The 114,202-nt window shown below is 62.1% G+C and carries 99 protein-coding genes, 3 tRNA genes and 1 pseudogene (1 of these 103 cut by a window edge); 60 read left to right on the forward strand and 43 right to left on the reverse strand.

Annotated elements, in window-relative coordinates:
* Positions 1 to 99: 99 nt before the first annotated feature.
* Both ACS3WA_RS11770 and ACS3WA_RS11775 read left to right on the forward strand, forming a co-directional pair.
* Positions 100 to 1,017 (forward strand): DUF2155 domain-containing protein, encoded by a 918-nt coding sequence (locus ACS3WA_RS11770; protein ID WP_438278704.1) that lies wholly within the window; start codon positions 100 to 102, stop codon positions 1,015 to 1,017.
* Positions 1,018 to 1,214: 197 nt separating this feature from the next.
* Entirely contained in the window at positions 1,215 to 2,972 is a 1,758-nt protein-coding gene (locus tag ACS3WA_RS11775) for a methyl-accepting chemotaxis protein (protein WP_438278705.1), read from the forward strand.
* A 57-nt stretch (positions 2,973 to 3,029) separates the two neighbouring features.
* Here ACS3WA_RS11775 and aat read toward each other — a convergent pair whose 3' ends face one another.
* From aat to ACS3WA_RS11825, 10 genes are all read right to left on the reverse strand, one after another.
* Positions 3,030 to 3,707, reverse strand: a complete 678-nt coding sequence (gene aat, locus ACS3WA_RS11780; protein WP_438278706.1) for a leucyl/phenylalanyl-tRNA--protein transferase — start codon at positions 3,705 to 3,707, stop codon at positions 3,030 to 3,032.
* A gap of 81 nt (positions 3,708 to 3,788) precedes the next feature.
* Entirely contained in the window at positions 3,789 to 4,877 is a 1,089-nt protein-coding gene (locus ACS3WA_RS11785; protein WP_438278707.1) for a sensor histidine kinase, read from the reverse strand.
* Positions 4,874 to 5,314 carry a response regulator gene (locus ACS3WA_RS11790; protein WP_438278708.1) on the reverse strand — a complete coding sequence of 147 codons (441 nt, stop codon included), beginning with the start codon at positions 5,312 to 5,314 and terminating at the stop codon, positions 4,874 to 4,876. The genes ACS3WA_RS11785 and ACS3WA_RS11790 overlap by 4 nt, the downstream gene beginning before the upstream one ends.
* Positions 5,311 to 6,849, reverse strand: coding sequence for a sensor histidine kinase (locus ACS3WA_RS11795; protein ID WP_438278821.1), 1,539 nt, complete (start codon positions 6,847 to 6,849; stop codon positions 5,311 to 5,313). Before ACS3WA_RS11795 ends, ACS3WA_RS11790 begins: the two co-directional genes overlap by 4 nt.
* A gap of 146 nt (positions 6,850 to 6,995) precedes the next feature.
* On the reverse strand, positions 6,996 to 8,351 hold the full coding sequence (gene accC, locus ACS3WA_RS11800) for an acetyl-CoA carboxylase biotin carboxylase subunit (protein WP_438278709.1): 1,356 nt from the start codon (positions 8,349 to 8,351) through the stop codon (positions 6,996 to 6,998).
* A 91-nt stretch (positions 8,352 to 8,442) separates the two neighbouring features.
* Positions 8,443 to 8,934, reverse strand: coding sequence for an acetyl-CoA carboxylase biotin carboxyl carrier protein (gene accB / locus ACS3WA_RS11805; RefSeq protein ID WP_438278710.1), 492 nt, complete (start codon positions 8,932 to 8,934; stop codon positions 8,443 to 8,445).
* Between the two features lie 42 nt (positions 8,935 to 8,976).
* A complete protein-coding gene (gene aroQ, locus ACS3WA_RS11810) occupies positions 8,977 to 9,447 on the reverse strand; it encodes a type II 3-dehydroquinate dehydratase (RefSeq protein WP_438278711.1) in 471 nt (156 codons plus the stop codon).
* Between the two features lie 262 nt (positions 9,448 to 9,709).
* Positions 9,710 to 10,492: a DUF1236 domain-containing protein gene (locus ACS3WA_RS11815; protein WP_438278712.1), complete on the reverse strand. Its 783-nt coding sequence runs from the start codon at positions 10,490 to 10,492 to the stop codon at positions 9,710 to 9,712.
* A 176-nt stretch (positions 10,493 to 10,668) separates the two neighbouring features.
* Positions 10,669 to 11,436 (reverse strand): DsbA family protein, encoded by a 768-nt coding sequence (locus ACS3WA_RS11820; RefSeq protein ID WP_438278713.1) that lies wholly within the window; start codon positions 11,434 to 11,436, stop codon positions 10,669 to 10,671.
* A 122-nt stretch (positions 11,437 to 11,558) separates the two neighbouring features.
* Positions 11,559 to 12,998 (reverse strand): M48 family metalloprotease, encoded by a 1,440-nt coding sequence (locus ACS3WA_RS11825; RefSeq protein WP_438278714.1) that lies wholly within the window; start codon positions 12,996 to 12,998, stop codon positions 11,559 to 11,561.
* Between the two features lie 175 nt (positions 12,999 to 13,173).
* Between ACS3WA_RS11825 and ACS3WA_RS11830 the strand changes: the two genes are divergently transcribed.
* The gene (locus ACS3WA_RS11830) at positions 13,174 to 14,361 is read left to right on the forward strand and encodes a pyridoxal phosphate-dependent aminotransferase (protein ID WP_438278715.1); all 1,188 of its coding nucleotides are present in this window, start codon (positions 13,174 to 13,176) and stop codon (positions 14,359 to 14,361) included.
* Positions 14,362 to 14,623: 262 nt separating this feature from the next.
* Positions 14,624 to 16,744, forward strand: a complete 2,121-nt coding sequence (locus ACS3WA_RS11835; RefSeq protein ID WP_438278716.1) for a sodium-translocating pyrophosphatase — start codon at positions 14,624 to 14,626, stop codon at positions 16,742 to 16,744.
* Positions 16,745 to 17,002: 258 nt separating this feature from the next.
* Here ACS3WA_RS11835 and ACS3WA_RS11840 read toward each other — a convergent pair whose 3' ends face one another.
* Together ACS3WA_RS11840 and ACS3WA_RS11845 are read right to left on the reverse strand one after the other, a co-directional pair.
* Positions 17,003 to 17,263, reverse strand: coding sequence for a GCG_CRPN prefix-to-repeats domain-containing protein (locus ACS3WA_RS11840; protein ID WP_438278717.1), 261 nt, complete (start codon positions 17,261 to 17,263; stop codon positions 17,003 to 17,005).
* A gap of 191 nt (positions 17,264 to 17,454) precedes the next feature.
* Positions 17,455 to 17,653, reverse strand: a pseudogene (locus tag ACS3WA_RS11845) (hypothetical protein); the annotation flags it as partial.
* Positions 17,654 to 17,740: 87 nt separating this feature from the next.
* Here ACS3WA_RS11845 and ACS3WA_RS11850 point away from each other — a divergent pair.
* The gene (locus tag ACS3WA_RS11850) at positions 17,741 to 18,556 is read left to right on the forward strand and encodes an isocitrate lyase/PEP mutase family protein (RefSeq protein WP_438278718.1); all 816 of its coding nucleotides are present in this window, start codon (positions 17,741 to 17,743) and stop codon (positions 18,554 to 18,556) included.
* 78 nt (positions 18,557 to 18,634) lie between these two features.
* Here ACS3WA_RS11850 and ACS3WA_RS11855 read toward each other — a convergent pair whose 3' ends face one another.
* Complete coding sequence (locus ACS3WA_RS11855; protein WP_438278719.1) at positions 18,635 to 19,048, reverse strand: hypothetical protein; 414 nt, start codon at positions 19,046 to 19,048, stop codon at positions 18,635 to 18,637.
* Between the two features lie 464 nt (positions 19,049 to 19,512).
* Between ACS3WA_RS11855 and ACS3WA_RS11860 the strand changes: the two genes are divergently transcribed.
* Positions 19,513 to 23,007 carry an indolepyruvate ferredoxin oxidoreductase family protein gene (locus tag ACS3WA_RS11860; protein ID WP_438278720.1) on the forward strand — a complete coding sequence of 1,165 codons (3,495 nt, stop codon included), beginning with the start codon at positions 19,513 to 19,515 and terminating at the stop codon, positions 23,005 to 23,007.
* A 123-nt stretch (positions 23,008 to 23,130) separates the two neighbouring features.
* Complete coding sequence (locus tag ACS3WA_RS11865) at positions 23,131 to 25,812, forward strand: PAS domain S-box protein (RefSeq protein WP_438278721.1); 2,682 nt, start codon at positions 23,131 to 23,133, stop codon at positions 25,810 to 25,812.
* A gap of 91 nt (positions 25,813 to 25,903) precedes the next feature.
* Here ACS3WA_RS11865 and ACS3WA_RS11870 read toward each other — a convergent pair whose 3' ends face one another.
* From ACS3WA_RS11870 to ACS3WA_RS11880, 3 genes are all read right to left on the reverse strand, one after another.
* Positions 25,904 to 26,254, reverse strand: a complete 351-nt coding sequence (locus ACS3WA_RS11870; protein WP_438278822.1) for a GrlR family regulatory protein — start codon at positions 26,252 to 26,254, stop codon at positions 25,904 to 25,906.
* A gap of 288 nt (positions 26,255 to 26,542) precedes the next feature.
* A complete protein-coding gene (locus ACS3WA_RS11875; RefSeq protein ID WP_438278722.1) occupies positions 26,543 to 27,223 on the reverse strand; it encodes a glutathione S-transferase family protein in 681 nt (226 codons plus the stop codon).
* Between the two features lie 373 nt (positions 27,224 to 27,596).
* Positions 27,597 to 28,109, reverse strand: a complete 513-nt coding sequence (locus ACS3WA_RS11880; protein WP_438278723.1) for a hypothetical protein — start codon at positions 28,107 to 28,109, stop codon at positions 27,597 to 27,599.
* A 146-nt stretch (positions 28,110 to 28,255) separates the two neighbouring features.
* Here ACS3WA_RS11880 and ACS3WA_RS11885 point away from each other — a divergent pair, with 146 nt between their 5' ends.
* A complete protein-coding gene (locus ACS3WA_RS11885; protein WP_438278724.1) occupies positions 28,256 to 29,041 on the forward strand; it encodes a nodulate formation efficiency C protein in 786 nt (261 codons plus the stop codon).
* A gap of 506 nt (positions 29,042 to 29,547) precedes the next feature.
* Here ACS3WA_RS11885 and ACS3WA_RS11890 read toward each other — a convergent pair.
* Complete coding sequence (locus ACS3WA_RS11890) at positions 29,548 to 29,700, reverse strand: aa3-type cytochrome c oxidase subunit IV (RefSeq protein ID WP_438278725.1); 153 nt, start codon at positions 29,698 to 29,700, stop codon at positions 29,548 to 29,550.
* 195 nt (positions 29,701 to 29,895) lie between these two features.
* Positions 29,896 to 30,789, reverse strand: a complete 894-nt coding sequence (locus ACS3WA_RS11895) for a LysR family transcriptional regulator (protein ID WP_438278726.1) — start codon at positions 30,787 to 30,789, stop codon at positions 29,896 to 29,898.
* Between the two features lie 188 nt (positions 30,790 to 30,977).
* On the opposite strand from ACS3WA_RS11895, the gene ACS3WA_RS11900 reads away from it, so the two are divergent.
* Entirely contained in the window at positions 30,978 to 31,952 is a 975-nt protein-coding gene (locus ACS3WA_RS11900) for an alpha/beta hydrolase family protein (RefSeq protein WP_438278727.1), read from the forward strand.
* Positions 31,953 to 32,088: 136 nt separating this feature from the next.
* On the opposite strand, the gene ACS3WA_RS11905 is transcribed toward ACS3WA_RS11900, so the two are convergent.
* A tRNA-Arg gene (locus ACS3WA_RS11905) sits at positions 32,089 to 32,165 on the reverse strand.
* Between the two features lie 365 nt (positions 32,166 to 32,530).
* Between ACS3WA_RS11905 and ACS3WA_RS11910 the strand changes: the two genes are divergently transcribed.
* Positions 32,531 to 33,856 carry a tetratricopeptide repeat protein gene (locus ACS3WA_RS11910; protein ID WP_438278728.1) on the forward strand — a complete coding sequence of 442 codons (1,326 nt, stop codon included), beginning with the start codon at positions 32,531 to 32,533 and terminating at the stop codon, positions 33,854 to 33,856.
* Positions 33,857 to 33,883: 27 nt separating this feature from the next.
* On the opposite strand, the gene ACS3WA_RS11915 is transcribed toward ACS3WA_RS11910, so the two are convergent.
* Entirely contained in the window at positions 33,884 to 34,303 is a 420-nt protein-coding gene (locus ACS3WA_RS11915; protein WP_438278729.1) for a hypothetical protein, read from the reverse strand.
* 110 nt (positions 34,304 to 34,413) lie between these two features.
* On the opposite strand from ACS3WA_RS11915, the gene ACS3WA_RS11920 reads away from it, so the two are divergent.
* Together ACS3WA_RS11920 and ACS3WA_RS11925 are read left to right on the forward strand one after the other, a co-directional pair.
* On the forward strand, positions 34,414 to 34,668 hold the full coding sequence (locus ACS3WA_RS11920) for a hypothetical protein (protein ID WP_438278730.1): 255 nt from the start codon (positions 34,414 to 34,416) through the stop codon (positions 34,666 to 34,668).
* Positions 34,665 to 36,965 (forward strand): CHASE2 domain-containing protein, encoded by a 2,301-nt coding sequence (locus ACS3WA_RS11925; protein WP_438278731.1) that lies wholly within the window; start codon positions 34,665 to 34,667, stop codon positions 36,963 to 36,965. Before ACS3WA_RS11920 ends, ACS3WA_RS11925 begins: the two co-directional genes overlap by 4 nt.
* 267 nt (positions 36,966 to 37,232) lie before the next feature.
* Here the strand turns inward: ACS3WA_RS11925 and ACS3WA_RS11930 are convergent, their stop codons facing one another.
* The 3 genes from ACS3WA_RS11930 to ACS3WA_RS11940 all read right to left on the reverse strand — a co-directional run bounded on the left by ACS3WA_RS11930 (position 37,233) and on the right by ACS3WA_RS11940 (position 39,684).
* Positions 37,233 to 37,721, reverse strand: a complete 489-nt coding sequence (locus ACS3WA_RS11930; protein ID WP_438278732.1) for a cupin domain-containing protein — start codon at positions 37,719 to 37,721, stop codon at positions 37,233 to 37,235.
* 7 nt (positions 37,722 to 37,728) lie between these two features.
* Complete coding sequence (locus tag ACS3WA_RS11935) at positions 37,729 to 38,856, reverse strand: S-(hydroxymethyl)glutathione dehydrogenase/class III alcohol dehydrogenase (protein ID WP_438278733.1); 1,128 nt, start codon at positions 38,854 to 38,856, stop codon at positions 37,729 to 37,731.
* 165 nt (positions 38,857 to 39,021) lie between these two features.
* Positions 39,022 to 39,684, reverse strand: coding sequence for a peroxiredoxin (locus tag ACS3WA_RS11940; protein WP_292610264.1), 663 nt, complete (start codon positions 39,682 to 39,684; stop codon positions 39,022 to 39,024).
* A gap of 370 nt (positions 39,685 to 40,054) precedes the next feature.
* On the opposite strand from ACS3WA_RS11940, the gene ACS3WA_RS11945 reads away from it, so the two are divergent.
* The 3 genes from ACS3WA_RS11945 to ACS3WA_RS11955 all read left to right on the forward strand — a co-directional run bounded on the left by ACS3WA_RS11945 (position 40,055) and on the right by ACS3WA_RS11955 (position 43,154).
* On the forward strand, positions 40,055 to 40,624 hold the full coding sequence (locus ACS3WA_RS11945; protein WP_438278734.1) for a hypothetical protein: 570 nt from the start codon (positions 40,055 to 40,057) through the stop codon (positions 40,622 to 40,624).
* 143 nt (positions 40,625 to 40,767) lie between these two features.
* Positions 40,768 to 42,786, forward strand: coding sequence for an acetyl-CoA carboxylase biotin carboxylase subunit (locus ACS3WA_RS11950; protein ID WP_438278735.1), 2,019 nt, complete (start codon positions 40,768 to 40,770; stop codon positions 42,784 to 42,786).
* 68 nt (positions 42,787 to 42,854) lie between these two features.
* Positions 42,855 to 43,154, forward strand: coding sequence for an acylphosphatase (locus tag ACS3WA_RS11955; protein WP_438278736.1), 300 nt, complete (start codon positions 42,855 to 42,857; stop codon positions 43,152 to 43,154).
* Positions 43,155 to 43,224: 70 nt separating this feature from the next.
* Here the strand turns inward: ACS3WA_RS11955 and lipB are convergent, their stop codons facing one another.
* Positions 43,225 to 43,950 carry a lipoyl(octanoyl) transferase LipB gene (gene lipB, locus ACS3WA_RS11960; RefSeq protein WP_438278737.1) on the reverse strand — a complete coding sequence of 242 codons (726 nt, stop codon included), beginning with the start codon at positions 43,948 to 43,950 and terminating at the stop codon, positions 43,225 to 43,227.
* 64 nt (positions 43,951 to 44,014) lie between these two features.
* Here lipB and ACS3WA_RS11965 point away from each other — a divergent pair, with 64 nt between their 5' ends.
* Positions 44,015 to 44,257, forward strand: a complete 243-nt coding sequence (locus ACS3WA_RS11965; RefSeq protein ID WP_292614625.1) for a FliM/FliN family flagellar motor switch protein — start codon at positions 44,015 to 44,017, stop codon at positions 44,255 to 44,257.
* Positions 44,258 to 44,477: 220 nt separating this feature from the next.
* Positions 44,478 to 44,562: transfer RNA gene (locus tag ACS3WA_RS11970), tRNA-Leu, on the forward strand.
* Between the two features lie 59 nt (positions 44,563 to 44,621).
* Here the strand turns inward: ACS3WA_RS11970 and ACS3WA_RS11975 are convergent.
* Positions 44,622 to 45,560, reverse strand: a complete 939-nt coding sequence (locus tag ACS3WA_RS11975) for a DUF4062 domain-containing protein (RefSeq protein ID WP_438278738.1) — start codon at positions 45,558 to 45,560, stop codon at positions 44,622 to 44,624.
* Positions 45,561 to 45,919: 359 nt separating this feature from the next.
* On the opposite strand from ACS3WA_RS11975, the gene ACS3WA_RS11980 reads away from it, so the two are divergent.
* The gene (locus tag ACS3WA_RS11980; protein WP_438278823.1) at positions 45,920 to 46,153 is read left to right on the forward strand and encodes a hypothetical protein; all 234 of its coding nucleotides are present in this window, start codon (positions 45,920 to 45,922) and stop codon (positions 46,151 to 46,153) included.
* Between the two features lie 106 nt (positions 46,154 to 46,259).
* On the opposite strand, the gene ACS3WA_RS11985 is transcribed toward ACS3WA_RS11980, so the two are convergent.
* Complete coding sequence (locus ACS3WA_RS11985) at positions 46,260 to 46,496, reverse strand: hypothetical protein (protein WP_438278739.1); 237 nt, start codon at positions 46,494 to 46,496, stop codon at positions 46,260 to 46,262.
* A 261-nt stretch (positions 46,497 to 46,757) separates the two neighbouring features.
* On the opposite strand from ACS3WA_RS11985, the gene ACS3WA_RS11990 reads away from it, so the two are divergent.
* From ACS3WA_RS11990 to thiL, 10 genes are all read left to right on the forward strand, one after another.
* A complete protein-coding gene (locus ACS3WA_RS11990; RefSeq protein WP_438278740.1) occupies positions 46,758 to 46,889 on the forward strand; it encodes a DUF3606 domain-containing protein in 132 nt (43 codons plus the stop codon).
* A gap of 193 nt (positions 46,890 to 47,082) precedes the next feature.
* Positions 47,083 to 47,280, forward strand: coding sequence for a hypothetical protein (locus ACS3WA_RS11995; protein WP_438278741.1), 198 nt, complete (start codon positions 47,083 to 47,085; stop codon positions 47,278 to 47,280).
* Between the two features lie 35 nt (positions 47,281 to 47,315).
* Complete coding sequence (locus tag ACS3WA_RS12000; RefSeq protein WP_438278742.1) at positions 47,316 to 47,483, forward strand: hypothetical protein; 168 nt, start codon at positions 47,316 to 47,318, stop codon at positions 47,481 to 47,483.
* Positions 47,484 to 47,785: 302 nt separating this feature from the next.
* Entirely contained in the window at positions 47,786 to 49,087 is a 1,302-nt protein-coding gene (gene glyA, locus ACS3WA_RS12005) for a serine hydroxymethyltransferase (RefSeq protein WP_438278743.1), read from the forward strand.
* A 136-nt stretch (positions 49,088 to 49,223) separates the two neighbouring features.
* The gene (nrdR, locus tag ACS3WA_RS12010) at positions 49,224 to 49,706 is read left to right on the forward strand and encodes a transcriptional regulator NrdR (RefSeq protein ID WP_292614511.1); all 483 of its coding nucleotides are present in this window, start codon (positions 49,224 to 49,226) and stop codon (positions 49,704 to 49,706) included.
* On the forward strand, positions 49,703 to 50,854 hold the full coding sequence (gene ribD / locus ACS3WA_RS12015; protein ID WP_438278744.1) for a bifunctional diaminohydroxyphosphoribosylaminopyrimidine deaminase/5-amino-6-(5-phosphoribosylamino)uracil reductase RibD: 1,152 nt from the start codon (positions 49,703 to 49,705) through the stop codon (positions 50,852 to 50,854). Before nrdR ends, ribD begins: the two co-directional genes overlap by 4 nt.
* A gap of 89 nt (positions 50,855 to 50,943) precedes the next feature.
* Positions 50,944 to 51,552 (forward strand): riboflavin synthase, encoded by a 609-nt coding sequence (locus tag ACS3WA_RS12020; RefSeq protein WP_438278824.1) that lies wholly within the window; start codon positions 50,944 to 50,946, stop codon positions 51,550 to 51,552.
* Positions 51,553 to 51,656: 104 nt separating this feature from the next.
* Positions 51,657 to 52,148 (forward strand): 6,7-dimethyl-8-ribityllumazine synthase, encoded by a 492-nt coding sequence (gene ribH / locus ACS3WA_RS12025; protein ID WP_438278745.1) that lies wholly within the window; start codon positions 51,657 to 51,659, stop codon positions 52,146 to 52,148.
* A 7-nt stretch (positions 52,149 to 52,155) separates the two neighbouring features.
* Positions 52,156 to 52,641: a transcription antitermination factor NusB gene (nusB, locus tag ACS3WA_RS12030; RefSeq protein WP_438278746.1), complete on the forward strand. Its 486-nt coding sequence runs from the start codon at positions 52,156 to 52,158 to the stop codon at positions 52,639 to 52,641.
* A gap of 89 nt (positions 52,642 to 52,730) precedes the next feature.
* The gene (thiL, locus tag ACS3WA_RS12035; RefSeq protein ID WP_438278747.1) at positions 52,731 to 53,702 is read left to right on the forward strand and encodes a thiamine-phosphate kinase; all 972 of its coding nucleotides are present in this window, start codon (positions 52,731 to 52,733) and stop codon (positions 53,700 to 53,702) included.
* 309 nt (positions 53,703 to 54,011) lie between these two features.
* Here thiL and ACS3WA_RS12040 read toward each other — a convergent pair whose 3' ends face one another.
* Complete coding sequence (locus ACS3WA_RS12040) at positions 54,012 to 57,065, reverse strand: Rne/Rng family ribonuclease (protein WP_438278748.1); 3,054 nt, start codon at positions 57,063 to 57,065, stop codon at positions 54,012 to 54,014.
* A gap of 693 nt (positions 57,066 to 57,758) precedes the next feature.
* Here ACS3WA_RS12040 and ACS3WA_RS12045 point away from each other — a divergent pair.
* From ACS3WA_RS12045 to ACS3WA_RS12075, 7 genes are all read left to right on the forward strand, one after another.
* On the forward strand, positions 57,759 to 59,045 hold the full coding sequence (locus ACS3WA_RS12045; RefSeq protein ID WP_438278825.1) for an N-acetylmuramoyl-L-alanine amidase: 1,287 nt from the start codon (positions 57,759 to 57,761) through the stop codon (positions 59,043 to 59,045).
* A gap of 176 nt (positions 59,046 to 59,221) precedes the next feature.
* On the forward strand, positions 59,222 to 61,714 hold the full coding sequence (locus tag ACS3WA_RS12050) for a penicillin-binding protein 1A (RefSeq protein ID WP_438278749.1): 2,493 nt from the start codon (positions 59,222 to 59,224) through the stop codon (positions 61,712 to 61,714).
* Positions 61,715 to 61,885: 171 nt separating this feature from the next.
* A protein-coding gene (gene prfB, locus ACS3WA_RS12055) for a peptide chain release factor 2 (RefSeq protein WP_438278750.1) occupies positions 61,886 to 63,017 on the forward strand; the annotation gives its coding sequence in 2 pieces (ribosomal slippage) (positions 61,886 to 61,954 and positions 61,956 to 63,017; 1,131 coding nt in all).
* Positions 63,018 to 63,470: 453 nt separating this feature from the next.
* Positions 63,471 to 64,868, forward strand: a complete 1,398-nt coding sequence (locus tag ACS3WA_RS12060) for a TolC family outer membrane protein (protein ID WP_438278751.1) — start codon at positions 63,471 to 63,473, stop codon at positions 64,866 to 64,868.
* 282 nt (positions 64,869 to 65,150) lie between these two features.
* Positions 65,151 to 65,867, forward strand: a complete 717-nt coding sequence (locus ACS3WA_RS12065; RefSeq protein WP_438278752.1) for a PopZ family protein — start codon at positions 65,151 to 65,153, stop codon at positions 65,865 to 65,867.
* 183 nt (positions 65,868 to 66,050) lie between these two features.
* Entirely contained in the window at positions 66,051 to 68,915 is a 2,865-nt protein-coding gene (locus tag ACS3WA_RS12070; protein WP_438278753.1) for a valine--tRNA ligase, read from the forward strand.
* On the forward strand, positions 68,912 to 70,078 hold the full coding sequence (locus ACS3WA_RS12075) for an MFS transporter (RefSeq protein WP_438278754.1): 1,167 nt from the start codon (positions 68,912 to 68,914) through the stop codon (positions 70,076 to 70,078). Before ACS3WA_RS12070 ends, ACS3WA_RS12075 begins: the two co-directional genes overlap by 4 nt.
* On the opposite strand, the gene ACS3WA_RS12080 is transcribed toward ACS3WA_RS12075, so the two are convergent.
* Positions 70,059 to 70,685, reverse strand: a complete 627-nt coding sequence (locus tag ACS3WA_RS12080) for a DNA-3-methyladenine glycosylase (RefSeq protein ID WP_438278755.1) — start codon at positions 70,683 to 70,685, stop codon at positions 70,059 to 70,061. The two genes, ACS3WA_RS12075 and ACS3WA_RS12080, sit on opposite strands and share 20 nt — an antisense overlap.
* Positions 70,686 to 70,804: 119 nt before the next feature.
* Here ACS3WA_RS12080 and lipA point away from each other — a divergent pair, with 119 nt between their 5' ends.
* From lipA to ACS3WA_RS12095, 3 genes are read left to right on the forward strand one after another with little or no spacing between them, the layout of a single operon-like run.
* Positions 70,805 to 71,764 carry a lipoyl synthase gene (lipA, locus tag ACS3WA_RS12085; RefSeq protein WP_438278756.1) on the forward strand — a complete coding sequence of 320 codons (960 nt, stop codon included), beginning with the start codon at positions 70,805 to 70,807 and terminating at the stop codon, positions 71,762 to 71,764.
* An 11-nt stretch (positions 71,765 to 71,775) separates the two neighbouring features.
* Positions 71,776 to 72,303, forward strand: coding sequence for a DNA topology modulation protein (locus tag ACS3WA_RS12090; RefSeq protein ID WP_438278757.1), 528 nt, complete (start codon positions 71,776 to 71,778; stop codon positions 72,301 to 72,303).
* Positions 72,303 to 72,770 carry a type II toxin-antitoxin system RatA family toxin gene (locus tag ACS3WA_RS12095; RefSeq protein WP_438278758.1) on the forward strand — a complete coding sequence of 156 codons (468 nt, stop codon included), beginning with the start codon at positions 72,303 to 72,305 and terminating at the stop codon, positions 72,768 to 72,770. The genes ACS3WA_RS12090 and ACS3WA_RS12095 overlap by 1 nt, the downstream gene beginning before the upstream one ends.
* A gap of 12 nt (positions 72,771 to 72,782) precedes the next feature.
* Here the strand turns inward: ACS3WA_RS12095 and ACS3WA_RS12100 are convergent, their stop codons facing one another.
* Both ACS3WA_RS12100 and ACS3WA_RS12105 read right to left on the reverse strand, forming a co-directional pair.
* Positions 72,783 to 73,409, reverse strand: coding sequence for a CinA family protein (locus ACS3WA_RS12100; protein ID WP_438278759.1), 627 nt, complete (start codon positions 73,407 to 73,409; stop codon positions 72,783 to 72,785).
* Between the two features lies 1 nt (position 73,410).
* Positions 73,411 to 74,607, reverse strand: a complete 1,197-nt coding sequence (locus tag ACS3WA_RS12105; RefSeq protein WP_438278760.1) for a bifunctional 2-C-methyl-D-erythritol 4-phosphate cytidylyltransferase/2-C-methyl-D-erythritol 2,4-cyclodiphosphate synthase — start codon at positions 74,605 to 74,607, stop codon at positions 73,411 to 73,413.
* Between the two features lie 226 nt (positions 74,608 to 74,833).
* Between ACS3WA_RS12105 and dusB the strand changes: the two genes are divergently transcribed.
* From dusB to ACS3WA_RS12150, 9 genes are all read left to right on the forward strand, one after another.
* The gene (gene dusB / locus ACS3WA_RS12110; RefSeq protein ID WP_438278761.1) at positions 74,834 to 75,889 is read left to right on the forward strand and encodes a tRNA dihydrouridine synthase DusB; all 1,056 of its coding nucleotides are present in this window, start codon (positions 74,834 to 74,836) and stop codon (positions 75,887 to 75,889) included.
* On the forward strand, positions 75,886 to 77,058 hold the full coding sequence (locus ACS3WA_RS12115; protein WP_438278762.1) for a two-component system sensor histidine kinase NtrB: 1,173 nt from the start codon (positions 75,886 to 75,888) through the stop codon (positions 77,056 to 77,058). Before dusB ends, ACS3WA_RS12115 begins: the two co-directional genes overlap by 4 nt.
* A 9-nt stretch (positions 77,059 to 77,067) precedes the next feature.
* Positions 77,068 to 78,510, forward strand: a complete 1,443-nt coding sequence (gene ntrC / locus ACS3WA_RS12120) for a nitrogen regulation protein NR(I) (protein WP_438278763.1) — start codon at positions 77,068 to 77,070, stop codon at positions 78,508 to 78,510.
* Between the two features lie 197 nt (positions 78,511 to 78,707).
* On the forward strand, positions 78,708 to 81,008 hold the full coding sequence (locus ACS3WA_RS12125; RefSeq protein ID WP_438278764.1) for an ATP-binding protein: 2,301 nt from the start codon (positions 78,708 to 78,710) through the stop codon (positions 81,006 to 81,008).
* A gap of 17 nt (positions 81,009 to 81,025) precedes the next feature.
* Positions 81,026 to 82,396 carry a nitrogen assimilation response regulator NtrX gene (ntrX, locus tag ACS3WA_RS12130; RefSeq protein ID WP_438278765.1) on the forward strand — a complete coding sequence of 457 codons (1,371 nt, stop codon included), beginning with the start codon at positions 81,026 to 81,028 and terminating at the stop codon, positions 82,394 to 82,396.
* Positions 82,397 to 83,254, forward strand: a complete 858-nt coding sequence (locus ACS3WA_RS12135) for a D-amino-acid transaminase (protein ID WP_438278766.1) — start codon at positions 82,397 to 82,399, stop codon at positions 83,252 to 83,254.
* Positions 83,255 to 83,437: 183 nt separating this feature from the next.
* Positions 83,438 to 83,686 (forward strand): RNA chaperone Hfq, encoded by a 249-nt coding sequence (gene hfq / locus ACS3WA_RS12140; RefSeq protein ID WP_009797508.1) that lies wholly within the window; start codon positions 83,438 to 83,440, stop codon positions 83,684 to 83,686.
* 20 nt (positions 83,687 to 83,706) lie between these two features.
* Positions 83,707 to 85,083 carry a GTPase HflX gene (hflX, locus tag ACS3WA_RS12145; RefSeq protein ID WP_438278767.1) on the forward strand — a complete coding sequence of 459 codons (1,377 nt, stop codon included), beginning with the start codon at positions 83,707 to 83,709 and terminating at the stop codon, positions 85,081 to 85,083.
* A gap of 174 nt (positions 85,084 to 85,257) precedes the next feature.
* Complete coding sequence (locus ACS3WA_RS12150) at positions 85,258 to 86,700, forward strand: NAD-dependent succinate-semialdehyde dehydrogenase (protein WP_438278768.1); 1,443 nt, start codon at positions 85,258 to 85,260, stop codon at positions 86,698 to 86,700.
* An 84-nt stretch (positions 86,701 to 86,784) separates the two neighbouring features.
* On the opposite strand, the gene mazG is transcribed toward ACS3WA_RS12150, so the two are convergent.
* Positions 86,785 to 87,627 (reverse strand): nucleoside triphosphate pyrophosphohydrolase, encoded by an 843-nt coding sequence (gene mazG / locus ACS3WA_RS12155; protein ID WP_438278769.1) that lies wholly within the window; start codon positions 87,625 to 87,627, stop codon positions 86,785 to 86,787.
* Between the two features lie 132 nt (positions 87,628 to 87,759).
* Between mazG and queC the strand changes: the two genes are divergently transcribed.
* From queC to ACS3WA_RS12195, 8 genes are all read left to right on the forward strand, one after another.
* A complete protein-coding gene (queC, locus tag ACS3WA_RS12160) occupies positions 87,760 to 88,476 on the forward strand; it encodes a 7-cyano-7-deazaguanine synthase QueC (RefSeq protein WP_438278770.1) in 717 nt (238 codons plus the stop codon).
* Positions 88,477 to 88,700: 224 nt separating this feature from the next.
* Entirely contained in the window at positions 88,701 to 88,997 is a 297-nt protein-coding gene (locus tag ACS3WA_RS12165; protein WP_438278771.1) for a hypothetical protein, read from the forward strand.
* 53 nt (positions 88,998 to 89,050) lie between these two features.
* Positions 89,051 to 90,322, forward strand: coding sequence for a divalent metal ion exporter subunit IhpA (gene ihpA / locus ACS3WA_RS12170; RefSeq protein ID WP_438278772.1), 1,272 nt, complete (start codon positions 89,051 to 89,053; stop codon positions 90,320 to 90,322).
* Positions 90,319 to 91,299, forward strand: coding sequence for a divalent metal ion exporter adaptor subunit IhpB (gene ihpB / locus ACS3WA_RS12175; RefSeq protein WP_438278773.1), 981 nt, complete (start codon positions 90,319 to 90,321; stop codon positions 91,297 to 91,299). Before ihpA ends, ihpB begins: the two co-directional genes overlap by 4 nt.
* Positions 91,292 to 94,522 carry an efflux RND transporter permease subunit gene (locus ACS3WA_RS12180; protein ID WP_438278774.1) on the forward strand — a complete coding sequence of 1,077 codons (3,231 nt, stop codon included), beginning with the start codon at positions 91,292 to 91,294 and terminating at the stop codon, positions 94,520 to 94,522. The genes ihpB and ACS3WA_RS12180 overlap by 8 nt, the downstream gene beginning before the upstream one ends.
* 387 nt (positions 94,523 to 94,909) lie before the next feature.
* A complete protein-coding gene (locus ACS3WA_RS12185; RefSeq protein WP_438278775.1) occupies positions 94,910 to 95,929 on the forward strand; it encodes a TRAP transporter substrate-binding protein in 1,020 nt (339 codons plus the stop codon).
* A gap of 22 nt (positions 95,930 to 95,951) precedes the next feature.
* Positions 95,952 to 97,841 (forward strand): TRAP transporter large permease, encoded by a 1,890-nt coding sequence (locus ACS3WA_RS12190; RefSeq protein WP_438278776.1) that lies wholly within the window; start codon positions 95,952 to 95,954, stop codon positions 97,839 to 97,841.
* 95 nt (positions 97,842 to 97,936) lie between these two features.
* Positions 97,937 to 99,580, forward strand: a complete 1,644-nt coding sequence (locus tag ACS3WA_RS12195) for an acyl-CoA synthetase (protein ID WP_438278777.1) — start codon at positions 97,937 to 97,939, stop codon at positions 99,578 to 99,580.
* A 64-nt stretch (positions 99,581 to 99,644) separates the two neighbouring features.
* Here the strand turns inward: ACS3WA_RS12195 and ACS3WA_RS12200 are convergent, their stop codons facing one another.
* Genes ACS3WA_RS12200 through metG form a run of 3 tightly spaced genes read right to left on the reverse strand, consistent with a single transcriptional unit; the run spans position 99,645 to position 102,914 of the window.
* Positions 99,645 to 100,469 carry an MBL fold metallo-hydrolase gene (locus tag ACS3WA_RS12200; RefSeq protein WP_438278778.1) on the reverse strand — a complete coding sequence of 275 codons (825 nt, stop codon included), beginning with the start codon at positions 100,467 to 100,469 and terminating at the stop codon, positions 99,645 to 99,647.
* Complete coding sequence (locus ACS3WA_RS12205; protein ID WP_438278779.1) at positions 100,466 to 101,257, reverse strand: TatD family hydrolase; 792 nt, start codon at positions 101,255 to 101,257, stop codon at positions 100,466 to 100,468. The genes ACS3WA_RS12200 and ACS3WA_RS12205 overlap by 4 nt, the downstream gene beginning before the upstream one ends.
* 13 nt (positions 101,258 to 101,270) lie before the next feature.
* Positions 101,271 to 102,914: a methionine--tRNA ligase gene (metG, locus tag ACS3WA_RS12210; RefSeq protein WP_438278826.1), complete on the reverse strand. Its 1,644-nt coding sequence runs from the start codon at positions 102,912 to 102,914 to the stop codon at positions 101,271 to 101,273.
* Between the two features lie 28 nt (positions 102,915 to 102,942).
* Between metG and ACS3WA_RS12215 the strand changes: the two genes are divergently transcribed.
* Positions 102,943 to 103,248 (forward strand): hypothetical protein, encoded by a 306-nt coding sequence (locus ACS3WA_RS12215; RefSeq protein ID WP_438278780.1) that lies wholly within the window; start codon positions 102,943 to 102,945, stop codon positions 103,246 to 103,248.
* A gap of 38 nt (positions 103,249 to 103,286) precedes the next feature.
* Here the strand turns inward: ACS3WA_RS12215 and ACS3WA_RS12220 are convergent, their stop codons facing one another.
* The 5 genes from ACS3WA_RS12220 to ACS3WA_RS12240 form a co-directional block, all read right to left on the reverse strand.
* Positions 103,287 to 104,327, reverse strand: a complete 1,041-nt coding sequence (locus ACS3WA_RS12220; RefSeq protein WP_438278781.1) for a DNA polymerase III subunit delta' — start codon at positions 104,325 to 104,327, stop codon at positions 103,287 to 103,289.
* Complete coding sequence (gene tmk / locus ACS3WA_RS12225; protein ID WP_438278782.1) at positions 104,324 to 105,016, reverse strand: dTMP kinase; 693 nt, start codon at positions 105,014 to 105,016, stop codon at positions 104,324 to 104,326. The genes ACS3WA_RS12220 and tmk overlap by 4 nt, the downstream gene beginning before the upstream one ends.
* Positions 105,016 to 106,260, reverse strand: coding sequence for a D-alanyl-D-alanine carboxypeptidase family protein (locus ACS3WA_RS12230; protein WP_438278783.1), 1,245 nt, complete (start codon positions 106,258 to 106,260; stop codon positions 105,016 to 105,018). Before ACS3WA_RS12230 ends, tmk begins: the two co-directional genes overlap by 1 nt.
* 241 nt (positions 106,261 to 106,501) lie before the next feature.
* Positions 106,502 to 107,440, reverse strand: coding sequence for a septal ring lytic transglycosylase RlpA family protein (locus ACS3WA_RS12235; protein ID WP_438278784.1), 939 nt, complete (start codon positions 107,438 to 107,440; stop codon positions 106,502 to 106,504).
* 153 nt (positions 107,441 to 107,593) lie between these two features.
* Complete coding sequence (locus ACS3WA_RS12240) at positions 107,594 to 107,890, reverse strand: PilZ domain-containing protein (RefSeq protein WP_438278785.1); 297 nt, start codon at positions 107,888 to 107,890, stop codon at positions 107,594 to 107,596.
* A 1,474-nt stretch (positions 107,891 to 109,364) separates the two neighbouring features.
* Between ACS3WA_RS12240 and ACS3WA_RS12245 the strand changes: the two genes are divergently transcribed.
* Positions 109,365 to 109,454: transfer RNA gene (locus tag ACS3WA_RS12245), tRNA-Ser, on the forward strand.
* A 160-nt stretch (positions 109,455 to 109,614) separates the two neighbouring features.
* Positions 109,615 to 110,850, forward strand: a complete 1,236-nt coding sequence (locus tag ACS3WA_RS12250; protein ID WP_438278786.1) for a tyrosine-type recombinase/integrase — start codon at positions 109,615 to 109,617, stop codon at positions 110,848 to 110,850.
* 30 nt (positions 110,851 to 110,880) lie between these two features.
* On the opposite strand, the gene ACS3WA_RS12255 is transcribed toward ACS3WA_RS12250, so the two are convergent.
* Entirely contained in the window at positions 110,881 to 111,276 is a 396-nt protein-coding gene (locus ACS3WA_RS12255; protein WP_438278787.1) for a hypothetical protein, read from the reverse strand.
* A gap of 483 nt (positions 111,277 to 111,759) precedes the next feature.
* Between ACS3WA_RS12255 and ACS3WA_RS12260 the strand changes: the two genes are divergently transcribed.
* Positions 111,760 to 112,470, forward strand: a complete 711-nt coding sequence (locus tag ACS3WA_RS12260; protein WP_438278788.1) for an outer membrane protein — start codon at positions 111,760 to 111,762, stop codon at positions 112,468 to 112,470.
* A 303-nt stretch (positions 112,471 to 112,773) separates the two neighbouring features.
* Here the strand turns inward: ACS3WA_RS12260 and ACS3WA_RS12265 are convergent, their stop codons facing one another.
* Complete coding sequence (locus tag ACS3WA_RS12265) at positions 112,774 to 112,974, reverse strand: hypothetical protein (RefSeq protein ID WP_438278789.1); 201 nt, start codon at positions 112,972 to 112,974, stop codon at positions 112,774 to 112,776.
* A gap of 195 nt (positions 112,975 to 113,169) precedes the next feature.
* Here ACS3WA_RS12265 and ACS3WA_RS12270 point away from each other — a divergent pair, with 195 nt between their 5' ends.
* Entirely contained in the window at positions 113,170 to 113,505 is a 336-nt protein-coding gene (locus ACS3WA_RS12270) for a hypothetical protein (protein WP_438278790.1), read from the forward strand.
* A gap of 49 nt (positions 113,506 to 113,554) precedes the next feature.
* Here the strand turns inward: ACS3WA_RS12270 and ACS3WA_RS12275 are convergent, their stop codons facing one another.
* Both ACS3WA_RS12275 and ACS3WA_RS12280 read right to left on the reverse strand, forming a co-directional pair.
* A complete protein-coding gene (locus ACS3WA_RS12275; RefSeq protein ID WP_438278791.1) occupies positions 113,555 to 114,067 on the reverse strand; it encodes an ImmA/IrrE family metallo-endopeptidase in 513 nt (170 codons plus the stop codon).
* Positions 114,009 to 114,202, reverse strand: the 3' end of a protein-coding gene (locus ACS3WA_RS12280; RefSeq protein WP_438278792.1) for a hypothetical protein. Its footprint extends 220 nt past the window's final position; only the last 194 of its 414 coding nucleotides appear in the window; its start codon lies beyond the right edge, outside the window; the stop codon is at positions 114,009 to 114,011. Before ACS3WA_RS12280 ends, ACS3WA_RS12275 begins: the two co-directional genes overlap by 59 nt.

Here is a 114,202-nt window from a genome sequence, read left to right on the forward strand (position 1 = left end):
GCAATCCCCGTGTTAACCGGGCGCCTGCGAGCGGCTTGGAGCCTTTAAATTTCTGTACAATGTTCCGGCCCTGATTCGAGCCAGACAAAGCCGCGCAAGATGTTCCGAACCATTGTCATAGCCGGTTTTGCGGCTTTCATTATCGCCGTCCTCGCCGCGGCGGCCTCGCCTGCGCGCGCGCAGATCGGAAATATTTTTTCGGATCCCGTGCCGCGTCCGCCGGCCGCCATTCCGCGCGGGCAGGGGGCGCCCGATGACGATGAGGAAGACGTGCCGGACCTGCCTCGGCAGGGCCGCGTGCTGCCGGCGCCATTGAATCCGGGGCAGGGTGTTGCGCCGCCGGGACCGGTGCAGTCCCAGCCGCTGCCTCCGCCTGGAACCACCGTGGTTCCGCAGAACGCGCCCGGTGGAGTTGCAGTCGCGCCGCCTTCGTCCAATCCGACGCCAGCCCAGCCTCCGCCGCGATCGGCTCCGCCCGCGCCGGCCACGCTGCAACCGGGCGACGAGGTCGTCACCGAGCCCCCGGCGCAGAAGGTCATCAACAAGAAGGCTGTCTTTTCCGGCCTCGACAAGATCACCGGCCGCATCATCCACTTCGACGAGGAGGTCGGAGAAACCGTGCAGTTCGGCGCGCTGCGGGTGAAGACCGACGCCTGCTACACGCGCCCGGCGACCGAAGCCGCAAACATCGACGCCTTCGTGGAGGTCGACGAGATCACTCTCCAGGGCGAGGTGAAGCGGATCTTCTCCGGCTGGATGTTCGCGGCGAGCCCCGGGCTGCACGGCGTCGAGCATCCGATCTATGACGTCTGGCTGACCGACTGCAAGGATCCCGAAACGACGGTCGTCAACGCGCAGCCGGATCCGCCGAAGCCGGCGGCCCCGCCGCCCGCCAAGCGAACGCCGCGACAATCCACGCGCCAGCCGCGCCAGCCAGCGCCGCCTCCGCAACCGGCGCCACCGCCGCCGCAGCAGCAGCAGCGCAGCAATCCGTTCTTTCCCCCGTTCGGGCGATAATCCTGAAAGCCTCAACGACGGTTGGCCGGCCGGGAAGAAAATTCCCGGCGGCGTTCTCGTGATGTGTTCGTTGCTATAACGATTCATTCGCATTTGAGAACCTATTGTTCCCGTCGGCCCGTTATCGTCGGCGATTCGAAAAATTGCTGATCATCCCCATCGGTGCCGCAGCCAATAATTTTCCGGAGCTACTTACGATGCGTTTCATCGAAAATCTGCGAATCGGCACAAAGCTCGCAATCACGTCGGTGCTCAGCATCATCATGGTTGTCGCGTTGATCTATGTTCAGATGAACGGTAGCGATGCGGTGCGCCAGGCCAACGAGAGAGCGGAAACCCAGAATCTGCTCGCGATGAAAGGCATCGAAGCGAAATCCTCGACTCGCGGCATGATGATCGGAGTCCGTGATATTCGTCTCGCAAGCACGCCGGCGCAGTTGCTGGCCGCCCAGGAAGACGTCCTCAATCATTACAAGGCGGCACGGGGATTCATCGGCGAAGCCATCACGCTTTCGAAGTCGGCTGAAAATCTTGCGAGACTCGAGAAGATGAACCAGCTTGCCGATCATTATATGAACAATGGGGCCAAGCCGATTGCCGCGGTTCGCGGCGAATTGCTGGAGATCGAAGCGAAGCAGGGCGCCGACATGAAGGCCGACGCCGGCGCGCGGCTTGCCAGGCTTGGGAATGAGGCTGTTCGGCTGACGAAGGAAGTCGCCCTCCCCGCGGCGAAGGAGCTGTCCGAAGTTTCGGAAAAGGTCGTCAAATTCGCCATTGGGCGCGTTGAAAAGGAGAAAGCAGCGGCGGCACGGGAAGAAGCCTCCGCCCAACGGATGTCCATGATATTTGGTGGCGTGGTTGCACTACTGCTGATCGGCGCCTGCATCCTGTCGATCGTCACGATCGCCAAACCGATCTCGGCGCTGACCAAATCCATGCTGGAACTGGCGGAAGGCAATTTCTCGGTCGTGCTGCCCGGGCTTGGCCGCAAGGACGAAGTCGGCAACGTTGCCGCTGCCGTCGAGAGGTTCAAGGTCGTGTCCGAGCAGAAGGCTCGCGAGGAGGCCGAAGCGAAGCGGAAGCAGGACGAGATTGCCGCCCAGCAGCGGAAGGCCGACATGATCAGGCTGGCCGACTCGTTCGAAGCCGCCGTCGGCGAGATCGTCGAAACAGTCGCGTCCGCCTCGACCGAACTGGAAGCCTCGGCCAGCACTCTGACGTCCACGGCCGAGCGGGCCCAGCACGTGACGACAACGGTTGCGGCCGCTTCCGAGGAAGCGTCGACCAACGTCCATTCAGTCGCCGCCGCAACCGAAGAGTTGGCGTCGTCCGTCACCGAGATTGGCCGTCAGGTGCAGGAATCAGCGCGCATCGCCAATGAAGCGGTCGACCAGGCCCGCAAGACCAACGATCGCGTCGGCGAACTGTCTCGCGCCGCGGGCCGCATAGGAGACGTCGTTGAGCTGATCAACACAATCGCAGGTCAGACAAACCTGCTTGCCCTCAACGCCACCATCGAGGCGGCCCGGGCGGGCGAGGCTGGCAGGGGCTTTGCGGTGGTTGCTTCCGAGGTGAAGGCGCTCGCCGAGCAGACCGCGAAAGCCACCGGCGAGATCGGTCAGCAAATCTCGGGCATCCAGGCCGCGACGCAGCATTCGGTCGACGCCATCAAGGAGATCGGCGGCACGATCGAGAAGCTCTCGGAGATTGCCTCGATCATTGCGGCCGCGGTGGAAGAACAAGGGGCCGCGACGCAGGAAATCTCGCGGAACGTTCAGCAGGCCTCGCAAGGGACCCAGCAGGTATCGTCCAACATCGCCGACGTCCAGCGCGGTGCAACGGAGACCGGCTCGGCTTCATCACAGGTGTTGTCGGCCGCTCAGTCCCTGTCCAGCGACGGCAACCGGCTGAAGCTCGAAGTCGGGAAATTTCTGAACTCGGTTCGAGCGGCGTAAAGACACTGCTGGCGCCGGGGCGCGCAAAGGCGTCCCGGCGAGACAGATCCCGAGATGTCACGGGCGGCTGGCGATGATCCCGAGCGCGTCCGCGCCGGGCACCGGCCGGTCGAGCGGCAGGGCTCCGAAATCGGCGCGGTTTTCCAGCGCAACATCCAGCAGCATCCGGTAACGCCTGCGCGGGATTTCGATCGCGCCGAAACCGCGCAGATGATCGGTCACGAATTGCGTGTCGAGCAGCACGAAGCCGCCCGCGATCAGCCGGGCGACCAGATGCACCAGCGCGACTTTTGAGGCGTCGCGCACGACATGGAACATGCTTTCGCCAAAAAAGGCCCGGCCCAGCCTGACACCGTAGAGGCCGCCCGCGAGTTCGCCTCCCTGCCAGACTTCGACGCTGTGACAGTGGCCGAGTTCATGCAAGGCGATGTAGAGTTCGCGGATGCGGCGGTTGATCCAGGTATTGTCGCGGCCTGGTTGCGGCGCGGCGCAGCCGTCGATGACCGCCTTGAAGGCGGTATCGATCGTTACGGTGAAACTGTCCGATCGCACCGTGCGCGCGAGCCGCGACGGGACTCGGAAACCTTCGAGCGGGATCACGCCGCGCATCTTCGGTTCGACCCAGAACAGCGTCGGATCGTCGACGCTTTCCGCCATCGGGAAAATGCCGCAGGCGTAGGCGCGCAACAGCAACTCGGGCGTGATCTCGGAAGCTGCGGTGTCGCGGGACATCATGCGCCTTATAGCAGAGCTGGAGCACCGCCGGGCCGATAATCTGCGAGAATACGCGGAGGACGCGTTTTACCGCAAGCCGGCTCAGGCCGCGGTGGCTGGCGTGAGTTTTGCGGCCGGTGACATCTCGCGCGGGAACCGCAGCACGATCCGCGTTCCGGCATGGGTGAGATCGCGTTCGGTCTGGGCGTCGAGTTTCTGCGCCATCGCTGAAACAATCCGCTGGCCCATTCCGGTCGAGCGCGGATCGGCTTTTGCATTGAGGCCGACGCCGTTGTCTGCGATCGAAAGCTCAATGTCGCCGCCGTCGATCGCCAGTTCAACGTGGATCGGACCGGGACCGTCCGGATATGCGTATTTGACCGCGTTCATCACCAGTTCGTTGACGATGATACCAATCGCGACGGCGCGATCCGGGTCGATCTCGATGGGTTCCGCCTTCAGATCGAGACGCGACATCCGGTTGCCCTCGGTGGAGCGCCGGAGATCCTCGAGCAGCGCTTCAAGATACTGGTTCAGCAGCACGCTCTTCAGATCGTGCGAGGTGTAGAGGCGCCGATGCACCTGCGCCACCGCCGCCACGCGCCCCATCGCGCTGCTGAGCGCAACCTTGATGTTTTCGTCGGGACTGGAGTTGGCCTGCAGGTGCAGCAGCGAGGCGATGATCTGCAGGCTGTTGCCGATGCGGTGGTTGACCTCGCGCAGCAGCACCTCGCGCTCGCTCGCCAGTGCCGCATAGCGATCGCGCGAGGCGCGGACTTCGGCCTCGGCCTGGTCGCGCGCTTTCCGGATGTGAGCCTGCCGGATCGCCACTTCGGCCGCGACCCCCAGCAGGGGAACGAACTCGCCGAGCGTGTCCTTGACGAGATAGTCGGCGGCGCCGGCCTTGAGCGCGGTCACGGCGATCTTGGAGTCCTGCGACGCGGTAACGAACACGACCGGCGGCGCGTCGGGGATTGCCTGAATCCGTTTCAGCGTCTCCAGCCCGTCGAGACCGGGCATATATTGATCGAGCGCGATCACATCGATGCCGCCCTGCGCGATGCGTGCAAGCCCGGATTCACCGTCGAGCGCGTGCTCCACGCAAAATCCATGGCGCGTCAGGCCGCGCTGGACCAGCCGGGCCAGCGTCTTGTCATCGTCAACGTAAAGAAGGGTTGGCTTGGCGCTCATGGGGTGGTCCCGGGAACCTGGATGATGGAGAAGAACAGACCGAGTTGCCGGATTGCGTTGGCGAAACTCTCGTAGTTCACCGGCTTGGTGATGTAGACGTTGCATCCGAGTTCGTAGCACCGCTTGATCTCCTGGGAATCGTCGGTCGTCGTCAACACGACCACCGGTGCGCATTTCAGGTGTTTATGTTCCTTCACCTGCCGCAGGATATCTATCCCGGTCATGTCAGGCAGATTGAGATCGAGCAGGATCAGCAGCGTCTCTCCCTTGTGAGGCGGCCCGTTGCCGTTCGCACCGAACAGGTAGTTAAGGGCGTCTGTACCGTTCCTGAACGGCTTGATCTCATTGTTGACACCGGAACGCCGTATGTTGCGCTCGATGAGCCGGGCGTGACCTTCATCATCCTCGATCATGATGATGACGACTGGTTTACTCATGATTGCTTGTCCCGATTGATGCCTGTCCATGTGGTGGGAAGGGTAACAGTAAATGTGCTTCCGTGGCCAAGTTCCGAGGCCACGGACATGGTCCCGCCGAGCTTGCGGACCAGCGCGCGGACGTGCGCAAGGCCAATGCCCTGGCCCGGCCGATCCTGTGCGCCGGCGCGCCGGAACAGGTCGAAGATTCGCTGGTGATCCTTCGGATCGATGCCGCGGCCGTTATCAGCCACTTCAAAAACAGCAAATCCGAGCTTGCGTCGGCCGCGGATGGCGATATCGCCGGGAACGCCGGGTTTGAGATATTTCAGCGCATTGTCGATCAAATTGGAGAAAATCTGCTCCATGGCAAGGCGGTCGCTGACGATATCCGGCAGCGGCTCGACCCGGATTTCGGCGTCGGCCTCGGCGGCCTGATGCGCCATGGTCGACGCAATGTTCTCGATCAAGTCGCGCATGGCGATCTGATCGGGGTAGAATTCGCGCCGCCCCTCGCGGGTTAGGTTGAGGATCGCGCTGATCAGCCGATCCATCTTGGCGATCGACGACTTGATGAAGCCGAGAGCCTCGGCGAAGTCCTGCGACAATTGTTTGTCCGATTCTTCCAGAACCGGTTCGACCTCGGTGACCGTCTCGTCGGCAGCCGGAGGCGGAGCGCCGTCCGGCCGGCTCAAGGTCGCGATACGTTTGAAGATGTCGCCGCGCAGTTCGTCGAGTTCGCTGGTGAAGCCCATGATGTTGACCAGAGGCGAGCGCAGATCGTGGCTGACGATATAAGCAAAGCGCTGGATTTCGTCATTGGCCTCGCGAAGGTCAGTGGTGCGTTTCTCCACGGTGGATTCGAGGTTGAGATAGTTGTCGCGCAACTGGCTTTCAGCCACGTCGCGCGCCCGGCTCGACCGGCGCACCAGGAAAATCGACGTTCCCGCGAAAACCACGATCAGCCCGGACCCGATACTGGTGACGGCGGCCGAGAGCGACTGGCTGGCATCGGCCGACTTGACCCGAGCCGCGAACAAACGGTCTTCCTCGGCCCGCATGTCGTTGGCGAGGTCGCGGATCTGACCCATGACATCGCGGGTGGCTTCCTGGCGGGCCATTTCGGTCGCTTCGGCGAGCCGGTTCGTCTGCACGAGCTCGATGCTGTGCCGCAATTGCGCGATCCGCTGATTGGTCTGGGGGACGATCTGGTCGAGGAGCTGCTGCTGATAGGGGTTGTCGATGGTCAGCGCTCTCAGCCGTTCGAAACTCGCGGGAATCTGGGTCGCGGCTTCCTCGAACGCGTTTCGAAATTCCGCGCGCTGCGTGAGCAGAAAGCCGCGCTGTGCGCTCTCGGCCCGCCGCATCTGCAATTGGGTGAGCGAGATTTCGTTCTCGACCTCCATGCTGTGCAGGGCCGAGCCGGCGTCTTTGCGCGCCTTGTTGACGAGATAGACGGAGGTCGCGCTGATAAGGGTCAGAACCACCAGTCCTGCAGCCAACAGAACGATCTGGCCGAACGCGTGAGGCCATGACCGGCCGGGGCTTGACGCCACAAGATGGTGCTCAGCCTCGGTCAATAATATAGCGTCCCCCCCGCACGGTTTCATGCCTGGCCATTGCTCAAACGCTTGAGGGGGCGGCCGGTTCCCCTATCTCATGATTTTTTCAAACCGGGAGGTGGGGACTCCGGGAGGAATGGTCAAGCTCCCGTCAGGTCGCCGCTTGCGAGGTACTGTTCCAGCCAATGGATGTGGTAGTCGCCGTCGATGATGCCGGATTCCCGGACCAGCGCCCGGAACAGCGGCAGGGTGGTCTCGATGCCGTCCACCACCATCTCGTCGAGCGCCCGCCGCAGCCTCATCAGGCATTCGGCACGGGTCTTGCCGTGGACGATCAGCTTGCCGACCAGCGAGTCGTAATAAGGCGGGATGACATATCCCTGATAAACGGCGGAATCGATCCGCACGCCGAGCCCGCCGGGCGGATGAAACCGCACGATCTTGCCCGGCGAGGGGCGGAAGGTGACGGGATTCTCGGCGTTGATCCGGCACTCGATGGCATGGCCGTTGATGACGACTTCCTTCTGGGTCGCGGGAAGGTCGCCGCCGGCGGCAATGCGGATCTGCTCCAGCACCAGATCGATATCGGTGATCATCTCGGTGACGGGATGCTCGACCTGAATGCGGGTGTTCATTTCGATGAAGTAGAACTTGCCGTCTTCGTAGAGGAATTCGACGGTGCCGACGCCGAGATACTTGATCTCGCGCATCGCCTTGGCGACGGTTTCCCCGATCTTGTTGCGGGCGGCCGCGGTCAGGGCGGGTGAGGGGCCTTCTTCCCAGACCTTCTGGTGGCGGCGTTGCAGCGAGCAGTCGCGCTCGCCAAGATGAATGGCGCCGCCGCGGCCGTCGCCGAGCACCTGGATTTCGATGTGGCGCGGCTTCTGCAGGTATTTTTCCAGATAGACGGACGCATCGCCGAACGCCGCCCTTGCCTCGTTGCCGGCGGTCGAGATCGCCATCACCAGGTCGTCGGGGGTTTTTGCGATTTTCATGCCGCGTCCGCCGCCGCCGGCGGCCGCCTTCACCAGCACCGGAAAGCCGATCGCCTTGGCGATCGCCATGGCGTCGTCGTCCGGACCAATGCCGCCGTCGGAGCCCGGAACCACCGGGATGCCAAGCCGCTTCGCGGTTTTCTTGGCCTCGATCTTGTCGCCCATCAGGCGGATGTGTTCGGCCTTGGGGCCGATGAAATGCAGGCTGTGGTCAGCGAGGATTTCGGCGAAGCGGGCGTTCTCGGACAGGAAGCCGTAGCCGGGGTGCACGGCGTCGGCGCCAGTGATCTCGCAGGCCGCCAGCAGTGCCGGAATGTTGAGGTAGCTGTCCTTCGACGGCGGCGGCCCGATGCAGACGCTTTCGTCCGCAAGCCGCACATGCATGGCGTCGGCGTCGGCGGTGGAATGCACCGCGACGGTCTCGATGCCGAGTTCCTTGCAGGCGCGCAGGATACGCAGGGCGATCTCGCCGCGATTGGCTATCAGGATTTTATCGAACATCTTTGACCCGTGTCCCGGATGCGATGCAGCGCATCACATCGTGCTGCGCCGCGCCCGGGACGCTTGAAATCGTCTGGCGATGCGGCCTGCATCATTCGATGATGACCAGCGGCTCGCCGAACTCGACCGGCTGGCCATCCTCGACGAGAATCTGCGTGACCGTACCGGCCCGCGGCGACGGAATCTGGTTCATCGTCTTCATGGCCTCGACGATCAGCAGCGTCTGGCCCACGGTGATCTTGGAGCCGACCTCGATGAAGGGCTTGGCGCCCGGCTCGGACGACCAATAGGCCGTACCGACCATGGGTGAGGGGACCATCCCCGGGTGTTTGCTGACGTCGGCGGTGCCGGAAGCCGGCGCGACGACAGGCATCGGCGTGGTCGCAGCCTGATAGTTCGCGGGCATTGCCGTGCCCACTGTGATGTTGCGTGCGACACGTACCCGAAGTCCGTCGCGCTCGATCTCGATTTCGGTGAGCTTGGTCTCATCCAGAAGCGCGGCGAGCTCGCGGATCACCTCGCTTTCCTCGCGTCGTCCGTCACCGGTTTTGGGTTTTGCTGCGTCTCCAGGCTGCGGCGCCATGTTCTCGATCCGAAACTTTCTCTGTGGGATGACGCTGATACGTCAGGATTTGACTTTCTCGCCGGACTTCACCGCGCCGATCCTGGCGGCAAGGCCGTCGATGGCGAGCCGGTAGCCGTCGATTCCGAAGCCGCAAAGGCTCGCAAAGGCGGCGCTTGCCGTGAAGGAATGGTGGCGGAAGGCCTCGCGCGCATGGATGTTGCTGATGTGGACCTCGACGGTGGGGATACCCGCCGCGACCAGCGCATCGTGAAGGGCAATCGAGGTGTGCGAGTAGCCGCCGGCATTGATGACGATGCCGGCCGCCCGCTTCGCATGAGCGTCGTGGATGAAGTCGATCAGTTCGCCCTCGCGATTGGACTGTCGGCAATCCGCGGTCAGTCCGAAGCAAGCAGCCGTGTCGGCGCAGAGCTTTTCGACGTCCGCAAGGGTGGCGCGGCCATAGATTTCCGGCTCCCGGGTCCCGAGCATATTGAGGTTCGGGCCGTTGAGCACGTAAATAGTCTTGGCCATCTGAAATCCCGAAAGCGGTCGTTCCGGCGCCATGGGCCGAAGTTTCGGGTCGTTATATGTAACAAGAGAGCCAAGGGGAAGCCTGAACGCTCTCGCATTCGGTTTCAAAGACCTCGCTTTTTTCGTGAAACGCGAGGCAGAACATACGGAAATTGCTTGTTAACCAAGGCCGGGAGCACGAACTGGCACGAAAAAGGGGGGCGATCCGGCCGCCGCGGGGCCAGGATTGGCCCCGCTCGTGCGCTGTGTGAAGGATTCCTGATCAGGCCTGCAGAACCGCGACGATCTCGAAGGTCCGTGGATCGACGACAATGATCTCGTCACGAACCAGGAAGAATTCATAGCCGCGCCAACTCGGGTAGATGTCGACGATCTCCGTCGGCAACGGATGGAAGCTCACCGTTCGCGGCACTCGCGTTCCGACAGCGATCGAGAAATTGACGTTCGTCGTCGGTTGCACGTGCTGATTCCTGATGACGGTCGTGATCCTGGTGCGCTGTTCCGTGGAAAGCTTGGCGCCGGAACCGGCCTGACCCGTCGTCGTGGTCGATGATTTGTTGGTGTCCGCTGCGTTCCGCGAGGAATCGGACTTCATTCCGTTGCGCTCTTCAGCATTTCGGTTGTGATCCATTCTTCCATTGCGGTCTTCAGTTCGCTGGTTCCGCTCCTCGCTCTTTCCGTTGCGATCCTCGGCACGCATGCCCTTGTCGGACTTGCCCGACTCATTGCGCTCCGAGCGCATGCCCTTGGAGTGGTCGTTGCCCGCGCCACCTTTGCCGGACTCTTCGGCGGATCTTTCGTTCTTCATCTTGCCGGGGTGGGTGTCCTGCGCACGCTGTCTGGACGTGCCTGCGCGGCCCGTGCCTTCATTCGACATGCCGCTATCGGAGCCGCGGCCTTGTTCCGTCGAGGGTGCGCTTTGCTGCATGGTCGATCCACCACTGCCGCCACCCTCTCGGCCCATGCCAGTTCCTTGCGCGTAGGCGAATCCCGTTCCGGCGATCAGCGCCGCAGCCGCCGTCGATAGAAGAAAGTGTTTGGTCATCGATGTCTCCTCACTTGTTGCATGCCCGCCGTACAACGGTGCAGTGAGGACCTATGTTCCGGTGCGATCCCGGTTCCGCCGGATTTGTTTTCTGAACACAGGATAAACGAACCCGTTGCAGCCCAACGGAAAAAGGCCCCGCTGTGAGCGGGGCCTGAGGTTCGATGGCAGAGCGATCAGCAGGACGCCTTTCCGCAACGCGCGGTGCTGATTTTCTCCTTGAGCGTCTCAAGACCCACCGCGCCGACGACGACCTGTTTGCCGATCACGTAGCTTGGCGTTCCGTTCATGCCCATCGCCTCGGCAAGTTTGAAACTCTCCTCCAGCGTCGCCCGGACTTCGGGACTGTTCATGTCCTTTTCGATGCGCGCTATGTCGAGACCGGCTTCCTTGGCGGCGGCGAGGGCGCGCGCCTTGTCGGCCTGGCCGCGTCCGCCGAGCAGCCGTTGATGGAAGTCGAGATATTTCTTGCCGCCGGGGTCCTGCATGCGGACGGCCACCGCGACCTGCGCGGCTTCGACCGAGCCGGGGCCGAGGACCGGAAATTCCTTCAGGACGACCTTGAGCTTGGGATCCGACTTCAGGAGATCGAGCATGTCGGTCATCGCGCGCTTGCAGTAGCCGCAATTGTAATCGAAGAACTCGACGAAGGTGACGTCGCCGTCCTTGTTGCCGAGCGTGACGCCGCGCGACGAATTGAAAATGGCGTTGGCGTTCTCGGTAACCGCCGTCTCATGCTTGAGCGCTTCGGCCGCCGCCTGACGCTTGCTGAGTTCGACCGAGACCTCCTCGAGAACCTCGGGATGGGCGAGCAGATAGCTTTTGACGATCTGTTCGATTTCGCCGCGCTGGCTGTCGGTGAAACTCTGCGCCGAAGCGGTCACGGGTGCAACTCCGAGCGCAAGCGCAAAAAGGGCAGGAGCGAGAAACCGGTGCGAGGGCATGTCAAAATCCTTTGGAAGGTCTCGTTGTTCGGAGGCGCGTGGCTGGTGCCGTCTGTTGGTCCGGTTCTGACATCCGCATCGCGAGCCCGCAGCAGGTGGTAACGAATGTCAAATCAACTCCGCTAGTCTTTCTTGTCGGGCATCTTGGCTGAAACGATATCGTCGGCCTTGACCCATCCGGGCGTGCCGATGGCGAAACGGGTCTTCGCGCGCGATGCCAGCTCGCGTGCGGTCTTGTTGTCGCCGCGCAGGAATGCAGCCTGCGCCGAGGCGAGGTCGGCCTGGGCGTAATCGCCCTTGCGGCCGTAGGCCATCGCGAGCTGCATATATCCGAGCGGCGCTTCCGGCTCGCGGGCCAGCGCCGCGCGCAGGATTGCAATAGCTTCAGTGGTGTTGGCCGTACTGTTCGAGGCCACAAGCGCCTGCCCGAGCAGCATCTCGATGAGCGGGGCGTTATGGGACAACTGGACCGCCCGTCGCAGCGGCGCAATCGCTTCCGCCGGACGCCCGCCCTCGAGCAGAGCCTGTCCTCGCACCTCGTAGAAATAGGGATTTTGCGGCTGCAGCTTGATCAGCGCGTCGATTTGCTCGATGGCCGTGCGCAGATCGCCGTGCAGATAGGTGCTGATGGCGTGCGCATAACGCGCGGGCAGGCTGGTGTCGGACATCGGATAGCGGCGGTATACGGTGTCCTGGCGTTCCATGAATGCCGATATCTTGGCGCGCACCATGTCGTGGCGCATTTGCAGCGCCGGATCGTCCTTCTTGTTCCAATTGGGACTCGTCCTGGCGAGTTCCGCGAGCGCGGCGACACGGTCGGCCGGCATCGGATGCGATTGCACATAGGGGTCGGCGCCGTGCGCAGCAAACAGGCTTTCGTCGGTAAAGCGCTTGAAGGTTTCATACATGCCCCGGGCGGATTGTCCGGTGGCGTTCAGGAATTTCACGCCGGCGCGGTCGGCGTTCTCCTCCTGCTGGCGCTGGTAGGACAACAGGCTGCGCCGCGCGATTTCCTGCGGTGCGCTGATCGCGGCGGCGCCGATATTGCTGGCGGCGCCGTTGCTTCCGCCGCCGCCGGCGGCTCCCGCCGCGAGCGCTCCCGCGCCGAGCAACATGGCGATGATCAGTTGGGTCTGGGTTCGGGCGAGCTGCTCGCGGAATTTGGACAGATGCCCGCCGGCGAGATGCCCGGTCTCATGCGCGAGCACGCCGATCAACTGGTTCGGCGTGGCCGATTGCAGGATTGCGCCATAGTTCACGAAGATGCGACGGCCGTCGGCGACGAAGGCGTTGAACGTCCTGTCGTTGATGATGACCATCTGGATGTTGTTCTTCTGGAGACCGGCCACGCGCAGGATCGGGCTGGTATAGTCGCGCAGCAATTGCTCCGTCTCGGTATCGCGCAGCACTGGCGGTCCCTTGGCCTGCTGGGCATGAACCGGCAGCGAGGCGCTCGCGAGCGCGCAGGCGGTGACCAGCGCCGTGAGCTTCGACAAAGCGCGGCGTGCCGGGACGCCGGGACGCGGGGTCGTCGTTTCTTTGGTAACCGCCCTTGGGATCATTGGACCTGGTTCGAATACGATATATGTCCTAACAAAACGCCGAATACGGCGGCAACGCGGCTTCGGTGATTTGCCTCTAATATCCCTCTGATTCCGAAGTTCGCATCGGGCCGCTGCAAGGATATGCGAAGTCCGGAATCGGGACACCAGGCGAAAGCGGCATTAACAGATTTCCATGCTCGATGCGACATTGAGAGATAGGGCCAAAGGCTTGCTGGCGGCATCTGGCCGCAGCCAGGTTCCACCCTTCATGGTCATGGACGTGATGGCGGCGGCGGCGCGGATCGAGGCCGCGGGCGGCAACGTCATTCACATGGAGGTCGGGCAGCCGTCGGCGCCGGCGCCCCGCACCGCGCTGGATGCGGCCCGCGCCGCGCTCGAGCGTGGCCAGATCGATTACACCTCGGCGCTCGGCATTGCGTCGCTGCGGGCGCGGATCGCGCAACACTACCGCGATGCCTATGGCTGCATCGTCGACCCCGAACGCATCGTCGTGACGACCGGATCGTCGGGCGGTTTCGTCCTCGCGTTTCTTTCGATGTTCGAGCCCGGCGACCGGGTCGCGGTGACAGTGCCGGGCTATCCACCGTATCGGCATATCCTGACCGCGCTCGGCTGCGAGCCGGTGCTGATCGAGACATCGAGCGAGAATCGCCACGCCCTGACCGGCGAAGCGTTGCTGGAAGCGCATCGCAGGACGCCGTTGAAAGGCGTGCTGGTCGCAAGCCCGGCCAACCCCACCGGCACGATGATGTCGCGCGAGGCGCTGACCCATCTGATGACGGCCGCCGAAAGCGAAGGCATCCGTTTTATTTCCGACGAAATTTATCACGGCCTCGACTATGCGTTCCCGGCGGTGACCGCAGCCGAACTGTCGCCGCATGCGGTGGTGATCAATTCGTTCTCGAAATATTTCTGCATGACCGGCTGGCGGGTCGGCTGGATGGTGGTGCCGGAGCAACTGGTGCGGCCGATCGAGCGGCTGCAGCAGAACCTGTCGATTTCGGTGCCGACACTGTCCCAGGTCGCGGCCGAGGCGGCATTTTCGGGCCGCGACGAGATGGAAATCGTCAAGCGAGGCTATGACGCGAACCGCCACATTCTGATCGCGGGTTTGCCACAAGCCGGATTGAGCGACTTCCTGCCGGCGGACGGCGCGTTCTACCTCTATGCCGATGTCTCGAAGTTCACTTCCGACAGTCACGAGTTCGCACGGAAGATGCTGGAAGAGGCGCATGTCGCCGCGACGCCAGGCGTCGACTTCGATCCGGTTCGCGGCCGCTCGTTCCTGAGATTTTCCTATGCGCGCTCGGCGGCCGAGATGCGCGAAGCGGTAGCGCGAATTGCGCGATGGCTGGCCTAGCGGCAGGGGACGATTGAACCGCCAGACCGCGCGCCGACCTGTCAGCGGTGCTCGCTGTGCGCAAGTGCCGGCATTTTATTGCAATTCCTTACGGAATTCGGCGGTTTAGCCGCAAGGCGACGTTGCGCCGGAGGTTCGATTTTGGCATGGTCCCGCCCGATTTGAGGTCGCCTTGCAACGAGGCGAACTTCGTTTTCCGGTATGTCCGTTCGCGGGCTCGCGGCTTTGTCGGGGCAACTTCAGGGATTCTGAGGCAAATTCAATGACAGCACTAGTAGTGATTGTGCTCTGCGGAGCGCTTTCGATCGTTTATGCCATCTGGGCGACCTCGTCCGTATTGGGGGCCGACGCGGGAAATCCGCGGATGCAGGAAATCGCCGCCGCGGTGCGCGAGGGCGCGCAGGCCTATCTGCGCCGGCAGTACACGACGATCGGAATGGTCGGCATCGTGATCTTCGGGCTGCTCGCCTATTTCCTCGGAGTGCTGGTGGCCGTCGGCTTCGCCATCGGTGCGATCCTGTCGGGAGCGGCCGGCTTCATCGGCATGAACGTTTCGGTTCGCGCCAACGTGCGCACCGCGCAAGCCGCCACCAAGTCGCTGGCGGGCGGCCTCGAGCTTGCCTTCAAGGCCGGCGCGATCACGGGCATGCTGGTCGCTGGCCTCGCGCTGCTCGGCGTGACGATCTATTTCGCCTATCTGACGCACTTCGCCGGCTACGCCGCGAACAGCCGCACGGTCGTCGACGCGATGGTCGCGCTCGGCTTCGGCGCGTCGCTGATCTCGATCTTCGCCCGCCTCGGCGGCGGCATCTTCACCAAGGGCGCTGACGTCGGCGGCGATCTCGTCGGCAAGGTGGAAGCCGGCATCCCGGAAGACGATCCGCGCAACCCGGCGACGATTGCCGACAATGTCGGCGACAATGTCGGCGACTGCGCCGGCATGGCCGCGGACCTGTTCGAAACCTACGCGGTGACCGCGGTCGCCACCATGGTGCTGGCCGCGATCTTCTTTGCGACGTCGCCGCTGCTCGTGAACATGATGACGCTGCCGCTTGCCATCGGCGGCATCTGCATCATCACCTCGATCATCGGCACGTTTTTCGTCAAGCTCGGCGCCAGCCAATCGATCATGGGCGCGCTCTACAAGGGCCTGATCGCCACCGGCATCCTGTCGCTGATCGGCGTCGGCGCCGCCATCTACTGGCTCGTCGGCTTCGGCCCGCTGGCCGGCGTCAGCTATACCGGCCTCGAACTGTTCGCCTGCGGCGTTGCGGGCCTCGTCGTCACGGGGCTGATCATCTGGATCACCGAATACTACACCGGCACCGACTACCGGCCGGTGAAGTCGATCGCCCAGGCCTCGGTGACCGGACACGGCACCAACGTCATTCAGGGACTCGCGATCTCGATGGAAGCCACCGCGCTGCCGGCGCTTGTCATCATCGCGGGCATTCTCGTCACCTACAGCCTTGCCGGCCTGTTCGGCATCGCCATCGCGACCACTACCATGCTGGCGCTGGCCGGTATGGTCGTCGCCCTCGACGCGTTCGGTCCGGTGACCGACAATGCCGGCGGAATCGCGGAAATGGCCGGCCTGCCGAAGGAAGTGCGCAAGTCGACCGACGCGCTCGACGCGGTCGGCAACACCACGAAGGCCGTCACCAAGGGCTACGCGATCGGCTCCGCCGGCCTCGGCGCGCTGGTGCTGTTCGCGGCCTATAATCAGGATCTCAAGTTCTTCATCGGCGATGCCGCGAATCACGTTTACTTCCAGGGCGTCAATCCGGATTTCTCCCTGAACAATCCCTATGTCGTGGTCGGCTTGCTGTTTGGCGGCCTGCTGCCTTATCTGTTCGGCGCGATGGGCATGACCGCGGTGGGACGTGCGGCGGGTGCGATCGTCGAGGAGGTGCGTCGCCAGTTTCGTGAGAAGCCCGGCATCATGCGAGGCACCGACAAGCCCGACTACGGCAAGGCCGTGGACCTGCTGACGAAGGCCGCGATCAAGGAAATGATCATTCCCTCGCTGTTGCCGGTGCTGTCGCCGATCGTTGTCTATTTCGTGATCTATGCGATCGCCGGCGGCGGTGCTGCCGGCAAGTCAGCGGCGTTCTCGGCGGTGGGCGCCATGCTGCTCGGCGTGATCGTGACGGGCCTGTTCGTCGCGATCTCGATGACCTCCGGCGGCGGCGCTTGGGACAATGCCAAGAAGTATATCGAGGACGGCCATCATGGAGGGAAGGGCTCCGACGCGCACAAGGCGGCGGTGACCGGCGATACCGTTGGCGATCCCTACAAGGATACGGCAGGCCCGGCGGTCAATCCCATGATCAAGATCACCAACATCGTGGCGCTGCTGCTGCTGGCGGTTCTGGCCCACTAAGCAGTCACGATATGATCCAACTGAAAACCCGCGGCATATGCGCCGCGGGTTTTTCTTGCGCGCTATGGCGTTTTCGAGCGAAGCATTCTCTCGGGCTTGACCCGGGGGTGGGAACCGTTCGCGCAAAAAACGCGTCACATCAAAAGACAGACGCTTGGTTCTGAGCGGAATGACGACAATAGGAGCAATTGAAAAAGGACGGGGTTGGCCCCGCCCTTTTTTCGTAGAAATGAATACATGCGTCAGGATTCGTGCACGTCACCACCAGGTGCGGCAGACCCGCCGGCCCGGCCCCCAATAGCGGCAACGACGATGCGGCCGCACAACAACCACCGGCCCGCCGCGGTTCGCACGACAGCCGCCACGAGGCCCGCGATGGAAGCCGCGACCACAGCCACCGGCGACCTGAATGACATTGGCATTCACCCCTGACGCTGGCTGCGCCAACGGCATGGCCTCTGCCATACCAAAGGTCGCAACGGATCCGGCCAGAAGTGCTGCTGCAAAAAATGCCTTCATCGATTGTCCTCTCATTTGGCCGCAACAATGCGGCAACTTCAATGACTCGCGTGGTGAAACTGGGCAATAACCCTGTCGAAAATCTGGCGACTCTGTTCGTGTTGCGAAGCGTCGTTTCAAAACAACGTCGTTCGCGTCGCAGACGCGCTTGTAACGCAGGCGAGAGCGATTTGTTTCCGATGGAACGGCAATTAAGCGGTTTGCTTCGATGGGAGGCCGAATAACGCTGCAAATTGCTTTTTGCCGATTCGGGTAAAGTTGACGGCGGCTGCCAGGAGCGGAATCGCGCGCAGCCCACTTCAATTCGGTGAATCGCACCATGATGGCCGCGCCCAGGGTGCCGGCGAGGTGATGGCGGCGCGCGCTCCAGTCTAGACAGGCCTTGCAGAGTAACTGAAGCATTCGTGTCAAGAAAGCGGGTATATGTTTATCGCTCGCACCAGTCGCCTGTGAACGTCACGGGAAGGAGACCCTAAGATGCCATCGACAGCCGAAAAACGCGCTACGTTCCGCAAACTTCACGAGAGCGGCTGTTTTGTGATCCCAAACCCCTGGGATATCGGCAGCGCCAGGGCATTGCAGGGCATGGGCTTCAAGGCGCTGGCATCGACCAGCGCCGGGCTTGCCTGGTCGATCGGCAAGGCCGACAACCACATTACGCTGGACAACCTGTGCGACCATCTGACCGCGCTGTGCGCGGCGGTGGATATTCCCATCAACGCCGATTTCGAAAACGGCTTTGCCGTTGAACCCGACGGCGTTGCAGCCAACGTATCACGCGCGGCGAAGACAGGAGTCGCCGGACTGTCGATCGAGGATTCCACCGGCGACAAAGCCAAGCCGCTCTACGACCGAAGGCTCGCGATCGATCGAATCCGCGCGGCGCGCAAGGCAATCGACGACGATCGCAGCGACGTGCTGCTGGTCGGACGCTGCGAGGCTTTCCTCTGGGGAATGCCAGACCTCAAGCTGACGATAGACCGGTTACAGGCCTACGCGGACGCGGGTGCCGATTGCCTTTACGCCCCGGGCCTGAAATCGAAAGACGACATTGCCGCTGCCGTGAAGGCCGTTCATCCCAAGCCGTTCAATTTGCTGATCGGCTGGCCGGGGCTGAGCGTCGCCGAGGCAGCCGACCTCGGCGTTCGCCGCATCAGCGTCGGCGGCGCCTTGGCGCGCGCAGCGTGGGGCGGCTTTTTTCGTGCGGCGAAGGAGATCGCGGAGAAGGGCACCTTTGATGGGCTCGGGACGGGCCATCCCGCCGCCGAGTTGAACGCGATATTTCCCGGCTGAGACTCTTTCACCGGCTCACCTGAAAGGAATAGCGGTATCGCGGAATGCTCGCCATTCCCGCAGGAAGCCTGCCTGTGGTTACTTCTTGGCGCCGGGAGTCGGCGTATTGTCGCTCTGCGGATTGGCCGGCTGTGTCGAGTTGGGCGGTGCCGCGCCGGTCGTGACGCCCTGTTGGGTGTTGGAAGGCGTCACGTCGCGAATTCCGGGCCCAACCGGCGGCTTCGCGGCATTGTTTTGCGCCGTGCTCGGACTTGCCGTTTGCGTCGGCGTCGAACTGGTCTGGTTCGAGCCGGTCGTACTGAGGCCATAGAACAGCGCGCCGAGTACGATGACGATCGCAACCCCATACAGGGCGATGCGGCTGCCGCGCGTCGGATTCTCAACGAGCAGCGGATCGAACTGGTGTTTGTCGTCGAAGCGCTTGGCCTCCTGCACGTCATTGTCAGCGAGGTCGCGCTCATATGGATCGGGCGACTTTCGTTCGTTGGCCATGCTCATTCTCCGTTTTCCAAAAGGGCAAACCTCGTGAGCCAAATGGGGTTCCGGCGTCGCGCCAATTCGGTTCGTCAGGCCGGAGTGGTGATGCGAAACTGCGCAAGGGTGAGTTTCGCCTTGTCTGGCTTGGAACCCGCAGCCGAAGTAACCTTCATTGGACACGGAGACAGTGGCGGTAATGAGAACGAAGAGGGACGCCCGAAAGACCAGCCGGGGTGGAATTGCCGCGCCGGTGACAGATCAGCGGCGTTTCCTCGAGTGGGCATCCAGCCACGACACAAGCTGCCGACTTTGGCAATTCTTTCGCAATGAAATTACGTTTTTCTACCGCTTGTTTTCCGGATTTCCCGAACGCCCGAATTCTGAGAAACGCTGCGGTTCGTGAAGCCCATAAGGCTGGTTCTGGGGGCTCGGGATAACTAACTCTAGCTATGCCGTCGCAGCCACGAGCAGAGGGTGCAATGGGAATCGATCAGGGTCCGATCAGTCTCAATCAGAAATACACCCAGGGTACCGGTCACATCTTTACAACGGGCCTTCAGGCGCTTGTTCGTCTGCCGATGGCGCAAATCCGCCGCGACCGCGCAGCCGGCCTCAATACCGCCGGCTTCATTTCCGGCTATCGCGGCTCGCCGCTAGGCGGCTACGACCAGCAACTCTTCGCCGCCCGCAGCCATCTCGAACGCTACAACATCAAATTCCAGCCCGGCGTGAACGAGGATCTCGCGGCGACCGCGGTCTGGGGCTCGCAACAGCTCCATATCTCGCCGGGTGCGGCCTATGATGGCGTTGTCGGAATCTGGTACGGCAAAGGGCCGGGCGTCGACCGCTGCGGCGACGTATTCCGCCACGGCAATGCCGCGGGTTCGGCGCGGCACGGCGGCGTGCTATGTCTGGCCGGCGACGACCACGGCGCCAAATCCTCCACCGTGCCGCATCAGTCCGATCACGCGTTCATCGCGGCGCTGATGCCCTATCTCTACCCATCCTCGATCCATGAAATGATTCAGATGGGCCTGCTCGGCATCGCGATGTCGCGCTATTCCGGCTGCTGGGTCGGGATGAAGGTCATCACCGAGACTGTGGAGACCACTGCCGAGATCGACCTGGCCGACGAATTGACCCCGTTTGTCATGCCATCCGATTTCGAGATGCCGCCCGGCGGCTTGAACCTGCGCTGGCCCGACGATCGCTACGATCAGGACCGGCGCCTGCAGGACCATAAGGGTTTCGCCGCGGTCGCGTTCGCGCGCGCCAACAGGATCAACCGCATCACCATGGACTCGCCGAATGCGCGCTTCGGCATCATGGCGTCCGGAAAAAGCTACGAAGATATCCGGCAGGCTTTGCGCGAACTCGGGATCACCGAGCAGGTCGCCGCGAGGATCGGATTGCGGCTTTACAAGATCGGCATGCCGTGGCCGCTGGAGCCGCAGGGTGTGCGCGAATTCGCCGTCGGGCTCGAGGAAATCTTTATTGTCGAGGAACGTCGCGAGATCGTCGAAAATCAGGTCAAGCAGGAACTGTTCAATTGGCGCGACGACGTGCGGCCGCGCATCATCGGCAAGATGGACGATCACGACAAGCGGTTCCTGCCATTCGCTGAGGAGTTAAGCGTTGCATCGCTCGCGACCTCGCTGACCGAGCGGTTGCTGCGTTTGAATCTCAATCCGGAAATCGCCGAGATGTTGCGCGCCAAGGCTGACTGGTTCAACGGTCGGCAGGCCACGCAAATGCAAATGGCATCCCCGATCGCGCGCGTGCCTTATTTCTGCTCGGGCTGCCCGCACAACACCTCGACCAGGGTACCCGAAGGCAGCCGCGCCACGGCCGGCATCGGTTGCCACTACATGGCGCTGTGGATGAATCGCAACACCGAAACGTTCTCCCACATGGGCGGCGAAGGCGCGCCGTGGGTCGGAATCGCGCCGTTCACCAACGAGAAGCACATCTTCGCCAATCTCGGCGACGGCACCTATTTCCATTCGGGCAGCCTTGCGATCCGTCAGGCCGTCGCTTCCAAGGCGAACATCACCTACAAGATCCTCTATAACGACGCCGTCGCCATGACCGGCGGCCAGCATGTCGACGGCGACCTGTCGCCGCAGCGGATCACCTTCCAGCTTCACGCGGAAGGAGTCCGCGAGATTTATCTGGTGTCCGAGAATCCGGACGCTTACCCGGCGGCCGATATCGCGCCGGGGACCCGAACCGCGCATCGCGACGACCTCGATACGGTCATGAAGACCTGCCGGGAGACCAAAGGCGTCTCGGCGATCGTATTCGTGCAGACCTGCGCCGCCGAAAAACGCCGCCGCCGCAAGCGCGGCACCATGGAAGATCCGCAGCGCCGTGTGCTGATCAATCCGGCCGTCTGCGAAGGCTGCGGCGACTGCTCGGTGCAGTCGAACTGCATTTCCGTGGAGCCGCTGGAAACCGAGATGGGGCGCAAGCGCACCATCAACCAGTCGTCCTGCAACAAGGATTATTCCTGTATCAAAGGCTTCTGCCCGTCGTTCGTCACGGTCGACGGCGGCCACCTGCGCCAGCGCGCGCCGGCGGACCTCGGCGCGATCGGCGAACTGCCGGAACCGCCGTCGCGACCGTCGCTGGAACAACCTTACAATATTGCAGTCGGAGGCGTTGGCGGTACCGGCGTGCTGACCATCGGCGCACTGCTCGGCATGGCAGCGCATATCGAAGGCAAGGCCAGCATGATCCTGGATATGTCCGGCCTCGCCCAGAAAGGCGGCGCGGTTCTGAGCCATGTCCGGCTCTCGCGCAATCCTGCTGACGTGACCTGTTCGCGGATCGTTACCGGCACGGCCGATCTTGTCATCGCCGCAGATGAGGTCGTGGCCGCAGCCAAGGATACGATGACGTTGTGCGAATCGAGTCGCACTCACGGCGTCATCAATACCCATCTTATCCCGACCGCGGATTTCGTTCTCAACCGGGACTTCAATTTTCAAAGCGGCAAGGTCGGCCGTGTTCTTGAAACGGCGCTCTGCAAGGACGCGACCTTCATGGACTTCACCACGCCGGCCGAGTCGTTGCTCGGCGACTCCATCGCCACCAACATGATGATGATGGGATATGCCTATCAGAAAGGCCTGCTGCCGCTGGCGGCGGAGGCTATCGAGCAGGCGATCGAGGTGAACGGTGTCGCGGTCAAGATCAATATCGAGGCGTTCCGGCTCGGGCGGCTTGCCGTGGTCGAACCGGCGCGTCTCGCGGAGATGATGAAAGGGAAGGATGAGCCGAAAGCGGTGAAGATGCTGGAACAGATGTCGCTCGACGAGATTGTGGCCCACCGCTCGGTTTACCTTGCGGACTTTCAGAATAAGAGGCTTGCGGAAAAATATCGCCTGATGGTTGATCGGGTCAGGAACGCGGCGGCCGGGGGCGGCTATGGCGATGCGTTGCCGCGGGCAGTCGCCGTCAATTACGCCAAGCTGCTCGCCTACAAGGACGAGTATGAGGTGGCGCGCCTCTATACCGATGGTCGCTTCGAGAAGCAGCTTGGCGAGCAGTTCGAGGGCGACTACAGGATCAGCTTCCACCTCGCGCCGCCGATGGTTTCCAGCAAGAAGGATGCGCTCGGCCGTCCCGTCAAGAAATCCTATAACGGGTCACGGATGATGCCGGCTTTTCGTCTGCTGGCGAAAATGAAGAGCCTGCGCGGCACCGTCTTCGATGTGTTCGGGTATAGCGCCGAGCGCAGGTTGGAGCGCGATCTGATTGCGGCGTACGAGAAGGATGTCGCCTTCGTCCTGGAGAGGCTTTCGCCGGCCAATGTCGAGAGCGCAATCGAGTTGTTGTCGCTGCCAGAGCGCATACGCGGCTACGGCCCGGTCAAGGAAATGGCGGTAGCCGGCGTCAAAATCCGTCATTCGGAACTGGCGCGCGATCTCGCGGAGTCCCCGCCGGAGCCACGGCAGATCGCCGCGGAATAAGACGGGCGCGGGGCGATAGCTCCGGAATAAAGGCGGGACGCCCGGCCGTTGACAATGGCCGGATATTTCCCGAAGCCGCAATTCGGCCTATATTGAATCGTCGGGAGGCCGGTCCAAAGCGCCATGCAATCCAGGTTCGGAGCACTTGTTCAGCGGATGCAATCGTCATCGCTGTCGATCGGCCAGATTACCTTCGGCGGATTTTTGCTGGTGCTATCGATCATCGCGGTAACCAGCGTGGCCAATGTTGTCGCGACACGGCATCTCGATAATACCTTCGCCGAGTTGCACCGGCTGGACAAGGTTGGCGACCTTGCCGAGGAAATCGATCGCCGGATGAACGAACTGCGTCTCGCAGCGCGAGACTACGTCACCGATCCGGGCGCGCAGTCCAACCAGGTGTGGGGAGCCGCATCATCGCTCAACGAGGTGCTCAAGAAGACCCGCATCGAGCTTGCGCCAGACCAGCAGGAGATGATCGACGGCGTCACGACGCGGTTGGAAGCCTATCGTAGCGGTATCGCGCGGGTGAGCGACCTGATCGCAAGCCGCGCGCAACTGATCGAGACCCTACCTCAGCTACGTGAAAAACTTGAGGCTGTAACCGAGCAGGCCGCCGATCAGTCGGCCTCGAGAACGCTGTTTCGCGCCCAGAGCGATGTCGCCGCCGCACTGCTCGGGCACGACCCCGCCGCCGCGGAGCAGTCGGCGGAGAAGATGCGCGCCATCCCGATCGGCATACCTGCGGTACGTGACGCCGTCGAGGCCTATGCCGACGCCGTCATTGCGATATCCCTGCGGGAGCGTCAGATCGCCGATCTCGACCGGGATGTGTTGGGTACCGAAGGCCGGCTGATCGGGCGGGTCACGAAATTATTGCGTGAACTGAGCGCGCAGCGCGAGCAGGTGCTGTCGCGCGATTTCGCGCGCACGCTGGCCGAAACCAAATGGCAGAGCATCGTTCTCGGCAGCGCAGGCATCATTATCGGCCTGCTCGCCGCCATGTTCGTGGTGCGGCGCACGATCCGGCCCTTGAAAGCCATCGCGAAGGCGATCCGGAAGGTGGCTGGCGGCGAAAAGCAGGCATCGATCCCCGGAACCGATGTCGATAACGAGATCGGAGATATCGCACGCGCCGCCGAAGTCTTTCGCCGGACGCTTGCTGAAGCCGACTCGGCGCGGGAAGCTGCCGTTCGTGCATTGGCCGAGCAGCGGCTGGCCGAAGAGAGCTACCGCAAACTGTTCGAAGGCTCGGTAGATGGAATTTACGTCACGACGCCGGGCGGTCAATTGCTCGATGCCAATCCCGCGCTGGCGCGGATCATGGGCTATGACAGCTCGGACGACCTGATCCGCAGCATCGGCGATATAACGCAGACGATCTATGTCGATCCGAAGGCACGCGCCGAATACCTGTCCCGAATGGAACGCCAGGGCACCGTTCGCGAGTTCGAGTATCAGGCCCGCCACCGCGACGGCAGCATCCTCTGGCTTTCCGACAGCGCGGCGGCCGTGCGCGATGAAAATGGCCTTATCGTCCGCTATGAGGGTGTGGTTCGTGACATCACCGACCAGCGGCGGGCCGAGGAGGCGATCGCAGAAGGACGGCGGCTGCTGCAACTTGTCGTCGACACCGTGCCGGCGGTGATCAACGTCAAGAACGCCGACCTGCGTTACGTGCTGATGAACCGTTACATGGCAGGCATCTTCGGGATCGAACCCGCAGATGCGATCGGCCGAACGACGAGCGATTTGATGTCGCGTTACGGTGCGGCCAAGACCGACGAGAACGACAAGCGGGTTCTCAGGAGCGGCAAGGAGCTCGGCTTTTACGAAGAGGAGTATGAGGATTCGTCTGGCGCGATGCGGCAATGGCTGGTCAACAAGCTGCCGATCCGCGACGCCGATGGTCATATCGAGAACATCGTCACGGTCGCGCTCGACATCGAAGACCGCAAGCGCAACGAGCATGAAATGCGGCAGGCCAAGGATGCGGCCGAGGCGGCGCTGCGCAACCTGCGCGAAACCCAGAACTCGTTGATCGAGGCGGAGAAACTTGCGGCGCTCGGCCGTCTTGTGGCGGGCGTCGCTCACGAGGTCAACAATCCTGTCGGCATCAGCCTGACGGTAGCGTCGTCCCTGGAGCGCAAGATCGCGGTGTTCGCCGAGGAGGTGGAGCGCGGCGAGCTGCGGCGTTCAAGCCTGAACGATTTTGTCGCGACCAATCGCGATGCGGCCTCGCAGCTTGTCGCCAATCTCAATCGCGCAGCCGAGCTGGTCCAGTCGTTCAAGCAGGTCGCCGCCGACCGTAATTATTCGGACAAACGGATTTTCGACCTGGGAGAACTCACCGAGCAGGTCGTCATGAGTCTGCGTCCGGGCCTGCGCAAACAAAATGTGACGCTGACCGTCGATTGCGAACCCAATCTCACGATGAACAGCTATCCCGGGCCTTACGGGCAGGTGCTCACCAATCTCTTTCTGAACTCGCTGGCGCATGCGTTTCCGGACGGCGAGGGCGGTGCGGTCGATATCAACGTGCGGGGAGTCAACCAGGAAAATGTCGAGATTCTGTTTTCCGATAACGGATGCGGCATGAGCCCCGATGTCCGGCGCAAGGCGTTCGACCCGTTCTTCACCACACGGCGCGATCAGGGCGGCACGGGTCTCGGTCTGCACATCGTCTACAATATCGTGACGAACCGTCTCGGCGGGCGCCTCGATCTCGACTCGGGATCCGGAGAAGGCACGCGGATTCACATCATTTTGCCGCGCATCGCTCCGATGGAACTGGCAGCGGAGTAGCGGCCGATCCAGTGAGGCCGGCGTCGTTCGGACCCGCTTCGCAACAACCGCGCGCGCGGGGTTGATCTTCAAAATCGCGAGCGTTGTTGCTTCAATCCGTATCGGCGAGCTTACGCAGCGTGGCCTGAAAAATCTGACTGGCCTTTCCGACCAGAGCCGTGCCGTTCATCGTGCCGGTTGTATCGGTGAATGTGCCGGTCACGCCGACGCCCACGGGTTCAGTGCTGCCGAACAGCACGTTTCCGTCTGGACTCGGCGTGTGGCACTGGACCAGAACCTCGCCCCTGAAGGTGCCGTCGCTTTTCGTGAAATAACTGCCCGTATAGAACAGGTAGGCGTCGCCGCCGAGGATCTTGCCGTCGCGGAACATCACAACGCCGCTGCCCTTGCCCACACGCCCGTCGAGCAAGGCGACGTGAACCGAATACAGCCCATTTTTCATGGCGTTCCGCTCGTAACCCGCATTTTTGTCTTGTCCCGGCGCCATTATGTCAAAGAGGGCGTGAGCGCGTCAATGCGACATGGCAAGGAACCCGGTTCGAAACTAGGAAGCGTCCCGCTGCCGAAGCATGGCGGGATCACCCTACCAACGCTGCCCGGTTCCAACGGCTGAATGACAAAAAGGTACGATGATCACGCTGACGTCCCGCATCGGCCGCTGCTCTTCCTTTGCGGAAGCTAGCGGACTACCCGATCCAGGCCCCGGACCCGCAGGCCATAGCGTTCACCGCTACGTCTCGAGGTAGTGCTTTGGCATCGCGTCCCTGTAAGGGAACATGGCAAAGTAGGGCCGAGCTTCATCGATCACGCGCCTGACGGACGGACGCTGCATCAGACGATCCAGATATGTCGCCAAGTATCGCTGGTCGCGGGAAAACGGATGGACGATGGATGCGAAGAATAATGCAGGCAAAGCCGCGCAATCCGCCATGGTGAAGTCGTCGCCGGCCGCCCAACGCTTGTCCCGAATTTGGTTCTCGATCATGCTGTACGCCTGATCGAGCATCGATCTCGCTTCGCCAACACCATATGGATCGGTTGCATTCGCCGGACGGATTTTGTCCGTGACGATCTTCTGCATCGGCACGCTGATATAGAGATCGAAGAAGCGATCCCACAGGCGCACCTGCAATTGCTGCCCGGCATCGCCCGGCAGGAGTTGAACAGGCCCCGGATAGTGTGCCTGCAGATACTCGATGATGATGCTGGTCTCGGGGACGGTGCGCCCCGTCACACTGTCATGGAGGACCGGAATCTTTCCCACCGGCCATCGTTCCAGGTGAGCGGCTGCCGAACCGGGGTCAGCGAAGTCGACTGTCCGGCTCTCGAAAGCGGTTTCGTTTTCGTACAGTCCGATCAGTACCTTGTGACAGAACGAGGCCAGCGGGTGCATGTAGAGAGTGAGAGTCATGGCTCGCCAGTAGTCTCCTGATATGGAAAATTATTATCGCGTAACGGCGGCCGGATAACTTTCGCCATCGGATCGATCGGCACAGATAACGCCTATGATGCGATGCCCCGAAGCGGCTTGCAGATCAATGGCGCTCTGTTCGACGCCAGCGCATTGGGCATGGCGTCGTAGGCGAGCGACGAGAACGCCTGGCGGCGCAAGCGATGTATGTTCTTCACCTGATCGGCTGGGTGCCGACGCGCGTAAAGAAAAACCGGATAACAGGATTCATAAAACCCCGCTTCCGATAAAATCAGAAGCGGGGGAGGTCCTTGACCCAATTCGATGGGAATTCGCTTCGACGGACGCGACTTCGCGACGAAGGAGGATCGCGCTATTTCGACCGGGAGTGCGATTTATGCGAGCTGGATTTGCTCTCCGTTGCCGTCTCGGAAGCGACCTGCTGCGAAAGCTGATCGAAACGTGTGCGCAGGTTTCCTACATCCGTCTGAAGAGTTTCTATCGTTGTCTTGACGGACTTCGGGGTTGTGCCGGCGTTGTCCAGCTTGGTCCTGAGGGCGTCGAAATCGGACGCCTTGAACGTGCCTAGCTGCGTATGCACGGCGGCGAGCTGCGATTGCAGCCCCTTGATCTGCGCCTCGATGTTCGAGGTATCGACCGCTGGGGGAGCTTGCACCTTGGCTTCGAGCGCGGCCATTCGCTTGTCAAGCCCGGCAACCGCATCGGCGGAGGCGACTGCCACTTTCGGCTTCGGCGGAACGTCTGCCAGCGCTTTCGACGGAAGTGGTGCGCCGGTGCTCCATACCAAGCCCACGCTGCCGAAGAACACCGCGGCGACAATGGCTATGCCCCAGATCAATCGGGTAGAGTGGTCGTGTTCATTCATCAGGCTGCCTCCCTCGTGTGTTGTCTTGTTGACTTATCTCCCTTTGAGCCAATTGCGGACTATGACCGCTCTGCGACTATTTGTACAGGGGTAAGAAGACATCCGGATGTTTGGATGACGCGCCGCAAATCGATTGGACAATTCTCATGACTCATCGTCGTTGGCCGCTGCTCTTTGCTGCGTTCGCAGCCGCAATTTTTGGTTGCGCACATGCCGAAGGGGAAGCCTTGATCAAGCGCGTCGAGACGACGTGGCGGGCGCAGGACGGAGCGACGGTCGACGAGATACTGGCCCGGGTTGCCGAAGTCGCCCACTTTGTTCCGAGAGGATGGGAGGCCAGTCAGAAGCATGACTCCGAAGATTTCGTATCCCTTTCCTGGGCCAGAAGTCAGGGTGACATGCGTGACGACGAACACGAAATCACGTGGGACGTTTCGGCTGATGGAGTGATGTCACTCGGGCCGGCTCGTTCGAAGACGATGGAACTCGGCTGGCGGCCCTTCGCATTGTCTCTCATCGCTCATGAAGTGGCGGACGGATATCCGCAGCCTAACCTGGCCTTCTTGCGCGATGCGTCCAACTACGACTTTGTCGTCACCGCGCAGGGCGGCCTGGGCGACCTCCTGAAGAAAGGACGCTGCACGATCGGCAACCCTGTGTCTCTTGACTACGTGGTTCTGCCCGAAAAGATGTCAAAGGATGATCTTTGGCGGCTCCAGCTTTCGGTGGATTGCGACATCAAAGGCCCGTCGTACTTTACCCATAGCGGCATCATTATTTTCACAAAGATGAATCGTGACGCGTGGCAGCCCGCTTCGTTTTTTGCTCGCCGCATCGCCAAATATCCTCCCGGTCATTGGTTCGAGCAGGTGGAACCGGACGAGCAGAGAACGTTCGATGCGGTTCGCAAAGTGCTCAAGGGCGGGAAGTAGCTCTTGGAGCCTTTTCGGTCCTCACGGAAATTCAGGCCTCAAGATTTTGATGTGACGCGTTTTCTTCACGCGAACCGCTGTTCCATTCTCGGATCAAGCCCGAGGACATGCTTCGCGAAAACGCGAGTTCAGCGCGATGCGCAACGCGTAGCGGCGTTCGGGACGGTGACATGAGTTCGCTTTAGGTCACTTGAGGGTGACGTGGCAGGGCTTCCGGACAAAGCTCGTCGAGACTGTCGCGGTCACGCGATCGCTCAACGATAGCGCGCTCACCGAAGTCAAAAACGACGGCACCGTTAGCTGGAAACTGAATTTAGGGGGAAACGAGGCTTTGGTGGAAAATTGAGGCGCGCAGCGAACAAGCAAAACTCGCGCTGCGGCCGGGGCTCAAGTCGTGCAGGCAATCCGTGATGGCCAAGTAGGCCAAGGATCACGCGCGCGACTGAAGCACCGGCTACATCGCCAGCGAAACGAAATCAGGGACAACCGAAACGAGAGACCGAAACTCAGCCGAGGAAAATCGCCAGTAATATGACGATGGTGGCCACGGTCCCTGCAGCGATCAGTCCAATCTTGATGAAATTCTTATACTGCCGTTCATGCGCCGGATAATCCATCCCGTCCGACGTCGTGTACACCATCTCGCTATGATCCGACATGTCAAGTCTCCCAATGCAGGTTGAGCTTGCATTATGAGATTAGCGCAATCTCCATTGCTGTCGATCCTTCGGCGCGTCACGATCCTGTGACGGCGAAGACGTTGCGACGTTGCTCGTGCGCGATGGCTTCACTTTAGAGAAGCCACCATCACCGATGGGCTCGACGTATCGGGCAGCGGTTCTGGATCAACGTTTTCAGCCCCGGAACCGCAGCGTCTCCACCAACAGCGTGAACGCCGACGAAGCGTGACGGCGGTGCGGATAATAGAGGTGATAGCCTGGGAGATCGGGCGTGAACTTGCTCAGCACCCGCACCAATCGTTCTTCATCCAGATCTTTCTGAACCTGGTCGAGCGGGAGATAAGCGAGGCCGTGACCGTCGCGCGCGGCATCGAGGATCAGGTCGATGGTGTTGAGGATCAGCGGTCCCTCGACCTGCACGCGGACGTCGCGTCCGCCGCGCTTCAGCCGCCAGCTATTGAGCGTGCCGGACGTCGGCAATCGCAGATTGATCGCGCGATGGTCGATCAGTTGCGCCGGCGATGCTGGAACGGCGCACCTGCGGAAATAATCCGGCGCGCCGACGATCGCCATCGGGATGTCCGATCCGATGCGCATGGCGATCATGTCCTTCGCTATCTCGCCACCGAGGCGGACGCCGGCATCGAAACGATCGGCCACGACATCCGCCAGGCCGTAGTCGACGGTGATCTCGACCGTGATATCGGGGTTGTCTTTGAGCAGCCGCTTCATCGCCGGCACGAGGATGGTCTTTGCCGCGTGTTCAACTGTCGTGATCCGAATGGTGCCTGACGGTCGGTCGCGCAACTCGCCGAGCGAGGCGATGGCGGCATCGAGATCATGCAGCATCGGGCCGAGCGTCGCGATCAACCGCTCGCCGGCGTCGGTGGGCGCCACGCTGCGCGTCGTGCGCGACAACAGTCGCAGCCCCAGCCGCTCCTCGATCCGCCGCACGATCTGGCTGAGCGCGGATTGCGCCATGCCGAGACGCACGGCCGCCTTGGTGAAGCTGCGTTCCTCGGCGACCACGACAAAGACCGCCAGATCGGCGATCTCGTCCCGCCGCATTTATCACCTGGATGATAAGGCCAAGAAGAATTACCCGTCTAATCGATGCAATCTTTCTGGCCTAGTTTGGTTGCATCAGCAAGGGATTTACCCGGGAAGAGCTGGCGGCCGTGCGCCACATCAACTCGAAAACCACTGTTTCTCAACGGGTTCGCTCTCTTCGGACAGACAATAAAGGAGTCTCACCCATGACCGGAATGACGAAGGAAAGAATGCAGAAGGCCCGGGAGCAGGAAAAAGCCATTTCCAAGAACGATCATGCCAAGGTCAAGGCGCTCGCCGGCATGGTCAAGATGCCGCGCAGCTTCATTTTCAAGAATCCTGACGAATACGGCATGGAAGGTTGGCACGACCTGTCCATCCCCTCGGACGACGGCACGCCGCTGGAAGCCTGGTACATTCCGGCCAAGGGCGGCGAGAGCAACAAACTCGTCATCTTCAACCACGCTCTTCCGATGTGCCGCGCCGGCTATCCCGGACATATGGGCGAGCCGTGGAGCAACTTCATCGAGCCGGTCGAGATCGACTTCGTGCTCCAGTACAAGCACCTGACCGACGCGGGCTACAATGTGCTGACCTATGACTTCCGTAATCACGGACAGAGCGGCGCGGCCAATGGCGGGGTCTGCGGCGTCGGCCAATGGGAATGGCGCGATTGCGTCGGCGTAAAAAAATTCGTCGATGCCCATCCGCGCCTCAGCCGAATGAAGGTCGCGCTGTTCAGCCAATGCCTGGGTGGCGTCTCGCAATATGCCGCCATCACCAAGCATCCGGAGCTGTTCGAGAACGTCACGTGCCTGTGCAGTCCGCTGGTGCCCAACATGGAGTCGGTCTTCGCCAAGCTATCGGGCAAACAGGGCATCGGCCAATATCAGGAACTGATCGACCTTGAGATCATGAAGCTCGGTGGATTCCCTGCGGCGGACATGTCGGGCAAGCTATGGGCTCCAAATATCAAGCTTCCTGTTCTGATGTGGCAGGTCCGTGACGACGCGGTGATCAACAACCCAACTGACGCGCAGAGCACGTTCGATGCCCTGGGCAGCAACGACAAGGAACTGCACTGGATCGAAGGCACGACCAAGCGGTTCGAGGATGGCTACAACTGGTTCGGCCGCCATCCCGAAAAGGTGCTGCCGTTCCTCGACAAGCACATGAACTGACCCCCGCGGGCAGACCGCCGATTGCCTCGTGCACTCGGCGGTCTCCGTCAGAACGGGATGAACGACATGAAGTCGCTTCAGACCCAGAATGCCGACATGGCCCGGGACATTGCCGCCAATAGCGGAAATGGGAGTTTGGCGCGCTCGGAGAGATTCGAACTCCCGGCCCTCGGAATCGAAATCCGATGCTCTATCCAGCTGAGCTACGAGCGCCCCGCACCCTTATAGGAAGAGCGCCGTCCCGATGTCACGCGCTTTGCCGGGCCCGGCCGCATCGTCTTGGTGGACAGCGTGCTCTGATGGTTCGGAGCAGGAACGAAGGGGAGGCTCAGGTTAAACTGGTCTCGATCCGCTTCCCTGGTTCATGTGCGTATCATTAAGCCATTGATTTTACTTGCTCAATGTGTGGTAAAAAGGTGACGCCGCGCTGAAATTGCTTGGCGCGACAGCTATCGTCGTTCCAATTGCGCCGGCCGACGCTAATCTGACGCCCATTAGTTTGCGGATTTCCTCGATATTCCACGGAGATGGAAAGGAAGCCTCGCATCAAAAAGATAGTTTTTGGGTGGCGGCGTGAAATGGTGAAAGCCGTATTCGTTTTGTTGGCGACGATTGCCTGCTGCTCGGCGGCCGTAGCGCAATCGCCGGCGCCGCCCGTCACGGCTGCAGCCGTGGTCCAGCAGGATTACGACGCGCTGTTCCAGGCGATGTACAAAAATCCCTCCGATCTGGAGACGAGCTTCAAGTTCGCGGAGCAGGCCGTCAAGCGCGGCGACTATGAAGCGGCTATCGGCGCGCTCGAACGCATGCTGTTCTTCAATCCGAATCTGCCGCGCGTGAAGCTCGAACTGGGCGTTCTGTATTTCAAGCTCGGTTCGTACGAACTCGCGCGCAGTTATTTTCAGGAGGCGATCAAGGCCGCAGACGCCCCCGATGAAATCAGGGCGCAGGTCCTCGCCTATTTGACCGAGATCGACCGCCGGCTTGCTCGCTACGAGTTCAGCGTATTCACCACCGCCGGCTTCCGCTATCAGACCAACGCCAACCTCGGTCCATCGAGCCTGATGGTGCGCGCGCTCGGTCAGGATGCTCTTCTCGACGGCGCGTTCGGCAAACGTCCGGACTGGAATTTCTTCCAGACCCTCACAGCCAACTACGCCTACAAGATCGGCACGCGGGGAGACGCCATCGAGGCGAGCTTCCTCGGCGTCAATTCACGTCAATACAAGCTCAACCAGTACAATCTGGGGCTAGTTGAACTCGTTGTCGGGCCACGCATCGCGATCGGCCAGAACGCGTCGTTCAAGCTCTACGGCATTGGGGATCAGGTCTGGCTCGGGGACGCCAATTATTTCTCGGCCGGCGGCGGCGGCGTTTCCGCGCGCACGACGATTGGCGACCGCGGGCTTCTGGAGGCGTTCGTCGAGGAACGGCGCCGCGACTTTTCTGATTCGAACAACTTTCCGACGGCCAGCCAGCAGAGCGGAGATCTGCTGTCGGCGGCTGTGACGTCGGATTTGCGCTTCGGAGCGCTGCACTGGACAGCCCGCGCAGGATACGATCAGAATCGCGCGATCTTCGATTACTACTCCTACAAGCGCTACTCCATCGACATGGCGTTCCCGTACGCGTTCGCCCTGCCGGTGTTCGGCACGCCGCATCAATTCGTGGTCGCGCCGACGATCGGCTTTAGCTGGGCCAACTATGATGCGCCCAATCCGATCGTCGACCCCGTCATGGTGCGGAACGACAGGGAGCAACGCTACGGCGCGATCTTCGATGCGCAGGTGTACAAAAACGTCGGCTTGCGGACGCAGGTCCAATACATCAGGATTGACTCGTCGCTGCCGAACTACACGACCGACAATCTTTCGGTCTCGATCGGACCGACCGCACGATTTTGAGCCGAACCTTTCTCTGGTCGGTTCGCGTTAAAGCGCAGCGGCGGTGTATCCGCGCATGTGGACGACCCGCGGCACCGATTGGCCGTCTTTTGCAGGAACATATCGTGCGGTTGCGGAGGCCTGCATTCTGTTGCCGGCATCTTCCACGACGACCGACATCGTCAGTCCGTCGACCGACGGCTGGAGTCTCTGGACGATGGCCGGTCGCGATGCGATGACGGTTCTGGCCGCCGCTATGGCTTCTGCCGAACTCACGTCCGCGGGCCGATCGATGTTTGCCGCCAGCGAGTTGATGCCGGCAAGCGCGGCGTCGTCGGCAATGTCTTGCAAGCGCGTGTTCGCTCCCGCATGGATGGACAATGCGAAGCCGGCTGCCCCTGCAAAGGGGAGGGCCATCGCCGCCATCAGGGCGAGACGTCGCCCCCTGAAAAACGTATCGACCATCATTGTCGCCTGCCTCTCCTGATGGGCTCTGGCAGCGAGCATGAGAGACAGACGGCGGATTTGTCGTTAATCTTGCGACCGGGACTTCCGAAACCTCTTGCAGTGCTGAAAAATTGGCTATTTTCGTCGCGCCAAATCGAGCGGATTTCGTTAATGTGCCGGTAACGTTCGTGCCGTCTGTTCCGGCGGGCCGTCGTGCCACCGACCGCAAATCGTGGAACCGGATTGAGACTTTGATGTCGTCCTTCCCCACAGCGGTTTCGAGCGAAGTGGAATCCGGTTCGTCTGAAGAAAACGCGCCAAAGCAAAAACCTCATCGTTCTTGTGAAACGGTGAGAGACTCCTATCGCGTCGAGATCGGACGATGAAAGCTGCGGCGCGTTTCCGCGGCACCCTGCGCGTGCGGATCGTGCTGGCGGCGGTGCGTCTGCGCCGGCTGATGCGCAACAAGAATCTCCGCGCCGTCGGCGCGGCGGTGGCGACGCTTGTCCTGCTCACCTCGCTGCGCGCTTACGATCCGCGCATCGTCACCGAATTGAAAGAGCGCACGTTCGATACCTATCAGCGGCTAAAGCCGCGCACTTATACCGATCAGCCGGTGCGGATCGTCGATATCGACGAGGCCTCGATCGCCGAATACGGACAATGGCCATGGCCGCGGACGCGTCTTGCCGCGCTGACCCGGCGGCTCGCCGATCTTGGCTCCGGCGTGATCGCATACGACGTCATATTTTCCGAGCCGGATCGCACCACGCCGAGCCGGCTTGCCAATGATTTGAAGGATTCCGGCGTCCCCGATCTCGATCAGACCATGAAGCTGCTTGCGAACCTGCCGGATCATGATCGGGCGTTCGCGGACGCCATCGGCAAGACCGGTGTGGTGCTCGGCTTTGCCGCCGGCAACGCGGTCAACACCCAGCGTCCGCCGGTGCGGGCCGGGCTGGCCTTCGTCGGCGTCAACCCGGCCAAGGTGCTGGCGCCGTTTCACGGCACGGTGTCGAACCTGCCGATCTTCAATGAAGCGGCCGCGGGCATCGGCGGCGTCAACCTGAGTTCTCTCGATCGCGCCGGCATCGTGCGCCGCGTGCCGATGCTGTTTTCTGACGGCGCGAACGTTTATCCTGGCCTGGCGGTCGAGGCGTTGCGCGTCGCCCAGAACCAGAAGAGCATCATCGTCCGCGGGACCGGATCGAGCGGCGACAGCGACACCGGCCACGCTGCGCTGATCGATATGCGGGTCGGGGCGTTCAAGCTGCCGCTGACCAGCAACGGAGAATCCTGGGTCTATTTCAGTCGCGACCAGCCGCAACGCTATGTGTCCGTGAAGGACATTCTCGATCCCGCCAAGGAGGCCGCGGTCAGGCCCCTGATCGATGGCGCGATCGTTCTCGTTGGCGCATCGGCTGCAGGTCTGATGGATGCGCGTGCGACGCCGCTCGGGGGATTAGTCCCGGGCGTGGCGATCCAGGCCCAACTGATCGAACAAATCCTCGCGCAGGATTTCATCGAGCGCCCCGACTGGACCAACGGGCTCGAGATCGTCCTGACTGTTCTGTTCGGTGCACTGGTCGCGGGTCTGGTGCTGGCGTTCGGCGCCCGGTTTTCATTCTATGCCGGCGTCGTGGTGTTCCTTGCCGGGCTCGCCGGATCATGGATCGCGTTTTCGCATTTCCGCCTGCTGATCGATCCGATCTTTCCCTCACTAGCGGCGCTGGCGGTTTATATCGCGGTGGAGCGCGTGCTCCACGTCGCCTCCGACCATGAGAAGAAGTTCGTGCGCCAGGCCTTCGGTCAATATCTCGCGCCGGAACTGCTCGCTCAGCTCGAAAATTCGCCGCAGGCGATGCGCCTTGGCGGTGAGTCCCGCGACATTTCCGTGATGTTCATGGATGTGCGTGGCTTTACGCCGATCTCCGAAGCCCTGTCGGCGACGGAACTGGTCGATTTCATCAATACGCTGCTGGCGCCGCTGTCGGATGCGATCCAGGACGAGATGGGGACGATCGACAAGTACATCGGTGACTCGATCATGGCATTCTGGAACGCGCCGGTGGAGGTTCCCGATCATGCGACCCGGGCCTGCCGTGCTGCGCTCAAGATGCGCGCCGCGATTGACGCGCTCAACGATGCCGACGTCTTCGGATTTTCCGCACGCGGTTTCGCGGATCCTCGCGTCAGGATCGGGGTCGGCATCAATGCCGGGCTGGCCTGCGTCGGCAACATGGGATCACAAAGGCGATTCAACTATTCCGCCATGGGTGACGTTGTGAACGTGGCGGCCCGGATCGAGTCCGCGAGCAAGGCGCTCAATGTGGACCTTTTGGTCTCGGAAGACGTGGCGCAGCGTGCAAAAGGGATCGCGTTACTGGAAGCAGGCGAAATCCTGTTGAAGGGCAAGTCGCGGCCGACCAAAATCTACGCGATCGTGGGAGACGAGGTGGTGGCGGCATCGCCGGAGTTCGCCGGGTGGAAGCGCCAGCACGGTGCGTTGCTTGCCGCGATCAAAGCCGGTCACGTGCAGGAGGCGAATGCGGCGCTCGCGCATTGCCGTGAACTCGCCGGCGATGACATGCAGGATTTCTATCGCCATTTTGCCGAACAGATTGTAGCGCTCGATACGGCGCCGCCGCAGCCCGCTCCGACAGGCAAGTTGATGCATCGATGACCGCATCGCTCCGGATTTTCGCTGGAGTGAGCCGCCGCCGCCATCTCATGCCTGCACGATTTTGCATCGTGCTTAGAGTATGATCTCGAAGGGAAATTAATTTTCGGGATCATGCTCACACAAAGGTAAGCGACAAGTCTGGTTCAACGCAGTTGAAACAGACTTTATAGCGTTTTCGAGCGAAGTGGACACCGGTTCGCGTCCAGAAAACGCGTCAAATCAAAATCATAGAGCCCCGCTTCTGATTCCGTCAGAAGCGGAAAGGCTCTAGCCGTAAGGTGTTCCGTCCTTGCGTGTAAATATCCAGAGGCCGGGCGCAGACATTTTCGCCTGAATATCGTCGGCGGGGTAGCTGCCTTCGTCGCCAGGCGAACGATCACCGATCTCGATATAAACCGCATCAGCAGCCGTCCGATTGACGAGGTGATGAGCACGGCCGGCGGCCGGGAAACCCGCGCACATGCCAGGCTGAAGATCGATCTCACCTTCATCCGTGACGAGGGTCGGCCGTCCTTCGAGGATGTAGATGAATTCGTCCTGCTTGCTGTGCCGGTGCAGCAGCGCGGATTCCCCGCCAGGAAACAGCCTGGTCAGGTTCACGCCGAAATTTGTCAGGCCGAAATGATCGCCCAGCGGACGTTTTTCCCGCTTCAGCATCCGCGAGAAAAATGGCTCGGGATAGTTCGAGGGCTTCGTGCGGGGCGGAGTATCGACTGCGACAAGCGCGAGAGGCGGTTGCTTTGTGGAATCGCTCATGCGCTATTCAGAACGTCACGACGCTGCGGATCGACTCGCCCTTGCGCATCAGGTCGAACGCCCGGTTGATGTCGTCGAGCGGCATGACGTGAGTGATCATCGGGTCGATCTGGATTTTGCCCTGCATGTACCAATCGACGATTTTCGGTACGTCGGTGCGGCCGCGCGCGCCGCCGAAAGCGCTACCTTTCCAGACTCTGCCGGTAACGAGCTGGAACGGCCGTGTCGCGATCTCCGCGCCGGCGGGCGCAACGCCGATCACGATCGACTGCCCCCAGCCGCGGTGACAGGCTTCGAGCGCCTGGCGCATCACCTTGACATTGCCGGTGCAATCGAAGGTGTAGTCGGCGCCGCCGATCTGATCGGCGCCCGACTTGGTCATGTCGACGAGGTGAGGGACGAGATCCTTGCCCATGTCCGTCGGGTTGACGAAGTGCGTCATGCCGAAGCGTTCGCCCCACGCCTTGCGGTCGTCGTTGATGTCGACGCCGATGATCATGTCGGCGCCGGCGAGCCGCAACCCCTGCAGCACGTTCAATCCGATGCCGCCGAGGCCGAACACGATAGCCTTGGCGCCGGGCTCCACCTTCGCCGTGTTGATGACCGCGCCGATTCCGGTGGTGACGCCGCAGCCGATGTAGCAGACCTTGTCGAACGGCGCGTCCTCGCGGATTTTCGCGACCGCGATCTCCGGCAGCACGGTATAGTTGGCGAAGGTCGACGTGCCCATGTAATGGTGGATCTTCTTGCCATCGAGCGAGAAGCGGGACGTGCCGTCGGGCATCAGTCCCTGGCCCTGGGTGGCGCGGATCGCCGTGCAGAGATTGGTCTTGCGCGACAGGCACGACGGACATTGCCGGCATTCCGGCGTGTAGAGCGGAATGACGTGATCGCCTTTCTTCACCGAAGTCACCCCCTTGCCGACATCGACGACCACGCCGGCACCCTCATGGCCGAGAATCGCCGGAAACAACCCTTCCGGATCGGCGCCGGACAACGTGAACTCGTCGGTGTGGCACACACCGCTGGCCTTGATCTCGACCATGACTTCGCCGTCGCGCGGCCCATCGAGTTCCACGGTCGTGATGTCCAGCGGCTTGCCGGCGGCAATGGCGACTGCGGCGCGAACGTGCATGGGATTTCCATTCTCTGTCGGTGGGAAGGGTGCGCGCGTCGCCGCGCAACCTGTTGTCATCGCCTAGCATAGGTTCGTGCGTGCGTGGCGGCAACCGCGGAGCATGCCACAAAAAGAAAGGGACGCCGCAGCGTCCCTTCATGCGCTTCTGAATTCGAGGAGGGCCTAGTCCTTCGGCTGCTCGACGATGCGGAAATACGGCTTCGGCGACTTCCAGCCCTTGGGGAATTTCTTGCGCGCCTCTTCTTCCGACACCGCGGCCGAGAGGAACACGTCGTCGCCCGGCTTCCAGTCCGACGGTGTGGAGACGCTGTGCTTGGCGGTGAGCTGCAGGGAGTCGATCGCGCGCAGCACTTCCTGCCAATTGCGGCCGGTGCTCATCGGGTAAACGAAGACCAGCTTGATCTGCTTGTCGGGGCCGATCACGAAGATATTGCGCACGGTCTGGTTGTCCGCCGGCGTCCGCTTGTTGACGTCGCCGGAGGTGCTGGCCGGGAGCATGCCGTAGAGCTTGGCGACGTTGAAATCGACGTCGGCGATCAACGGATAGTTCGGCGCGACGCCTTGCGTCTCCTCGATGTCCTTGGACCACAGATGATGCTTGTCGGTCGGGTCGACGCTGATGCCGATCAGCTTGACGCCGCGCTTGTCGAATTCCGGCTTGAGCCGCGCGACTGCGCCGAGCTCAGTGGTGCAGACCGGCGTAAAGTCCTTCGGATGAGAGAAGAACAGTCCCCAGCCGTTGCCGAGCCATTTGTGGAAGCTGATGTGGCCTTCGGTGCTTTCGGCTTCGAAGTCCGGCGCAGGCGAACCAATCGATAAAGTCATCGTCACGTCCTCGTGTCAATTAACGGCGGGATGCGGCGAATATAGGCGGCGCGAGGGGGAAACGGAACCGGATAATCGAAAAGGATAATATCTTTCTTGTCGCAAGCGTTGCGGAGCATCTTCCTGTCGGGTCCCGGGCGGTCCGACGAATTAACGCCTACGGCTTCGTGATCGAGATGCCGCGATGTTGCCTCGCCCATGCCCCACGCGCGCCGAACGGTACTGCGATCGACTTGAACCGCGATGCTTGTCGCGGCGACAAACTAATAGTGGGGTATTCAAAGCGCGTCGACGGATTGTCGGATTTTTTAACGAACGATTCACGCGCGTGTGAATGTGTTGACCAAATCCAGAAGTGAGAACTACGCCTATGTCTTCCGACACCTCCGCCGTCGGCCCGATCGACATTTCCGCTATTACCAGCCCGGAAGCCGTGGTTGCCGCGCTCGCTACCGTCCGCGACAGCGTCATCACGGGGGAGGGGCCGACCGCGCGCGGCCGCGTTCACTTTTCCCGCGTGCTCGACTCCACCGATGCATCCTGGTGCGCGCGGCTTCTGACGGCTGCCGCCGTGGATAACCGGCCGGTGAGCCGGGCGGAGGCCGAAGCCCTGTTCGAAATCAACGATGCCGCTGCCGAGCGATGCGACGACGGACAGTTCGACGACCTTTTTACCAAGGCGATCGTGCATCACGCCGCGTCCGCCTCAGGCCTGCCGGTGCCGCCGCGCAGCATCGCCTTGGCGCCGGCAACCGCCATCGAGAGCTGGGCGCCGACCAGAGCAGTGGGCGTCAATATCGAAGTGCTGGAATGGATCGCAACCCAGATGCGCGGCAAGCGCCGCAGCAACCGTCATTTGATGGCGCTGGTCGCGAGCCTGATCGGCGCGGCGACCCTGCCGCTGGTGCATTTTCCGAACATTTTCGATCTCGGCATGTAGGCCTCGCGGAGACTCTGCACGGGCGTTCCGGCCGAAAAGTCTTTGCTCCTGTTTTCTTTTTTCTGTACCACGGAGTGGTTCGCCGATCGCGCACATCGTCCGGAAGATTGAGCCGCGCCTCAAGGTTGCAGGTCAACAGGCAGATGTTCAAACGGATACTGATCGCCAATCGCGGCGAGATCGCCTGCCGGATCATCAAGTCGGCCCGCCGGATGGGCATCGAAACCGTAGCCGTGTATTCGGAAGCCGATCGCGACGCGCTTCACGTCGAGATGGCCGATGAGGCCGTTCTGATCGGGCCGCCGCCGGCGGCCGAGAGCTATCTCGTCATCGAGAAGATCGTGGACGCCTGCCGCAGGACCGGCGCGCAAGCCGTGCATCCCGGATACGGCTTCCTGTCGGAGCGGGAGTCGTTCCCCCGCGCGCTCGCGGACGCCGGCCTGGTCTTCATCGGGCCGAATCCCGCCGCGATCGCCGCGATGGGCGACAAGATCGAATCCAAAAAGGCCGCGGCAAAGGCCGGAGTGTCGACTGTTCCTGGCTTCCTCGGCGTGATCGAGGACGACAGGCACGCCGTCAGGATCGCGGACGAGATCGGCTATCCCGTGATGATCAAGGCATCGGCGGGAGGCGGCGGAAAGGGCATGCGCATCGCCCATGCGAGCGCCGAGGTCGCCGAAGGGTTCAGTCTCGCGAGGGCGGAGGCGAAGTCGTCGTTCGGCGACGATCAGGTCTTTATCGAAAAGTTCATCGTCGATCCCCGCCATATCGAAATCCAGGTGCTCGGCGACAAGCATGGCAACACGATCTACCTCGGCGAGCGCGAGTGCTCAATCCAGCGGCGAAATCAGAAGGTCATCGAGGAGGCGCCGTCGCCGCTGCTCGACGAGGCCACGCGGTGCAAGATGGGCGAACAGGCCGTCGCGCTGGCTCGGGCTGTGAACTACGACTCGGCGGGCACTGTCGAATTCGTCGCCGGCCAGGACAAGAGCTTCTACTTCCTCGAGATGAACACGCGGCTGCAGGTCGAGCATCCCGTCACGGAGTTGATCACCGGCATCGATCTGGTCGAGCAGATGATCCGCATCGCAGCCGGAGAAAAGCTCCCGATCGCGCAGCAGGATGTGACGCTGACGGGATGGGCGGTTGAATCGCGCGTCTATGCGGAAGATCCGTTCCGCGGTTTCCTGCCCTCGGTCGGCCGCCTCGTCAAATATCGTCCGCCGGCGGGAACGAACCGGGATGGCATCGTCGTGCGCAATGATACCGGCGTGTATGAGGGCGGCGAGATTTCCATCCATTACGATCCGATGATCGCCAAGCTCGTGACGCACGGGCCCTCGCGCCGCGCCGCCATCGAGGCGCAGGCTCATGCGCTCGACGCATTTTACATCGACGGCATCCGGCACAACGTTCCCTTTCTGTCGGCCCTGATGCACCATCCGCGCTGGCGCGCCGGCCATCTCTCGACCGGCTTCATAGCCGAGGAATTCCCAAACGGCTTTACGGCGCGGACACCGCAAGGAGAGACAGCGTTCAGACTGGCCGCGGTGGCGGCCGCCATCGATCACGTGCTCGGCGAACGCAAGCGGCGGATTTCCGGCCAGATGCCCGGCCGCGTTGTCAGACGCGAACGCCGTCGCGCGGTCTGGCTCGGCCGCGATGAAATCCTGCTCGACGTCGCCCGCGAGGGCGATGCCATCGCGGTCCGCTTCATCGGCGCGGATGGAGATGCAGGCGACATCGCCTATCGGCTGCTCTCGCGCTGGGTGCCAGGCCAGCCGGTCTGGCAAGGCACAATCGACGACAGTCCGGTCGCGATGCAGGTCAGGCCTGTCGCAAACGGATTCCGGCTCGCGCATCAGGGCTTCGAGATCGCGATCAACGTGTTCACCGAAACCGAGGCGGCGGCGGCGCGGCTGATGCCGGCGGTGACGGCGGCCGATAACGGCAAGAAGCTGCTGTGTCCGATGCCGGGCCTCGTCATCTCGATCGCCGTGACAGAGGGACAGGAAGTCAAGGCCGGCGAGACGCTGGCGGTGATCGAAGCCATGAAGATGCAGAACGTGCTGCGGGCCGAGCAGGACGGAGTTATCAAGAGGATCGCGGCAGTCCCCGGGTCGACCCTGGCGGTCGATGCGCTGGTCCTCGAATTTGCGTGAAATCGGGCCTGCCGGCGCCGTGAAACTCCGCCGCCGCAGGGTGGAAGTCGCCGGGAATGAATCGCCAGATGAATGATGTGGTTCGTCAGATCGTGATCCGCGGCCGCGTCCAGGGTGTCGGCTTCCGCTACTGGACGATGATCGAAGCTATCCATCTCGGCGTTGCCGGCTGGGTGCGCAACCGCCGTGACGGCAGCGTCGAGGCTCTGTTCACGGGGCAGACCGAAGCCGTCGCCGACATGGTGGCGCGCTGCCGAAACGGACCGGAATTCGCGCGCGTCGATGCGGTCGAAGATCGGCCGGTGATAGCGGACGCCTTGAAGTTGATCCGACCCGGCGAGCGCTTCTCACAACTTCCGACGGCGTAGGCGACCTGGACTCGGCCTTGGCTCGCTTGCAGCCCGTGACCTGCGCGGTTTCGTACGAGCAGCGGAGAGGTCAGGTATCCTTTCCCGGCATACGCAGGTCCGAAGGTCCGAACACCTCTGCAAACGCGCGCCGGAGCGCGACGTCGACATCGGTCTGCTCGACGCGAAGGCCGAGATCGGCGAGGCTGGTGACGCCGTAGCGCGGATCGGTGACGCCGCAGGGCACGATGGCGTCGAAATGGCTGAGGTTGGGATCGACGTTGAGCGAGACGCCGTGGAACGATACCCAGTGGCGCAGCCGTATGCCGATCGCCGCGATCTTGTCCTCGCGGCCCGCTCCCTTGTCCGGGCGCGCCACCCAAACGCCGACCCGGTCCTCCCGCCGTTCTCCCCTGACGCCGAAAGCGCCGAGCGTTCGGATGAGCCATTCCTCAAGTCCGGCGACGAATGCCCGCACGTCGGGGCGGCGGCGCTTCAAGTCGAGCATGACATAGGCCACGCGCTGGCCAGGGCCGTGATAAGTCACCTGGCCGCCGCGTCCGGTGGAAAACAGCGGAAAACGAGTCTGCAGCAGATCACCTTCGCGCCCGCTGGTGCCGGAGGTGTAGAGCGGAGGATGCTCCAGCAGCCAGACCAGTTCCGGCGCTTCGCTTGAGGCGATCGCAGCCGCCCGTGTTTCCATCACGGCAACAGCCTCCGGATAGGGCACCGGCGCATCGGACAAGACCCACTCGACGGGATTGCCGGGCGAGGCAGCAAACGGCTTCAAATCAAGAAGCTGGCGATCATTAACCATTGTCTAACCATAACGTGGTGGTCTTGGACCGTATCAATTTTGCATGGTTCGTGAGTCCGTATTCGTGGCGACGCTCGATAAAGTATCCGTCGATCTCATGGTGGTCCTGGGGACTACATCGATGCCCGTTCATCAGGTCATGCGGCTCAGCCGCGGCGCCATCATTGAACTGGACGCCACCGAGCAGGACGAGGTCAAGATCCTGGCCAACAACATGCCGGTGGCCAGCGGGGTGGTGATGGTCAACCGCAACCGCATCGCCGTGGAAGTCAAACAGATGCTGCCGCGAACGCCCGACCGCAGGTAAGCGCGGACTTGCGGTCCGCAACGGACGGACCCGAGATCGGCAGCGGGATCAAGAGCACATCCGAAACCCCTGATTCCAGTATCGTTATGGCTTCCAGGCAATGCTGTTTCGGACCGTTTTGGCTCGGGGAAGAACGTTCCGCGGGCCTTGTCCCACCACCGTTGTTTTGTTACATCGGCGCCGTTGATCCGTCGGGGCGCGAGCCCCGGCTCCGATCCAAGCGCTCGTGGCGGAATTGGTAGACGCGCTGCCTTGAGGTGGCAGTGAGTAACATCGTGGGGGTTCGAGTCCCTCCGAGCGCACCACCTCACAAAACCGATCCGGAGGCCGCGTTAAGTGATTGCGGAACCTGATCGATCCATCATCAGCGCCGCGACCGGAGAAACTGTTTTCCCTTCTCGGTCACGGACCAGGCGATGTGATTGGAAAACCCCGCGATGATTGAGCGGGATCTGATCAGGCCCATGGCTTCCAGCCGGTCCCGGATGACGGTCACGCTTTTTTCGCCAAGCTCCCAATAGTCGGACATGCGAAATTTCTGCCGGTACCAATATCCGACGAGTTCTCGAACGTAGGCTTCCGACGGGCTCTTGAGGAGATGGTCATAGATTCCGACAAAAACATCGCCCAATGAAATCGACTTGGAGACGGTATCCGGAGCCCCTTCTTCGGATCGATAGACGAGGAATTCCACGGTAACCGAATCGACCGATCCTGCGAGGACCAGGTCCGTCGAGCCGCGATTGAGATTGGCCAGCTTCTGATGAAGGTCCGCATTCTCGATGCGGAGTCTTTCCAGTTCCTGAAGGACCTTTGGATCGATGGCTTGATCGCCTCGTATCCAGCCGGCCCTCGGCTTCAGGTTAACCGCGGTTGCGACGGCCATCACGGCCTTCATGCACAGGTCGCTTTCATTGAGCCATGTTTCGACGATGCCGGCTGCACTCAAACGAGCTTTGAAAGCGTCCAGTCTTTCTTTTAGTCCGGCGTCCGGTTCGGGAATTTCAGAAAGCAACGCTAGTATCGGAACGTCTTTGGATCGCGCGTACTCAAATGCTCCTTCGCTAAAGTTCAGACCGTCATGCGAGAGCGAGCCATAACGGCTGCCGACGATCGCGACATAATAGTCGCTTCGGTCAATGATCCGCTTGATGTACTCCAGTTGCGTTTGATCGGTCGCCGGAAGCACCTCCAGACCAGCAGGCATGTATCCCGCTTTTGCCAACGTGTTGCTGACGGCCTGTCGTTCGTCCCTCAAATCGTTGCAGGTCGAACTGATGAAAACCTGAAAAACCCGATTCACGTGATTTCCACATGCGGCTGATATCGTAAGCAACTGACGCGCGGAATAGGACGCGGGATTTCGTTAAGGTGGCATTGCTGGATCGGCAATTGCGGCGCGTCGGGCTGGGCGTTGGATCGTTAAGCACAGATTCCCACCGGCCGTCATCCGTTTCGGCCGGCTAGCCAGTCTGTGGAACATAGAGGGAACATTCAGCCGAGGGCGTGCGGGCTCTCCGGAGCATGCAGACCAACGACGCAGGCATGGATCTTGGTGCTTTCGAAAATGTGTTTCAGAAAGTCTGCAATGAAATGGTGCTTCCCGGTACGGACGCAGAAAATATTAACCTTTTATTTACCATACGATTCCAGCATTCGCTCATGAGGATCTCACGCAGAACAACTCATAGCGATTTACGATCGCTCGAAGCCGCCGCGGCGGTTGCGCGCAGCGGCTTCGCCTGCATCTTTTCATCTTCCGACGAGTACGAACGGGCCCTCATTACGGAGCGTCGCGCCCGGGGCCGCTATAGCGCTCGCCAAGGTAGCTGGACGATGACAGCGCTCATCCTGCTGGCGCTCTCGGTAACTGGGGCGGTTATTTATTGGGTATGACCTGCCGGGTTCGTGAGAGACGGCGAAGCCTTCGTTGAACGACGCAGCGAAGCAGGACTGAAACCGCGCGATGCCACGCGGCTTCAGCGCAGACAGTGCAAAGAACTTACTTCGCCGTATCGTCCGGTTTCATGTCGTTCTTCGTCTTCGATCCCTTCGACATGCCGACGGTCTTGTGTTTCGTCGTCTTGCCTTTGGCTGTCTTGCCCTTGGGCATGACGTGCTGGGATGTGGATGGACTGCTCGACGTAGTATCCTGAGCCGGCGCCCCATAAGTCTGTGCCGCAGCGGTGCCGATGCCCATCAGCGTTGCGCAGCAGACGGCGAGAATGGTTTTCCTCATTGCGGTTGCCTTTCCACGGGTTGAACGGCGCACGAATGCGATAGTTTGCCCGGCGTTCCGGGAGCGCAGCTTCCCAGGAAATCATGTCATTTCATGGCCGTAAGCGGATCTGGTTCCAAATTGGCCGAAACCAGAAACCCTATCTTAACCGTTACGGCATGGCGCTGTGGCGGGTTGCGATTCGATCGCTAAATTTGGGGAATGATCCAGCTTGTCTCAGTTGCATCAGTGATATCCGCCTACCAGCGACCAGAGCCCACGGTGGATACCAGTAACCACGCCCAGACCGCCCTCTGGGCGAGCCGGCTGAATGTCTCCCGCGAGACATTACTGGAAGCGGCCGAACAGGTCGGACCGTCGGTCGCCGCGCTCCGCCGCTATCTCTCCAAATAACGTAATTTCCACCAGTCAGCACGGTTGGCGCCGGCTGATGGCTTGCTGCACCTCAAGCCGCCGGTTCCATTTTATGACGCGTGTCATTGAAGAGCGCTCGCACGTGAGTCACATCACGGACCGCTCCGGCTCTGTCTTGCATCGTGGTGGCGTCGTCAAACAGACGACGTGTCAATCAGCAAGGAGAACCACGATGACCAATACGATCACGACCGGTGACATCCGTGCGCTCAGGGATGACGAACTCAACAGCGTTTCTGGCGGCATGAAAGCCGTAGTGTTTGTCGACCGGATGTTCATGACCATCGAGGCCGACGCCAATCATTACGGCGTCGTCGTCCGGCCGGGCTTCGAACACACCTGCGTCAGTTTCGGCGGCGACGGCTGCTGAAGCGAACCAACCCACATCAACCTCAGGAGATTGCAATGTCCCCGCAGACCAGAAACAACGAGACGCATGTTCTCACGTCGGACGAACTGGACGCTGTGTCCGGCGGCGCCAAGTCCCTGCACAACGAGTTTTCGATTGGCGGTTACAGGATGACCATCGACGCAGACGCCGTGCATTACACCGTGGTCGTCACGGAGAAATAACCTGCGGACCCCAGTGAGCCGGTCAGCCCGCCTGAAGTCGGGTGCACTGACCGGCATATTCCGCCGATTTGGCCCGGCCGTGCTGGGCTTTGCCGGAAACCTCAGGGGGAGGGGGAAGGCGGGTCGCACCCGTGCTTTGGCAATCTTCAGCATTCCACCATATATTGTCCGGACGTCATAGCGCAGGCGCAACACCTTGGCCGTCACAAACCGATGTGCTATCTGGCTGGCGCCGCTTCGATCGCCCGTTACTGCTGCTCGCGCCCGGTCTGACGGGCTGCGCCGCCAAGGATATTCTGTAGATGGACTCGACCGCCAAAACCGCCTCCGCGCCTGATTCCTTCTTCGCGGCCACCCTGGCCGATGCCGATCCCGAAATCGCCGCCGCGATCAAGGGCGAGTTGGGTCGCCAGCGCCACGAAATCGAACTGATCGCGTCGGAAAATATCGTCAGCCGCGCGGTTCTGGAGGCGCAGGGCTCGGTATTGACCAACAAATACGCCGAGGGTTATCCGGGCGCGCGCTATTACGGCGGATGCGAGTGGGTCGACGTCGTGGAAACGCTGGCGATCGAGCGGGCCAAGAAGCTGTTCGGTGCCCAGTTCGCCAACGTCCAGCCGAACTCCGGCAGCCAGATGAACCAGGCGGTGTTCCTGGCGCTGCTTCAGCCTGGCGACACCTTCATGGGTCTTGATCTTGCGGCCGGGGGTCACCTGACTCACGGCGCGCCGGTCAATATGTCCGGCAAGTGGTTCAAGGCCGCTCACTACACCGTGCGGCGCGACGACCACCTGATCGACATGGACGAGGTGGCGCGCCGGGCCGAGGAGGTCAGGCCGAAGCTGATCATCGCCGGCGGCTCGGCCTATTCGCGGCCGTGGGACTTCAAGCGCTTCCGCGAGATTGCCGATAGCGTCGGGGCTTATCTGATGGTGGACATGGCGCACTTCGCCGGTCTCGTCGCCGGGGGCGTGCATGCCTCGCCGGTGCCGCACGCGCACGTGACCACGACTACCACCCACAAGTCGCTGCGCGGTCCGCGCGGCGGCCTGATCCTGTGCAATGACGAGGCGCTCGCCAAGAAGTTCAATTCGGCCATCTTCCCCGGCCTGCAGGGCGGACCGCTGATGCATGTCATCGCCGCCAAGGCCGTGGCATTCGGCGAGGCGCTGCGCCCGGACTTCAAGCTTTACGCGAAGAACGTCGTCGAAAATGCCAAGGCGCTGGCCGAAAGCCTGCGTGGCCATGGCTTCGATATCGTCTCCGGCGGCACCGACAACCACCTGATGCTGGTGGACCTGCGGCCCAAGGGGCTGAGAGGCAACGTCTCGGAAAAGGCGCTGGTCCGCGCAGGCCTCACCTGCAACAAGAACGGCATTCCTTTTGATCCCGAAAAGCCGTTCGTGACTTCCGGTCTTCGTCTCGGCACGCCGGCAACGACCACGCGCGGTTTCGGGGTTGCGGAATTCAAGCAGGTCGGCGGGCTGATCGCTGAAGTGCTCAATGCTATCGCTCAGGCCGACGACGGCAAGGCCCCGCTGGTCGAGGCGGCGGTGAAGGAGAAGGTCAAAGCGCTGACCGACCGTTTTCCGATTTATCAGTAATGATGAGATTTTGGCCATGTAATCCGGCCGTCATGCTCGGCTTTATGCCGGGCATCCACGACTTTGACGGCCGGCGGTTCAAAGACATGGATGGCCGGGATAAGCCCGGCCATGACGCAAACGAGGAGGCGCGTTGATGCGCTGCCCGAGTTGCAACAGTCTGGATACCCAAGTGAAGGACTCGCGGCCGACGGAAGATTCGGCCGTGATCCGGCGGCGGCGCGTCTGCATGGCCTGCAATTTCCGCTTCACCACCTTCGAGCGCGTGCAGTTGCGTGAACTCACGGTCATCAAGCGCAACGGACGACGAGTGCCGTTCGACCGCGACAAACTGGTGCGCTCGCTGCAGATATCCTTGCGTAAACGGCCCGTCGATGCCGAGCGCGTCGAGACCATGGTGTCGGCCATTGTCCGCGAATTGGAGAGCGGCGGCGAGGCGGAAATTTCGTCCGAGACCATCGGCGAAATCGTGATGGAGCATCTGCGGAGCCTTGATGACGTCGCCTATGTGCGCTTTGCCTCGGTCTACCGCAATTTCCGGGAGGCAAAGGATTTCGAGGCGGTGCTGGGTGAACTCTCCAGCGAGGACGACGCGCGGCAGGTGCCGCTGCGCAAATGATCTTCCGCATTCTGGAAGAGCAATACGGCGAAAAGCTCCGGACCGCCAAAGCCGCCGATTTGCATTTCATGCAACTGGCGCTGGCGCTGGGCCGCCGCAGCCTGGGCGCGAGCGCCCCCAATCCGGCCGTGGGCGCCGTCCTCGTGAAAGACGGGGTGATCGTCGGTCGCGGCTGGACCCAGCCGGGAGGCCGTCCGCATGCCGAGGTCGAGGCGCTGCGGCGCGCGGGAGAGGCGGCGCGCGGCGCGACGCTATATGTCACGCTCGAGCCCTGTTCGCATGTCGGAAAGACGCCGCCATGCGCCGATGCCGTGATCGCGGCGGGCGTCACGCGTATCGTATCCGCTATCGAGGATCCCACCCCCGAAGTCGCGGGGCAGGGCCACGCCCGGTTGCGGGCCGCCGGAATATCGGTCGAAGTCGGGCTTTGCGCGGTCGAGGCGGCGCACCATCATGCCGGCCATTTCCGGCGGGTTCGGGACAAGCGCCCGCACGTCATCCTTAAACTCGCCACGTCCAGCGACGGAAAGATCGCAGCCGCCGGAGGCACGCCGGTCGCCATTACGGGCGAGGCGGCGCGGGCGCGGGTGCATCTGCTGCGCGCGCAGTGCAGCGGCATCCTGGTCGGCATCGGCACCGTGCTGGCCGACGACCCTCTCCTGACCTGCCGGCTTCCGGGCATGGAAACGCGCTCGCCGCTGCGCGTGGTGCTGGATCACGCACTGCGCATCCCGCACGAGAGCCGGCTGGTCCGGTCCGCGCGAGAGACCCCGCTTTTGGTGATGGCCTCTGATCCTGTTGAGGTGTCCGCGGCCGCGAAACTCGGCGCAGCCGGCGTGCAGGTCGTGCGCGTTCCGGTCGCCGCCGGCGCGCCCGGGCTCGATCTGACCGCCGTTCTCCGCGCCCTGTCCGAGAGGGGCATAACGCGCCTGTTGGTCGAAGGCGGGGCGCGTGTTGCAGCTTCATTTGTCGCGGCCGGTCTGGTCGATGAAGCGTGGCTGCTGCGTGGTCCCGATCCGATCGGCGACGACGGCGTGCCGGCGCTCGGTCCCTTGCCGCTGGACACCATCACGCGATCGTCTCAATTCAAGGCTCGTGCGAGTGAGACGCTGGATCAGGACATGCTCACGATTTACGAGCGTGTTTAGTTGTGAGCCTTTCCGCTTTGCTCGAAAACGCTATAAATCCAGTTGGCTTGAGCGCGAAACGTCTTTCGGGGGCGCTGCAGAAGGTTCTGATGTTCACCGGCATAGTGACCGACATCGGCGAGATCGAAAGCCTGACGCCGACGGCGCAGAACCGGCTGCACCGGCTGCGCATCCTCTGCCGCTATGATCGCTCCACCATCGCAGACGGCGGGTCCATCGCTTGCAACGGCGTTTGCCTGACTGTTGTCGCCTCGGGCGTCGCTGGCGGGCGAAACTGGTTCGACGTCGATGTCGGGGCTGAGACGCTCGACGTGACGACGGCAAGGCGTTGGTCGGTCGGGACGCGGCTCAATCTCGAACGCGCGTTGAAAATCGGCGACGAACTCGGCGGCCACATCGTCGCGGGCCACGTCGACGGAATCGCAACCGTGGTTGCGCGCGACGATCTGCACGGCATGGTGCGTTTTGAGTTGCGCACAGTCCGGAATCTGGCGCGCTTCATCGCGGCCAAGGGTTCGGTGACGCTGGACGGCGTATCGCTGACGGTGAACGCCGTGCGGGACGAGACGTTTTCGGTGCTTATCATTCCGCGAACGCTCGACGTCACGACGCTCGGCGATTGGCGCGCAGGCCTTGAGGCCAATATCGAGGTCGACCTGATGGCTCGTTACGCGGCGCGGCTGAGCGAGATGAAGTAGGTCACATCGACGGAAGTATCGTGCGCGGGCTTGACTGGTCTATCCCACCTCTTAACAGGATGGGAATGCCGGGTTGGCCCGGCAGCGGCTAACCGGAGCAGGGTATGGCAGAGGCAAGGCGCGCAGCGCCTCAGGATCGGACCGACGTCTCAGGCGCGCGCGCCCTGATCGTCGAGGCGCGGTTCTACGACGACATACAGGATGCGCTGCTCGAAGGCGCGGTCGCGGAACTGAGATCTGCCGGCGTCGGTTATGAGGTCGTCACCGTTCCCGGCGCTCTGGAAATTCCGGCAGCGATTGCCATGGCGCTCGATGCGGCCGAGCGGAATGGCGAGCCTTACGACGCGGTGGTCGCGCTCGGCTGCGTAGTGCGGGGCGACACCATCCATTTCGAGATCGTCTCGACGGAATCCTGCCGCGGGCTGATGGATCTGTCGGTGCAGCGGCGCGTGCCGGTCGGCAACGGCATCATCACCGTCAACACCGAGGCGCAGGCATGGGCGAGGGCACGCACGAGCGAATTGAACAAGGGCGGCCATGCGGCGCAAGCGGCGCTGGCAATGCTGCGGATCAAGCGCCGATTGGCGAAAGCGTAACGACACGATGGCGGACATCAAGGCGGGTATCGACAGGAAGGCCAACCGGCGCGGAGCGGCGCGGCTCGCCGCGGTGCAGGCGCTGTACCAGATGGAGATCGGCGGCGCAGGAATCAACGACGTCTTCGCGGAGTTCGACAGCCACTGGCTTGGCAGCGAAGTCGAAGGCGACAAATATCTTCCCGCCGAGGCCGAATTCTTCCGTGACGTCGTGGCGGGCGTGGTCCGCGACCAGGGAAAGCTCGACCCGTTGATCGACGATGCGCTGTCGAAGGGCTGGCCGCTGAAGCGTATCGCGGCAATCCTGCGTGCGGTGCTGCGCGCCGGCTCGTACGAACTGGAACACCGCAAGGATGTTCCGGCGCGGGTGGTGGTGTCCGAATATGTCGATGTCGCGCACGCCTTCGTCGAGAAAGAGGAGGCCGGCATGGTCAACGCGGTGCTTGATCAGATCGCGCGCCGTTTCCGCGCCGACGAGTTTGGGCGAGGGTAGGGCAAGGCCGATGTCGTCATGCACGGCTTTATGCCGGGCATCCACGTGATGAGTTTGAACGCGGCAATCAGCCCGCAAGGATCAACCGCATGCCGTCCGGTGAAGACGATCTGATTGGGCGTTACTTCAAGCCGATTGCAACCGATCCGGGCGCTTTGGGGCTTGCCGACGATGCGGCCATCCTGAAAGTCGGCGGCGACGATCTCGTGATTACGACCGACGCCATCGTCGAAGGCGTGCATTTTTTGAGCGGCGATCCGCCGGAGACGGTCGCCAGGAAGGCCTTGCGTGTCAATCTTTCCGATCTTGCCGCCAAGGGAGCAACGCCTGCCGGCTTCGTCATGAGTCTGGCCTTGCGCAACGCCGATGAAGAGTGGCTCGCCTCGTTCGCGCGCGGGCTCTCCGACGATGCAACCGGATTTGGCTGCCCCTTGCTTGGCGGCGACACCGTGGCGACGCCGGGGCCGCTGACGATTTCCATCACCGCCTTTGGTCGCGTGCCGCCCGGTGAAATGATCCTGCGCAGCCGCGCGGAGCCGGGCGACCGCATCGTTGTTTCCGGCACCATCGGCGACGCCTCGCTGGGCCTCGCTATTCTCACGAAAAAAATAACTGTCGGCGATGTCGCGGTCCGCGAGATGTTGCTCGGCCGCTACCGGATGCCGCAACCGCGCATCGCTCTCGCGGAAAGCGTTCGGAAATTTGCGCGCGCCGCGATGGACGTGTCCGACGGCCTGGCCGGTGATCTTGCGAAACTGTGCGCGGCGTCGGGGGTTTCGGCCGTGATCGATGCCGGGTCCGTTCCGTTATCGGACGCCGCCCGCGGACTGATGGAACAAGGCCGGACTTGTCTCGAATCTGTGGTAAGCGGCGGCGACGATTACGAGATCCTGTGCACGATCGCCGAGAACAGCTTCGGGGATTTCGCGCGGTCGGCACGAAGCGTCGGCGTTGCGGTCACGTCGATCGGGACGATCGTTGCAGGCAACATGCTGCCGAAATGGCTTGATGCCGAAGACGACGAGATCGCGTTTCCGCGGCTCTCCTATAGCCATTTCTGACCCGGAGCTATTCCGGTTTTTGATGGAATCAAGACTCTGTTGGGTCTGGTTCACTGCGTTGAAGATTCGTCGCCTTTTTTGTTTGAGCATGATCTTTTCCGAAAACCGGTTTCCACGTTTCGGGATCATGCTCTAGCCTCGTGCGGCCCTGTGCAAAAAAAAACGCCCGGCATTGCCGGGCGTTTTGCATTCGCGAAAAGACCGCTTTAGAGCGTTTTCAAGCGAAGTGGCTACCGGTTCGCGTAAAGAAAACGCGTCAAATCAAAAACATAGAGCCCCGCTTCTGATTCCATCAGAAGCGGAAAGGCTCTAGCCGCCGTTGCCGAACCGGCGCGACCACCACCCCCCACGGCGTGGACGGTCTTCGTTCGATTCGTCCGGAGGCTGTTGCGGCTCAGGAGCCGTTTCTTCCGGCTGGCTTTGAGCCGCGGGCGCCACCGGCGGCGCCTCTTCCGAAGTGAAGCTCACCTTCTCGCGCACCGTCGAGCGCCTGCGAACCGTTTTTTCGGTTTCTGATATGGCCTGGTCCTTGGCGTCATCCGGAGGGCTCGCGATGTCGGGCTGCACCGCGGAGTTCTTCGGCTGAGCTTCGACGTCGGGCGAACCGGCCTGCGGTTCAGGTTCAGGGGCGATCGGCGCCGAGTCGAAGTCTGCGACGGCTTCGACGACTTCCGACGCTGAGGTCGGACCAAGTTCGTCGGAAATCGAGCCGGCGAGGCCCGTGCCGGTACTCCCGCGCCGACGCCTGCCGCCACGCCGTCCGCGACGACGCGGGCGCCGTTCCTCGTCCGGAGACTGATCGGCTTGCGCTTCGGCATCCTGCGCTTCGGCGTCATCTCCGTCATTTTCGACGTCGCCGGTCATGAAGCGCGCCGCGGCGAAATCAGCAGGAATCAGCACGTTGTCGGTATCGTCCTCAGGGGCGATCTGATCCTCGCGGATTTCTACGGATCGTTCGCGCCGGGACCGGCGGCGCTTTCGCTTGCGGCCGTCGCCTTCGGCTTCGCTAACCGCTTGTTCGTCGGTGCGGGCTTCGGTATCGCCGGTCTCGGTCTCGGCTTCAGTATCGAGAGGCTGCTCATCCTCGGTGGCTTCTTCGGGTTGCGGAGGGAATGCGGCAAGTTGCGCGGCCAGCAGCGCTTTCGCGGCTTCCAGCGTATGCACCTGCTCACCGCGATCGATGATGAACGATTGCTGACCGGCGATTCCAGGATCGGCGACCACGGAAAGACCGACCTTGAAGCTGTGTTCGAGGTCGCGGAGATGACCACGCTTCTGGTTGAGCACATACAACGCGACATTGGTGCGTGTCCGCACGATAAGATTGTGCGTCGCGCCTTTCATCAGGGTTTCCTCGAGGCTGCGCAGCAACTGCAAGGCCACCGATGGAACCGACCGCACGTGACCGGTGCCGCCGCAGTGCGGGCAGGGCTCGGTCGAGCTTTCCAGCATGCTGGCGCGAATGCGCTGGCGCGACATTTCCAGAAGCCCGAAGTGCGAGATGCGTCCGACCTGAATGCGCGCACGGTCGTGGCGCAGACAGTCGCTGAGCTTGCGCTCCACGGCGCGGTTGTTGCGCTTCTCGTCCATGTCGATGAAGTCGATGACGATCAGGCCGGCGAGATCGCGCAATCGCAACTGCCTGGCGACTTCCTCGGCAGCCTCGAGATTGGTCTTGAGCGCGGTATCCTTGATGTGATGCTCGCGGGTCGAACGGCCGGAATTGACGTCGATCGACACCAGCGCCTCGGTCTGGTTGATCACGATGTATCCTCCGGAGCGAAGCTGCACCGTCGGCGAGAACATCGCATCGAGCTGGCTTTCCACGCCCATGCGCGAGAATAACGGTTGATAATCGTGATACGGCTTTACCGCGCGAACGTTGGACGGCATCAGCATCTTCATGAAATCGCGCGCTTCCTGATAACCGGCTTCACCGGCTACCTGGATTTCGTCGATTTCCTTGCTGTAGAGATCGCGCAGCGAACGCTTGATCAGCGAGCCTTCTTCATACACGAGCGTCGGCGCCTGCGACCGCAGGGTCACGTCACGCACGGTTTCCCACATGCGGATCAGATATTCGAAGTCGCGCTTGATCTCCGGCTTGGTGCGCGAGGCGCCGGCGGTGCGCAGGATAACTCCCATGCCTTCGGGCACGTCGAGGTCCTGCACCACCTCCTTCAGCCGCGAACGATCCTGTGCCGAGGTGATCTTGCGGCTGATGCCACCGCCGCGCGCGGTGTTGGGCATCAGCACGGCGTAACGGCCGGCCAGCGATAGATAAGTCGTCAGCGCCGCGCCCTTGTTGCCGCGCTCTTCCTTGACAACCTGCACCAGCATCACCTGGCGGCGCTTGATGACTTCCTGAATTTTGTACTGACGCCGCGGCCGGTAGGTGCGCTCGGGCACTTCCTCCAGCGCATCGTCGCCGCCGACGGATTCGACCTGCTGGTCCTCCTCGGCCTCACCATCGTCCTCGTCCTCGTCAGCGGGGACGACGTCGTGATCGTGAGCTTCGTGATGATCGTGAGGTTCGTGTGCCTCCTCGGCAGCGAGAACGGCCGGTTCCGCATGATCGTCTTGAGCGTCATGGGCCTGCGGCTCGAAATCGGCCGCATGTGCATTCGATGCCACCGGGGCTTCGTCGGCTTCACGATGCGCCTCGTCGCGAGGCTCGCGGACGGCGTCATCCGGGTCCGGCGCGAAAGCGAAGTCTTGCGAGCCCTGCGGATGACCCGCATCGATTTCGTGATGATCGGAACCATAGGGATCGCCGTGCCCGACATCATCCTGATCTTGCGCCTGCTCATGGTGTTCGTGATTCGCGTCATCCTCGTGTGGATGATCGTGATCCTGCACCTCGTGTTGCTGCCCGACATGTTCGTCCGGCGTCGATTCGTCGTGGGGATGCCCGAACTGCGACGCATCTGCCGCCGCGTCCTCATGGTCCGCATCCTCGACGATGGCGCTCTGCACGCGTTCGCCGTGGTCGCGCCGGCGCGAACTGCGATTCCGTGAGCGGCGGCGGCTGGAGCGATCTTCCGACTCTTCTTCCGCCTCGCGATGCGCGCGCTCGTCGGCTTCGATCAGCGCCTGACGGTCGGCGACCGGAATCTGATAATAGTCAGGATGGATTTCGCTGAACGCAAGGAAGCCGTGTCGGTTTCCGCCGTATTCGATGAACGCGGCCTGCAGCGAAGGTTCCACGCGGGTGACCTTGGCCAGATAGATGTTGCCGCGCAGTTGTTTGCGCTGGGCGGATTCGAAATCAAATTCCTCGACGCGATTGCCGCGAACCACGACCACCCGGGTCTCTTCCGGGTGGGTGGCGTCGATCAACATCTTGTTGGGTTTGTTGGACATGTTGGAGCTCTTGGCGGCGGAGGGCGCATGGCACGGCGCGCGCGTTTCGCGCGGCCGGGTGACGCAACGGTCCACCTGATTCGGGGGTGAGGGGAAGGCCGCGATGTGATCCTGGGCGCCTTGCCGATCCTGTTCCCGGCGCGGTGCGGCGCGCGAAGCTCTCGCCTCGCGTCGGCGCGGTCTTTGCGGGGATTTTGGTCGGCTCTTCAGTCTGGCGCATCAGGCGTCGGCCCGTCTGAACAGGTTGGCGGCAAAAGCACCGCCGTATATCTCGCTGCCGGACCGACGCGGCGCCAAAGTGCCTGTCGGCTGTCGTACCTCGTGGCCGCAGGGCCGGGACAATCGGTCATTACCTTCTGAAACCGTCCCCGGCGCAAAAAAACCTGGTACCGGACGCCCCTCGAGCTCGAAACCGCCACTCCAACTCGGCCGCGCGACGCGCTGGCTGCGTGGAGGGGGCAGAAAACGCGGGCACCTCGAGCAATTTGAGATCCTGCGCCGCACCGGGAGGCTGTACGCGATACAACCGGGAGTTTAACCGTCAGCACTTCATACATACGTGGATTACTTGAGGCTTGCAAGGGACAGCGTCTCCCGCGGGCAGGACCGCCAGTATTTGTTGTGGGCGGATTTAAGGTCCGATTAACCCTACGGTTCTATTGCGGTAAAATGCAGCTCGGAGGCATGGGTTCGTTGGCGAGCCGCGCAAATCTGGGAATCATCTGGCTCTGCGCCACTGCGCTGTTTCTTTCCGGCGCGGCTTCACTCGCCGCCGGAAACGACCGTGATCGCCCCGAGGTTGCGGGGGATTTTCCGGTCGCCTCGGAGGTCCGGCTCGCGGGCGATGCGAAACAGACCCGCTTCATTCTGGATCTGGACAAAAAGATCGATATCCATCCCTTTTTGCTGGCCAATCCTTACCGGGTCGTCATTGACATCCCACAGGTGAGCTTCCGCCTGGCCCCCGATGCCGGCGCTGACGGACGCGGTCTGATCAAGGCGTTTCGCTACGGGCTGGTGATGCCCGGCGGATCGCGGATCGTCTTCGATCTCGCGGGTCCCGCGAAAATCGAAAAGGCCTATGTGCTCGATGCAGCAAACGGTCAGCCGCCCCGCCTGGTGGTCGAACTGGAGGCTGTCGACCGGGCTGAGTTCAATCGCCTGCTGGCGGCGTCAAACAGTTCCGAAGGGTTGAGAGGTGCGGTTTCCCCCGAAGCGGCCGTCGAGGCGACCGGCTCGACCACGGCCGCGACGCCTTCGGACACGCGTCCCGTGGTCGTGATCGATCCGGGCCATGGCGGAATCGACAACGGAACCGAGGCTTCGACGGGAGAGACGGAAAAGGATCTAGTGCTGGCCTTTGCCGTGGCTTTGCGTGATCGCATCGAGCAGGACGGCAAATATCACGTTATTATGACCCGGACCGACGACACCTTCATCCCGCTGGCCGAGCGTGTGCGTGTCGCCCGAACCAATGGCGCCGCGCTGTTCGTGTCGATCCATGCGGACGCGCTGCCGCGCCGCGAGGGCGATGCCCGGGGCGCGACGATCTACACACTGTCGGACAAGGCATCAGACGTCGAAGCGGAGCGGCTGGCGGAAGCCGAAAACAAGGCCGACGCGATCGGAGGCGTCAACCTGACCGAGGAGCCGACCGACGTCGCCGATATCCTGATCGACCTCGCGCAGCGGGAAACGCGCACGTTTTCAAACCGCTTCGCCCGGCTGTTGATGAGCGAGATGCAAACGACCATGCGGATGCACAAGCACCCGCTGAAGTCGGCCGGGTTCAGGGTCCTCAAGGCGCCCGATGTGCCGTCGGTATTGATCGAACTGGGGTTCGTCTCCAACAAGGCTGACCTCCGTCAAATGGTATCTGATGACTGGCGCTCCAAAACGGTTCGTTCGGTTGCGAACGCGGTTGAGGCGTTCCTTGCGAAAAGAGTGGTTTCGGCTGGGCCTGGCCCATTGAAGCCCTAGTTTGGCCACAGCGGCCGCTCTATAGAAAAGTTGTCGCAAGTTCGCAGAATCGGCCACAACCGGAGTTCCTCTCCGGCGGATGCTTCGACGAACGAACGCATCAACCGACGAAAAATAAGGCTCGCGGACTCGCCGCCATATTGCCCGGCGGCCGGCAACGAAACGGACATTCGATAATGCGCTTGCTGCTGCGATTCGTCGGTTTCCTGTTTGCGGCGGGAACGATCCTGTTTCTGGTCGGCGTCGCGGCAGCGGCAGGGCTGATCTGGCATTTTTCCAAGGACCTGCCGGACTATTCCCAGCTTCAGAACTACGAGCCGCCGGTGATGACGCGCGTCCATGCGTCGGACGGTTCGCTGCTCGGTGAATACGCCAAGGAACGCAGGCTTTACCTGCCGATACAGGCGGTGCCGAAGCTGGTCATCAACGCTTTCCTGGCCGCGGAAGACAAGAATTTCTACGAGCACGGCGGCATCGATTATTCCGGCATGCTGCGCGCAGCGCTGCTGTACGCCCAGAATTACGGCTCCAACAAGCGTCCGCAGGGCGCTTCCACGATCACGCAGCAGGTTGCCAAGAACTTCCTGCTGACCAATGAAGTTTCCTTCACCCGAAAGATCAAGGAAGCCTTGCTCGCGATGCGGATCGAGCGGGCCTATTCCAAGGACAAGATCCTCGAACTGTACCTGAACGAGATATACCTCGGCCTCGGCGCTTACGGCATCGCGGCCGCATCGCTCGTGTATTTCGATAAATCGGTCAATGAATTGACCGTCGCCGAGGCAGCCTATCTCGCGGCCCTGCCCAAGGCGCCCTCGACCTTGCATCCGGTGAAGAATCACGAACGCGCGGTCGAGCGCCGCAACTACGTCATCGACCGGCTGCTGGAGAACGGCTGGATCAAGCAGGCCGACGCCGAGCAGGCCCGCAAGGATCCACTGATCGTCACCAGCCGCGCCAACGGAGCGCATACTTTTGCCGGCGAATATTTCGCCGAGGAAGTCCGGCGCGACCTTTTCGAGCGCTACGGCGAAAAGAAACTCTACGAAGGGGGGCTGTCGGTCCGCACCACGCTCGACCCGAAATTGCAGGCGGTTGCGCGCAAGACCGTGGCCAATGGCCTCGTCAACTATGACGAAGCCCAGGGCTGGCGCGGCGCAATCAGCAAGCTCGACATTTCCGATGACTGGGGCGTGAAACTCGCCGATGTCAAATCGCTGTCCGACATCGCGCCCTGGCGAATGGCGGTCGTCCTGGAGTCCGACGACAAGTCTGCACGGATCGGATTTCAGCCTGGCCGCGAGTTGGGCGGCGCCGTGAGCAAAGAGCGGCAAACGGGCTTGATCACGCTCGATGGGGTGAAGTGGGCCAAAGCCCTTTCGGGGCCGGCGCGCGGCCATACGGCAACGAAAGTGTCACAGGTGCTTTCGCCCGGCGACGTGATCTATGCCGATCCGTTGATCGGCAAGGACGGCAAGATCGTCGAGGGTGAATACCGGTTGCGGCAATTGCCTCTCGTGTCTGGCGCGATGGTCGCCATGGACCCAAGGACCGGCCGTGTGCTGGCAATGGTCGGTGGATTCTCGTTCGATCAGAGCCAGTTCAATCGCGCGACGCAGGCCTACCGGCAGCCGGGCTCCTCATTCAAGCCGATCGTCTATTCCTCGGCGCTCGACAACGGCTATACGCCGTCGACCGTCATCGTTGACGCGCCGATCGAGATCGATCAGGGGCAGGGCTCCGGCGTGTGGCGACCGGAAAACTATTCGAAGGAAAAATACTACGGCCCGCAAACGCTTCGGAATGCGCTGCGGCTCTCGCTCAACACCGTGACGGTCAGGCTGGCGCAGGACATCGGCATGCCCTTGATCGGCGAATATGCCAAGCGCTTCGGAGTTTATGACGAATTGCCGAACTATCTGTCCTACGCGCTTGGGGCCGGCGAAACTACGGTGTTGCGGATGGTGACCGCGTATTCGATGTTCGACAATGGCGGCCGGCGCGTGAAGCCGACCCTGATCGACCGCATTCAGGATCGCTATGGCCACACCATCTACAAGCACGACACGCGCGAGTGCCGCGGGTGCGATGCCCCGGAGGGCTGGAAGAACCAGCCCGAGCCCCAGTTGATCGACCACCGCGAGCGGGTGCTGGATTCGATGACGGCCTATCAGATCACCTCCATGATGGAGGGCGTGGTGCAGGCCGGCACCGCCACGGTCATGCGCGATGTCGGCAAGCCGATCGCCGGCAAGACCGGCACCACTAACGATCAGAAGGACGCCTGGTTCATCGGATTCTCGCCCGATCTCGTCGTAGGCGTCTATATGGGCTACGACAAGCCGCGCAACCTCGGCCGCACCGCGACCGGCGGACATCTGGCGGCGCCGATCGCGCGCGATTTCATGAAGATCGCGCTTGCCGACAAGCCAGCCACCCCGTTTTCTCCGCCTCCCGGCATCAAGCTGGTTCGCGTCGATGCCAAGACCGGCATGCGCGCCGGTCCCGGCGATACCGGCAGGACCATCCTCGAAGCCTTCAAGCCCGGCACAGCGCCGCCCGACAATTATTCCGTGATCGGTGTGGCGGATCCTGACGGACGTCAGCCGCAGCCGCTTCCCGACGCCGACCGCAGCCTGTTCCGGCCCGGAACGGGCGGGCTGTACTAACAAGTCTGTTCCGATCATTTACGGACGCCGCGCCAGTGCCCAGCGCCGCTTTGCGCCGGCGCGCGGCTGTTCGGTTTGGATCACGCTGTATCGCGATTGCGCTTTGCAGCCGTCGCGGCTACATCACCTGCGACCGTCGAACGAGGTCATGAGACGCGGACCAGAGAAGCCATGCGCGCTGAAATCGAAAGACTTGTCGAAGAGATCAAGCAGTCGGTCGGGCTGCTGAGGAGGCATCTTTGACGTCGAAACGTCAACCGCGCGCCTTGCTGAACTGAACAAGCTCGCCGAGGATCCCGATCTCTGGAACGATCCCCAAAAGGCGCAGAAGCTGATGCAGGAGCGGACCTCGCTGGAGGATTCGCTGACCGGTATCGGCAAGGTCGAGGGCGAACTCGAGGATCAGATCGGGATGATCGAACTCGGCGAGGCCGAGAACGATCAGGCCGTCGTCGAGGAAGCCGAAGCCGCCCTGAAGTCTCTCAAAAAGGAAGTCGCGCGCCGCGAACTCGAGGCGCTGCTCTCGGGCGAGGCGGATCGCTTCAACACCTACCTTGAGGTTCATGCCGGCGCCGGAGGCACCGAAAGCCAGGACTGGGCCGCGATGCTGCTGCGCATGTATACGCGCTGGGCCGAGAATCGCGGTTTCAAGGTCGAATATCTGGAAGAAACGCCCGGTGAAGAGGCCGGCATCAAGTCGGCAACGATCCAGGTCAGCGGTCACAACGCCTATGGCTGGCTCAAAACCGAGGCAGGCGTGCACCGTCTTGTCAGAATCTCGCCGTTTGATTCCAACGCACGTCGCCACACGTCGTTTTCGAGCGTGGCGATCTTCCCGGTGGTGGACGACAGCATCAAGATCGACATCAAGGAATCCGACGTCCGCACCGATACCATGCGCTCCGGCGGTGCTGGCGGCCAGCACGTCAACAAGACTGAATCGGCGGTGCGGCTGACGCACATTCCGAGCGGTGTCGCGGTCGTTTGTCAGGCCGGGCGTTCGCAGCACAAGAACCGGGCGCAAGCCTGGGACATGCTGCGAGCGAGACTCTATGAAATCGAACTCAAGAAGCGGGAAGAGCAGGCGGCCGCGGATCAGGCGGCCAAGACCGATATCGGCTGGGGCCATCAGATCAGGTCCTACGTCCTGCAGCCCTATCAGATGGTGAAAGACCTCCGAACCGGGGTGCAGACGTCAGATACGTCTGGTGTGCTCGACGGCGACCTCGATGAATTCATGGCGGCGACGCTGGCGCAGAAGGCCTTCGGCATCTCGCCGGGTGCGGTCGAAGACGTGGATTAGCCGATGCCGGAATCGATCTCGTGCGGTTGGCGGCTCGCAAGGGCAGGGGCGCGGCATAATCAGCAGCGTCGCGCTCACCACCGCCATTGTCATCTGCGCTTAAGCCATGAGATGAACTTCCGGGGCGCGACATTCTCAAACGCAAACAAGATTGAAATCAGGGTGTTACCTGCGTTGCCTTGATTTCGGAGGAGTGAGGAAGCCTTTAATTTTCGCGTCACAAAAAACCAGGAATCGCGAAGAGCGGTTGGTTTAATTCGGCCACAGTTCCGGTCCAGTGCATCAGGTGTGGCCGCGATGCCCCAGCCAGAGAGTTTCGATCGAGATCGCCCGCAAGGGGTTCCGTCTTGCTCTGGCGGCGAATATGCTTGTGCGGGGACAAATTGACTTGAGGGGGTCCGGCGCTAAGGCAAAGGCGGCCTTGACGCTCGGAAAAGAAATGGAACTCGGCGGATGTGTGGTGTGAGACTGCTGACCGGGGCTGCCGCACTGGTTGTTATGACGGCGTTGTCGGGGGTGACGACACCGGTCCTCGCCGACACGATCGAGGCGGCGCTGGTGCGCGCCTACCAGACCAATCCCCAGCTCAACGCACAGCGCGCCTCGGTGCGCGCGACCGACGAAAATGTGCCGCAGGCTCTGTCCGGCTACCGGCCGAAGGTCGCCATAACGGCGAGCGGCGGTTATCAGTATACCGATGCCACGCAAGGCGTGCCGGGAGGCCCGGGGCAGTCGCTTCACGGCGCACAGGCGCCTGCGGCTGTCGGCGCCACGGTGTCGCAGACCTTGTTCGACGGCTTCCAGACTTCCAACAAGACCCGGGCGGCAGAAGGACAGGTTTCGGCGTCGCGCGAAGGCTTGAGGGTTCTCGAACAAACCGTCCTGCTCGCTGCGGCAACCATCTACATGGACTATTTGCGCGACTCCGCCATCGTGGAAGTCCAGCGCAGCAACGTCCGCGTACTCGAGGAGACGCTTAAGCAGACGCGTGATCGTTTCAATGTCGGCGAGGTCACCCGCACCGACGTTGCGCAGTCTCAGGCTCAGCTTGCCGCCGGTCACACCCAGCTTATGACGGCCCAATCCACTCTCACGACGACGCGTTCGAATTTTCGCCGCATCGTCGGCAACGAGCCGGGACAGTTGGCGCCGGGATCGCCAGTCGATCGTTTTCTGCCGGCGTCGCTCGCAGGCGCGGTGGATCTCGGCCTGACCCAAAATCCCAACGTCACCGCCGCGATGTACGGCATCGACGTCAGCCACCTGCAGGTCAAGGTGGCCGAGGGCGCGCTGTTCCCGACCGTAAGTCTCCAGGCCAACGTGCAGCAGGGCTACGCACAGCAACTCACGGTACAGAAGCAGTTCTTTGCATCCGCGATTGCGCAGGTATCGGTGCCGATCTATCAGGGCGGAGCGGAGTATTCGCTGATCCGCCAGTCGAAGGAAACGCTGGCGCAACAACGGCTCACGCTCGAACAGGTCCGCGACCAGACGCGCGCCAGCGTGGTGCAGGCATGGGGCCAGCTCGAGGCGGGCAAGTCGCAGGTGGTATCGGCGCAGGCGCAGGTCACAGCGTCCGAAGTCGCGCTCAACGGCATTCGCGAAGAGGCCAAGGCCGGACAGCGGACCACGTTCGATGTGTTGAATGCGCAACAGACGCTCGTCAATGCGCGGGTGGCGCTGGTGACGGCTCAACATGATCGCGTCGTCGCGTCCTACGCCGTGTTGAATGCCGTCGGGCGGCTGTCGCCGCAGGTGCTGAAGCTGAACACCACCGTTTACGACCCGAGTGTCCATTATCACCAGGTTCGTGACAGTTGGGCCGGCGTGCGTACGCCGGACGGCCAGTGATCATGCGCTGACGGGGGCGTGTCCACAGCCCTTTGCTTGCAATCAATTGTTGCCGTGCCATACCTTTGCATGAGGCCGCGAAACGATTCGTGCGTTATGGATGCTGACAGGCTTGCTGCGGAAGTTTGGGGCGGGGAATTGATATCGGCATCGATTCGCAGCGCCTGATCCGGGGACAAATCGGGTTTGCGATCGAAATCCGAGCCCGCATCCAGGACCGGGAATTCCTCTATCGCTTGATGCCAGGACGCTGGCGCGGGCCGCGAAGATTTGGAGTTGGACATGACGCAGCCTGCAAAGGTCCAAGAACCCTCCATGGAGGAGATTCTGGCGTCGATCCGCCGCATCATCGCGGATGACGAAAAGCCCGCGGCAGCCGCGAAGACAGCGGCCGCGGATGCGACCATCGCGAAACCCCAGCCGGTTCCTGCTTCCAAACCGGCCGCTCCTGCGAAGTCGGCTGCCATGACCGCAATTCCTCCAGTGACGATGACGATCGCGCCGAAGCCGACTGCCGACAACAGTCAGGACGACATCGATGCGCTGCTCGCGAATCTCGATGCGGCAACCACCGAGGAGGAGGTTCGTCCGGCTCAAGCCCAGGACCCGGTCGATGAGGGGGTATTTGAACTGACCGACGAGATGGCCGTCCCGTCCCCGGCGCAGGCCGCTTTTCAGAAGGTCGAACCGCAGGACGATCTGGAATTTGAGGAGGCGGCTCCGGCCGGCCGACCCGGTCCGGGCGCCGGCGAACGGCCAGCCGCCCGGAACGCCGCGCCGACAGCGCAAATATTATCGCATTCGACGGTTTCGGCGGTCGAGACAGCCTTCAATTCACTCGCCACCACGGTTTTAAGCAACAATGCCCGCACCCTTGAGGACCTCGTCAAGGAGATGCTGCGCCCGATGCTGAAGTCCTGGCTCGACGACAACCTGCCGGGACTGGTCGAGCGCATCGTCAAGACCGAAATCGAGCGGGTCTCGCGGGGCCGCCCGTAACCTGTTCCCGGAACCGCCCTTCGGCGGTGACCTGCCTGACCTTGAGGCCGGCATCCCCCCAACCCAGGCCGGTTTATTCGGCGGTCGTGTTGACTTGCCGCTCGCTGAAAGGCTTTTAGCGGTCAGACGCTCTTCATTTCTGCGAATTTGCCCGAGACGGCACCCCGGTGTGATTGCATTGCCATGATCGAAAAGACCTATCAGCCCGCCGATATTGAAACCCGCATGTCCCGTCTCTGGGAAGAGGCCGACGCGTTCAAGGCCGGGCGGGCGGATCGCCGCGACGCCGAGCCGTTTACGATCGTCATCCCGCCGCCAAACGTTACCGGCTCATTGCATATGGGTCACGCGCTCAACAATACGTTGCAGGACGTATTGTGCCGCTTCGAGCGGATGCGCGGCCGCGACGTGCTGTGGCAACCCGGCACCGATCACGCCGGCATTGCGACGCAGATGGTGGTGGAGCGGCAGTTGACGGAGCGGAAGGAGCCCGGCCGCCGCGAGATGGGCCGCGCCAGGTTTCTCGATCGGGTCTGGCAGTGGAAAGCGGAAAGCGGCGGCGTCATCGTCAACCAGTTGAAGCGGTTGGGGGCCTCTTGCGACTGGTCGCGTGAGCGCTTCACCATGGATGAGGGCCTGTCGCGCGCGGTCGCCAAGGTGTTCGTCGAACTGCATCGCTCCGGCCTGATCTACAAGGACAAGCGGCTGGTCAACTGGGACCCGAAGCTGCTCACCGCGATCTCCGACCTGGAGGTCAAGCAGATCGAGATCAAGGGCAGTCTGTGGTATCTGCGCTATCCGATCGAGGGCAAGAGCTTCAATCCGGATGACCGTTCGACCTATATCGTCGTCGCCACCACGCGGCCCGAGACCATGCTGGGTGATACCGCCGTCGCCGTTCATCCGGAGAACGAGAAGCTGGAGCACCTGATCGGCAGCAATGTCGTGTTGCCGCTGGTCGGTCGCATCATCCCGATCATCGGCGACGACTATGCCGATCCGGAAAAAGGCACCGGCGCGGTCAAGATTACTCCGGCGCATGACTTCAACGACTTCGAGGTCGGCAAGCGCCACCGCCTGCCGCAGATCGGCGTGCTCGATCGCGAAGGCCGGCTGGCGCTATCCGACAACGAGGATTATCTGCGCGGCCTGCCCGAAGGCGCGTTGATGCTGGCCGAGGAACTGCATGGCACCGACCGTTTCGCCGCGCGCAAGGCGATCGTCGCGCGCCTCGAAGATTTCGGCTTCCTCGAAAAGGTCGAGCCTTATGCGCACATGGTGCCGCACGGCGACCGTTCCGGCGCGGTCATCGAACCCTATCTGACGGATCAATGGTACGTCGACGCCAAGCAACTGGCGCAGCCGGCGATCGCGGCCGTGCGCCTGGGCGAAACCACGTTCGTGCCGAAGAACTGGGAGAAAACCTACTTCGATTGGATGGAGAACATCCAGCCGTGGTGCATCTCGCGCCAGCTCTGGTGGGGTCACCAGATTCCGGCCTGGTATGGTCCGGACGGCAAGGTGTTCGTCGCGGAAACGGAGGACGAAGCGGTCGGCCATGCGCTCGGTTACTATGTCAAAAAAGGCATCATCACCGCGGAGCAGGGCGCAGAAATGGCGAGCGACCCGGCAAAGCGCGATGGCTTCATAACGCGCGACGAGGATGTGCTCGACACCTGGTTCTCTTCGGCGCTGTGGCCGTTCTCGACGCTCGGCTGGCCCGACGCGACGCCGGAATTGAAACGCTACTATCCGACCAACGTGCTGGTCACCGGTTTCGACATCATCTTCTTCTGGGTCGCCCGAATGATGATGATGGGTTTCCACTTCATGAAGGAAGCGCCGTTCCCGAAGGTCTACATTCACGCGCTGGTCCGCGACGAGAGCGGCGCGAAGATGTCGAAGTCGAAAGGCAACGTGATCGATCCCCTGCATCTGATCGACAAATACGGCGCCGATGCGCTGCGCTTCACGCTCGCGGCGATGGCGGCGCAGGGCCGCGACATCAAGCTGTCGTCGCAGCGGGTCGAAGGCTATCGCAATTTCGCGACCAAGCTCTGGAACGCCTGCCGTTTCGCGGAAATGAACGAGTGCGCCGTTCCCGCTCGGTTCGATCCGACCGCCGCGAAGGAAACGCTCAACCGGTGGATCGTTCACGAGAGCGCGCGCGCCACGAGCGAAGTCACCGCGGCTATCGAAGCCTATCGCTTCAATGACGCCGCCGGCGAAATCTACCGCTTTGTCTGGAACGTCTACTGCGATTGGTATCTCGAACTCGCAAAGCCCGTTCTGATCGGCGAGGACGGACCCGCCAAGTCCGAGACCCGCGCCATGGTCGCGTGGGCGCGCGATGAAATTTTGAAGCTTTTGCATCCGTTCATGCCGTTCATCACCGAGGAGTTGTGGGCGGTGACATCGGCGCGCGCGCAACTGCTGACGCTGTCTCCGTGGCCGGTCAAGGCCGAACTCACCGACCAGCAGCAGGCGCTGCTCGAAGCGGTCGCATGCGATCCTTATTCCGCGCCGGAGCCGCTTGCCAATCCGTCGAAACCTTATTTTCGCGACGATGCGGCGGAGGCCGAGATCGGCTGGGTGGTCGATCTCGTCACCGCCATCCGCTCGGTTCGCGCCGAGATGAATATTCCGCCTGCGACGCTGACGCCGCTGGTGCTCGCAGGCGCATCCGTCGAGAGCAAGGCGCGAGCGCAGCGCTGGAGCGAAGTCGTCAAGCGAATGTCCCGGCTCGCGGACATCTCGTTTGCAGACCGTGCGCCGGCAGGCGCCGTGCAACTGCTGATCCGCGGTGAAGTCGCCGCGCTGCCGCTGAAGGGCGTCATCGATCTCGCCGCCGAGCGGTCACGTCTGGAGAAGGAGATCGCCAAGGCCGATGCCGATATCGTGCGGGTCGACTTGAAGCTCAGCAATGAGAGTTTCATCGCCAACGCGCCCGAAGACATTGTCGAGGATGAAAAGGAAAAGCGGGAAGCAGCAAGCGCGCGCAAGGCGAAGTTCGTCGATGCGCTGGAGCGTCTGAAGGCTGCTGAGTGAGCGCAACGCGGTCGTCGTCACTGCGCCCATTGAGCTTGCTCTGGCTTAGCGGCGTCGGGCTGCGGCTTACGATCCTCGCGGTGCCGCCGGTGCTGGCGGCCATCATTTCGGATCTTGCGCTGTCCGGAACCGAGGTCGGTATTCTCAACGCCATTCCGGTCAGCCTGTTCGCACTGATCGCGGTCCCCGGATCGCTGCTGATCGCTCGCGTCGGCGCGATCAAGGCGTTGGTGGTCGGCGTCCTGGTCGCCAGCGCAGGGTCGGCGCTGCGCGGTTTCGCTATCGATGCGATGACGCTGTTCGCCGCGACCGCGGTGATGGCGGCTGGCGTGGCCCTGATGCAACCGGCGCTGCCGCCGCTGGTGCGGCAATGGGTGCCTCACCGGATCGGTTTCGCCACCGCCGTCTACACCAACGGCTTGCTGTGCGGAGAAATCTTTCCCGTCGTATTCGCGGCAATCGTCGTCCCCTTGCTGGGAGGCGGATGGCGCGCGAGCCTCGAACTCTGGTCGTTTGCTTCGGCGGCGATCGCACTGGTCGTCTTCATCGCACGCCCGGGCGGAGAGGGCGTAGCGGCCCGGCACGGCCGCTGGATGCCGGACTGGCGCGATCCGCTGCTCTGGAAAGTCGGTCTCGTCGCCAGCGCGAACAACCAGCTTTATTTCTGCACGAACGCATTCCTGCCCGGCCTGCTGCTGCAAACCGGCCATACCGACCTGATCGGGCCGGCGCTGTCGGCGCTCAACCTCGGACAGTTGCCGGGATCGATCCTTCTCATGGTCGTCGCGGGTCGGCTGGAGCGACGGAAATGGCCGCTCGTTCTCACTGGCGTTCTCGGCCTGATCGGCGCTGCGGGCGTCGCCATCACCACGAACTTGTGGGGAATCGTAGGCGCGGCGGCGCTGGTCGGCTGCACCTGCGCCGTGGGCCTGACTCTTGTGCTGACGCTGCCGGCGCTGCTCGTTGCGCCGGAGGACGTGCCGCGCATGTCCGCGGGAATGTTCACCATCGGTTACGGCATCGCGATGCTGATCTCGATCGTCAGCGGGATGGTCTGGGATATCACAGGGAACGCCGCTTTCGCATTCGTGCCGATCGGTCTTGCCGTCGTGCCGATGGTCGTGTTCCCGCTGATGATCGATCTCAGGACGCAACGTTCCTGAACGGCTTGCTCAGGAATTTCGAACCCTTCAATCCGTATCGCCATGGCAGGTCGGCGGCCTTGGTGATGCCGATGCGCACGCCGGTGACGACTTCGACCGAATCGGTGCGCCGATAAACCGCGAACGGCGGCGCGTCGAGCGGCAGCGCATTGTGCGCGATCGAGACGCCGAGCGCCTGGCACAACTTGCCCGGCCCCGAACACAGCAGGCGCTCGTCGTGCAGCCCGCGCCGCCGCCGCATCGCCGGAATGCCATGGGTCGGTTGCAGGGCGCGGATCAGAACGGCGGCCGCGGAGTCGTTCTTTTCGCACACGAAGTTGACGCACCAGTGGATGCCGTAGGAGCGATAGACATAGGCGAAGCCGGGAGGACCGAACATCACCATGTTCCGCGGCGTCGGCCCCCGATGGGAATGCGCCGCCGGCTCGGTGTGATGGTAGGCCTCCACCTCGACGATGATGCCGCCGACCCCGTCCACCAGCAGCGTCGCGCCGATCAGTTCGGGCGCGACCTCATGCACGCTGCGCCCGAAAAACGAGCGATGGAGCGGCTTGCCGAGAGCAGGCGGGTCCGGGCTGTCGAATGTCAGGCTTGAAGTCATTTTCATGCGGCAATGGGGCGGGCGGTACGCAGTCGGATATGTTACATATTAGACCGATCTGGCGAAGCGGGTTGCAGTGCTCCGCCGGGCGGATTACCTAAAGTTTCCCGTACAACGGATCATTCATGGTCGTCGTCCTCGATACCGTCTCTGCCAACCCCGTCCGGCCGCGCCATCCCGAAAAGGTCAATCGGCCCGATGCGCCGTCGCCGCCGAAGCCGGACTGGATTCGCGTGCGCGCGCCGAACACGCGCGGCTATGCGGATACGCGCCGGATCATCAAGGAGAACGGCCTCGTCACCGTGTGCGAGGAGGCCGGCTGCCCGAACATCGGCGAGTGCTGGGACAAGAAGCACGCCACCTTCATGATCATGGGCGACACCTGCACGCGGGCCTGCGCTTTCTGCAACGTCAAGACCGGAATGCCCGGCGCGCTTGAATCGTCCGAACCCGAATATGTCGCCGAGGCGACACGCAAGCTGGGGCTGGCACACGTCGTCGTCACCTCTGTCGATCGCGACGACCTTGACGACGGCGGCGCGGAGCATTTTGCGCAGACCATTCGCGCGATCCGCGAGCGCTGCCCCGCGACGACGATCGAAATCCTGACGCCGGATTTTTTGCGCAAGAACGGCGCGCTTGAGAAAGTCGTGGCGGCGAAGCCCGACGTCTTCAACCACAACCTCGAAACCGTGCCGTCGCGTTACCTGACGGTGCGGCCCGGCGCGCGCTATTTCCATTCCATCCGCCTTTTGCAGCGAGTGAAGGAGATCGATCCGACGATCTTCACCAAGTCCGGAATCATGGTCGGGCTCGGCGAAGAGCGGCATGAGGTGCTGCAGGTCATGGACGACCTGCGATCCGCGGATGTCGATTTCCTGACTGTCGGGCAGTACCTGCAACCGACCCGCAAGCACCACGCCGTGATGCGCTATGTGACGCCGGAGGAGTTTTCCGGCTACGAGACCGTCGCATACACCAAGGGATTTCTGATGGTGTCGGCGAGCCCGCTGACGCGCTCGTCGCATCATGCCGGCGAGGATTTTGCCAAGCTGCAGGCCGCGCGCGCCGCGCTGGTGCGCTAGTCGCGCGTTTTATGCATCGCATTCTCGTCATGGGATCGTCAGGGGCCGGCAAATCCACATTCGCGCGCAAACTCGCGGCGATCACGGGTATCCCCACGATCTCTCTGGACGCCCTTTACTGGAAGCCCGGATGGATGCCATCCGAGGATGCCGAATTCGATGCGCGCGTGGCCGCTGCGGCGAATGCGCCGCGCTGGATCATGGACGGCAACTATCTCTCGCATGCTGGAAGGTTACGGCGCGATCTCGCCGACACGGCGATCTGGCTCGATCTGCCGCGCAGGACCTGTATGATCGGCGTCATGATCAGAATTATCACCAGCTATGGGCGGGTGCGGCCGGAGATGGCGCTGGATTGCCCGGAAAGGTTCGATGCCGACTTTTTCCATTATGTCTGGACCTTTCGTCGGATACAGCGGCCGCGACTGGTGGATTTTCTTGAAGGCTTGCGCTCCGATCAGACCCTGATGCGCTTCACGCGCCGGTCTGATGCGGATCGTTATCTGCATGATCTTTCCGCATCAGGGAGCGTTCACTGATGCCGACGTTCTCCAGCAAGCGCCGCGTGCGATACACTTCGGAACAGATGTTCGATCTTGTCGCGGATGTCGAGCGCTATCCGGAATTCGTGCCGTTGTGCCAGTCACTGAAGGTACGGCAGCGCACGCCCGCGACCGACGGCAAGGAAGTCGTGGTGGCCGATATGACGGTGTCATTCAAGCTGGTACGCGAGAGCTTCACGAGCAAGGTGACGCTCGATCGGCCGAACCTCAAAATTCTCGTCGAGTATCTCCAGGGGCCGTTCAGCCACATGGAAAACCGCTGGACGTTTGAACCGAAAGCAGACCAAGGCTGCGACGTCGGGTTTTTCATCAGCTATGACTTCAAGAGCCGGATGCTGGCGATGCTGATGGGAGCGATGTTCGATGCTGCATTCCAGCGTTTCGCGTCGGCATTCGAAAAGCGCGCGGATGCCGTTTACGGAACGCCGCGCACCGCGGGATAACGCGACGTCCGTTCAGCTTCTCTTCGGAGGCGGTTTTCGCGGCCCGGTGGAGCGCCGCCTCTCGCCGGTCCGGCGCAACGGTATGCGCGCCTTGCGCGGATGCAGGCGGCTGGCGCTTTCGCGCCGGACTTTTGTGGAGGGCTTCGGACCACGCGCTAGTTCCATCAGCATCCGCAGGGCTTCAACGACCGAACGCTGCCGCACCGAGCTGCGGCCGATCGCGCCGAAGCGGCATTCGCGATGAGTCAGGCGACCATCCCGCGCTGCCGCCGCAAGATGAACGAGGCCCACGGGCTTGCCCGGCGTTGCACCTCCTGGCCCTGCAATTCCCGTAATGGCGACGGCGAGATCGGTGCCGGCGCGTTCCAACGCACCGATCGCCATGGCGGTTGCGGTTTCCTTACTGACCGCGCCGAAACTGTCGAGGGTGCCGGCCTTGACGCCCAGCATCGCGCGCTTGGAGTCGTTTGAATAAGTGACGAAACCTCGGTCGATCACATCGGAGGAGCCGGGAATCTCGGTCAGCGCGCCGGCGACGAGCCCGCCGGTGCAGGATTCGGCTGTCGCAATGGTGAGCTTGCGCATCCGGCAAAGATCGAGCAGCGAACGCGAGAGCGCGCGAACGTCGCTGCCGCTCATGTCAGGCGCTCCCGCTCTTTTCGTTCCAGGGTAGCCGAATGGTCGCGCTGGCGGTCGCAGCGATTCCTTCCTCGCGTCCGGTAAAGCCGAGACGCTCGCTTGTGGTTGCCTTCACGGCCACGCGCGAGATCGCGACGCCGGTAATGTCCGCGATGCGTGCGCGCATCGTCTCGCGCAAGGGGCCGATCTTGGGTCGTTCGCAGATCATCGTGACTTCGAGATTGGCCACGCGGCCGCCGCGCGCCGCGACGCGTTCGATGGCATACTTCAGAAATTTGTCGGAGGCTGCGCCCTTCCATTGCGGATCGCTTGGAGGGAAATGCGAACCGATGTCGCCATCCGCGAGCGCGCCGAGAATGGCATCGACCAACGCGTGCAGGCCGACGTCGCCATCGGAATGGGCGAGGAAGCCGCGATTGTGCGGCACCTTCACGCCGCACAGCATGATGTGATCGCCGTCGCCGAAGGCATGGACGTCGTAGCCGGTACCTGTCCTGATGTCGCCGAGCGCGGCTGCGAGACGCGCTTCCTCGCGCACGAAATCTTCCGGAGTCGTCAGTTTCATGTTGGCAGCATCGCCTTCAAATGTCGCAACCGTCAATCCCACCCATTCCGCGAGCGCAGCGTCGTCGGTGAAATCGTCGCGGCCCTCGCGCGCGGCGCGGCGATGCGCGTCGAGGATCACATCGAAACGGAACGCCTGCGGCGTCTGCGCGATCCGCAACGTCGCGCGGTCCGGTGTCGCGTTGACGGCGCCCGACGCATCGACCTGCTTGATGGTATCGGTCACGGGAATGACGGGCACAGCCGCGCCGGTGATGTTGGCGGCGTCGATCGCACGCCTGATAAGTGCCTGCGTCGCGAACGGACGGGCGGCATCGTGTATCAGCACAATGTCCGGCGCATCAGTAGCTAGCGCCTCGAGGCCGGCATGGACGGAGGCCTGGCGCGTGGCGCCGCCGTTCGCCGGGGGCCGATAATGAAGCCCGGCGACGGCCTGATTGAACATCTCGGCGTCATCAGGGTTCAGCACCGGCTGGACTGCGAAGACGTCGGGGTGATCGCAAAACGCCTCCATGGCCCGCGAAATCACGGTCCGTCCGCCGACGGTGCGGTATTGCTTGGGACCGCCGGCGCCGGCGCGAAGTCCGCGGCCTGCTGCGACAATGATGGCGGCCGTTCGTAGGGAGGTCGGCATTGGAATCGACAGGCACGATCGGGGTTATGGGGACGGGAATCTGTTCGACGTGATTGCCCTTACCATGCTCGGAACAAAATCAGCAGATTCCTCAAAGGGTCGTCACCGAATATTTGTGTTGCATTGCACTTGCAAGATGGAAGAAATTGGCTAGAGTGTAGGCATTATCTGAATATGCCTAATAAATGAGCTTGCGATTGTAATGGCGACGGAGCGGTTTTGGACCATGAGTGCGAACCTCCGGGGTCCGGCGCTATCATCCTCGTCATGTCTCGGGCCGTTCACGATCGGGCATATCCCGATCGCCAGCCGCGTCCTTCTCGCGCCGATGTCGGGCATTACCGACCGGCCGTTCCGGCGCCTTGCGGAATCGCTGGGGGCGGGCCTCGTCGTCTCCGAGATGACCGCCAGCGACGATCTCGTGCGCGGGCGCCCCATGTCGGTGCTCCGCTGCGAAGGAACGGGCTGCGGACCGCACGTCGTTCAGCTCGCGGGCTGCGAGACGCACTGGATGGCGGAGGGCGCGCGGATCGCCGAGGCAGCGGGCGCCGATATCATCGACATCAACATGGGTTGTCCCGCCCGTCACGTGACAGGCGGCCAGTCGGGTTCAGCCTTGATGCGCGATCTCGACCACGCCTTGCGGCTGATCGAGGCGACGGTCGGCACGGTGAAGGTGCCGGTCACGCTCAAGATGCGGCTCGGATGGGACGATCGCTCGCTCAATGCGCCGGCGCTCGCGCAGCGCGCCGAATCCGCCGGCGTGCGGATGATCACCGTTCACGGCCGCACGCGTTGCCAGTTCTACAAGGGTCGCGCCGACTGGCAGGCCGTGCGGGCGGTGAAACAGGCGGTTCGCATTCCCGTCGTGGTCAACGGCGACATTACCTCGTTCGAGGCAGCCGTCGCGGCGCTGGAGGAATCGACCGCCGATGCCGTCATGGTGGGGCGGGGCGCGCAGGGCCAGCCCTGGATGCCGGGTCAGATCGGACGCCGGCTCGAAACGGGCGTCGCCGAACCGCCGCCGTCGCTCACGGATCAGTTGGCGTATATTCGCGCGCTTTATGACGATCTGCTTTTTCACTACGGCCTTCGCATCGGTCTTCGTCATGCGCGAAAACATCTCGGCTGGGCGCTCGGGATCGCGGCTGCCAGCGGAAATGTTTCCGCGTCCGTCCTCAAGACATGGCGCGGAAAAATTCTGACAGCCGACGATCCGGCTGGCGTGCAGCGCTCTCTTGTGGATGCATTCGAGGATTTTGCATGGAGTGCCGCAGCATGACATCGCTCGTGGAGAGCGCGCGCGCTGCGCCATCCGACGGCGAGGCTGTTCTCAACGCGCTTCCAAACCCGGTGCTGCTGGTCGCACCTGACGGTAGGATCGTCGACGCCAACGCGGCCGCGGAGTCGTTCTTCGAAATGTCGGCGCAGTTCCTGCAGCGGCAGCCGCTGAAGGAGGTGGTCCCGTTCGGCAGCCCGCTGCTGACTCTGATCGATCAGGTGCGGAACACCGGTTCGCCGGTGAACGAATTCCGGGTCGATCTCGGCACGCCGCGGATCGGCCGCGACCGCCAGGTCGACCTGCACGTCGCGCCGCTGACGGAACGGTCTGGCCACGTCGTGGTGATGATTCAGGAGCGCACCATGGCCGACAAGATGGATCGGCAGTTGACCCATCGCAGCGCGGCGCGCTCGGTGACGGCGCTCGCGGCCATGCTCGCGCACGAGATCAAGAATCCGCTATCCGGCATCCGAGGTGCGGCGCAGCTTCTCGAACAGGGAGCATCGTCGGAAGACCGGATACTGACCCGCCTGATCTGCGACGAAGCTGACCGCATCGTCACGCTGGTCGACAGCATGGAAGTGTTCGGTGACGAACGGCCGGTGACGCGCGGTCCGGTCAACATTCACTCCGTGCTCGATCACGTCAAACGGCTCGCGCAGTCCGGCTTTGCGCGGAGCGTCAAGTTTAGCGAGGATTACGATCCGTCGCTGCCGCCGGTTCTCGCCGATCGGGATCAACTGATTCAGGTCTTTCTGAATCTCGTCAAGAATGCCGCGGAAGCCGTTGCCGATCTGGGAGGCGAGGGAGAAATCCAGTTCACGACCGCATTCCGTCCCGGCCTCCGTCTGTCGGTGCCCGGCAACAAGTCACGCGTGTCGCTGCCCCTGGAATTTTGCGTCAAGGACAATGGTCCCGGCGTAGCAGAGGACCTGTTGCCCCACCTGTTCGATCCGTTCGTAACCACGAAGCCGGCCGGAAGCGGGCTTGGACTCGCGCTGGTCGCCAAGATCGTCCGCGATCACGGCGGCATTGTCGAGTGCGATTCCCAGCCTCGCAAAACCACCTTCCGCATCCTGCTTCCGATATTCGACATGAGTTCAAAACACCGGCAAGGCGCCGCCGCCGCCCCGGAGATGACGTCACACGCCTCACGCGATCCAGGATGAGGACGAAACATGCCCGCAGCCCACATACTGGTCGCAGACGATGACGCCGCCATCCGCACCGTGCTCAATCAGGCGCTGTCGCGCGCTGGATATGAAGTACGCCTCACAGGCAACGCAGCGACGCTATGGCGATGGGTCAGCCAGGGCGAGGGGGACATCGTCATCACCGACGTGGTGATGCCGGACGAGAACGCCTTCGACCTGCTGCCGCGGATCAAGAAGATGCGGCCAAACCTGCCGGTTATCGTGATGAGTGCGCAAAACACGTTCATGACTGCGATCCGTGCCTCCGAGCGCGGCGCGTATGAATATCTTCCGAAACCTTTCGACCTCAAGGAACTGGTTGCGATCGTCGGCCGCGCGCTCGCCGAGCCCAAGGAGCGCGCCGCCAGTCGCAGCGGCGAGAACGAGTTCGAATCCATTCCGCTGATCGGACGCTCACCCGCCATGCAGGACATCTATCGCGTGCTGGCGCGGCTGATGCAGACCGACCTGACGGTTATGATTTCCGGCGAGTCCGGCACCGGCAAGGAACTGGTCGCGCGCGCGCTTCACGAATACGGCAAGCGGCGCAACGGTCCGTTCGTCGCCGTCAACATGGCGGCGATCCCCCGTGACCTCATTGAATCGGAATTGTTCGGCCACGAGCGCGGCGCCTTCACGGGCGCCAATACCCGCGCTTCCGGTCGTTTCGAGCAGGCCGAGGGAGGAACTCTGTTCCTCGACGAAATCGGCGACATGCCGATGGAGGCGCAGACGCGTCTGCTGCGCGTGCTGCAGCAGGGAGAATACACCGCTGTCGGCGGACGCACCGCGATCAAAACCGATGTTCGCATCGTCGCCGCCAGCAACAAGGATCTTCGCGTCCTGATCCAGCAGGGGCTGTTTCGCGAGGATTTGTTCTTCCGCCTCAACGTGGTGCCGCTGCGCCTGCCGCCGTTGCGTGAACGCATCGACGACCTGCCGGATCTGATCCGGCACTTCTTCGCCCTGGCCGAAAAGGATGGCCTGCCGCCCAAGAAGCTCGATGCGCTTGCGCTGGAGCGCCTGAAGCGGCATCGCTGGCCCGGCAACGTCCGCGAACTGGAAAATCTGGCGCGCAGACTCGCGGCGCTCTATCCGCAGGACGTCATCACCGGCCAGGTGATCGACGGCGAACTTGCATCGCCCCCCGTTGTCTCGGGCAGCAGCGGGCGCCAGGGCGTCGACAGCCTCGGCGGAGCCGTCGAAATGTACTTGTCGTCCCATTTCTCGGGTTTTCCGAACGGCGTCCCGCCGCCGGGCCTGTATCATCGCGTCTTGCGGGAAATCGAAGTACCGCTTCTCACCGCAGCTCTGGCCGCGACCCGCGGCAATCAGATTCGGGCGGCCGACCTTTTGGGTTTGAACCGCAACACGCTGCGCAAGAAAATCCGCGATCTGGATATCCAGGTCTACCGGACCGGCGGATAGCAGCGCATCCGGCCGATTTTCGCTTATAGTTGAGGTCGAATCGGCGATTTATCCAAAGCTTATCCACACCGCGCGAAGAAATGCGCCGCGGAAATGTCTCAATTGCGCAACATTGTTGTATGATTGCATCAGGTTCGCTCTCGGGTATCGGCTCGGATTAGCCAGCGATCCTTCGAACGCTCAAACCTTTTCCCAGGATGACTAACGAAGACACGCGGGCCCCATCCCACGATCCGTCATTTGCCGAGCCGCGCGGCTGGACGCTGCGCCGGCTGCTGGCTGCGGTTGCGATCGGCCTGGCGTTGCTGTCTGCGTTCCTGACCTTCGTGGTTCTGGTCGGCCTCACGCCGATCGAGCCGACCCACCGGGTCGTCGTCACCTTCCTGCTGATCGACGCCGGCGTCATCCTTCTGCTCGTTGTCATCATCGCCGGCGAAGTCTGGCAGGTGGTTCAGGCGCGCCGGCGCGGTCGCGCCGCAGCGAAGCTTCATATCCAGATTGTCAGCCTGTTCTCGGTGATCGCCGTACTGCCGGCGGTCCTGGTCTCGGTCGTGGCCAACGTCACCATCGATCGCGGCCTCGATCGGCTGTTTTCCGGCCCGACCAAGGAGGTTATCCAGAACTCGCTGATCGTGGCCAATGCCTATCTGCACGAGCACGCCCAACTCATCCGCGGCGATATCATCGGCATGGCCAACGATATCTCCAACGCGCGGCCGCTGTACGATCAGGACCGCGCGACATTCATGCAGCTCCTGACCTCGAACGCGAAAGCCCGCAACCTGCCGGGCGCGATGCTCATTGACAAGGACGGCAATGCGCTGGTGTCCGCGCAAACCGGCATCGAGCGGACCTACACCACGCCCAATCCGGATTTCCTCAAGGGCGTCGGGGAGGACGAACCGCAGATCGCGGTATTTCCGGAGGCGAACTATGTCGCCGCCGTCATCAGGCTTCGTGCGTTCGACGATAAATTTCTTTATGTGGCGCGCCTGCTCGATCCTCATGTCGTCGCGCAGCTGAAGCAGACCGAGGCGAGCGTGGCCGAATATGCCACGATCGAGGCCCGACGCCTTGGCATCCAGGTGGCGTTCGCGCTGATGTTCGCGGTGATTGCGCTGACAATCCTGATGGCGTCGGTTCTGCTGGGGCTGAATTTCGCCGACCGGTTTGTCGCGCCCGTCCGCCGCTTGATGAACGCGGCCAATGTCGTGTCCACCGGCGACCTGAACGTACAGGTGCCCGTCCTCAAATCCGAAGGAGATCTCGCCCAACTTGGCGAAACCTTCAACAAGATGACGGCCGAGCTGCGCACCCAGCGCGACGAACTCGTCAGTGCGAGTGGCCTGATCGACAGCCGGCGGCGCTTCATCGAAGCCGTGCTGTCATCGGCAAGCGCCGGCATCATCGGTGTCGATGGCGCGAACACCATTGGCGTTCTCAACCGTTCGGCAGAGAAATTGATCGGCCACTCCGAATCGGAAACGCTGGGGCACCCGCTGTCCGAAGTGATTCCGGAACTGAACGATCTCATGCGGTCTGCGCGGGAGGGGACCCAGCGGCTGGTACAGGGACAGGTCACCATCAATCGGGACGGCAACGAGCGCAACATTTCGGTGCGCGTTAGTGCCGAGCAAACCAGTCAATCGCGCGATAGCTACATCATCACGCTGGACGATATCACCGAACTCGTGACCGCGCAGCGCACATCCGCGTGGGGAGACGTGGCTCGGAGGATCGCGCATGAAATCAAGAATCCGTTGACGCCGATCCAGCTTTCGGCCGAGCGCATTCGTCGCAAGTTCGGCAAGGTGATCACCGAAGACAAACCGATCTTCGAGCAATGCACCGATACGATCGTGCGTCAGGTCGAGGATATCAGACGGATGGTCGACGAGTTCTCGCGTTTTGCGCGGATGCCGAAACCGGTGATGGAGGGAGAAGATGTCGCCGATACAGTCCGGCAAACGGTTTTTCTCATGCGCGTCGGACATCCCGAAATCGAGATCGAAGCCGACATCAAGCATGACCCGATGCGCGCCCAGTTTGACCGGCGATTGATCTCGCAGGCTCTGACCAACATCATCAAGAATGCGACCGAAGCCATCGAGGCGGTGCCGCCGGAGACACTCGGCAAAGGCCGGATCGATGTCATCGCCGCGCACGATGGTGACAACATCGTCATCGACGTCATCGACAACGGCATCGGACTGCCGAAAGTTGCACGCGCGCGGCTACTGGAGCCCTACGTCACCACGCGCGAGAAGGGCACCGGCCTTGGCCTCGCGATCGTGGGGCGCGTGCTGGAAGATCACGGCGGGAAACTAGAACTCAACGACGCTTCCGCCATAAGACCGGGCGCGCGCGGAGCCTGGATGCGATTGCGGTTTGCCGTATCCGGGCGCGCGGATGGCGAATCCAATGAGGGCGACGGAGCGGCTGGCGACGATACGTCGGCTGGCGATGAAACGAAAGCACAGGTTGCAAGCGGCAACTGACTAGGCGGATCCAATCCATGGCACATGACATTCTGATAGTGGACGACGAGGCGGATATTCGCGACCTCGTTGCTGGCATCCTGGAAGACGAGGGTTTCACGACCCGAACCGCGCGCAACAGCGATGAGGCGCTTGCGGAGGTTTCAAGCCGCCGTCCGCATATGGTGTTCCTCGATATCTGGCTGCAAGGCAGCAAGCTCGACGGACTGCAACTGCTCGAGATGATCAAGCAGGACAGCCCCGACACGCCGGTAGTCATGATCTCCGGCCACGGCAACATTGAAACGGCCGTCGCAGCGATCAAGCGCGGCGCCTATGACTTCATCGAAAAGCCGTTCAAGTCCGATCGCCTGATTCTGGTGGCGACGCGTGCGCTCGAAACCTCGCGTCTCAAGCGCGAGGTCAGGGAGTTGAAGCAACTCGCACCGGCGGCCGGTACGCTTGTCGGCCGTTCCCCATGCATGAACCAGCTTCGGCAAACCATCGAGCGGGCAGCAAAAGCCAACAGCCGGATCATGATCGTCGGTCCGTCCGGATCCGGCAAGGAACTGGCTGCGCGAACGCTTCACAATCAGTCGAGCCGCTCGGAGGGGCCGTTCGTCGTCATCAACGCGGCGGCGATTACGCCGGAGCGAATGGAATTCGAACTGTTCGGTATCGAACAGACGGACGGCCAGCAGCCGCGCAAAACCGGAGCGCTGGAAGAAGCGCACGGCGGGACGCTGTTCATCGACGAGATCGGCGATATGCCGCGCGAGACCCAGAACAAGATCATGCGCGTTCTGGTCGATCAGACTTTCCAACGCTCCGGCGGAGTGAACAAGATCAAGGTCGACGTCCGCATCATTTCGTCGACGGCGCGAAATCTGGAGGAGGAAATCGCCGCAGGGCGTTTCCGGGAGGATCTTTATCATCGGCTGTCGGTCGTGCCGATCCGGGTTCCGCCGCTCTCCGAACGCCGGGAGGACATTCCCGAACTGATCGAATTTTTCATGGACCATATCTCCACGGCGAGCGGGCTGCCCAAGCGCAGGATCGGCGACGACGCGATGGCCGTACTGCAATCGCACGTCTGGCCGGGCAACGTCCGGCAACTCCGCAACAACGTCGAGCGCGTGATGATCCTGGCCGGCGGAGGACCGGAAGTGATTATCACCGCGGATATGCTGCCGCAGGATGTCGGCTCGATGGTTCCGGCGATGCCGACCGGCATCAATGGCGAGCACATCATGGGCCTGCCGCTGCGCGAGGCTCGCGAGGTGTTCGAGCGGGACTATCTGATCGCCCAGATCAGCCGCTTCTCCAACAACATTTCGCGGACGGCGGAATTCGTCGGCATGGAGCGCTCGGCGCTGCATCGCAAGCTCAAGGCGCTTGGCGTCAGCTAGATGTCGCGAATTGCTTACGTCAACGGCCGCTATCGCGATCTGCGCGACGCGTGTGTCAACGTCGAGGATCGCGGCTATCAGTTCGCGGACGGCGTTTATGAAGTCTGCGAAGTGCGCGGACGCAAGCTGGTGGACTTTCCCCGGCACATGGCGCGGCTGCAGCGATCGTTGCGCGAATTGCGGATCGCCGAACCGATGCCGCTTTCGGCACTCGGCATCGTCATGCGCGAGGTGGTACGGCGCAACCGCGTGACCTACGGACTGGTTTATCTGCAGGTGACCCGCGGCGTGGCGCGGCGCGATCATGCGTTTCCGCCAACTGGGGTGAAACCGAGCGTCGTCGTCACGGCGCGGGCGCTCAACTACGCGAAAAATCAGCAAACCGCCGCTAACGGCATCAAGGTCGTCACCGTGCCTGAAAATCGCTGGCCACGGGTGGACATCAAGTCGGTATCGCTGCTGCCCAATGTGCTGGCAAAGCAGGAAGCGCGCGAGAAGGGGGCTTACGAGGCCTGGTACGTCGGGAGCGACGGATTCATCACCGAGGGGACCTCGAGCAACGCCTGGATCGTGACGAAAGACGGCCGGGTCGTCACCCGCTCCGCCGAGAGCGGCATTCTTGCGGGCATCACCCGGGCCGTCCTCATGGACGTCATGGAGGCACTTCAAATCAGGCTGGAGGAGCGTCCGTTCACGCCGGCGGAAGCGCGCGAGGCCGCGGAGGCCTTCGTCACCTCGGCCTCTCAGATCGTCATGCCCGTCGTGGCGATCGATGGTCAGATCGTGGGAAATGGCCGCCCGGGCGGCATTGCCAGGCGGCTGCGGGAGGAATTTCACCGCTTTTCAGCAATTTCCTGATGGTTTTTGCCGATCCGGGCGAGCCCGCGGCCCGAACCGGCTTGCCTAACCTCATGCTCTGCCTTCTAATCAAAAGCGCCGGGTCCACGAGGAGGATCTCAGGGGGTCCCGGCGGCCAGGAGATGCTCCGGGGAGAGTTGTGTCCGGTCCAAAAAAGACAAAACGAACTGCGGGATAATAAAAATGGCGATAGACCGCGCACAAAACCTTCAGGACACCTTCCTCAACCACGTTCGAAAGACCAAGACGCCCTTGACGATCTTTCTGGTGAACGGCGTCAAGCTGCAGGGAATTGTCACCTGGTTCGACAATTTCTGCCTGCTGCTCAGGCGGGATGGTCATTCGCAGCTTGTTTACAAACACGCGATTTCGACCATCATGCCGGGGGCTCCGATCCAGCTATTCGAAGGCGGCGAGGACGCTCCGCTTTGAACAATATGAAAGTTTCCTGATTGGAACCCCGGCATCCCGAGGGGGGCATCGACCGTTCAGGGCCGATGCAGGGCAAAGCGACCGGGCGGGCGATTGTCATCGGCCCTTATCTGCGGATGCGGCGCGGCGATGCCGACATGCCGCAGGGACATGCCACGCGTGATACCGACGCCCGGCTGGATGAGGCCGCCGGCCTCGCACGCGCGATCGACCTCGATGTCGCCAAGGCAATCATCGCGCCGGTCAACCAGATCAGACCCGCGACATACCTCGGCAAAGGCAAGGTCGAGGAATTGGCCGGCGTGATTACCGCCGAAGGCGCCGATCTCGTGGTGATGGATTGCGCGCTGTCGCCGATCCAGCAGCGCAATCTGGAAAAGGCCTGGAGCACCAAGGTGCTCGACAGGACCGGCCTGATCCTTGAAATTTTCGGGCGTCGCGCCAAGACCAAAGAGGGCGCGCTCCAGGTCGAACTCGCCCACCTCAACTACCAGCGCAGCCGCCTGGTGCGTTCCTGGACCCACCTTGAACGGCAGCGTGGCGGCTTCGGCTTCATGGGCGGCCCCGGCGAAACCCAGATCGAGGCCGACCGCCGCCTGATCGGCGATCGCATTACGCGGCTGGAGAACGAACTGAAGAAGGTGCAGGCGACGCGACGGCTGCATCGCGCCGGGCGCAAGCGCGTGCCTTATCGCGTGGTTGCGCTGGTCGGCTATACCAATGCCGGGAAATCGACGCTGTTCAACCGGCTGACGCGCGCCGACGTACAGGCCGCCGACATGCTGTTCGCGACCCTTGACCCGACGCTCCGCGCGCTGACGCTGCCGCACGGCGGCAAGGCGATGCTGTCGGATACGGTCGGTTTCATATCCAATCTGCCGACCCAGCTTGTCGCGGCGTTTCGCGCGACGCTCGAAGAGGTGATGGAGGCGGATGTCATTCTTCATGTTCGCGACATTTCGCACGAGGATGCGGAAGCGCAGCAGCACGATGTCGAGGCCGTGCTGCGTCAACTCGGCATTGATCCGGAACACGGAGCCCGCATCCTCGAAGTCTGGAACAAGATCGATCGCTTCGACGCGGACCAGCGCGAAAATCTGCAAAACATCGTGGCGCGCCGCTCGACCGAAGTGCCGTGCTTCCTCGTTTCCGCCGCAACCGGCGAGGGGCTCGATAAGCTTCTGGCGGCGATCGAGGACCGGCTCGCCGCGACCCGAACCACGCTGGACCTGTCGGTCGATGCCTCCGACGGCGCGGCGATCAGTTGGCTGCACCGCAATTCCGAGGTGCTAGCCAAGGAACTGCGCGACGGCCGTTACGACATGACCGTCCGCGTCGACGAGACCAAACGCGACATTCTCGTCAACCGGTACGCCGCGATACCGCACCCGCTTTGATCAATTGCGCCGTCCTGCCCCGTCTTCGCAAGGCAGGGCCGCGCAGGACAGGCTTGACCGGCAAGGCGGTGGCATTATTCGATGCGACTTAGAGCGTTTTCAAGCGAAGTGGAATCCGGTTCGCGTGAAGAAAACGCGTCAAATCAAGAAGCCATCGCAGGAAACTCTCAGGAGATGCCCGTGAGCTATCAGAACACATCGCTGCTGATCGACGGCAAATGGCGACCCGGCGCGTCAGGAAAAACCCTAGCCGTACTCAACCCCGCGACCGAGGAACAGATCGGCACGGTGGCTCACGCCGATCGCTCCGATCTCGATGAAGCTCTCGCCGCGGCCGAGAAGGGCTTCAAGGTCTGGCGTGCGGTCGCGCCTTTCGAACGCGGCAAGATCATGCGAAAGGCGGCTGGCTTGCTGCGCGAGCGCGCCGACTGCATCGCAACGCTGATGACGATGGAGCAGGGCAAGGTTCTCGCCGAGGCCAAAATAGAGACGCTGGTGGCGGCAGACGTCATCGAATGGTTCGCAGAAGAATCCCGCCGGGCCTATGGCCGCGTGATTCCGGCGCGTGGGCCCGGCATCTACCAGATCGCGATCAAGGAGCCGGTCGGGCCGGTTGCGGCTTTCACGCCGTGGAATTTCCCGATCAATCAGGTCTGCCGCAAGCTCTCGGCCGCGCTTGCCGCCGGCTGCTCGATCATCGTCAAGGCTCCCGAGGAAACGCCGGCGTCTCCTGCCGAACTGCTGCGGGCATTTGTCGATGCGGGCGTGCCCGACGGCGTGATCAATCTCGTGTATGGCGTGCCAGCCGAAATCTCCGAATATCTGATCCCGCATCCGGTCATCAGGAAAATATCGTTTACCGGCTCGACCGCGGTCGGCAAGCAACTCGCCGCGCTCGCCGGTCAGCACATGAAGCGCGCGACCATGGAACTTGGCGGCCATGCGCCGGCCATCGTGTTCAACGATGCCGATATCGCAGGCGCCGTGAAGATCATCGCCGGTGCCAAGTTTCGCAACGCTGGCCAGGTCTGCATCGCGCCGACGCGGCTTCTGGTGCAGGACAAGGTGTACAAGGATTTTGTCGGCAAATTCACGGAAGCCGCCAAGGCCATCAAGGTCGGCAACGGTCTCGACGCCGATTCAAGGATGGGTTCGCTCGCGAACGCGCGCCGCGTCGCCGCCGTCGAGGGCTTTGTGCAGGACGCGATCGGCAAGGGCGCCAAGCTCACGGCCGGTGGTCATCGCATCGGCAACAAGGGATATTTTTTCGAGCCGACCGTGATCACCGACGTGCCGAAGGACGCCCGCGCCATGAACGAGGAGCCGTTCGGCCCGCTGGCTTTGATCTCGCCGTTCTCGACCTTCGCTGAGGCCGCAGAGGAGGCGAACCGACTGCCGTATGGTCTCGCGTCCTACGCCTTCACCAGTTCGACCCGGACCGCGACCGCGATTGGCGCGGAGATCGAGAGCGGCATGGTGGCGATCAACAATGTCGGGCTCGCTTTGCCGGAAAACCCGTTCGGCGGCGTCAAGGATTCCGGCTACGGCTCGGAGGGCGGCATCGAGGCGATGGAGGCTTACCTCATCACGAAGTTCATCAGTCAGACCGGGGTGTGAGGGCAGCCCGGTAACCGATACGTCCTGCTGCGGCGGCGGTTTTCCCTCCCTTGTAGGAGAGGAAGAAGGCAAACGCAGCGAGCCTCAAGATGACGTGAGCGTAGAACGTTCTTTCTCCCGTTCTTTTGCCTCGTTCCACAGAGCATCCATCTCGGCGAGAGACGCATCCTCCAGCGAGCGGCCCTTCGCGACGAGAGTCTGTTCGATATAGGCGAAGCGCCGCTCGAATTTCGCATTGGTCCCGCGTAGCGCCATTTCAGGATCGGCATCGACATGGCGCGCGAGGTTGACCAGCGCGAACATGAGATCGCCGGTCTCGGATGCGATGTCGGCCTTGTCGCCGCGATCCAGCGCCGCTTCGATCTCGTCGGCTTCCTCGCGGATCTTGGCGAGCACGGCCCGAGGATCGTTCCAGTCGAATCCGACCGTCGATGCCTTCCACTGCAAGGCCATCGCGCGCGCCAATGCGGGCTGCCCGGCCTTGACGCCCGCAAGCAGACCTGAGGCCGGCGCTTCCTTCTTCGGTTTGCGCGCGGCACGTTCGGCCTTTTCTTCCGCCTTGATGCGCTCCCATGTTCCCTTGACGTCCGACGGCGCGACGTATCCTGAACTGTCGGGAAATACATGCGGATGCCGCCGGAGCATCTTGCGCGTGATGGCTTCGACCACATCGCCGAACGAAAAGGCATTTTGCTCCTCGGCCATGCGCGCATGAAAGACCACCTGCAACAGCAGATCGCCGAGTTCGTCGCAGAGATCAACCAGATCGTTGCGCGCGATCGCCTCCGCCACCTCATAGGCTTCCTCGATGGTGTAGGGCGCGATAGTCGCAAACGTCTGTTCGAGATCCCACGGGCAGCCGGTACCGGGCGTTCTCAGTTGCGCCATGATTTCGATCAGGCGTGAAATATCGCGGGAAGGGGTCATCAAGTCACCGACAGCGAGGAATGTGCATCCTCTATGCCGCAAGCCGCGCCGCCGTCCCAGCAAAAAGCAGGCGAACGGTGAGCAATCCCCGCTGATTGGCGTGTGAAGGCGAGGAGTGCTATTGGCTTCGCCATGACCGATCAGCCAGCCTCCCGCACCGCGCTGGTGCTGTTTTCCGGCGGACAGGACTCCGCGACCTGCCTCGCGTGGGCGCTGCAACGCTTCGCGCGGGTCGAGACACTTGGTTTCGACTACGGCCAGCGCCATGTCATCGAACTCCAATGCCGCGACAACCTCCTCGCGGATATCAGGTCGTTGCGTCCGGACTGGACCGGGAAGCTCGGCGAAAACCATACGCTTGCCATTCCGACGCTCGCGGAGATTTCCGATACCGCGCTGACCCGCAGCGTCGCGATCGAAATGGGCGAGGGTGGACTGCCCAATACATTCGTGCCCGGCCGCAATCTCGTGTTCCTGACCTTTGCGGCGGCGCTGGCCTATCGGCGCGGCATCTCCGATATCGTCGGTGGCATGTGCGAGACGGATTATTCCGGCTATCCGGATTGCCGCGACGATACCATCAAGGCACTGCAAACCGCGCTCAATCTCGGGATGGACAGGCCGTTCGAACTGCACACACCCTTGATGTGGCTCGACAAGGCTGCGACCTGGTCGCTTGCGCATGAACTCGGCGGGGCAGGGCTGGTCGATCTGATCCGCGAGCACTCGCATACCTGTTATCTCGGCGAGCGCGGCGCACGGCATGACTGGGGCTATGGTTGCGGCGAGTGCCCGGCGTGCCGGCTGCGCGCAAAAGGCTGGCGCGAATACGCAGCGCGGGCAGCTTGAGGGAACTCTTCAGGCGGAGACAGAGCGGCGGCAGAATATAATCCACGCGGCCGGCCTGTCCTCCTCACGAAACCGCCGGACCTGTTATAGTGTTGCAGTCGACTCGAGATGCGCGGGCGTGTTAGACAAACATCGCTGGCTTGGGACGAAGTAGGCCATTGACCCTCACTTCTATCAACGATCGATCCGTTCTCCCGCGCGTTTCGCGCAGCAGGATCGCGGTCGTGTTTCTGATCGTCGCTTATTTGTTGTCGGGCGCGCTGCATCATTGCTTCGACATCGACGTGACCGCTCCCGGGGGGCGGATCGTCGTCTCAATGACGCCGGACCATACGGATACGAATGGACCCGGAATGGTCGCAGACCATCACTGTCACGGTTGTTTCCCCGTTTCGTTGCCCAGTCCGCCGTTGCTCGCGGTCACAATTGCACCTGAGCGTGCCGTGATTCCGAAGGTGCTTTCGCGCGCCTCCGATCTCGTTCCGGGCATTGACACTCCGCCGCCAAAGCTCCTGACCTGAACGTATTCGCGGGCGTATTGACGCCCTGATTCCGCCGTTCGTCAGGATCTTCCATGCTATCGAAATCCGCCGCGCGTCTTGCGGGGGCGATGGCGCTGCTGGTCAGCCCTTGGCTGACGGCAACGTCGCATTCGCAAACGCTCACGTTGAAGACCGCGCTTCAACGCGCGCTCGCCGCCAATCCGCGCCTGACCGCCGCCGAGCGCGATGTCGGAATCGCAACCGGCCAGCGCATCCAGGCCGGCGCGCTGATCAATCCCGAACTGTCCTATGAGCAGGACAATTCGTTCGGGTCGGGGCGTTATCGCGGGACGAAATCGACGGAAACCACGCTGCAGATCAGCCAGCTTTTCGAGCTTTTCGGCAAGCGCGACGCGCGAATTGCCGTCGGGCAGGCCGGCGTCGAGACCGCCGCCATCCAGCGCAAGGCCGTGCGTCTCGAAGTTCTGTCGGAGACGGCCGTCGCCTTTCTGGGCGTCCTCGGCGCGCAGCGCAGGGTGCGGATCCTGGACGAGCAGATCGCCGCAATCGAGAAGCTGGCGCCGTTGCTGCACCGGCGAGTGGACGCCGGCGCTTCGTCACCTGCCGAAATCGGCCGGGCGGAAGTCGCGTCCGCGTTGGTGAAGGCGGATCGCGAGCGTGTGAGTTCGACGCTTGCCAGCGCACGGCGCGAACTGGCGGTACTGATGGGCGATACTGCTGCGAAATTCTCGGCGGTTTCCGGGCGGCTGGACGATCTGGGTCGGCCTCCATCTTTTCAGGTCGTCATCGCCGCGATCGATTCGAATCCGCAATTGATGCGCTGGACCGCGGTCTATGCGCAACGCAACGCCGAACTGCTGCTGGCCCGGCTGAAGCCCTATCCGGACGTTCGCGTCAGCGCCGGCTGGCGTCATTACAACGAGACCGGCGACGACGCCGTCAGGCTCTCGCTGTCCGTTCCCATTCCGGTCTTTGACCGGAACCAGGGCAACATCCTGTCCGCTCAGGAAAGCCTCGCAAAAACGAGGGCGGAGCGCGAAGCCAATCGCAACACGCTGATCGTACTCGCCGGCCGCGCCTACGATTCGCTGCAGGGATCGTTGCGCGAGCTGAAAGTGTTGCGCGATGTGGCGATCCCGAAATCGAGTCAGGCAGCCGACGCCATCTTCGAGGGATACGGGCAGGGGCGTTTCACGCTTCTCGAAGTGCTCGATGCGCAGGCAAGCGTTACGCAGGCGCGTCTGCGCGAACAGGAGGCTCAGCAGAATTTCCATATTGCTGTCGCCACCATCGAGGGACTGGTCGGCAATCCGTTTGCGCTGACGCGGGAGAGCGCAAGATGAGAATGCTCTCGATCATTGTTGCGACCGTTGCGGCGCTCGCGGTCGCAGCCATCGGCTATCGCATGATGGGGCCGACGAAACCTGCTGCGCCGGTTGCGCGAAAAAACCATCAGAGCGAGAAAGCCGCAAATGGCCACATCGAGCAGGACGAGCACGGCGCGGACCGCATTCTGATCAGCGACGTCAAGCTCGCAGCCGCCGGTGCGGTGCTCGCCAAGGCCGGCGCGGCGACGCTCAGCGATACGCTGTCCTTCAATGGGGTGCTGCGCGCCAACCAGGAGACGGTGGTTCAGGTGACGCCGCGCTTTCCAGGCATCGTCCGTTCGATCAGCAAACGGATCGGCGATACGGTGGCCAAGAACGACCAACTTGCATCGGTCGAAAGCAACCAGAGCCTCACCGTCTACGACCTGAAGGCGCCGATCAGCGGCACCGTGATCGACCGCCAGATCTCGCTCGGCGAGTACGCCTCGGAACAGAAGCCCTCTTTCGTCGTCGCCGACCTGTCGACAATCTGGGTCGACCTGTCGATCTATCGTCAGGACCTCAATCGCGTCCGGACCGGCGACGAAGTGCTGATTGATCCTGACGACGGCGGCGCGGACATCAAGGGTCGCATATCCTACGTCGCGCCGGTCGGATCGAGCGACACGCAGACGGCGATCGCCCGGATCGTTCTGGCAAACGCGGACGGCCGCCTGCGTCCGGGACTGTTCGTTACCGCGCGGCTCGTGCTGGCAAAGCGCAACGTGCCGGTTGCGGTGCGCGTTGGCGCGATACAGACGCTGGATAACAAGACGGTCGTTTTCGTCCGCGAAGGCGGCGACAAGATCGAAGCCCGCCCCGTGGCGCTCGGAGAATCCGATGCGAGGTTCGTGGAGATCCGTGCGGGGCTTTCGGCGGGAGAACCCTATGTCGCCGAGAACAGCTTCGTCGTGAAGGCGGAGATGGGCAAGGGAGAGGCCGAGCATGATTGATGCGGTCCTCGCCTTTTCAATCCGCCAGCGCTGGCTGGTGATCCTGTTCGCCCTGGGGATCGCGGTCCTCGGCGGCTGGAATTTCACCCGGCTGCCGATCGATGCGGTGCCCGACATCACGAACGTCCAGGTGCAGATCAATACCCGCGCGCCGGGTTACTCTCCGCTGGAAACCGAACAGCGCATCACGTTTCCGGTCGAGACGGCGATGGCCGGTCTCCCCAGGCTTGAATACACGCGATCGAGTTCGCGCTACGGTCTGAGCCAGGTCACGGTCGTCTTTCTCGACGGCACCGACATCTACTTCGCGCGCCAGCTGGTCAACGAGCGCATCCAGCAGGTGAGGGATCAGTTGCCGCCCGGCGTGGAGGTCGCGATGGGTCCGGTGTCGACCGGGCTCGGTGAAATTTTCATGTATACCGTTGAGGCCGAGCAGGGCGCGAGGACCCCCGGCGGCGACGAATTCACGGCAAGCGACCTGCGAACGATTCAGGACTGGATCATCAAGCCGCAACTGCGCACCGTCCCCGGCGTGATCGAGATCAATACCATCGGCGGATACGAACGCCAGTTTCATGTGTTGCCGGATCCGGGACGGCTGATGGCCTACAGTCTCGGACTGCGCGACGTGATGACGGCTCTCGCCGCCAACAACGCCAACGTCGGCGCGGGCTATATCGAACGCAACGGCGAACAATATCTCGTCCGGACGCCGGGACAGGTCGCCAACATCGCCGAAATTCAGGACATCGTCATCGGTTCGCGCGGCGGCATTCCCGTCCGCATCCGCGACGTGGCCGACGTGCGGGAAGGCAAGGACCTGCGGACAGGAGCCGCGACGCTGGACGGCAAGGAGACCGTGCTCGGCACCGCGATGCTGCTGATCGGCGAGAACAGCCGCGCAGTCGCGAAGCAGGTGGCGACCAAGCTCGGCGAGATCGCCCGCTCGCTTCCCGACGGCGTGATCGCGCGCACGGTCTATGACCGGACCGATCTGGTCGATGCGACCATCAGAACCGTGCAGAAGAACCTGATCGAGGGCGCGCTTCTCGTCATCGCGGTGCTGTTCCTCGTCCTCGGCAATATTCGCGCGGCGATCGTGACGGCGTGCGTGATTCCACTCGCCATGCTTTTCACGGTGACCGGCATGGTCGAGGCGAGAGTCAGCGCAAACCTGATGAGCCTGGGCGCCATCGATTTCGGCATTATCGTCGACGGCGCGGTGATCATCGTGGAGAATTGCCTGCGGCTTCTTGCCGAGGAGCAGCGCAGGGCGGGGCGGCTTCTGTCGCTCAGCGAACGCCTGCGGACGATTTTCAACGGATCCCGCGAGGTGATCAAACCCAGCCTGTTCGGCACCACGATCATCGCGGTCGTGTACCTGCCGGTACTGACGCTCACCGGCGTCGAAGGCAAGATGTTCACGCCGATGGCGCTCACGGTGCTGATGGCGTTGCTGGGCGCCGCGATTTTCTCCGTGACTTTCGTTCCCGCGGCCGTTGCGATTGTGATGACCGGCAAGGTCTCCGGCAAGGAGAGCCTTTTCATGCGCGGGGCGAAGCGAGGCTACCTGCCGCTGCTGAAAGGCGCGATCCGGTATCGGCACCTGGTGGTGTCCGCGGCTGTCGTCATCGTGCTGGCAAGTGGCGTCGCCGCGATGCGTATGGGTGGCGAATTCATTCCCTCGCTCGACGAGGGAGACGTCGCCATCGCCGCGATCCGGATACCGGGAACCAGCCTGACCCAGTCGCTCGATCTCCAGATGGCGCTGGAGAAACGGATCAAAAAAATCCTGGAAGTGAAAGACGTCTTCGCGCGGACCGGCACCGCGGAGGTCGCCACCGATGCGATGCCGCCATCGATGTCCGACGGCTACGTCATGCTGAAGCCGCGCGAGGAATGGCCGGACCCGTCGAAGCCCAAATCCGAACTCGTGGAGGAAATCGAAAAGGCTGCGAACGAGATTCCCGGCAGCGCATATGAAATCTCGCAGCCGATCGAGTTGCGCGTCAACGAACTGATCTCCGGCGTGCGCAGCGACGTCGGCATCAAGATCTTCGGCGACGATCTGGACATTCTCCAGGGCGCGGCGAAACAGGTGCAGTCCGCGATCACGACTATTTCCGGCGCGACCGACGTCAAGATCGAACAGGTGTCCGGGCTTCCGATTTTGACGGTGAAGCTGGATCGGCAGGCCCTGTCGCGCTACGGCCTCAGCACCGCTGACGTCCAGAACGTCGTGGAGATTGCGATCGGCGGCAAAAGCGTTGGCAAGCTGTTCGAGGGCGATCGGCGTTTCGACATCGTGGTCCGCCTTCCTGAAAACCTGCGAGGCCGCCTGGAGTCGATCCGCGCCATCTCGATTCCCCTGCCTCCCGTCGAAAACACAACGGCAGCGGAGAAGACGAACGTTGCATGGTCGGCATCGTCCGCCCTCCAGATGCGCTACGTGCCGCTGTCATCGGTGGCGACGGTCGAGGTCGCGCCGGGTCCCAACCAGATCAGCCGCGAAAACGGCAAGCGTCGCATCGTCGTCACCGCCAACGTTCGCGAACGGGACCTCGGATCGTTCGTGGCCGACGCGCAGCGCGCGGTCGCGGAGAAAGTCAGGCTGCCGCCGGGCTATTGGATCGGCTGGGGAGGGCAGTTCGAACAACTCGTATCGGCGACCAAACGCTTGACGATTGTGGTGCCGGTCGCGCTGGCGCTCATGCTGTTGCTATTGTTCATGAGTTTCGGATCGCTCGCCGATGCCTTGCTGGTGTTCAGCGGTGTGCCGCTAGCCCTCACCGGCGGCGTTCTAGCGCTGCTGCTGCGCGGTATCCCGCTGTCCATCAGCGCCGGCGTCGGCTTCATCGCGCTGTCGGGCGTCGCCGTCCTGAACGGCATCGTCATCATCTCTTTCATTGAACAATTGCGGCGGGAAGGAACGCCGGTATTCGATGCGGTTTATCAGGGCGCCTCGACCCGGCTGCGACCGGTCCTGATGACGGCGCTGGTCGCATCCCTTGGATTCGTGCCGATGGCGATCGCGACCGGCGCGGGCGCCGAAGTGCAGCGGCCCCTGGCAACCGTCGTGATCGGCGGCATCGTCTCGTCGACCATCCTGACGCTGCTGGTATTGCCGGCGTTGTATGTTCTGTTCCGCAAAGACTCCGAGCCGGCGCCTGCGAACGATCTGTCCGCAACTGCGTCATCGTCGGGGCGGCGGCAGGATAGATAGTTGGCGATCCGGCGCAGCGACCAGACCAGCTTTCGCCCTTGAAATATCCAACAAAGAAGTCAGGTGACCGTCGGCGCTGGAGCGGTGCCGGCTTCCTGACCATTCCCGCAAACCGTCCCGTAATTCGCATAAGGTATATTATGGAATATTTATTCCACCAGAGATCCCAGCGGCTTAGCGGAGTTTTTTGCAAACCCCGCGGCGATCGTTTCAATTCCTTGCTCGAAATAGCGCTTGCAGAATAAGCCCCGCGCGGAGATCGTGACTTGCGGTCGGCGAGAATTGCGCGAAGAACTTGACCTGCGAATCGCGAAGTGATGACCGGACGCGGCGCCTTGCATCGTGGACTTGTACTGGACAACAACAAACGTCAGGGAGACGGTTCAGATGGGTTTTTCGCGTCGTACAGTGCTGAAGGCGTCGGCGGCGACGGTCATCCTCGGCGGCGTCGGCGCGCCATTCGTGGCGCGCGCCCAGAAGGCTGAGTTTTCTTACAAGTACGCCAACAATCTGCCGGAGTCGCATCCGCTGAACATCCGCGCCAAGGAAATGGCGGCGGCGATCAGGACCGAGACCGACGGACGGGTCGATTTGCAGATTTTTCCCAGCAACCAACTCGGTTCCGATACCGATGCGCTCAGTCAGATCCGTTCTGGCGGCGTTGAGTTTTTCACCTTGTCGGGCCTGATCCTGGCCGCGCTAATACCGGCGGCATCGATCAACGGCGTCGGTTTTGCATTTCCCAATTACGCGACGGTCTGGAAGGCGATGGATGGCGAACTTGGCGCATATATCCGCGGCGAAATCAGCAAGTCCAATCTCGTTGTGATGGACAAGATCTGGGACAACGGTTTCCGGCAGACCACGTCGTCGATCAGGCCGATCAACGGACCAGACGATTTCAAGGGGTTCAAGATACGCGTGCCGGTTTCGCCGCTCTGGACCTCGATGTTCAAGGCGTTCGGCGCTTCGCCCGCCTCGATCAACTTCAACGAGGTCTATTCCGCGTTGCAGACGAAGATCGTCGAAGGTCAGGAAAATCCGCTCGCGCTGATCGCGGCCGCCAAACTGTATGAGGTGCAAAAATACTGCTCGCTGACTAATCATATGTGGGACGGCTTCTGGTTCCTGGCCAATCGCCGCGCATGGGAGGCGATTCCGGTCGACATCCGCGCTATCGTCACGAGGAACATCAATGCAGCGGCGGTCAAGGAACGTGAGGATATCGAGAAAATGAATGCGACGGTCCGTGCCGATCTCGCCGCCAAGGGGCTGATCTTCAATCAGCCTGAACTCGGCCCGTTCCGCGACAAGCTGCAATCCGCCGGTTTCTATTCCGAATGGAAGGGCAAATACGGCGATCAGGCGTGGTCGTTGCTGGAGAAATCGGTAGGCAAGCTCGTATAAAAGCCGGCCTCGGACGCAAAAGATGGCTCGCGCCGAAGGCACGGAAGCGACGGCGGACGTGGAAACGCCGGATTTCGCGCGACGGCGCTCTCTGGCGGCGTCGCTCGATGCTTGTCTCGGATATCTGGTCGAAGTGCCGGCAGCCGCGCTCGTCGTTGCGGAAATCATCGTGCTGTTTGCGGGCGTGGTTTCTCGCTACCTGCTTCACCGGCCTCTGATCTGGTCCGATGAACTGGCGTCTATCTTGTTCCTGTGGCTGGCGATGCTGGGCGCGGTCACGGCATTCCGTCGCGGCGAGCACATGCGCATGACCGCGCTGGTCGCGCAGGCCCGCCCCGGACAACGCGCCTTCCTCGACGCGGTCGCCCTCTGCGCGGCCCTCGCCTTTCTGATCCTGATAGTCGGGCCATCGTGGGACTATGCCTATGAGGAAAGCTTCATCACCACGCCGGCGTTGCAGATTTCCAACGTGTGGCGCACGGCGGCGCTGCCGGTAGGCATCGGCCTGATGGCCGTCTTTGCGCTGCTGCGGCTGGTGCGCATCGGCAACATACGGATTCTGCTCGGCGCGGCCGCGACCGTCGCTGTCATGATTTTCGCATTCCGTCTGATGCAGCCGTGGTTGCTGCCGTTGGGCAATCTCAACCTCGTGATCTTTTTCGTCGGCGTCGCCGGCCTCTGCGTATTCGCAGGTGTGCCGATCGCCTTCGGATTTGGCCTTGCGATCTACGGATATCTGGCGCTGACCACGCGGACGCCGCTGATCGTGCTGGTCGGACGTATGGACGAGGGCATGAGCCATCTCATCCTGCTCGCCGTTCCGCTGTTCGTCTTCCTCGGCCTGCTGATCGAAATGACCGGGATGGCGCGCGCCATGGTGGCGTTCCTTGCCAGTCTGCTTGGTCATGTTCGCGGCGGTCTCCACTATGTGCTGGTCGGTGCGATGTATCTGGTGTCGGGCATTTCGGGGGCCAAGGCGGCGGACATGGCGGCCGTGGCTCCCGTGCTGTTTCCGGAGATGAAGAAGCGTGGAGCCGAACCGGGCGACCTCGTCGCCCTGCTCGCGGCCACCGGCGCCCAGACGGAAACCATTCCGCCGAGTCTGGTGCTGATCACGATCGGCTCGGTGAGCGGGGTATCGATCGCGGCCCTGTTCACCGGCGGATTGCTTCCGAGCGCCGTGCTGGCGATCACGTTGTCGGCGCTGGTGTGGTGGCGGCACCGTGACGACGACCTGAGCCACATCGAAAAGGCTAGGGTCGGCGAGATCGCCCGGACGTTCGTCGTCGCCCTGCCGGCTCTGGCGCTGCCGTTCGTGATCCGCGCTGCCGTCGTCGAGGGAATCGCGACCGCAACGGAGGTGTCGACCATCGGCATCGTCTATGCCGTTCTCGCCGGCCTGTTGCTCTATCGTCGGTTCGACTGGCGCAGGTTGCTGCCGATGCTGATTGAAACCGCCTCTCTGTCCGGTGCGATCCTGCTCATCATCGGAACGGCAACCGGCATGGCCTGGGGACTGACCCAGTCCGGCTTTTCCCGGGCGCTGGCGGCCACGATGACCGGCCTGCCCGGCGGCGGGGTCAGTTTCATCGCCGTCTCGATCGTCGCCTTCACCGTTCTCGGCAGCGTGCTCGAAGGTATTCCGGCCGTCGTGCTGTTCGGCCCGCTGCTGTTCCCCATCGCAAGAGCCGTTGGAATTCACGAGGTCCATTACGCAATGGTCATTATTCTGGCCATGGGCATGGGCCTGTTCGCACCGCCTTTCGGCGTAGGTTATTATGCCGCCTGCGCCATCGGTCGCGTCGATCCTGCCGATGGGATCAGGCCGATCTGGGGTTACATGCTGGCATTGTTGATCGGCTTGATCGCCGTGGCCGCGTTTCCATGGATTTCGATTGGATTTCTGGAATAAATACCAGAGAGTTGGTCAGCCTTCCGTCTCTGTTTTCTGATATGGATAGAGCGGAAAATAAAAAATCCTTCGCAAGGTATTGAAGGGTAAAAGATATGGTCGAAAACCAATACAATACCGGTCTGGACAAAAACCCCGCCAATTTCGTGCCGCTGACGCCGCTGAGCTTCCTTGAGCGAAGCGCAGCTGTGTATCCCGGCCTGCCGAGCGCGGTCTACGAAGGACGCACCTTCACCTGGGCCGAGACCTACACCCGCTGCAGGCGCTTTGCATCGTTTCTCGCGGGACGTGGAATCGGGCGCGGCGATACCGTGGCGGTGATGTTGCCGAACATCCCCGCGATGAACGAGGTTCATTTCGCAGTGCCGATGACCGGCGCGATACTCAACACGCTCAACATCCGCCTTGAAGCGGCCTCCCTCGCCTTCATGCTGGATCATGGCGGCGCCAAAGTCATTCTGGTCGACCCGGAGTTCTCCGCCGTGATCGCCGCGGCGCTGACGCTGATGAAAGGCCCAAAACCCTTCGTCATCGACGTCGACGACGCGGCTTTTTCGGGCGGCGAACGCATCGGCGAAATCGAATATGAGGCGGCCGTCGCCGCGGGCGATCCGGGTTTCGTGACTGTGCCGCCGCATGACGAGTGGGACGCGATCGCGCTGAGTTACACCTCCGGCACCACGGGCAATCCGAAAGGCGTCGTTACGCACCATCGTGGCGCATATCTCAATGCCGTCAGCAATATTCTGGCCGGCGGGCTGGGGCAGCACCCGTCCTATCTCTGGACCTTGCCCATGTTCCACTGCAATGGCTGGTGCTTCACGTGGAGCGTTGCCGCAGCGGCGGGCGTAAACGTCTGCTTGCGCAAGGTCGATCCCGCCAGGATTTTCGAGCTTATCCCGAAGCACGGCGTCACCCACATGTGCGGCGCGCCGATCGTCTACAACACCCTGATCAACGCGCCCTGCGCGCCCAAGAGCAACGTTGCCCGGCCGATCGTCGGGCTGATCGCCGGGGCTGCACCCCCGGTCGCTGTGCTCGAGGGCGCTGAAAGCATCGGCATCAAGCTCACTCATGTCTACGGGCTGACGGAGACCTACGGTCCCGCCGCGGTCTGCGCCGAACAGCCGGGTTGGGATGACCTCCCCGGCGATCAGCGCGCTCAACTCAAGCGACGGCAGGGTGTTCCTTACCCGCTCGAGGAAGCCATCACCGTCCTTGACCCGGAGACTATGCACGAGGTGCCGCGCGACGGCGAAACCATCGGCGAGGTCATGTTCCGCGGCAACATCGTGATGAAGGGGTACCTCAAGAACGAGAAGGCGACGAAAGAAGCCTTCGCCGGCGGATGGTTTCATACCGGCGATCTCGGAGTGCTCGATCACGACGGCTATGTCATCATCAAGGATCGCTCCAAGGACATCATCATTTCCGGCGGCGAGAACGTCTCCTCGCTCGAGGTCGAGGACATCCTTTACAAGCACCCTGCCGTGCTGTTCGCCGCGGTGGTCGCCAAACCCGACGCCAAGTGGGGCGAAGTGCCTTGCGCCTTCATCGAATTGAAAGATGGTGCGCACGTCACTGAGGCGGAAATCATCGCCTATTGCCGCGAGCACATACCTGGTTTCAAGACGCCGAAGGCTGTGGTGTTCGGGACGATTCCGAAGACCTCGACAGGGAAGATCCAGAAGTTCCTGCTGAGAAGTCAGGTCAATTCGGCGAAGGCGATCTCGGCCTGAATTAGAAACTATCTCCTATGAGATAGAATCGGGCGGCAATCCTCCGCGGCCGATGACGCCGCCGTTATTCGAGCGTTGAGGCAGGGATAGGACCTTCAATCTGAAGCTTCATCCCGTCATAGGCCGGCACGACATTTTCCGGCAACTCGTGGCGCAGCACCTCGTAGTCCAGGTCGGCGTGCATGTTGGTGATGACAGCGCGCTTGGGCTTGAAGCGGTTGATCCACGACAGCGCGTCCGCGATGCTGAAATGGCTGGGATGCTGCGCGTATCGCAGTCCGTCGATGATCCACAGATCGAGGCCTTGCAGCGCCTGCCAGCTTTCATGCGGAATGTCGTGCGCGTCGGGGGTATAGGCAGCGTTGCCGATCCGGTAACCGAGCGACGGAATGTTGCCGTGCTGCACGAGAAAAGCCAACAGCGTGAGGGGGCCGCCCTTGCCGTCGATCGCTTGGCTTTCGCCCGCCTCGATGGAGAGGCTGTCCAGGATCGGCGGATAGCCGCTGCCCTCTGGCGACACGAAACAGTAAGAGAAGCGGGCGAGGATTTCCTTGGATGTCGACTGATTGAGATACACCGGAATCCGCTGGCCCTGATGCAGCACGATGGAGCGCAGGTCGTCGATTCCATGCGTCTGGTCGGCGTGTTCGTGCGTGAGGAAAACCGCATCGATGTGATCGACGTTGACGTCGAGCAACTGCTCGCGCAGGTCGGGTGATGTATCGATCAGGACACGCGTTGTCCCCTGCTCCGATGCGCGCTCCACCAACAGCGAGCAGCGGCGGCGGCGGTTTTTCGGATTGGTGGGATCGCAGGCGCCCCAGCCCAGCGCAGGACGCGGTACGCCGGCTGACGATCCGCAGCCGAGAATGGTCAGCGTCACCGTCATGCGATTACCTCTCCGCGCGGCACTTTGGAGAACAGCCGGAAGAAATTCTCTGTGGTCTGCCGCGACATTTCCTCGAGCGAAACGCCGCGCACATCGGCCAGCACCTTGGCGGTCTCCACGACATAGGAGGGTTCGTTGCGCTTGCCGCGAAACTTGCCGGGCGCAAGATATGGCGCATCGGTCTCGACCAGAATACGATCCTCGGGCAATTCAGCAGCGAGCGCGCGTAACGCATCGGATTTCTTGAACGTCAGGATTCCTGTGAAGCCGATGTACAATCCAAGCGCAACGGCCTTCATCGCGAGTTCGCGGCCACCGGTATAGCAATGCAGCACGCCGCGAAACGGCCCCTTCGCCATTTCGTCATCGAGAATGCGTCCGCAATCCTCATCCGCCTCGCGGGTATGAATGACCAGCGGCAAACCGGTGGCGCGGGCGGCGGCGATGTGGGCGCGGAATCCCCGCGCCTGAGCCTCGGGCGAGCCGTTTTCGTAGAAATAATCAAGCCCAGCCTCCCCCAGCGCCACGACTTTCGGATGCTGCGTCTTCGCGGTGAGTTCGTCCGGCGTGATACCGTCCTCTTCATCGGCGTGATGCGGATGCGTGCCGACCGAACAGTAGACGTTCGAAAACCGCTCGGCGATCGCGAGCAGTTTTGCGTGCTCCTTCACGCGAGTGGAGATCGTCACCATGCGCTCCACCCCCGCCGCTTCCGCGCGCGCGACGACGGCGTCGAGTTCATCGGCAAAATCGGGAAAATCAAGGTGGCAATGGCTGTCGACAAGCATGGGCGGTTTGCGGTCAGGTCACGGACGGTTCGACATAGCGCGGAAACACAGGGACCGGCGGCGGCAATGTCGTGCCTGGCTTGATGCGGACGTGACCGCCAAGCATCGCAAAATTCCGTTCGTCCGCGGGAATGCCGAGACTATCGAGCATCCTGGCGCATGCGGCCGGCATCGCGGGCTGAGCGAGGATCGCGATCTGGCGCACCACCTCGGCGGTGACGTAGAGCACCGTCTTCTGCCGCGCCGGATCGGTCTTGGCCAGCACCCAGGGCGCTTCGCCGGCGAAATAGCGGTTGGCTTCGGCGACGACGGCCCAAACGGCGTTGAGCGCCTGATGAATCTGCTGCGCATTCATCGCCTCGCGCGCAAGCGCGATCATGCCGTCGGCTTGCGCGAGGATCGCCTTGTCGGCGTCGCTGAAATCCCCAGGCTCGGGCAGCATGCCCTCGTGCTGCTTGGCGATCATCGACAAGGAGCGTTGGGCAAGGTTGCCGAAGTCGTTGGCGAGATCGGCATTGATGCGCGCCACGATCGCCTCGTGGTTGTAGCTGCCGTCCTGCCCGAACGGCACTTCACGCAGGAAGAAGTAGCGCATCTGATCGACGCCGTATTGCGCGGCGAGGTTGAAGGGATCGACGACGTTGCCGACCGATTTCGACATCTTCTCTCCGCGATTGAACAGAAAGCCGTGCGCATAGACACGCTTCTGCAACGGGATGCCCGCCGACATCAGGAAGGCAGGCCAGTACACGGCGTGAAAGCGAATGATGTCCTTGCCGATGATGTGAACGTCAGCCGGCCAGTAGCGCCAGTTCCTGTCGTTCTCGTCCGGAAAACCGACGCCGGTGATGTAGTTCGTCAGCGCGTCGACCCAGACATACATGACGTGCTCGGGATCGTCCGGCACCTTGATGCCCCAGTCGAAGGTCGTGCGCGAGATCGAGAGATCCTTCAGTCCACCCTTCACGAAGCTGACGACTTCGTTACGGCGGGAATCCGGACCTATGAAATCCGGCTGGCTTTCGTACAGCGCGAGCAGCCTGTCCTGATAGGACGCCAACTTAAAGAAATAGCTCTTTTCCTCCACCCACTCGACGGGGGTGCCCTGCGGGCCGCGCCGCACGTTGTCTTCGCCGACGACGGTCTCGTCCTCGGCGTAATAGGCTTCGTCGCGCACCGAATACCAACCGGCGTAGTTCGACAGATAGATGTCGCCGTTTGCCACCATGCGCTTCCAGATTTCCTGGACCGAGCGATGATGTGCGGACTCCGAGGTGCGGATAAACCGATCGAACGAGATGTCCAGCGTCTCGTCGAGCTTGCGCAGCAATTCGGCGTTCCGTGTGGCGAGTTCAAGCGCTGATATGTTTTCGCGTTGCGCGGTCTGTACCATCTTCTGGCCATGCTCGTCGGTGCCGGTCAGAAAGAAGACATCCTTGCCGTCGAGCCTCTGGAAACGCGCCAGCGCGTCCGTGGCGATCGCCTCATAAGCGTGACCGATATGCGGCGCGCCGTTCGGATACACGATGGCTGTGGTGATGTAGAACGTGTTGGCATGCGCCGACGTCGTACTCGAAGGCGCCGTAGTCAAGGTCGTATCAGTCCGGGCCGGCGCTGCGGCTTTCTCCGGACGCTTTCTCACCGGCCGTTTTGCCACGACCTGTTTTGCCACAGGCTGTTTTGCCGTGGATTTTTTTGTCACGGCTCGTTTTGAAGTTCTCTTTTTCGCCACAGCTTTTTTGGGAGCTTTTGTCGACGGCTGCTTTTTGGCCGCGCGCTTGGCAGGCTTACTCGCCGCCTTTTTGACCTTCTTCGGCGCGCGCGCTTTCGTCGTTGCCTTCGCGCCCGTCTTTCCGCGTTTGCTGCTCTTCCGGGCGCCAGCTTTTTTGCTGCGCGCTTTCGGGGCCACGACGCGGCGCTGTTTGCGCGGCTTCACGCGGGATTTTTTTGCCGTTTTCTTCTTAGCGGGAGCCACCACAAAGTCCTTATGAATCAGGCTGAATCGAAAATGCTTCCGGGCGGAGCGCTATTATCGCGTTGCTTCTGCCAGAAGCCCGAACACCGAGAAAACCAGCGGTTTCCGCTCGAGATTGTAGGTCTCCGTCTCGCGCGCGGCGTTGTTGATCTTTTCCCATACCTCCGCGAGCCGTGCAAGACGAGGAAGATCAGCGTTCGCATCGCCGACATGGAGGCGTTCGCCGATCCAGCGGTCGACACTGTCGACGAAGGCGCCAAGCGCGGCGCGGTCGCTGCCGCCGAGCGCATCGCCCAGCGCGTGCAGTTCGCGCGGGTCGACCTGTGGAAGGCTGTCCAGCAGCACCGTCGTCCTCTGGTGAAGCTTCAGCGCGCCGCCCCCCATCAGCGCCAGCGCCCGCGCCACGCTTCCCTCCGCCGCATCGGCGGCTTCCCGCAACGATGCATCGTCGGGCGCGATCCGTCCTGCTTCGGCTGCCGCACGAATCACATCATCGACCGCCAGCGGCCGCAGCATGAGCTTGCGGCAGCGTGACTGGATCGTCGGCAGCAGCCGCGCCGGCGCGTGACTGACCAGAAAAAACAGCGACCGACGCGGCGGCTCCTCGAGCACCTTGAGCAGCGCATTGGCGGCATTGGGGTTGAGTTCGTCGACGGTATCGACAATGCACACCCGCCAGCCGCCGATGGCCGCGGTCGAACCGAAAAAGGCGATCGTTTCCCGCGTCTGCTCCACGCTGATCACCGTGCGCATCACGCCCTTCTCGTTGGGCGTCCGCTCCAGCGTCAGGAGACCGCCATGCGTGTCGGCCGCGACATGGCGGGCAACCGGATGTGTCGGGTCAAGTTCGAGCGTCTGCGCCGATTGCACGTCGGACAGTGCGGGATCGCCGTGCGCAAGCACAAACCGCGCCATCCGGTAGGCCAGCGTCGCCTTGCCAATCCCCGGCGCGCCCCCGATCAGCCACGCGTGCGGAATACGACCGCCACGATAGGCATCGAGCAGTGTTCGCTCCGCCTCGCCGTGGCCGAAAAGCGCGGTTGTTTCGCGCGGATGCCTGACCGACATCTCCGCGGCAGTGGAGCGGGCGATCATGCGCGTGTGACTTCCCTGGCAGGATCCGCAGTCAGCACGCGATCGCGCAGTGCGGTCCACACTGCAGCAGCGACGGTCGCGACGTCGGCATTGGCATCGATCACCACGCAGCGTTGCGGGTCGCCGGCGGCGATGTCCAGATAAGCGTTGCGGAGTTGCCGGTGAAACGCAATGTCCTCGGCCTCGAAGCGATCGGGCGCGCGGCTGCCGCGGCGGCCTCCGGCGCGCTGCATCCCGATCTCGACCGGGATGTCGAGGATCACGGTCAGGTCGGGCTTGAGATCGCCGATCGTGACGCGCTCCATCGCGTTCAGCACGCCGGGCAGCACGTTCCCCAGCCGTCCCTGGTAGGCGCGCGTCGAATCCGCGAACCGGTCGCAGAGCACCCAGACGCCCTGCTCCAGCGTGGGCTTGATGACAGTATGAACATGATCGTCGCGCGCGGCCGCAAACAGCAAGGTTTCGGCATCGGCGCCGAGCAGCTTTCCCATGCCGGACAGAACGAGGTGACGAATGATTTCAGCGCCCGGCGAGCCCCCGGGCTCCCGCGTGACGATGGTGCGCAGCTTAGCAGCGTTCAGGCGTTCGGCGAGGATCTTGATCTGCGTCGATTTGCCGGACCCCTCGCCGCCTTCGAAGGTGATGAAGCGGCCGCGCACCGGGCCCGCATTGGCCGCGGCCTCAATCATCAGAGTCTCTCGGCGCCCGAGCGCACCATCCCGATGACAAGCTCGATCGCGCCGTCCATCGCGCGGCGCATCGTCGAGCCGACGCCCACGGCGTTCGTGGCATGAACCGGCGTTTCGACCGCGACTTCCTTGCCGCGCCATATTTTGATCAGGCCGATGGACTGCCCCGGCGCGACCGGCGCGTGGACCGGCCCATCATAGACGATGCGCGCGAGCAGCTTGTCGTTGCCGTTCTTCTGGACCATGACCTGGACCGGCTCTGACGCCGCGACCCCGACCGAGCCGCTGTCGCCGCCGAACACCTTGGCATAGCCGATCGGCTGTTCCGCTGCGAACAGGGTCCGGACTTCGAAATTCCGAAACCCCCATTCCAACAATTTCTTCGCCGCGGACGCGCGGTCATCCGCACTCTCCAGGCCATTCACCACGACGATCAGCCGCGTGCCGTTCTGAATGGCCGAGCCGACCATGCCATAGCCGCCCTCCTTGGTGTAACCGGTCTTGAAACCGTCGGCCCCTTCCATCGTGGTCAAAAGCGGGTTGCGATTGAACTGGCGGATCTTGTTCCAGGTGAATTCGCGTTCGCCGAACAGCTTGTAGAATTCCGGGTACGTCAGGATGATGTGGCGCGCCAGAACCGCAAGCTCGCGAACCGACATCTTGTTGCCGGGATCCGGAAGGCCGTTGGAATTGGCGAAAGTCGAGCGGGTCATGCCCAGCTCCCGCGCCCGCGCCGTCATCTTTTCCGCGAAGGCGCTTTCATTATTGGCGATGCCTTCCGCCAGCGCCATGCAGGAGTCGTTGCCGCTCTGGATGATCGCGCCGTGCAGCAGATCGTCGACCGAAACGCGGCTGTTGATCGCCGCGAACATGGTCGATCCGCCAGCGGGCGCCCCGCCCTTGCGCCAGGTGTTCTCGCTGATGAGGAACTCGTCGGTAAGCTTGATCTGGCCTTTCTTGATGGCGTCGAACACGACCTCCACCGTCATCAGCTTCATCATGCTGGATGGCGCCCGCAGTTCGTCGGCGTTCTTTTCGAACAGCACGCTGCCGCTGTTGGCTTCGATCAGAATTGCGGTCGGGGCGCTGGTCTCAAAGACCTCTTCCTTTCTGGCGCCCTGCACGCTGTTGTTGGCAGCGAGCGCAACGCCAGCAATCCCGATCGCGAGGATGACGATGGCGGCCGTCAGACCGCGCCACGCGAATTCCCGGCGTTTGCCATGCGTGAAAAATCTGGTTGTCATGCGCCGCGTTCCGCAGAGCCCGTTCCGGAGCCTTTCCGCTTGTACCGGACTCAGAAGCAGAAGGTCTATGATTTTGATTAGACGCGTTTTCTTCGCGTGAACCGGTCTCCACGCGGGCTCAGTCCCGAGAACATCTTCTCTCGTGAACGCTATAACAGTTGGCACCCTCACGAACAACACATGCCGCGCCGTGGAGGCGCGGAACTTCAGGGCGGCTTGGTTGCTTACGGGCGAACAGCGCCTAGTAGAGTCCGCGTCCCGAGAGCAGTTCGCTCGGCCCGCGCGGATCGACCGGCGCATAGGCCGAGACCGGGCGGACATCGTTCGCCACATCGTCGCCGCTGGCGTCGTAGGCGACCACCCGCGGATTATCCCGCGCCTGCGGGTGTGATCGGACGCGGCCGGACGCCGACATTTCGGACGTCGCGTTGATCGATGCGACGTCCATCGAGGTATGTCCAAGCGTATAAGGCCGCCCGTCCGGCGTCGGGACGTCGCCGCGGATCGCACGTCCGGATGGCTCGAGATCAGGCACGAACGGCCGCGCCGACGCGATCCTCACCGTGGATGGCGAGGGAGCCGGTTCTCCGGTCCGCAAGGTGGCCATCAATTGCCGGTCGTCCGAACCTTCGAGCGGCGCCCGTCCGACATATTCGACCTTCACCCGCGCGACGCCGTTTCGTTTGAACTCCAGCAACTCGGCGGCTTTGTTCGAGACGTCGATCAACCGATTACCATGATACGGTCCGCGGTCGTTGACACGAACGATGAGGGATTTGCCGTTGCCGAGGTTAGTCACCCGCGCGTAACACGGCAAAGGCAGCGTCGGATGCGCGGCCGACAGCGAGGTCATGTCGAAAACCTCGCCATTGGCAGTCAGGCGGCCGTGGAAATCGTCGCCGTACCACGAAGCAAGTCCTTCGGCGCGGTAACGGGTGTTTTCCTCCGGAACATAGACACGCCCGGCCACTGTGTAAGGTTTGCCAACCCGGTACGTGCCGCCACCTTTCGGCACCGGTTCGCCGAAAGCGACGACGCGGGGACTGCTCGAAACTCCGTATTTTGGATCAATCCGGCTCAATTTGCCTGATGAACTGCAGTTGGCCAGCATCAGACATGCGCCTGCGGCTGCTATAGCGCACGCCGCACGTCCGATTCGATCTGAATCTGATTTCCCCATCCGTCCCCAAGGCCTATTCCCGAACGCCGTGCCCGCGCATCCAAGCGCTGGTCTGCATGATACGGCCCAGGTCCCCATCAAGCCAGGGAACATATCTCCGCGCAAACACGGCGGAAATGGGGAGAGCCAGCGGCAGACCAAACGGGTGGTAAATCAAAGCTTGCTGCCCGGCACGATCGAGTCCTCCTCCGCGCCGGGCTGATCGAAGGCGACCCCGACCCGGTTCTTCTTGATCCAGATCACCCGACAGCGCCGAACCACGCGGTCTCGCTCGGTCATGAGTTGGAAATCCGACGGGACAAAAGTCGGGTCCGGGACTTCGAGCGCGGCCCCCTCGGAGGATACGATCAAGAGACGGCACCGTATGCTCAGTCCGCTTGTTGAAATATAGGCCGGTTCGTCGCTCTCGACGCGCGGATGTTTGCGGCGATCTTCCATCGGTGATTTCATCGTCTGTAGGAACACATCGCGTCCGATTACGTGGCACCATGATCCGACGCGCACGCAGCTTCAATCCGGGCGAGACGAATTCTATCGCGGGCCGCCTAACGAAACACAAATGCGCACACGATATTCGGTCAGTGCGAGTCGTTTTTCATATTTTTCAATATCTTATCTTCATCTTCTAACAAATTTGGTTGCCAATGGAATTTTGTCTCGAATGGGTTTGATGCAATTCAGGGACAACGTTCGCAAAGGTCGACGAACTGCTCCGCCGCTCAAAGACCACTTTCGCGCCCACGGAGCAAGCTACCTTCGAGTATTATGAGGATTAAAGACGAAGCTCATGAAAGACTTGAGGTATCTCGATAGGCTTCACGTGTTAGCGCCTAAAGCAAATCTTGGAACAAAGGGGCTCGCTCCTCCTTGTCTCGTTGAAGCGAACCCTTGTTGCATTCTCCCGGACCGGTGAAGCAAATCATCAGGAGGGTGCTATGAAGATCCGCGCGGCGTTAGTCTTCGCCCTTCTTTGCATCTGCCAGGAGGCTCATGCGGACTGTTCATGCCAATGCATAAACGGTCGAATGCAGCCGGTCTGCTCCAATCTCGATGTCGCGCCTCTGTGTCCCCCGACGTTCTGCCCGGTGGGAGCGCCATCCATCACGCCACCTCAAGTACCGATGGTCCCCCCGGTCGGCACGAGATCGTGCCGGCAAATCAGGACGTGCGACACACTTGGAAATTGTCGATTGCAGCGGGTTTGTGGTTGACGGTTGAGGCACAAGTAACGCTGGTTCGGGTTTATCCCGTATAACCAACCAGAGCGCATTTGGCCTAATAGTTCACAGAGACTACGGGCTCGGCCGCAACACAGCATGTGCACTGTTGCCATCCAACATAGTAGGTCGGCCCAGGGCTCCAGCCGCCTGCGAAGAACGGCACCGTCAATGGGGTCGCGCCACGCACGCCTTCGACGAATGCGCACGGACTGGCCAAGTGGCGCCGCCATCGGTGGAGGTGAAGATGATGATATGAAGCAGACTGGGCGACCCGCGGCCAACTTCCGAGGTCTGCTGCCTGAACAGTAACTGTCGAAACGGCCACTGTAGCGATCGCTAGCAAGAGAGTTCGCAGTTGCCCCACCGATCCACCTCAATATTGCGAATCCGTTCGCCTATTCTGCACCATGTCCGGGTACGGCGAAAGCCCCTTGCCTGGAAGCGGGCCGAAAGACCGGCACCGACGAGGCGTGGCGTCGGATTGTCAAGAAGCTCGACGTTCCGGCGATGCGGTCCGTCGTCAATAAACGATGGCCCGTCAAAACGGCGAGACGTCGCCGGCAGTTACGCCCGCCGCCGATCCCGTGACCGCCGGCTTTCGGGCTATGATGATGCCCTTGTCGCCGGCGCATGCGTGACGATTGGGTTCATGATCGCATTGCGTTCGGTCAGATCGTGCGATAAGCGATTGAAACTATTGGTCCGGAAGGGTGGCCGAGTGGTTTAAGGCACCGGTCTTGAAAACCGGCGTGCCTGCAAGGGTACCGTGGGTTCGAATCCCACCCCTTCCGCCAGCGTCCCTTCCCAGCTAATCCCAGCCAATCCAAAAATACCTTGCAAAACGCTATGTTGTAGAGTGTTCTTTATCCCAATCCGCCCCAATCGTTCCCGCTAAATCCGCACAAAAGCGGGGTATCGAATGGGGTATCTGGGACGGGAATGGGGTATTTTCCGATGCTGACGGATACCGCGATCAGGAAGGCCAAAGCGGGCGACAAGCCCTTCAAGATGGCCGACTCAGGCGGGCTGCATCTGTACATCTCGACCGCTGGCGGAAAGTTGTGGCGGTTCCGCTATCAGTATGCCGGCAAAGAGAAGCTGCTTAGCCTTGGCCCCTACCCCGATATTAGCCTTGCTGATGCCCGAGTCGCCCGTGATGCCGCCAAGGCCACCCTGCGAGACGGACGCGATCCCGGCGTCATCAAGAAACTGCAGAAGCTTGCCAACGTCACCAGCACCGCCAACACGTTCGAAGCGATCGCCCGCGAATGGTACGACCTGAATAAGGGCCAATGGGTCGACCGGCATGCCGACGACGTCATCACCAGCCTTGAGCGCGAAGTCTTCCCTGTGCTCGGCAACATCCCCGTTGCAGATATCAAAGCGCCCGAAGTCTTGGCTGTGCTGCGCGGTATCGAGGCGCGCGCCAAGGAAACGGCACGGCGAGTCCGGCAGCGCATGTCTGCGGTGTTCGTCTACGCGATCAGTTCAGGCCGCGCTGAGGCCGATCCAGCCGCGACCGTCCAGAAAGCAATGGCTCCGATGGTCAAGGGACGCCAGCCTGCCATTACCGATCTGGATGCGGCCCGCGAGATGCTGGCAAAAGCCGAGGCCGAGAAGGCGCATCCAGCTACAAAGCTAGCCTTACGAATTATCGCCCTGACCGTCGTTCGGCCGGGCACGCTCATCACCACGCCATGGTCGGAGTGGACCGATATGGAGGATGGCGTCTGGCGCATCCCGGCGGCACGCATGAAGCTTCGGTTGCAGCACAAGGACGATGACGCTCGGGACCATTGGGTGCCGCTATCAAGGCAAGCCTTAGAGGCTGTCGAAGTATTGCGCACGGTTACAGGGCGCGGCCCGATTGCACTTCCTAATACACGACACGCCCATAAGCCAATGTCGGAGAATGCCATCGGGTATCTGTTAAATCGCGCCGGGTATCACCATCGTCATGTCCCGCATGGATGGCGGGCGACGTTTTCCAGCGTAATGAATGAGCGGTTTCCGGCCGATAAACCGATTATCGATCTAATGTTAGCCCACGTTCCGAAGGACAAGGTTGAAGGCGCCTATAACCGCGCCCGGCACCTGGAACGCCGCCGCGAGCTTGCGCAGGAATGGGCGGACTTGATCTTGAAGGATGCGCAGTCCGCTGCTGATTTGCTGGTCGGGCCGCGGAAGTAGCCCGCCCCATCACTGAGGCGGGCCGCTGCGCTACACCAGCACCTCGCACCCACGCAGCACCTTCCCGCCCGTCCGCGACTGCGGCCGTTTCTTCCGAACCGCACCGATGCCTTGCTCCAGATCGACGCAACCGAGATGATTGCCCGGCCAGTGCGGGGAGGTTTGGTCGGTCTGCGAGGTCCAACCCAGCGATGCTTCACCGTCAACGTCGGGCTCCGAATCGTCCTCTGGCTCGCAGCCACAATGTTCGTCCTCAAGGTCATGGCCGCCATTGGCGTTCATATGGAATCCGCGCCCTTCCTGCCGGTGCAGTTCTGGCGAGAATCCGGCGCTCCAACCGAGGCTTGGTTCGGAATCTGCGTCGGGTTCGGTAGGGTCGGGTTCGCGGTCAGGATCTGGATCAAGCGAATCGAGCAGGTCAATCAAGAGAGCTATCTGCGCCTCGACTACTTGGCGGGATATTGGTTTTGGTGTGCTATTCTCGGCCTTAGCCTTTCGCATTGGTACCTCCGATGCGCTGGGTTAGGGCCGGTGCGAGAGTTGGCGCTTTCGCCCGGCCTGCTCTTGTGGTACCACAATGACATGAAGAAAACAAGTAGTGGTACCACAACGCCCAAATGGCGACGCTCGGCAGAGGCAGGCACGCAGGTGCAGGTGCGTCTACAGCCTGACGATCTCGCTGCAGTGGACGCATGGCGGGCAAAGCAGAACGGCGCTCCGACAAGGCCGGAAGCGATCAGGACGCTTGTACGAAAAGCGTTAGGCAGGAAGCCCAATTAGCGCATTCCCACCGCAACGTTGCAAAACAAGCACACCCGCGCAAATTGCAAGCCGACGATGTTATATCGCGCTTGGATCGATCCTGAATCGTGTGTTTATTGGGGCAGGTTTTTAACTGGGGGATTCTTAATGAAAAAGCTGCTGCTTGCATCTGTTGCACTCATTTCGTTCGCTGGTGTTGCGAATGCTGCCGACCTCGCACCGCGCACGTACACCAAGGCCCCACCCCCAATCATTGAGCCAGGCATTAACTGGTCTGGTTTCTACATCGGCGCCATGGGCGGCTATGGCTGGTCCGACAGACTCCGAGGCGAAATTCCAGCACTTGGACTCGCCGGGTCAATTTCAAGCGACGAGCTGAACGGCGGTTTTGGCGGCGGCACCATTGGTTACAACTGGCAGGCACCAGGAAGCCTGTTTGTGTGGGGTCTTGAGGTCGATGCCGCGGCAGCGGACATCTCGCGCTCTGAAACTTTCCCGGCTATAGGCGTCACGCTGAGCGATAGGATAGACGCATTCGGGAGTGTAACGGGTCGCATTGGCTACTCAGTGAATGCCGCACTCTTCTATGCGAAGGGCGGCTACGCGTGGGCAAATAATAAGGTGACCGCATCAATAGTCGGCATTGGCAGTGCCTCTGAGAGCCACGTTCATTCCGGCTGGACTGTAGGTGGTGGTTTGGAATACATGTTCGCCAGGAACTGGTCGGGCAAGGTGGAGTACATGTATGCCGACTACGGCAACGAAACCTACGCCGATAGCGCCGCTCTGCCTGGCGGTTTTCGTATCGGTGCGACCACGAATACCATCAAGGCTGGCATCAACTACCACTTCAATTGAGTTCTAATATAAAATCTCCAAGGAAAACTGGCCAGTCTTCGGACTGGCCTTTTTTGTAAGGCGTGCTGCCTTGGAAGGTCGGGAGCCTCAAGCCACGGCAACACGCCGCTGGCGACCTGGCGATGGCTAGTCAGCACGCGGCCTATGTTTTTATCGCTCGCGGGAGCTACCGCGCCGTCTATGGCGATACCCCGCCACCGATCGGGCAACCCGGATGGAAAGAAAGGGCCACAAGTGGCAAACGAAACGGAAGCTGGCGCGAATCGCTGACTATCTCCCCGCTGGGCGTGGGCCAAAAACCGATTATTTCGGCGGCTGCAGTCCTGTAGAATTGGCCCAATTGTCTATCTTTTGGGCCGCTTCGGCGCGCTCCGCCTTTTTTAGCATTTCGTCGCGCTCGGGACCGGGAGGGATAAGGGTGGCTCGTTCCCGCATGGCCTGGATGAATGCAGAGAGCCGTTCCGTAAGGGGGGCAGATTGTTTGAAGCGACTGCGACGCGACATGACGCAACCTCCTGCAACGGATACTAACCGTGTGACTCAGTTCCGATTTTAATAATAGGCGCTCGCCTCGGTCTCAGTTCCAAAGTGAACAGAAATTCGGTCACATCACGTAATGGCACCACACCAAGGACTCGACTCCAAGTTCTCTTTTTGTTCTAATACGGCATGACTTCGGACAGACCCGCGTCTTGGCGCATGCCTTCGCCCAAACAATTCGAAAAGGTGGCGCTCGAGCAACACGCCTCCGCTCCATCTGAGGATGACGGCTGGTGGGACTCGGTTCTCAACGATCCCCGCGCGGCGGGCACCCCTCGCCTGCAAATCCAGCAACTTCGCCTGAACGAAATCCCACGTGAGATTTTGCGCGTTGATTGCATGCGCTGCGGACGAGCCGTTGAGATCCGACACGCCGATGCGGTGCGGCTGTATGGTCCACATGCGGTTTGGAAAGACGTCGCGCAACGGTTGCTAGACGATGGCTGTCAGCAGCGCACTGGACGGTATGAGAGCGATGGTTGTTGGCCGGGGTAGAAGTGTTGGTGGTGGGTTGCTTCCCCACCACCGCACATGAGGTGACTACTTATCCCAGCCTCAACTCTCGCATTCTGATCCGCGCTACGTCCGGCGACACATCGAATGTCTGAGCCATTTGCGCAAAGCTTTTGACTTTGGCTCGAAACTTTTCTCGCACGAGCGGCGCGGGCATGAGAATGGTGGCTGCGTAGCTGTTCGCTTGTCGTTCAATCACGTCTCCACGTGAACTGCGATACATAGCGTCATCGACAATACCATCGCCAATCAGGCTTCTATGAAGAACATAGTGAGCTAATTCATGCGCAATCGTGAAGCGCTGGCGCGTGCGGGGATGGCTGCCGTTTATAGTGATTTTAAACCGGTCACTAAAGCGACCCGCACGTTCAATCTTGCCGGAGATATCATCCGGCAAGCGATCGTCGAATGAAATACTGATGCCCAACGCACCAGCGATCGCCTCAACGTCGATCGGCGCTGTTCGTTGATAGGAACTAATTACTTCAGCTGCCGTCGGGCGCGCCGTTGAGCCGGCTTCCAATAGCTGCGTTCGCATATTCATCACCACTGCCTTGCCCAACCTCCTGATCTTGAAGGGTTCGGACGGTACGCCCCGCAATCTCCTCTGCCGTTTCCTTCGCTACTTGGCTGGCCGTTTCTCTCGCCACCTCGCGCAGTGACTTGTACCCCCATAGCG

This window comes from Nitrobacter sp. (assembly GCF_051535235.1).
GTDB lineage: Bacteria > Pseudomonadota > Alphaproteobacteria > Rhizobiales > Xanthobacteraceae > Nitrobacter.

Excerpts from the sequence above, each read along its gene's own strand:
- ACS3WA_RS11770 (WP_438278704.1), top strand. The coding sequence starts at position 100 with ATGTTCCGAACCATTGTCATAGCCGGTTTTGCGGCTTTCATTATCGCC.
- ACS3WA_RS11775 (WP_438278705.1), top strand. The coding sequence starts at position 1,215 with ATGCGTTTCATCGAAAATCTGCGAATCGGCACAAAGCTCGCAATCACG.
- aat (WP_438278706.1), bottom strand. The coding sequence starts at position 3,707 with ATGATGTCCCGCGACACCGCAGCTTCCGAGATCACGCCCGAGTTGCTG.
- ACS3WA_RS11785 (WP_438278707.1), bottom strand. The coding sequence starts at position 4,877 with ATGAGCGCCAAGCCAACCCTTCTTTACGTTGACGATGACAAGACGCTG.
- ACS3WA_RS11790 (WP_438278708.1), bottom strand. The coding sequence starts at position 5,314 with ATGAGTAAACCAGTCGTCATCATCATGATCGAGGATGATGAAGGTCAC.
- accC (WP_438278709.1), bottom strand. The coding sequence starts at position 8,351 with ATGTTCGATAAAATCCTGATAGCCAATCGCGGCGAGATCGCCCTGCGT.
- accB (WP_438278710.1), bottom strand. The coding sequence starts at position 8,934 with ATGGCGCCGCAGCCTGGAGACGCAGCAAAACCCAAAACCGGTGACGGA.
- aroQ (WP_438278711.1), bottom strand. The coding sequence starts at position 9,447 with ATGGCCAAGACTATTTACGTGCTCAACGGCCCGAACCTCAATATGCTC.
- ACS3WA_RS11815 (WP_438278712.1), bottom strand. The coding sequence starts at position 10,492 with ATGACCAAACACTTTCTTCTATCGACGGCGGCTGCGGCGCTGATCGCC.
- ACS3WA_RS11820 (WP_438278713.1), bottom strand. The coding sequence starts at position 11,436 with ATGCCCTCGCACCGGTTTCTCGCTCCTGCCCTTTTTGCGCTTGCGCTC.
- ACS3WA_RS11825 (WP_438278714.1), bottom strand. The coding sequence starts at position 12,998 with ATGATCCCAAGGGCGGTTACCAAAGAAACGACGACCCCGCGTCCCGGC.
- ACS3WA_RS11830 (WP_438278715.1), top strand. The coding sequence starts at position 13,174 with ATGCTCGATGCGACATTGAGAGATAGGGCCAAAGGCTTGCTGGCGGCA.
- ACS3WA_RS11835 (WP_438278716.1), top strand. The coding sequence starts at position 14,624 with ATGACAGCACTAGTAGTGATTGTGCTCTGCGGAGCGCTTTCGATCGTT.
- ACS3WA_RS11840 (WP_438278717.1), bottom strand. The coding sequence starts at position 17,263 with ATGAAGGCATTTTTTGCAGCAGCACTTCTGGCCGGATCCGTTGCGACC.
- ACS3WA_RS11850 (WP_438278718.1), top strand. The coding sequence starts at position 17,741 with ATGCCATCGACAGCCGAAAAACGCGCTACGTTCCGCAAACTTCACGAG.
- ACS3WA_RS11855 (WP_438278719.1), bottom strand. The coding sequence starts at position 19,048 with ATGGCCAACGAACGAAAGTCGCCCGATCCATATGAGCGCGACCTCGCT.
- ACS3WA_RS11860 (WP_438278720.1), top strand. The coding sequence starts at position 19,513 with ATGGGAATCGATCAGGGTCCGATCAGTCTCAATCAGAAATACACCCAG.
- ACS3WA_RS11865 (WP_438278721.1), top strand. The coding sequence starts at position 23,131 with ATGCAATCCAGGTTCGGAGCACTTGTTCAGCGGATGCAATCGTCATCG.
- ACS3WA_RS11870 (WP_438278822.1), bottom strand. The coding sequence starts at position 26,254 with ATGAAAAATGGGCTGTATTCGGTTCACGTCGCCTTGCTCGACGGGCGT.
- ACS3WA_RS11875 (WP_438278722.1), bottom strand. The coding sequence starts at position 27,223 with ATGACTCTCACTCTCTACATGCACCCGCTGGCCTCGTTCTGTCACAAG.
- ACS3WA_RS11880 (WP_438278723.1), bottom strand. The coding sequence starts at position 28,109 with ATGAATGAACACGACCACTCTACCCGATTGATCTGGGGCATAGCCATT.
- ACS3WA_RS11885 (WP_438278724.1), top strand. The coding sequence starts at position 28,256 with ATGACTCATCGTCGTTGGCCGCTGCTCTTTGCTGCGTTCGCAGCCGCA.
- ACS3WA_RS11890 (WP_438278725.1), bottom strand. The coding sequence starts at position 29,700 with ATGTCGGATCATAGCGAGATGGTGTACACGACGTCGGACGGGATGGAT.
- ACS3WA_RS11895 (WP_438278726.1), bottom strand. The coding sequence starts at position 30,789 with ATGCGGCGGGACGAGATCGCCGATCTGGCGGTCTTTGTCGTGGTCGCC.
- ACS3WA_RS11900 (WP_438278727.1), top strand. The coding sequence starts at position 30,978 with ATGACCGGAATGACGAAGGAAAGAATGCAGAAGGCCCGGGAGCAGGAA.
- ACS3WA_RS11910 (WP_438278728.1), top strand. The coding sequence starts at position 32,531 with ATGGTGAAAGCCGTATTCGTTTTGTTGGCGACGATTGCCTGCTGCTCG.
- ACS3WA_RS11915 (WP_438278729.1), bottom strand. The coding sequence starts at position 34,303 with ATGATGGTCGATACGTTTTTCAGGGGGCGACGTCTCGCCCTGATGGCG.
- ACS3WA_RS11925 (WP_438278731.1), top strand. The coding sequence starts at position 34,665 with ATGAAAGCTGCGGCGCGTTTCCGCGGCACCCTGCGCGTGCGGATCGTG.
- ACS3WA_RS11930 (WP_438278732.1), bottom strand. The coding sequence starts at position 37,721 with ATGAGCGATTCCACAAAGCAACCGCCTCTCGCGCTTGTCGCAGTCGAT.
- ACS3WA_RS11935 (WP_438278733.1), bottom strand. The coding sequence starts at position 38,856 with ATGCACGTTCGCGCCGCAGTCGCCATTGCCGCCGGCAAGCCGCTGGAC.
- ACS3WA_RS11940 (WP_292610264.1), bottom strand. The coding sequence starts at position 39,684 with ATGACTTTATCGATTGGTTCGCCTGCGCCGGACTTCGAAGCCGAAAGC.
- ACS3WA_RS11945 (WP_438278734.1), top strand. The coding sequence starts at position 40,055 with ATGTCTTCCGACACCTCCGCCGTCGGCCCGATCGACATTTCCGCTATT.
- ACS3WA_RS11950 (WP_438278735.1), top strand. The coding sequence starts at position 40,768 with ATGTTCAAACGGATACTGATCGCCAATCGCGGCGAGATCGCCTGCCGG.
- ACS3WA_RS11955 (WP_438278736.1), top strand. The coding sequence starts at position 42,855 with ATGAATGATGTGGTTCGTCAGATCGTGATCCGCGGCCGCGTCCAGGGT.
- lipB (WP_438278737.1), bottom strand. The coding sequence starts at position 43,950 with ATGGTTAATGATCGCCAGCTTCTTGATTTGAAGCCGTTTGCTGCCTCG.
- ACS3WA_RS11980 (WP_438278823.1), top strand. The coding sequence starts at position 45,920 with ATGAGGATCTCACGCAGAACAACTCATAGCGATTTACGATCGCTCGAA.
- ACS3WA_RS11985 (WP_438278739.1), bottom strand. The coding sequence starts at position 46,496 with ATGAGGAAAACCATTCTCGCCGTCTGCTGCGCAACGCTGATGGGCATC.
- ACS3WA_RS11995 (WP_438278741.1), top strand. The coding sequence starts at position 47,083 with ATGACCAATACGATCACGACCGGTGACATCCGTGCGCTCAGGGATGAC.
- ACS3WA_RS12000 (WP_438278742.1), top strand. The coding sequence starts at position 47,316 with ATGTCCCCGCAGACCAGAAACAACGAGACGCATGTTCTCACGTCGGAC.
- glyA (WP_438278743.1), top strand. The coding sequence starts at position 47,786 with ATGGACTCGACCGCCAAAACCGCCTCCGCGCCTGATTCCTTCTTCGCG.
- nrdR (WP_292614511.1), top strand. The coding sequence starts at position 49,224 with ATGCGCTGCCCGAGTTGCAACAGTCTGGATACCCAAGTGAAGGACTCG.
- ribD (WP_438278744.1), top strand. The coding sequence starts at position 49,703 with ATGATCTTCCGCATTCTGGAAGAGCAATACGGCGAAAAGCTCCGGACC.
- ACS3WA_RS12020 (WP_438278824.1), top strand. The coding sequence starts at position 50,944 with ATGTTCACCGGCATAGTGACCGACATCGGCGAGATCGAAAGCCTGACG.
- ribH (WP_438278745.1), top strand. The coding sequence starts at position 51,657 with ATGGCAGAGGCAAGGCGCGCAGCGCCTCAGGATCGGACCGACGTCTCA.
- nusB (WP_438278746.1), top strand. The coding sequence starts at position 52,156 with ATGGCGGACATCAAGGCGGGTATCGACAGGAAGGCCAACCGGCGCGGA.
- thiL (WP_438278747.1), top strand. The coding sequence starts at position 52,731 with ATGCCGTCCGGTGAAGACGATCTGATTGGGCGTTACTTCAAGCCGATT.
- ACS3WA_RS12040 (WP_438278748.1), bottom strand. The coding sequence starts at position 57,065 with ATGTCCAACAAACCCAACAAGATGTTGATCGACGCCACCCACCCGGAA.
- ACS3WA_RS12050 (WP_438278749.1), top strand. The coding sequence starts at position 59,222 with ATGCGCTTGCTGCTGCGATTCGTCGGTTTCCTGTTTGCGGCGGGAACG.
- ACS3WA_RS12060 (WP_438278751.1), top strand. The coding sequence starts at position 63,471 with ATGTGTGGTGTGAGACTGCTGACCGGGGCTGCCGCACTGGTTGTTATG.
- ACS3WA_RS12065 (WP_438278752.1), top strand. The coding sequence starts at position 65,151 with ATGACGCAGCCTGCAAAGGTCCAAGAACCCTCCATGGAGGAGATTCTG.
- ACS3WA_RS12070 (WP_438278753.1), top strand. The coding sequence starts at position 66,051 with ATGATCGAAAAGACCTATCAGCCCGCCGATATTGAAACCCGCATGTCC.
- ACS3WA_RS12080 (WP_438278755.1), bottom strand. The coding sequence starts at position 70,685 with ATGAAAATGACTTCAAGCCTGACATTCGACAGCCCGGACCCGCCTGCT.
- lipA (WP_438278756.1), top strand. The coding sequence starts at position 70,805 with ATGGTCGTCGTCCTCGATACCGTCTCTGCCAACCCCGTCCGGCCGCGC.
- ACS3WA_RS12090 (WP_438278757.1), top strand. The coding sequence starts at position 71,776 with ATGCATCGCATTCTCGTCATGGGATCGTCAGGGGCCGGCAAATCCACA.
- ACS3WA_RS12095 (WP_438278758.1), top strand. The coding sequence starts at position 72,303 with ATGCCGACGTTCTCCAGCAAGCGCCGCGTGCGATACACTTCGGAACAG.
- ACS3WA_RS12100 (WP_438278759.1), bottom strand. The coding sequence starts at position 73,409 with ATGAGCGGCAGCGACGTTCGCGCGCTCTCGCGTTCGCTGCTCGATCTT.
- ACS3WA_RS12105 (WP_438278760.1), bottom strand. The coding sequence starts at position 74,607 with ATGCCGACCTCCCTACGAACGGCCGCCATCATTGTCGCAGCAGGCCGC.
- dusB (WP_438278761.1), top strand. The coding sequence starts at position 74,834 with ATGAGTGCGAACCTCCGGGGTCCGGCGCTATCATCCTCGTCATGTCTC.
- ACS3WA_RS12115 (WP_438278762.1), top strand. The coding sequence starts at position 75,886 with ATGACATCGCTCGTGGAGAGCGCGCGCGCTGCGCCATCCGACGGCGAG.
- ntrC (WP_438278763.1), top strand. The coding sequence starts at position 77,068 with ATGCCCGCAGCCCACATACTGGTCGCAGACGATGACGCCGCCATCCGC.
- ACS3WA_RS12125 (WP_438278764.1), top strand. The coding sequence starts at position 78,708 with ATGACTAACGAAGACACGCGGGCCCCATCCCACGATCCGTCATTTGCC.
- ntrX (WP_438278765.1), top strand. The coding sequence starts at position 81,026 with ATGGCACATGACATTCTGATAGTGGACGACGAGGCGGATATTCGCGAC.
- ACS3WA_RS12135 (WP_438278766.1), top strand. The coding sequence starts at position 82,397 with ATGTCGCGAATTGCTTACGTCAACGGCCGCTATCGCGATCTGCGCGAC.
- hfq (WP_009797508.1), top strand. The coding sequence starts at position 83,438 with ATGGCGATAGACCGCGCACAAAACCTTCAGGACACCTTCCTCAACCAC.
- ACS3WA_RS12150 (WP_438278768.1), top strand. The coding sequence starts at position 85,258 with ATGCCCGTGAGCTATCAGAACACATCGCTGCTGATCGACGGCAAATGG.
- mazG (WP_438278769.1), bottom strand. The coding sequence starts at position 87,627 with ATGACCCCTTCCCGCGATATTTCACGCCTGATCGAAATCATGGCGCAA.
- queC (WP_438278770.1), top strand. The coding sequence starts at position 87,760 with ATGACCGATCAGCCAGCCTCCCGCACCGCGCTGGTGCTGTTTTCCGGC.
- ihpA (WP_438278772.1), top strand. The coding sequence starts at position 89,051 with ATGCTATCGAAATCCGCCGCGCGTCTTGCGGGGGCGATGGCGCTGCTG.
- ihpB (WP_438278773.1), top strand. The coding sequence starts at position 90,319 with ATGAGAATGCTCTCGATCATTGTTGCGACCGTTGCGGCGCTCGCGGTC.
- ACS3WA_RS12180 (WP_438278774.1), top strand. The coding sequence starts at position 91,292 with ATGATTGATGCGGTCCTCGCCTTTTCAATCCGCCAGCGCTGGCTGGTG.
- ACS3WA_RS12185 (WP_438278775.1), top strand. The coding sequence starts at position 94,910 with ATGGGTTTTTCGCGTCGTACAGTGCTGAAGGCGTCGGCGGCGACGGTC.
- ACS3WA_RS12190 (WP_438278776.1), top strand. The coding sequence starts at position 95,952 with ATGGCTCGCGCCGAAGGCACGGAAGCGACGGCGGACGTGGAAACGCCG.
- ACS3WA_RS12195 (WP_438278777.1), top strand. The coding sequence starts at position 97,937 with ATGGTCGAAAACCAATACAATACCGGTCTGGACAAAAACCCCGCCAAT.
- ACS3WA_RS12200 (WP_438278778.1), bottom strand. The coding sequence starts at position 100,469 with ATGACGGTGACGCTGACCATTCTCGGCTGCGGATCGTCAGCCGGCGTA.
- ACS3WA_RS12205 (WP_438278779.1), bottom strand. The coding sequence starts at position 101,257 with ATGCTTGTCGACAGCCATTGCCACCTTGATTTTCCCGATTTTGCCGAT.
- ACS3WA_RS12220 (WP_438278781.1), bottom strand. The coding sequence starts at position 104,327 with ATGATCGCCCGCTCCACTGCCGCGGAGATGTCGGTCAGGCATCCGCGC.
- tmk (WP_438278782.1), bottom strand. The coding sequence starts at position 105,016 with ATGATTGAGGCCGCGGCCAATGCGGGCCCGGTGCGCGGCCGCTTCATC.
- ACS3WA_RS12230 (WP_438278783.1), bottom strand. The coding sequence starts at position 106,260 with ATGACAACCAGATTTTTCACGCATGGCAAACGCCGGGAATTCGCGTGG.
- ACS3WA_RS12235 (WP_438278784.1), bottom strand. The coding sequence starts at position 107,440 with ATGGGGAAATCAGATTCAGATCGAATCGGACGTGCGGCGTGCGCTATA.
- ACS3WA_RS12240 (WP_438278785.1), bottom strand. The coding sequence starts at position 107,890 with ATGAAATCACCGATGGAAGATCGCCGCAAACATCCGCGCGTCGAGAGC.
- ACS3WA_RS12250 (WP_438278786.1), top strand. The coding sequence starts at position 109,615 with ATGCTGACGGATACCGCGATCAGGAAGGCCAAAGCGGGCGACAAGCCC.
- ACS3WA_RS12260 (WP_438278788.1), top strand. The coding sequence starts at position 111,760 with ATGAAAAAGCTGCTGCTTGCATCTGTTGCACTCATTTCGTTCGCTGGT.
- ACS3WA_RS12265 (WP_438278789.1), bottom strand. The coding sequence starts at position 112,974 with ATGTCGCGTCGCAGTCGCTTCAAACAATCTGCCCCCCTTACGGAACGG.
- ACS3WA_RS12270 (WP_438278790.1), top strand. The coding sequence starts at position 113,170 with ATGCCTTCGCCCAAACAATTCGAAAAGGTGGCGCTCGAGCAACACGCC.
- ACS3WA_RS12275 (WP_438278791.1), bottom strand. The coding sequence starts at position 114,067 with ATGAATATGCGAACGCAGCTATTGGAAGCCGGCTCAACGGCGCGCCCG.